We start from the raw sequence: 115,343 nt of genomic DNA, 5'->3' as shown, positions 1-115,343 counted from the left end.
CCAGCGCGATGGCGGGCGGCGCGGTGGCGACGAGCGCGGGCACCATCATGAACGCGATCATCGGCTGACGCACGGCCCGGACTCGCACCGCACCGGCCCGACGGTTCTGCGTCGGGCCGGTTCTCGGATTCCATAGGCGGTCACGACTTCACCGCCGTGCGGCCGCCGGATCGCTGTCGCTGCCCGCCGGTTCGAGGCCGGGCGTTCGAGCGTGGCGCAGGGGGCCCGTCGCGGGCCTCGGGTGAGGTCGGCCGAATTCCCCGCGGTGTGGCTTCGCGGAGCCGTCAGCGCCGTCCGGTGCAGTATCCCTCGGGGGTGTACTGGCAGGGGCGCTCGGTGCGTCCACGGTATCCGCCGTGATTGCTGCTCCGGCTCCGCTCTCCCACGCCGGAACCACGCTTGTCGGCCGGGTTGTGCGAGTACCGGTCCGCTGTCGTGGTCACGAAAGATTCCGGTGCAGCGACGGACGCTGCCGTCACGACCGCTCCACCGATCAGCGCCGAAGCCACCACTCGACGCACTGTTACGCGCTTCCTTGAGTTCTCCATGAGATTCATCCCGTCGATTAACGTGCCGTCATATAACGATACATTGATCGGTGACCCAACACACGTGTTTGTTCCCAAGAGTGGGGATGGCACGGATCGAGGACCTGATCACGTCGTTGATGGCACGGTCGTGCCGGACGTCGCGGAAGATTTGGCCTCTGTCCAACGTGCCGTTGGGTAGGTAACAAGGATGCCGTCGCAACGGTTGCGGGGTTTGCGACAGTCCCCGGCGATCGGCGCGCCGAGGCGCGTCGCGACCGTGGAGCGCGACCGTCACCGGCGCACTACTCGCAGTCGGAGCCGATCACGGCTGCACCACGCCCACGTCGTGGACTCGGCGCTTGTGATTCCAGCGGCCCGTGTCCGCCTCCAAGGCCGATCGGTCCCAGTGGCCGAGTTCGGCGGCGGCCGTGTACGTCGAGTCGAGGAACTCGAGCAGCGCCGACTCGGGCGCTTCGGCGGTGCGAACTGCCTCGTACGGCAGGAGGAACTGCCGCAATTCCGTGCTGTAGAAAGCTTCTCGCGGACCGACGTGGCAGTCGGAGAAGCCGTCCGGCTCCGGATACGCGTAGGCATAGAAGGCGCCTTCCGCGCCGCCGCCCGGCCAGAAGCCGCAGCTGCTCAGTTCATGCGAGTAGCCCTCGACCATGACCCAGTCGCCACAGTTGGGGGCGCCGCCCGGGTGCCGAGGAGCGGCCCGCCCGGAGAATCTGGTGCACGCCAGATCCATCGCTCCCCAGAAGAAGTGCACGGGGCTCACTTTGCCGAGGAAACCCGATCGGAACCGGTGCATGACGCGATCGGCGGCGATCAGTTGCCGCCAGAACAAGGTGGCGGACGCGGCGTCATAGGAGCGGTGCTCGTAGTCCTCGGCGAACGGTATCGCGGGCTCGACCTCATTGGGTCTGCCCTGGATGTGCACCGGAATGCCGAGTTCGCCGAGCGCGTCGACGGTTTCGCCGTAGAAGGCCGCCACCGGCTTGGGTTCGAGCGCGACCTGACGAGTGCGGCCATCGCTGGAGCGGATGTGCAACCGGTGGTCGAGGAAGTCGAACTCGATGTCGAAGCACCCCGCCGCATGCGGGATCGCGGATGTGGTCAGTCCCCGCGGGCTGACGTAGAACGTCACCTGCCACCAGTGGTTGACCAGCGGAGCGCGGGAGAGTCTGATCTTGCCGACGATCTGTGTCCACATATGCAGCGTCTCGCGGGTAGGAGTCCAGCTATCGACGCGCAAGGCGGGCCACGGTTCAGGCGCGGCATCTGGGCCTGTCATCGCTGCACCTCCATTCTTTCCGGGAATTCTCGGTGCCGACGCCGCGCGCAGGCGCCCGGCGAGTCGCGGCGCAGCGTTCTGCACGCTCAAACTACCCGGTGAACAGGTGCTCGGAAGCCCTATTGCGCGGTAAATAGCAATCTGCTGGCAAATTCCCGGCGCGGGATCCCCGGGGCGGTCGACGGACTGGTGCGCGGAGGGATCCACGACCGGCGTGCGACACCTCAGCGCCGACGCGGCCAACTCTCGTGCGCAGTCCCCATGCTCGTCAGCGGCAGTGTGGCCCCCTCGTCGGCTGCCCGGACTTCACGGCGGGAATTCGGATCCCACACCATGGCCGCGGCCGCACCGCCGAGCAGAACCAGGATGATGGCAACGATTGCCACCCACAGCAGTACCACCGCTAATTCTCCAGTCATTCCCGTCCGCTCCGTATTGCGCGTTATGCTCTGGCGGACAATTACTTTCGTGCTTGCGAGCATTCTTTACACGCGGGGCTACCGGCGCGAATCGACACGCGGATTCTGTGGTGTGACAGCACAACGGCTCCCAGGATTTGGGATACGTCCGGTAACGCATAATGTCGCGATCGGACGGCGACGGGAGGCCCGAATGTCGATGCTCAGATCGAGGATCTGATCGAAGGATCGATGCGGGTGCTGTACGCGGTATGTCGATCCTCCGCATCTCTACTGCGACGCGGGGACGCGGCTGTGGCACCGGATGGTCGCAGTGCGGCCCGGCATCTCACCCGGCCGAGCGGGCTCCTCAGAGTCCGAGCAGGTCGGCGGTTTCCTCGCCGAGGGAGGGGCCGAGGGTCGTGCCGCGGCCGCCGGGGCCGGTGATCACCCAGACATTGCGGTCGGCTCGGGCGCGGGTGACCGGGACGTCGGGGTCGACGCTCTGGCTGTACACGCCTGCCCAGCGCCGCACGATCGGCGGCAGTTCGTGGCCCAGCAACTCCTCGGCGACGGCGGTGAGATGTTCGTACGGGGCTTCGTCGACGTCGAAAGCGAAGGGCTCGGTGTACTCGTGGGTGTCGCCGATGGTCAGACCACCGTGCAGGCGCTGCACGCACAGCAGTTGCATCTTGTGCTCGGCGGCCGTCGCGGTCTGCGACTGTTCGCGGTTGAGCAGGTCCACCTCGGGGCCCGCGAAGCCGGGGTAGTAGCGGAAGCTGTCGCCGTCGGCGACAGCCGTGGTGAGCGGTTCGCCCAGCGAGGCGGTCTGCATCATCTGCAGCCGGACCCGCCGCACCGGGAGCGTTCCGGCCAGTTCCCTGGCCAGGCCGGTGTGCGCGGCGCCGGGGCAGACGAGCACCAGATCGGCGTCGAAGACGCGGTCGCGGTCGTCGCGCACCCGCGCGCCGGAACCGGTGTCGGTGACCGCCCTGGCCTCGGTGCCGGAATGGAAGGTGTAGCGGTCGCTCGCGGTGAGGTAGGCGCGCAGTGCGGGCAGCGCCTGTCGCGACTCGACCACGGCGTCGGTCGAACAATGCAGTGCGGCGAGGAATTTGCCGCGCAGCGCGGGATTGACGGCGCGAACGCGCTCGGGGTCGAGCAATTCGAATCCGCGCGCCTCGGCCCCGGGACCGGCCGCCGCGGCCTCGGCCACCGCCAGTTCCTCCGGGGTGCGCACCAGGGTGAGCGAGCCCGCCGGCCGGAATCCGACGCCGGGCACCTTGCCGCCGATCTCCTCCCACAGCACCCGCGACCGCAGGGCGAGGTCGAGGTCCGCGGCCGACCGCCCGGACACCCAGATCAGGCCGAAATCGCGCACGGTCGCCCCGCGGGCCTCCGGTTCCCGTTCCAGCTGCACGACTTCGTGTCCGCGGCGGATCGCGGCCAGGGCGTGGGCGGTGCCGACGATGCCGCCGCCGATGATCACCAATCGCATGGTTCAAGGATGAACAATGGTCCGGACCGATCAGTGGTTCTCGCGCAAACAGAAGGTTAACCGCCTGGTGGACGGGCGGATCGGGCCAGCGAAGCCCGTCCGGGCCACAGCCTGCCGGGCTGCTGAGCGATCGGACCTATCTCGGTCGCGGTCCCGTTGCGCGCGAGGGAACTTGTCTGTGACCTGCGGTTGTGGGCCATGCCACAACTGGAGGGAACCGGGCAGCTCCAAGGCTTTATGGTCGGCCGTTCATGTCCGGTGCGGCCGCAGTCGAGTTGACGCTTTGAGAGACTGAAACTTAAGGTCTCTCATGTACTCAGGGGGTGCTGGTGGGTGCCCACATTATGACCCGGAAAGTGTTGTATGACAACGGAATTCGTGGTTCTCGAGCAAACCCGGCGGCATCTCGGCAGAGCGCGGGCGCAGCTGGGCAACCTGCTCGGTGGGTTGGTGGAGCATCGCTCCGAGGGGGCGCGCCTGTGGACCACCGACGGCCGCGAATTCCTGAACTGCGGTGGTTACGGCGTCTTCCTGCTGGGAGCGCGCCACCCGCGCGTAGTCGACGCGGTGACCGAGCAGCTGGGCCGTCATCCGGTCGGCACCCGCGGCCTGCTCGAATCCGCGGCGGCGGGCGCGGCGGCGGCATTGGCCGAGGTCGCCCCGGCCGGACTGACCAAGGTGTACTTCGCGGGCGCGGGCACCGAGGCCACCGAGGCGGCGCTGAAGATGGCCGCGATCCTGGGACGGACCCGGCTGATCGGGGCGGCGGGCGGCTACCACGGCAAGACCCTCGGGTCACTGTCGCTGACCGCCAACGACACCTACCAGGGACCGTTCCGCGCCCTGCTGCACGGTGCGTCCCGGGTGCCCTACGGCGACGCGGCCGCACTGGACGCAGCGCTCGGCTCCGACGGTTCGGACGCCTGCGTGGTGCTCGAACCGATCCAGGGCGAAGGCGGGGTGATCGTGCCACCCGCCGGATATCTGGCGCAGGCGCAGCGGCTGTGCCGCGACCGGGGTGCGATGCTGGTCCTCGACGAGATCATGACCGGACTCGGCCGGACCGGCACCTGGTGGCGCGGCGAGGTCGAGCAGATCACCCCCGACGTGCTGCTCGTCGGCAAGAGCCTCGGCGGCGGCGTGCTGCCGGTCTCCGCCGCGATCGCCACCGAGGAGGCGTACGCGGCCTTCGACGCCGACTTGTGCCTGCACACCTCCACTTTCTCCGCGGCCCCGCTCGGCATGGCCGCCGCCACGGCGACACTGGCGGTGCTGCGCGAGGAGGACCTGGTCGGCGCCTCGGCGCGGATCGGGGCCCGGTTGCGCACCGGACTCACCGAGATCCGTGATCGCACCTGCCCTCGGCAGCTCGTCGACATCCGCGGCGCAGGCACCCTTTTCGGCCTCGAGTTCGCCGACGCGGGACTGGCGGGCGAATTCCTGCTGGAAATGCTCGACGCTCGGGTGATCGTCAACCACTCGCTCAACGCGGGTCCGGTGCTGCGCCTGACCCCACCGGCCACCTTGCAGCCACTCGATGAGGCATGGCTGCTGGAGGCATTCGAAAGAGCTTGCGTGCGCCTGGCGGCCCACGCGAACTGACCTTCTGCGAGGAGAAGTCGTGAAGATCTTCGTCACCGGCGGCGCCGGTGTCGTCGGAGTGCCGCTGATGCGGATGCTCAGCGCCCGGCACGAGGTCGTGGCGCTCACCCACAGCCGCCCCGTCGCGCACGCCGCGGGCGTGGTGCGCGGCGACATCACCGCGCCGGGACTCGGACTGGATGCCAGGGACGCCGAACTGGTGCTCGACGGACTCGATCTCGTCGTGCACTGCGCGGCGAACGTCGATTTCGCCGCGGGCGCCGAGGAATTGCACGAGGTGAACGTCACCGGCACCCAGCGCGTGCTGGACCTGGCGGCGCGCGCCTCGGCGCGTGTGGTGCACGTCAGCACCGCGTTCGTCGATCTGGAGCCACCGGAGGACGTCACCGGCGGCTACGCCACCCTGCGTCCCGGCGAGTACCTCGCTGCCAAGAGGGCGGGCGAGGCGGCCGTTCGGGGTAGCGGCCTCCCGTACACCATCGTCCGCCCCTCGGCGATCGGCGGTCACTCGAAGACCGGCGCGATCACCGAATATCAAGGTGTGCACAGTATTTCCCGCGCGATGCTGCGCGGCTCGGTGCCGCTGTTCCTGTGCGCCGCTCGAGCCCGCTACGACTTGGTGCCGTGTGACGTGGTAGCCGGGATGATCGCGGCGGTGGTCGACGCGCAGGACGCGCCGGAGGTGGCGTGGGCCACCATCGGCCCCACCGCGATCACCGCCCACCGCCTGCTGGAGATCTTCGACGAGACCGCCGCGGAGTACGGCCTGCCGCACCGGAGTCCGCGCCGCGCCGATCCCGAGATCTTCCAGCGTCTGCTCAAACCCGCGTTCTTCGACGATCTGCGCCCCGCCGAGAAGACCAAGATGGCGAATTTGATGACCACCCTGGCCGCGCTGTTCCAACCCGAGCCCATGCCCACCTCGCTCGGTGTGATTCCCGGTGCGCCGCAGGCGTATTCGAACACCGACGCGGAAGAGGTCATGCGCATCACCTACCGCACCGTGATCGCCCGCGAGAACATGGCCGAGGCCGGCTCGGCCGCGCACGGGCGCAGCGAGGTGATGGTCTGATGGCCGAGCGTTCCGTGGCGGTGCGGGCGACCGTGCGCGATGCCGACCCCGACGTGGTGTTCGCGCGCCTGCGTGATTTCCCCTCCTACGCCGAGCACGCCGACGTGGTCCGTGACATCACCCTCGATGTCGACCCGCACGGCACCCAGGTGAGCAGTTGGTCGGTGTGGTTCCGCAACGGGCTGCTGCAGTGGACCGAACGTGACGTCGTCGACGAGGTCGCGCGCATCCTGTCGTTCGAGCAGATCACGGGTGATCTCGCGCGCTTCGACGGCGCGTGGCAGGTGACGGCGCACGACGACGCGGTGACGGTGCGCTTCGACGCCGTCGTAGATCTCGGCATTCCGTCGCTGGCCGACATGCTCGACCCGCTGGCCGAACGGGCGTTGCGCACCAACACCACCGAGATCCTGCGCGGCTTGTTCGGTCCGGAGATCGAATTCGGTGGGCAGGCATGAGCGCCGACGGTCCGCGGCCGACCCGTCTGTACGAGGCGGTCGCCGCCGCGATGGACGCCGCGCCCGATGCCAGGGTGCTCACCCCGCGGGAGACCCGCACCTTCGCCGACCTGCGTGCGGACGCCGCCCGCCGGGCCGATCTCCTCGACGGCGTCGCCCCGCGCGGCGGCAGCCGCATCCTGCTGACGCTGGCCAATCACCCCGACTACATCGCCACCCTGCTGGCCGTGTGGTCGCGGGCGGACCTGCCCATCCTGGCCGACCCGAGCCTGGGGCGGGCCGAGATCGACACGCTGGTCCACGGCTGCGGCATCGATGCCGTCGTCCACGCGCCCACCGACGCCGACCGCGCCGGATCGGTGGCGCTGGACGACCGCTCGGTGGCGGTGCCGACCGGACGCGGCGGTGCGCGTCCCGCGCTCGCGCCGGATACCGAACTGGGACGCCTGACCTCCGGGTCCACCCGGGCGCCCGCCTGCATCGAGTTCTCCGCACGTGCCGTGCTGGCGGCGGCTCGAACCTGGTCCGGCGCCGCCGGATTGACGCGAGCGGACCTGAGCCTGTGCTTCGCGGGTCTCTACAACGGCCTGGCCTTCAACACCACGCTGATGCCGAGCCTGCTGACCGGCGCGAGCCTGGCCCTGCCGGGCGGGATGCCCAGCGGCGGCGCGATCGTGCGGCAGGTCTCGACGCTGCGCCCCAGCATTCTGGTGGCCTTCCCCGCCGCCTACGAGCGGCTCACCGACTACACGGGCTCCGCTCTACCGGAACAGGCGCGAGAAGCGTTGCGCGGCATCCGATTGCGGCTGTCGTCGGCGGCGCCGCTGCCTGCCTCGGTCGCGGCGCACGTGACGGCGCTGTCTGGTCCGATCTCGGACTATTACGGCATCGCCGAGACCGGGCCCGTCACCTTCGCCGACGGCAGCAGACCCGAGGGCAACGGCATGCTCCTGCCGGGCGTCACCGTCGAATCCCGCCTCGGCGCGGACGGAGCCGAGGTGCTGCACGTGCGCACGGCGTCGATGGGCACCCGGTATCTGAACTACCCGGGGGAATTCGAGCGCGCGATCGCCGCCGACGGCAGCTATGTCACCTCCGACACCGGTTCGGTGGTGGACGGCGAACTCTTCCTCGGCGGCCGTGCCCAGCCGGTGCTCGACATCGGCGGCCGCAAGTTCACCGTCGAGTCGGTCAGCGACGCCATCACCGCGCACCCCGACGTGATCGAGTGCAAAGTGCTCGCGCTGACCACGCCCAGCGGCCGGGACTGCGTGGGCGCGGCGGTGCAGACCCGCGCCCCGCTCGAGGCGGCGCAGTTGCGCGGATTCCTGCGCGAACGCCTAGCCGACTACAAGGTGCCCGAGGTGCTCGTCGTCGTCGGGGAACTGCCCCGTGGCGCCACCGGCAAGGTCAAGGCCGCGGCGGTGCGTGAGCTGCTCACGCACACATTCCAGCAACCGGTCACGGGAGGCCGCTGATGTCCGAGGTAATGGAGGATTCGCTCACGAAGGCGGTCGCCGATCTGGTCGCGACCGCGACCGACGGCACGGTCGACGCCGACACCGCGCAGCGCTCCGAGCAGACGTTCGCCGACGCCGGGATGACCTCGCTGGCGTTCCTGCGGCTGGTCGACGCACTGGAGATCCGCTACGGCGTCGAGATCGATCTGGAGAACGATCTCGACCACCTGCGCACGGTCGCCGCGATCGTGGCCTATCTGAGGAACCAGGGTGTCGAGGACGCCTGACCGCCCGGTCGCGGTGGTCGGCGCCACCGGCCGCCTCGGCCGGGCGGTGGTCGCCGCCTGCGAGCGGGCGGGGGTGCCGGTGCTGACCGTCGCCGACTCCGCCGGATGGACGATCGGCGCCGGAATGCCCGGGGTGGTGATCGACGCCAGCAGGCCCGCCGCGCTCGACGCGGTGGCCGCCTACTGCGTGCGCACCGGGGCGGCGTTGCTGTCGTGCGTGTCCGGTCGGCCCGATACGGCGAACGAGACGTTCGCCGCTCTCGCGCAGGATATTCCGGTCATGCTCGCCGCCAACCTGAGCCCGCTGCATTGGTTGCAGGCCCGGGCCACCGAACTCGCGGCGGGCTTGGCCGCCGCATTGGTGGCGGACGCGGAGTTCACCGTCCTCGACCGTCATCCCACCACCAAGCTCGACACGCCCTCGGCGACCGCGAAGAACCTGGCCGCACTGCTGCCGGACGGCGCGACGATCCTCGCGCAGCGTTACGGTGCGCCGGTCAGCGACCACCAGGTGGTGATCACGGCGGTGGGGGAGAGCTGGGAACTGAGCCACCGCGTCCGTGATCTGCGCGGACCCGCCGCGGCAGCGCTGTCGCTCGCGGGGTGGCTGGAACAGGCCGCCCCCGGCCGGTATACCGCGGCCGAGGCTTTCGCCGAACTCGCGGGAGCGGGGACATGACCGGGGCGGCCGCGGGAGCGGCACGACAGCGCGGGGGCGTCGGCGCGGCGGATCCGCGGCAGAGCACGAGCATCTCGGAATCGTCGACGACTGCGTGGGGTACGGACCGGTTGCGCGAGTTGCTCGGTGACTGCGCAGAGACCGTGACCGAGCACGAGCGCGGGGGCCGATTCCCCGCGGAGCTGTTCCGCCGGATCATGGCGACCGGCCTGGCCGAACGGGTGATCGCGCAGGAACCGGGAGCGGTACGCGAGTTCTGCGCGAACGTCGAGGTCATCGCCGAGAGTTGGCTCGCTCTGGCCGAATCGGTGCATTTGCAGACCCTCGTCGCCCGCACCATCGCCCGGCACGGGCAGCCGCAGGTGCGGGCCGCGCTCGTACCCGCGCTGGTCGAAGGCCGGATGCTGGGCGCCAACTGTGTGAGCGAGCCCGCGGCCGGATCCGACATGTCCGCCATCGAGTTGCGAGCCGAACCGACCGACAACGGATTTCGCCTGCTCGGCACCAAGACCTGGGCGGGACACGCGCCGCTGGCCGGCGTGTTCGTCGTCTACGCGCGCACCAGCGACGCCGGGCTCGGCGGGCTGACCTGCTTCGCCGTGGACGCCGCGACCTCCGGTGTCACCGTCGCGCCCGCGGCCCAGAAGCACAGTGCCGCCGCGCTGCCCAGCGCCGACATCGTGTTCGACGGCGCCGAGGTGCCCGCTGATCGCGTACTCGGCCGGGTGAACCGCGGCGCGCGGGTGGCCGACGACATGTTCACCCAGGGCCGGGTCGGCTTGGCGGCGTGCGCGGTCGGGCTCGCCGAGGCGGCGGTGCGTCGCTCGACGGCATACGCGAAGACGCGAATCCAGTTCGGCGTGCCCATCATCCGGCACCAGGCCGTCGGTCACCTCCTGGCCGACATGGCCACCCAGCTCGCCGCGTCCCGGCAGTTGCTCTACCGCGCGTGCGCGGAGATCGACGCGGGCGGACCGGAGGCCGGGCTGCTCGCCGCCCAGGCGAAACTCTTCGCCACCGACACCGCCATGCGGGTGAGCACCGACGCCGTCCAGATCCTCGGTGCTTCGGCCTACCTGCCCGGCGAGGCGGCGGAGCGGTGGATGCGCGAGGCCAAACTCCTGCAGATCATTCAGGGCACCAACCAGATCCAGCGCAACGCCATCGCGGCACGACTGTGAGGACGCTATGACTTCCGCATTGGTGATCCAAGCGGCGATCGGTGCGCGAGCACTGTCATCCGGGGGCCACGACGACTTCAACCAGGGCCAGATCTCGGTCCGCAGGCCGGGCCGGGATCGCTTCGCCATCAAGGGCGCACTGGTCGGCTTCGACGAGGCCACCCCCGCCGATTTCGTCGAGGCCGGGGTCGACGCCGCCGAGGCGCCCGACCCGCAGGCGCCGCCGGAACTGCCGCTGCACCAAGCCATCTACGCCGCCCGCCCGGACGTCGCGGGCATCGTGCACAGCCACGCCCCGGCGAGCCTGGTGTTCGGCGCCCTCGAAGCCGAGCTGGTGCCGCTCAGCCACGAGGGCGCGCTGCTCGGCGGCGAGGTCCATCGCTTCCACGACACCAGCAACACCGTGCTCACCCTCGACGTCGGCGCCGCGATCGCCAAGACCCTCGATGACGGGGTCGGGGTGTTCCTGGTCAACCACGGCAGCGTGGTCGTGGGCCGCAGTGTGCGCCACGCGGTGGTCTTCGCGCTGATGCTCGAACGCGCCTGCCGGCTCCAGCTGGACGCGCTGGCCAGCACCCGGCCGTTCGCGACCTCGAACTCCCTCGACGTGGCCGCCAAGCGCGACTACATCTTCGCCGACCTCTCGGTGCGTTCGTACTGGGAGCACACCCGCAGACGGGTGCACCGCGCGCACCCGGAGACCGCGGAATGGAGCTGACGTGCAGATAGCCGGAGCCGGCCTGGCTTGGGGCGATGTGATCCATCCGCCGCTGCCGCAGACCGTCGGCATCGAACCGCTCACCGGACCGGTGGCCGGCGCGGTCGGTCACGTGGACCGCTTGATCGGTCGCCGCCGCGACGGATCCCGTTTCGTGCCCTCCGCCGGGGCTACCTACCCCTACGAGATCCTCTTGGTGGCACCGGATTCCGGTGCGATCGCGTTGCTGGACCCGGCCCGCAAGCAGTTGGTGATGCGTGCCGACACCGGCTTCACCACCGACGCCGACGACTATCTGTGCCTGCTGGTCGGGCGGCCCTGGCTGTCCATGCGCAAATACGGCGCCCGCGGCTACCTCTACCACCTGATCGACGCCGGTCACGCCCTGTTCTCCCTCGCGCTGCTGGACCGTGAGGACAGCGCGGCCGACCGCTTCGCGCAGGGTCTGCCGGGCACCGGTCCCGGCGGTGCGGCGGGCGATGTGCTCGCCGCGGGACTGGTGCGCGCGTTCGTCCCGCACGACGGGGAAGCCGACGGTTGGCGGCTGGTCACCACTTCGATGCCGCGGGTGCAGATGGGCCGCAACGAGTTCGAGCAGTGGGCCGACCGCCTGCGTCCGCCGGGCCCACCACAGCCGGTGTTCTTCGACCGCGCGGGCGAGTTGCCCGGCAACCTGGCGCGGTTCATCCCGATCCGCCGCTCGGCGGCGGCCTTCGGCACCGGCACCCCGCCCGGCTACGACCTCGACGCCATCGTCGGGGGCGCGCTCGACATCGCCGCCGCCGCCCTGAACCGCTTGGGATTGCCGATGCCGACGGTGCACTTGGTGGGGAAGCTGTCCGCAGGGGCGGCCTTGCCGTCCGGTGACCTGCTGACCGGCTTGGCCGGACAGGAGCATCTGCTCGGCGCGGAAGCGTTCGTCGTCTTCAGCGCTCCCGCGAGCGAAGACGACTCGACCATCGACGCCGGTCGGCAGGCGCTGCTGCTCGGCACCGGAGTCGTCGGACAGGTGCTCTACCTCGTCGCCGCCCGGCACGGGGCAGGCGTCACGGGAGTCGGGGGACTCGCGCCGGAGTACTGGAACCGGGCGTTGCCCGCCGGGCGGCAGACCTTGTACCTGACCGCCCTCGGCAGGCCGGTGGGTGGGGAGAAATTCGATGCCCTCTACCAGGGCGCGCACGGGTGAACCGTGACGAGAAAGGGTGAGATGACTACCGTGACGATGCCGTCGAACGTCGCCGAGCATCAGCGGGCCGCCGCCGCGCGGGTGCTGGCCGACGCCTTCGCCGACGACGCGATCTGGCAGGACGTGCGCCCGAAGCGGCCCGGCCGCGCGGCGAAGGCGCTGTACTGGTTCTTCCGCGCCGAGGTGGAGATCTGCGCGCGCCTGGGCGGCTACCTGCAGGCCACCTTCGGCGCCGATCAGCAGCCCGCGGCCGTGCTCATCGCCTACGAGCGCACCGGTCCGCGGTTCCCGCTGTGGGTGTGGCTGTTCCGGCTGCCCGCCATCGTGCTGCTCGGCCTGCCGCGCACCGTGCTGATGGCGAGGATGCTGGCCAAAGTGGAAGCTGCCCATCCCACCGAACCGCACTTCTACTTCTGGTACGTCGGGGCCAGGACGCTCGGTGGCGGCGCGACGCTGCTCAAGCGCGTCATGCGGGTGGCGCGGGCCAAGGGCCTGCCCGGTTACGGGGAAGCCAAGTCCGGGGACGTGGTGCAGATGTGCGAAATCCTGGGCTGGCAATCGCATCCGCCCATCGAGATCGGAGCCGGGCACAAGGTCACGCCCGTCTGGTGGCTGCCCGCGGAGGGGAAATGACGTCCACCGACACCGCGGGCCCCGAGACCGGGAATACCGGCGTGGTGGCCCGCATCGCCGGAGCGTGCGCGCGAGCGCCCAAAGTGGTGTTCGTCGTCGTGAGTGTCGTGTTCGTCGTCTCCGGAATGCTGGGCGCGCTCGTCACCGACCGGCTGACCTCGGGCGGTTTCGTCGACCCGGACGCCGAATCCTCGCACGCCGCCGACGTGCTGGCCGCCGAACACGGCGTCTCGCACATGCAGCTGATCTTCGCCGTCGACGCACCCGATGGCGCGGACGCACCCGAGGCACGCGCGGTCGCCGAAAGGATCGTCACCGATCTGCGACAGGACGACCGGGTGAGCACCGTGACGTCCTGGACCGAACCCACCGGCGCCGCGCTCGTCAGCCGTGACCACCGCACCGGTCTGGTGATCGCGGGCTTGGACGGTGACGACGACACCGCCCAGCGCGCCGCCCGCGATCTGTCCGAACGCCACACCGGCGACCGCGACGGCGTCACCGTGCGCGCGGGCGGTCAGGCGATGGCGTTCGAGGAGATCAACGCCGCCGCCTCCCGTGACCTCGTGCTCGCCGAGGGGATCGCGGTGCCGTTGACCTTCCTGCTGCTGGTGTTGTTCTTGCGCAGCGTCATCGCCGCCGCCGTGCCGGTGGTGGTCGGCGTGCTCGCGATCGTCGGCACGACCGGCGTGCTGTACCTGCTCACGTTCCTGACCGAGTTGTCGGTCTTCGCGCTGAACATCACCACCGCGCTCGGTCTGGCGCTGGCGATCGACTACTCGCTGTTGCTGATCGGCCGCTACCGGGAGGAGATCAGTCGTGGCCTGCCGCACGAGCAGGCCCTCTCCTCGGCCATGCGGCACGGCGGCCGCGCGGTCGTGTTCTCCGGTGTCATCGTCGGTACCGCGTTGATCGGGCTGTGGGTGTTCCCGATGGCCTTCCTGCGGTCCATCGGCTACGCGGGTGTCGCGGTCGTTGTGCTGTCCATCGTGCTGGCGATCACCTGTGTGCCCGCCCTGCTGGCCCTGTTCGGACCGCGCATGAACCGCAAACCGCAGCGCGAGGCCGCCCCCGCCGAGACCACTCGGCTCTACCACCTCGCGCGCGCGGTGCAGCGGCGTCCGCTGCTGGCCGCGCTGCCGGTCCTGGCGGTGCTGCTGCTGGCCGGCTCCCCAGTCCTCGATCTGCGGGTCGGTCTGCCCGACGACCGGGTGCTGTCCACCGAGGCCCAGTCCCGCGCGGTCGGCGACCGTATCCGAGACGGGTTCGACCAGAACATCACCGGCACCGTGCACATCGTCGTCACCGGCGCGCCGGCCGAGCTGCTCGCCGACTACGCCGCGCGCTTGTCGCGGGTTCCCGACGTCACCGCCGTCACCGGCACGGCGGGGGTCTACGCGGCGGGATCGTCGGCAGGCCCGGCCACCGGAGCCGTCGGGTCCGACGGCTCCGCGCACCTGACCGTCGCGACGGCACTGAACCCGTATTCCGACGCGGGCCGCGGCCAACTCGACGCGCTGCGCGCCGTGGAGGCTCCCGGCGACGTCCTCGTCGGCGGACTGGCACAGCAGACAGCCGACACCTCGGCCGGCATCTCCCGCGGCTTCGTGATCGCATTGCTGTGGATCGTGGTGACCACCGTCATCCTGCTGTTCCTGCTCACCGGCAGCATCCTGTTGCCGGTGAAAGCGCTTGTTCTGAATACCCTTTCGCTGTCCGCCACATTCGGCGCACTGGTGTGGGTCTTCCAGGAGGGCCATCTCGCGGGTCTGGGCACGACGGCCACCGGCTACACCGTCGCCACCGTCCCCGTGCTGCTGTTCTGCGTCGCCTTCGGCTTGTCCATGGACTACGAGGTGTTCCTGCTGTCGCGCTTCACCGAGGAATGGGAACGCTCCCCGCGTGCCCGCGGCGACGTCGACACCGCCGTAGCCGTGGGCTCGGCCCGCTCCGGCCGCGTCGTCACCGCCGCCGCCCTGCTCATGGCCGTGGTCTTCGTCGGCATCGCCACCAGCGAAGTCTCGATCATGCGCGCCCTGGGCGTCGGCCTGGCACTGGCCGTCGTCCTCGATGCCGTCCTGGTCCGCACCATCCTCGTCCCCGCGGCCATGCGGATAGCGGGGATCGCCAACTGGTGGACCCCGCGGTGGCTGGTCCCGGTCGTCGCCCGGGCGAGGCTGCGCGAATGAAAAGCGCTCCGGTGGAACGCGATTCCCTGCTCGGCCGCTATCTCGGCGACCGTCGTTTCGCCTTGACCTTGCCCCGTGCGGTCGGGTTGCAGATCCTGCACCCGTCCGTCGCGGCGGCCATCGTCGCACATGCGCCCAGCAGCTTGTGGGCGCACAAGAAGCGGACGGTGTCGCGGATGATCTACCTCGCGTACACGCTGTGCGATCCGCATCCAGCGATCCTGTACGGGCACGGGCTCGTGCACGGCGTCGACAGCCGGGGCAAACGCTACAGCGGCCTGACGCCCGAGCTGTTCTTCTTCCAGCACGCGACCTACGTCGACACCCTGTACGCGGCCATCGAAACCTTCGACCGCCCATTGAGTCTCGACGAGAAGAAGACGCTGTACGCCGAATGCTGCGAGTGGTATCGGCGGTACGGAATCTCGGCGCGGCATATGCCGCGGACATGGGCGGACTTCAACGATTACCTGAAAGCGGTGTGCGCCACCGACCTCGCCGTCACCCCCGACAGCGGCAAACTAGCGCCGGAGCTGTTGCGACCCGACGCCTGGGTACCCCGAGTGCTACCCGACTTCGCGGTACGGACGTTGCTGCACGAGCGAACTCGGGAGCTTCTGGGGATCCCTTTACAGCCCGCGGACCGGGCGGCGACGGCCGCTTACGCGAATGTCGTGAAGACCGGCATGCGCGCGATGACGTCGCGAGCCCGCTTGGTGCCCGCGGCGCGGGCCTGACGAGAGCCCACGCGAGGGGACGCCGTCAGCGCTGACCGTGGTCGGCCCGATGCACCTTCCGTGCGGCGAGGATCAGCGGGATCTGCAGCGGAAGCCGCAGCAGGGCAACTGCTTTCAGGGGCGCCGGAATCCGGTCGTCGCGCAGCCAGTCGACCGCCATCTGGATGTTGGCCGGGAATACCGCCAGGAACAACCAAGCGGCCGAGCGCCCGCCCCATCGCCGCGTTCTCGGTGTCACCAGCGCGGCGGCCACGACGAGTTCGGCCACGCCGGAGCCGTGCGTGTACAGCCGAGGCCGGCCGGGCAGCTGTGCGGGGATCACCGAGTCGAACGGTCGTGGTGCGAGGAAGTGCAATACCCCCACGCCGAACAGCAGCGCGGCCAGCCGCCGCGCCGTTGATGCCGCACTGCGTCCGCCCGCGTCGACGCGCTCCAGCGATGTGGTCACTTCGTTGCCTTCCCGAAGAGTAAGCGCCAGGCATGCGCATTCGCTATCGAATGTAGGGTAACTTATCCGGAAGACTACGCAACGCGGGCTACTGAGCTATCGCCGGTCGTCGCGGGTAGGTGCGATGAAGTACCTGGGTTCTATCCTGTCGAGACTGCAACTCACTCCATCGGTGCAGCCGTCCTGATAGTGTGAATATACATTAACATAAAGCGCAGTCGCACGGCTGCTGGTCGGCACATTCGGGCGCAGTCGGCGAGGGATGTCGTGGCGGGCGCCGTTCCTGTCCTTTGTATGCATGGTGCAGTGAGTCGAGATGGTGATCCCGCACAACGTTCGACATATCCATATCGAATCCGGGGCACTCGTCTTGGACTACCAAGCGTGCGCCGAGCAAGCCGCGAGTGTGGCCGAGGTCTTGGCGAGCAGTCATCCGGAGCTCATCGTCACGATCGACGACAACGTCGACGCCGGGTTGCCCGCGCTGCCCTGCGGCGACCTGTGGGATTGAGGATGTGAGCAGCGCCAACGGATTGACGGCAGATGTCGTCAGTCTTAATGTGATGGCACTTGCCATCACTTTGGAAGGCGGCGTTCGCCATGGTTCTGTTCAATCCGAAAACCGAGACGTTCGAGGAGTTCGATCCCGCCACGCGGGCTCGGTTGCGTTCGGTGGTCGACTTCTTCGAGAAGAAGGGCAAGCGGGCGCTCACCGGCGACGCGCAGCGCGCCGAGTGGTACGAGGACTGGATGGAGTTCCTCGCCGAGAGCCGCATCATCGCTTACATGGCGACACCGCGGTCGAGCGCGGGCGACGACCCGGACAAGCGCTGGGACACCGCGTTCATCTCCCGGTTCAACGAGATCACCGGCTTCTACGGACCGCAGTACTGGTACGCCTGGGGTGTTTCCACACTCGGTCTCGCCACCATCTGGCAGAGCGCCAACGGCAAGGCGCACCTGCGTGCCGCCGAGGAACTCGACCGCGGCGGAATCATCGGTTTCGGGCTGTCGGAGAAGGATCACGGCGCCGACATCTACGCCACCGACATGCTGCTCACCCCCGACGGGGCGGGCGGGTTCACCGCTACCGGCAGCAAGTACTACATCGGCAACGGCAACGTGGCCCGGATCGTGCCGACCATCGGCAGGCGCACCGACCTCGAAGGTCCCGACGCGTACGTCTGGTTCGTCGCCGACAGCGGGCACCCGAACTACCGGCTGATGAAGAACGTCATCCACGGCCAGAACTTCGTCAGTGCCTACGATCTGGTGGACTATCCCGTATCGGCCGACGACGTGCTGCACGTGGGCCGCAAGGCATTCGACGCCGCGCTCGCCGCGGTCAACTGTGGCAAGTTCAACATCGGCATGGTCGCACTCGGCATCACCGAGCACTGTTTCTACGAGACGATCAACCACGCCTCCGCCAAGATCCTGTTCGGGCATCCGGTCACCGACTTCGCGCAGGTGCGGCAGATTCTGTCCGACAGCTACGTGCGTATGAACGCCATGCGCCTCTATCACGAACGGGCGATCGACTACATGCGCTGCTCGACGCCGGAGGATCGCCGCTTCGTGATGTTCAACTCCATCGGCAAGATGAAGGTCACCCGTGAGGCCGAGCGCGTGTTCCGTGAACTCTCGGATGTCATCTCCGCCAAGGGTTTCGAGAAGGACACCTACTTCGCGATGGCGCGCGGCACCATCGACTCCATGCCCCGGCTGGAGGGCACCGCCCACGTGAACATGGCGCTCACGCTGAAATTCATGCCGAGTTTTCTCTTCGATCCGGCAGAACTGCCCGCGGTGCCGGTGCGACGGGATCCCGGCGACGACGAGTCGCTGTTCCGGCAGCCGGGCGCGGCCGGACTGAGCAAGGTTCGCTTCGCCGACTGGCGGCCCGCGTACGCGCCCTACCGGCATCTGCCGAACGTGGCGCTGTTCGTCGAGCAAGCCGAGCAATTCACCCAGTTCCCGGTGCAGGCGCCGCCGACCTCGGCGCAGTTGGAGGACCTGGACTATCAGCTGGCGGTAGGAGAGTTGTTCACGCTGCTGCCCTACGGGCAGCTCATCCTGGAGCAGGCCGAGATCACCGGGACGTCGGACGACCTGGTGGATTCGATCTTCGAGGTATTCGTGCGGGACTTCTCCGCGTACGCGCTCGGGGTGTTCTCGAAGGCTTCCTCCACTCCTGCTCAGCAGGACTGGGCCCGGAATGTGCTGCGCAAACCGGTGATCGACCAGCGGCGAACCGCGCGTCTGCACGACGAGGTGCTGAGCTACGCCGGCACGTTCGAGATGAACCGGTAGCCCATCTTCCGGTCGCAGTGGAGAATATCTATGAACATGGCGAGGTCGAAGGACGTCTCAACTGATGCTATGTGCTGCTCAAGTCGGACAAATCGGAGCTGATTTGCTCGCAGGGCTTCCATATGGAGAAGAATTGTGACTAACATAGCGCCTCGGGTCCCCTTGGTTCGGCGGTGCGGGCGGACACCTGCGGTACGGCAGGTGTCCCAACCCGCGGCGCCGCGGGATCGGAGCGAAAGGATGCATCGACGCATGCTCAAGAAACTCGACCGAATACTCGGTTACGAGATGAAGGTTTCCGAGTTCCTCGGCACCCTCATCATCATCGGCGTTCCGTATGGGCTGATCGGGGTGATCTGGACCCTCACCCACACCGGTCACCTGCGGGACATGCACGGCCTCGATCTGGTCATTTCGTTCCTGGGCTCGATCGTGTGCTGGCCCGTGCTCACCTTCTCGAATGTGTGCATGACCTGATGATGGCTCTGGTGTGGCTCATCGACGTCCTGGTGATCGTGGTCAAGATCCTCGGTGGGCAGATGAAGGTCAATCCCGTTCTCCGCTTCGGGCTCTGGGTGGCTGTGCTCAGTCTTCTGGCGGCCGGTTGCGTGGTGCTCGTAGCCCTCGTGGTGCTGCTACAGCGCTGGCTGGAAGGCCTCGCCTAGCCGCGCCTGCGGCTCGGACGCCGTCTGTCGCGATGAAGAATATTTAGTTACTTAAATCTTCTCTTGCTTTTCGGACGATTGCTCATCGAGCCGTACCTGACACGTATATCCAGCTCATCGCATGGAGGCGGGAGGGATGGGGTGTCCGCGACGGTGCTTCGGCTGGCTTCGAACATGAAATAGACGATCACTTAACACTTGTACGACGTCTGTGAGATGTGCAACACTGCACACGCTCCGCACCCCGAAGGGGGCGGCCGCCGGCGGCGGACGGGAAATCGGAAAGGAACGGCCACCGGTGACTGCCTCGCTGCGAACACCAGCCGACGAGCGACCGCCACGAGAACCGGGCGAACTCGAGAAGATCATCGCCAGCGCCTCGGGATTGTGGCGACGCCACCCCCAGCGCTCGCTGGAAACGCTGGGCCGGCAAGTCACATTGGGCCGCGAAGCGATCGTGCAACTGTTCGTCTCGCTGGCCCGGGGAAGGTTTCCCTACCAGGAGTTCATCAAGCAGTGCGCGTTCATGGCCAACGTATCGGCGGCGCCCACGGTGTTCGTAGCCATTCCGATCGCCGTCGTGGTCTCCATCCAGGTCGGCGCTCTGGTGAACCAAGTCGGCGCGACGACATTCATCGGCGCGGTCGCGGGATTGGGCATCATCCGGCAAGGCGCGCCGCTGGTGTCGGCGTTGATGGTCGCCGGTGCGGTCGGTTCGGCGATCTGTGCCGATCTGGGATCCCGAACCATCCGGGAAGAGATCGACGCGATGATGGTGATGGGAGTCGACCCGGTCCGTCGCCTGGTCGCGCCCCGTCTGGCGGCGGCGGTGCTGGTGAGCGTATTGCTCTGCGGATTCGTCGTTTTCGTCGGCTTCGCGACCGCGTACATGTTCAACGTCTACGCCCAGTCCGGGACACCCGGCTCGTTCATCAGCTCGTTCGCGTCCTTCGCGGTGGCCAACGATTTGATCATCGCCCTGGTCAAGGCCGCGATCTTCGGGGTGCTGACCGCGGTGATCGCCTGTGACATCGGCTTGCACGCGCACGGCGGCCCAGGTGGTGTCGCGAACGCGGTGAACTCGGCGGTGGTCAGCTCCGCGCTGATGTTGTTCGCCACCAACATCATCCTGACCCAGCTGTACAACACCCTGTTCCCCGCGAAAGTAGTGTGAGGATGGCGAGCAGTTACACGCCCCCGGCGCTGAAGCCGCTGCACGCCGCCGGGCAAGCCGCACTCGGGCCCGTTCGCGCCAATCAACGTGTGGGGCATCAAGCCATCACGTTCTTCCAGGCTCTGATCGCCATCCCGTTCGTCCTCAAGCACTATCGCCGTGAGGTGGCGCGGCTGACCGCCGACGTCGGCTGGGGCAACGGCTCACTCATCGTGGGTGGCGGCACGATCGGCGTCGTGGTCATCCTGTGCGCGTTCGGCGGCATCATCGTCGGGATGGAGTCGTTCACGGCTCTGAACCTGCTCACGATGTCCCCGCTCACCGGCGCGATCTCCGGTTTCGCGACCACCCGCGAACTCGCGCCGATTCTCGCGACCTTGGCTTTCGCGATCCAGGCGGGATGCAGGTTCACCGCCCAGCTGGGCTCGATGCGCATCTCCGAGGAGATCGATGCGCTGGAGTCCATCGCCATCCGCCCGCTGCCGTATCTGATCAGCACGCGCATGATCGCCTCGACGCTGACCATCATCCCGCTGTACAGCATCGGTCTCGCGACTGCCTACCTGACCACCAAGATCACGGTGCTTCTGCTGGGAGGAACCGCGGCCGGCACCTACGATCACTACTTCTTTCAATTCCTGATCGGCACGGACGTCTTCTTCTCGCTGCTCAAGGTAGTGGTGTTCGTGATGCTGTCGACGTTCATCCAGTGTTACTACGGCTACGTCGCCACAGGTGGCCCGGAAGGGGTCGGGGTCGCGGCCGGGCGCGCCATCAAGATGGTGATCGTCGTGATGGTGTTCGCGAATCTCTTTCTGACATTGACCATCTGGGGCATCGATCCCGGATTCCGGATTTCGGGGTGAGACGAGAATGATTCTGGACCCCAGCGGCCGCGGACCGACGGCCAGGCAGTTGACCCTCGCGGGACTGGCGGTGCTGACGACGGTCGCGGTCCTGCTGTACCTGCTGGCGCTGCGATACACCGGGTACTTCGAGGACAAGGTCCCCGTGACCATCGTGCTGACCAGCACCGGCGATGGCTTGCCCGGCCGGGCGGACGTCAAATTCCGCGGGATGGTCGTCGGCCGGGTGGCCGGGGTCGACGTGGTGGCCCGAGGAGCCGAGCAGCAGGCCCGCGTCGATCTGAAACCCGGTGTCGCGTCGACGATTCCGGTGAACGTGACCGCCAGGGTGATTCCGAACAATCTGTTCGGCGTCACCGCGATCGAACTCGTCGACAACGGCCCGGAAACGAGAACGCTGCGCGGGGGCGCGACCATCGCGGAGGACACCGGCAGCGAGACAGTTGCCCTGCAGACGACGTTGAATGTCCTGCGCAATGTGCTCCAGAACATCCAGCCCGAGAAATTGGGCCGGGTGCTGGCCACCCTCTCGGCGGCGCTGGACCCCGCGGCACGCGTGCCCGGCTCGACGGTGGAGCGCCTGGACAACTGGCTGACCGAGATCAGGGCGACGCCGGGCATCGACGCACTGCTCGGTGATCTCGGGCGAGCGTCGATCGCGCTGAGCCAGTCGGCTCCCGAACTGGTCGGGGTGCTGTCGGAATCGGTCACCACCGCACGAACACTGGCCGAGCGGCGCACGAAACTCATCGACCTGCTCGCCACCGGGAACGCGACAGTGGAGTCGGTCAACGCGCTCTTCGCTCGCAATCCCGACGCGGGCAAGTTCCTCGTCTCCGGGCTGGACGACCTGTTCGGCAGCTTGGCCAAGGACCCGGAAGCCATTCCCTACACGGCCGCCAACCTGAACGTGGCGCTGCAACGGCTGGCCACCACGTTCCATTTCGGGCCTGCCAAACAGATGGTGTGGAAGATGGACGTGTCGTTCACGCCCTTCCAGCAGTACACGGCGCAGGACTGCCCCCACTACGGCGACCAGTACGGCCCCCGTTGTGGCGGCGCCACAGTGCCCGAGGTGGCGCCCGAGCAGAACTACCCGCCACAGCTGATGCCGAAATGGCTCGACGCGGCAGGGCCCGCACCGGTACCGGCTGCGGCGGCGCCACTGGGTGCTCTGGGGCTGGTGCTTCCTGAGCTGCCCGCGATTCCCGGTCTTCCCTTCCTCCCGGGTCTGCCGTCCATACCCGGTCTTTCACCTGCGCCGAGTCCTGCCGTGCCGGTCGCACCCGACGCGCAGACCCCCGGTGCTCCGGTGCAGCCGATCGCGCTGCGCGGGTCCGACGCCGTGGCGGCGATCGTGGGAACGCGGCCGACCGTGGCGCAGTACTTGTTGCTGAGTCCGGTGCTGGCCGGTGGATCGGTCACCGTGACCGCCGCCGACAACAAGGGGGCGGGCCGATGAAATCAGCCAAGGCGCTGCTGGGCTTCAGCCTTTTCGCGGTGGTGGCCGTCGCGCTCACCTTCACCATCTGGTCCACCTTGCAGCGGTCGGTCGACGGCGACACCCATCGCTATTCGGCGGTCTTCTCCGATGTCCTGGGACTGCGCGTGGGAGACGACGTGCGCATGGCGGGTGTGCGGGTCGGGCGGGTGGACAAGATCGACTTCACCGACGGCTACCGCGCCAAGGTCGATTTCCGGATCGACGAACGCCAGCGGCTCACCACCACGACGAAGGCCCTGGTGCGCTACCAGAACCTGATCGGGCAGCGCTATATCGCCCTCGCGCCGGGCAAGGACGCGGGCACCGCCATCGCGGCGGGGGCACAGATTCCACTGGAGCGAACCGAGCCCTCGTTCGACGTGTCCGCGCTGCTGTCCGGGTTCGAGCCGTTGTTCAGCGTGCTGCAGCCCGATCAGGTCAATTCCCTGTCCGAAACGTTGATCCAGGCGCTTCAGGGCAATCAGGTGTCCCTCAGCAGCCTGATCACCCAAGCCGCCGAGTTGGCGGGCACCTTCGGGCAGCGCGACAAGATCCTGGGGGAGGTCCTGGGCAATCTCAGCTCGGTGATCAGCGGCCTGGCCAACCGCAGCGGCGAGCTGGAGACGCTGCTCACCCAGGCCAGGGCGCTCGTCGAGGCGCTCTACTCGCAAGGCGAGAGTCTCAAGCATTCGGTCGACCGGGTGGCCGCGACGACCGACTCGCTGACCCGCCTGATCATGCAGGTCAAGCCGGGATTGTCGAAGGCGCAGAACGACGCGACCACCGGCGTCGCGCTGCTGCTGCTCAACGGCGCCTCCCTGGACCGGGCCGCGGTGGAACTGCCCGCCGTTCTCAACGGCGTCGCACGCTTCACCAGCAACGGCGCCTACGGCAACGCGTATCTGTGCAGCCTCGACGTGTCCCTGTGGGGCGTGCTGTTGCCTCCGGGGCTGTTCTCCCAGGTGGGCGGCAACTCACACTCGGAGGTGTGCCGATGAGAAACGGCGTTCCCTTGCCGGGATTTCTGCGGAACAGATATCTGCGGCTCGGCCTGATCGCGGCGGCCACGGTGGCGGCTCTCCTGATCGGATCCAGTGTCCTGACCCAGGCTCGTCTGGGAGACAAGACGATTCACGCCGAGTTCGCTCAGGCCGCCGGTCTGCGGCCCGGCGCGACGGTGGACGTATCGGGGATCGAAGTGGGTGCGGTGCAGGCGGTTCGGCTCGACGGCACCAAGGTCGCGGTGGAGCTGAAGGTGCGTCGCGATCTTCGCCTCGGCCCGGACGCGCGTGCGGCCATCAAGATGTCGACGATCCTCGGCCGCCTGCACGTGGACCTGGTACCGGGTGACGGAAAGGGATTGCCGGGCAACCGCATCCGCATCGAGAACACCTCGGTGCCGTACAACCTGAGCAAAGTGATCCAGGACCCGAAGTACAAGAACTCCTTCGAACGCATCGAACGTCTCGATCCGCAGAAGCTCCGCCAGGCGCTGGACCTGGTCGACCAGCAGATGGGGGATTCTCCGCAGCTGGCGGTCCAGGCGCTGGACAGTATCGGTGCGCTCGCGAAGGTCGTCACCGATCGCCGCGACGAAGTGGACTCGCTGCTGAAGAGCATGGACCAGGTGTCCCAGCTCGTCTCGGACAACCAGAACAGCGTGCTGCTGCTGCTGACTCGCGGCGAAGCGATCGGCACCGCCGTGCAGAAGCGGCAGGACCTGTTGAAGCAGTTGCTCGACAACGTCGCTGCCCTGTCGAGATTGCTGCAGGAGATGGGTCTGGAGAACAACGGCCAGCTCGCGCCCCTGATCCACGATCTGAACACCATGTCGGAGGGGTTGGCGAAGAACCGCGACAACCTGGACCGACTCTACGAGAACATGCCCATCGCTCTGCGGCAGTTCAACAACGCCGTCGGGAACGGGCCCTACGGCGACGTGTGGGCGCCGTGGTTCTTCCCGGACAACTGGCTGTGCTTCGCTCGAGCCGTACAGGGGTGCAACTGATGAGAACACGACGACTCGCCCAACTCGGCGTGCTGATCGTGACCGCGCTGGTCACCGCGAGTTGCGGGCTCGTGCCCGACAGCCTGACCGCGTTGCCGAGGCAGTACCTCGGCGAACACGTACGCATCAGCGCCGACTTCGAGAACGTGGCGGGACTCTACGCGGGCAACGAGGTAGCGGTGCTCGGCGTTCCGGTCGGCCGCGTCGACACGGTGCAAGCCAAGGGCAGCTACGTGCAGGTCACCATGAGCTTGGACAAGGGAACCAAGATCCCGGCCGATGCCGTGGCCGCCCTGGTGTCGCCGCAGCTGATCACCAATCGCCATGTCGAACTCGCCCCCGCCTACAGCGGCGACGGGCCGGTCCTGACCGACGGAACGCACATCCCGCTGGCCAGGACGCGGACACCGGTCGAACTCGACCGCATCCTGCAGAACTTCGACCAGCTCGGCGCCGCGCTGAAAGGCGACGATCAGAACGGTCCGATGGCCAGCCGAGTCCTGTTCCCGCTGCTGGACGGCAACGGCGACAAACTGCGCGAAACACTGGATGCGTTGTCCTCGGCCTTCGAGGTGACCTTCGCCAACAAAGACCAGATCTCGAACACGATCATCAAGCTCAACGAGATCACCCAGATCATCGCCCAGAACGACCGGACGGTCCGCGACTTCAGCGGCCGCCTCACCGAATTGGTCCAACTGCTGGGCGACCAGGCACCCGGTCTGCAAGCGGTGCTGCAGCAATTGGACCAGTTCGTCACCAACACCTCCACGCTGGTCGGCGAGAACTCCGATCAGCTCGTCGGCGCGCTGGAGCGCTTCACGACCATCACCGAACAGATGCGCGCCAACGCCCGTGGCCTCACCGAGATCGTCGACGTCGGGCCGCTGCTGTTCGAGAATCTGTCCAACGCCGTCAGCCGGGAACACCAAGCGCTGCGCCTGCACGCCCTGACCGACAAGGTCCTGCTCGACAACGAGGTCCTGTCGCAGTTCTGCGAACGGATCCAGATGCGCCTCGACGGCTGCCGCACCGGAAAGATCCAGGACTTCGGGCCCGACTTCGGCCTCACCGCTGCGCTTCTGGGGATCTCGAAATGATCGGTACGAACGCGCTACGGCGCACCGCGGTGGCGTCCGTGCTGGTCGCGGCGCTGAGCACCGCGACAGGCTGCACCGTGACCGTGGCGAATCTGCCGATGCCCAAACCCGGCATCGGGGCGCCCGGCTATCCGATCCGCGCGGCTTTCCGCGACGCGCTCAATCTGCCCGATCACGCGCACGTGAAAATCGGTGGCACCGACATCGGTGTCGTCACCGCGATCAGCACGACCAACTTCATCGCCGAGGTGGAAATGCTGATCAGGCAAGACATCCAGCTGCCACGGGGCACCACCGCCGAATTGCGGCAGGCGACGCCACTGGGCGACATCTTCGTGGCGATGACACTGCCGAGGGCGACACCGAACGGCGAGAATCTGCGCGCCGGTGACGTCATCGGCACCGAGCACACCTCGGCTGCCGCGTCCGTGGAGCAGCTGATGATGTCGGTCTCGATGCTGATCAACGGCGGCGGCATCAACCAGGCCGCGAAGATCACCTCCGAGATCGATTCGATGTTCGCAGGCCGCGCGCCGCAACTCGCGCATCTGCTCAGCGAGTTGACCAGCGTCATCGCCGCGCTGAATCAGCGAACCGGCGACATCGACAACGTCCTGGCCGGCCTCGATGTGCTGACCGGGGAATTGGCCAGGCGGAAAGCGGAACTGGGCGACGCCGCCGATACCTTCCCCGGCCTGTTGGCGCTGCTCGCCGAGAACAATCAGTCCATCGTGGACCTGCTCGACAAGGTCTCGGTCACGATGACCGCGCTGGGTGACTTCACCGAGACCACCGGGCCGCAGGCGGTCGGCCTGTTCGACAGCATCCAGCGGTTGATGGCGGGCTTCACCCAGATGGGCGACGACCTGGGCGGAACGCTGGACGGTCTGCACACCCTGTACCCATCGCTGATGGCGAGTTTGGACGGCCCGGCTCTGGCCGTCGCGGCGACGGTTTCCTACCTCAGTGTCGGAGCCTTGACCGATCCCAGCGGAAGCAGGCTGCCCGAAGTCGGCGACGTGCCCGCGTTCATCGGCAGCTTGGCCCAGGTCATCGAGAAAGTGATCGGTCGAGTCACCAGTCCGCCACAGCAACCACAGCAGCAAGGAGGCGGCCGATGAATTCCCCCTTGTGGCAGTGGCTGGTGCGCCGCCGCGTCGCGGTGGCGAACTTCGGCTTGGTCGTGGTGCTCGTCCTCGGTGCGGCCTATCTCGGCGCCGAAGTCCTGCGGATCGATCCACTGTCCGACAAGTACTCGGTGACGGTGGAACTCCAGTCGTCGGGCGGCTTGTCGGCAGGCAACGACGTCACCTTCCGCGGTACCAGGGTCGGCAAGGTCCGTGAGGTGAAAGTCGCGGGCAGCGGTGTCGCGGCCGTGGCCGAGATCGACTCGGCGGCGAAGATCCCGGTGGGCGGCACGGTCGCCGTCGGCCGGCTGTCGGCGGCGGGCGAGCAGTACCTGGACTTCCGCCCCGACTCCGATACCGGTCCCTACCTCACCGATGGCGCGCTGGTGGAACGCTCCCGGACCGCCGTCCCGGTCAGCGTGCAGTCGGTGCTGACCAATCTCAGTGGCTTCATCGGCGGATTGAACCCGGACCGGCTCAATGTGATCATCGACGAGCTCGACAAGGCGCTGGCAGGCGGCCCGGACCAGCTGCGGAACATGGTGTCGGGCATCAGCCGCGCCATGGCCGGGTTGAGCGATCTGCTCCCGCAGACCCGGCAACTGATCGAGAACCTCGAAGTGATCGCGGAGACGACCTCACACGCGCAACCGGACCTCGCGACACTGACCCGCACGGGCGGCGTGCTGTTCGAGCAATTGACCGCAGCCGACCGAGAAGTCCGTCACTTCCTGGACGAAGGGCCCGCCCAGCTCAGCACCCTCGGCGGCTTCGTATCCCGCACGCAGGACCCCATCACGAACCTGGTGACGAACTTCGTCGCGATCACCAAGGCCGCCAAACTGCGCGCGCCGGCGATCGCGGCTCTGTTCCCGGCGTTGCGGGTCGGCTCGCAGGCGTTGGGAATTCCCGCGCACGACAACGCCTTCCATACGCTGGTCGACATCTGGCCGCGCCCCACGTGCGAGTACGAGACCATCCCCGTTGTCCCCACGGACAAGATGACCGACACCCGGATCCGGCTCTACAACTACTGCGTCACCAGCGATCCCGCCCTGCAGGTACGCGGTTCGGCGAATGCGCCACGTCCCGACGTGCCGGACAACGGAGCCACCCGGCCACCGGGCGTAGGTGGCGACGAACTGTCGCGCCCGGTCCCCGGCAACTAGGAGAGTGCACATGAACAGTGACGACGTCGATCCGAGCGCCGAAGCCGAGTCGCCCGCGCCACCCACGGACGAGCAGACCGCCGAGCCGGGGAAAGCCGGCTCCACTGCCGCGAAGCCGGTCGAGGTGAACCGCGGGGCGGACGCCACCGCGACCGCCGATTCCGGCGCCGCCGCGGCCCGCGCCTGGTGGCGCCGACTGCGCGGTCTGCCGATCGGACGTCCCGGCGCGGTCGCGGTGCGATCGGCCGCCGCGATACTGGTGGGCGTCTCGGTGGCCGCGGCAGGCTACTGGTACGTCCAGAGCGACAACAGCAAGGATCTGCTGGCAGCGCAGGAGGACGCGCGCGCCGCCGCCTGCCGCTACGCGCCCATCCTGGCGAACTACGACTCGAAGAACCTCGACGCCTATTTCGCCGCGGTCACCGACGGCGCCACCGGCGACTGGAAGAAACAGTTCGAGTCGACCAGTACCGAACTGCGTGAAGTGCTCGGCCAAGGCGAGGTCACCTCGGCCACGCGTGACGTGCAGTGCGCGATACGCGCCGGTGACGAACACTCCGCCGAAGCGATCGTGATCATCGGCCAGACCATCACCAGCCTCGGCACCAAGGGCAAGCCCGCGCCGGGGCAGCTGTCGATGGTGATGCGCCTGGAGAAAGTGGGGGACCGCTGGCTGGTGAACAAGGTCAATTCGCCGTTGACGACGCCGCAGCAACCCTGACGGTGGCTGTGCGCAGAGCGGTGCGGCAGAACAGCGCCGGGATCGAACCCGGCTCGCAGCGGGCGGTGCGGCGACGCCCGCGTGACAGGAAGGCGCAGATCGCGGCGACCTCCGCGGCCGCGTTCGGGGCCCTCGGCTATCACGGCGTGAGCATGGAGGAGATCGCGACCAAGGTCGGCATCAGCTCCGCGGCGCTGTATCGCCACTACCCCAGTAAGTACGCGCTGTTCCGCGAAGAACTGCTGCGCTTGGGGCAGATCACCGTCGAGGCAGCCACACTTCCGGCGCAGGCCGAAACCTGGAGCGCCGCCGCCCGATTGCGGCACGTCATCGAGGCGCTCGTCGCCCAGACCCTGGCCAACCGGCCGACCGTCACCTTGGCACGCTGGGAAGGTCGCTACCTCGACGAGGAAGACGGCAGGACGCTCACCGGCCAGTTCGCGGCCTCGCTCGCCTCGCTCGGGCAGCTGATCGGTGCCGTGTGTCCGCGGTGGAGCAGACAGGACAGATTCGTCCGGGCGGTGGCGGTACTCAGCGTCGTCAGCAGCATCGGTGACCACCATGCCGCGCTGCCGACGAAATCTCTTGCGGCGCTGCTTACTTCGGCATGCTGGACGGCGGTGCACGCGCAGCTGCCCGCCTTCGTCGAGCAGTCTCCCGCCGCGGGGCAGGCGATGGACCCGCCGACTCCTTTCAAGCATCAACTGTTGCTGACCAAAGCCGTGGAACTGTTCCACGAGCGGGGATATCCGAATGTCAGCGTCGAAGACATCGCGGCCGCGGCGGATCTGACCGCGGCGTCTGCGGTCTACCGCTACTACCGCAGCAAAAGCGATCTGTTGACCGCGGCATTCCGTCGTGCCGCCGACCGGGTCGCCGGTGCTATCGGTCCCGCCATCGCTTCGTCGGCCACCCCGGGCGAGGCGCTGACCGAATTGATCGCCCTCTACGTAGACGGATCCTTCGCCGAGCGGGAACTGACGTTCGTCTACTACACGGAGTTCTCCCACATCCCGCCGGAAGACCGGGTGGTACTGCGCAACATCCAGCGGCTCTCGGTGGCCGAGTGGGTGAAACTGCTCGTCGCCGTGCGATCCGATCTCTCCGAAGCGCAGGCGCGCATTCTCGTGCACGCCGCGTTCGGCTTGGTCGTCGACCTCGGCAGAGCGCTGGGGGACCGCAGGCGCGGCCTTCCGCGAGATGCCGTGATCCGCCTGATGGAGGTCACCTTGTTCGATACGGCCGCTCAGCCGCCCGTCGTGCCGAAGTGATCGATTCCAACCCCGCGTATTGGAAGAACAATCAACCACATATATCTGTAGTCGAACACAAAAGCACACTACAAAGTGCATCTTCTGTTCTCGAAAGCGCTTTGCGTGTCTGAGAATCTCCAGTAACATATTCTCGGGTGACCATCTCGGTCATCGAACGCAGGAGAGTCCGATGCCACGGCGGCTGGACGGGTGGGATGGAAGCGGGCTGTAGCCGGGCTGGTGTTCGGCGGCGTCCGGCCGGCGTCGACGCGACGGATTCGTCTGCTCGCGCGACGTGTGAACGCAGATGGAAGGAAACCCCGATGACCGCAGTCGCTCATCAATCCGATCGCGACCAGAATGTGCCGCTCACCAAGGACCGCACCCGGATCGGCATCAGTGTGACGCATCGGCCGTTCACCAAACGGCCCATCAAGCTCACCGACGCGTTGGACTTCTGGTCCTTCGCGGGGGCTGCCGCCAACGTCGTCATGCAGATGGCTCGGCCGGGTGTCGGCTACGGCGTGGCCGAAAGCAAGGTGGAGTCGGGATCGCTGATGAAGCACCCGTGGAAAAGGGCGCGGACCACGACGCAATATCTCGCGGTCGCCATTCTCGGCACCGACGAAGAGCGCGAGGCCTACCGGGAAGCGGTGAATGTGGCGCATCGGCAGGTGCATTCGGCGCCGGGAGCGCCGGTGAAGTACAACGCGTTCGACCGCAACCTCCAATTATGGGTCGCCGCTTGCCTGTACATCGGCTTCGAAGACACCTATCAGCTGTTGCACGGCAGGATGAACGACGAGCAGGCCGAAGCGTTCTACGTCTCGTCCTCCACTCTCGGCACCACCCTGCAGGTCACCGAGGAGATGTGGCCCGCGACCCGGGCGGCGTTCGACGAATACTGGAACGCCGCGTGCGAACAAGTCGTGCTCGACGACTACGTACGCGGCTACCTGGAAAGCCTGCTCGACCTGCGCATGATCCACTGGTATCTGCGGCTGCCCTTCCGGAACCTGCTCAGATTCCTCACCATCGGGTTCCTGGCCCCGATCTTCCGCGAACAACTCCGGGTCGAGTGGACTGCCGCCGACCAGCGGCGCTTCGAGAACCTGTTCGTGTTCGTCTCCTTCGTCAACCGCTTCATCCCCCGTTTCGTGCGCCATAGCGGATCGCACGGGCTGATGGTCGACCTGCGGCGGCGGATCCGCAAGCAGAAGAACCTGATCTGAGAGTCCGGTATGTCTCGTCCTGAACCGCCAGCGCGGCCGCTGGTCACTTCCGAGGTGGAGCACGACCGCCGACGCCGCTACATGGCGGGGCCCGCGGCGCTGCTGGGCGGCCCGGCCAATGTGATCATGCAGCTCAGCTTGCCTCCGGTCGGCCGCGGCGTTGTCGAGAGTACGGTCGACAGCGGTCGCTACACCCTGCATCCCCGTAAACGCGGCCGCACGACGCTGACCTATCTGGCAGTGGCGCTGCTGGGCACCGAGGAAGACCGAGCGGCCTATCGGGCGGCGGTCGACACGTCGCATCGTCATGTGCGATCCGGTCCCGACAGCCCGGTGAAGTACAACGCCTTCGATCCGGAACTGCAACTGTGGGTTGCCGCATGCCTCTACCGCGGCACTCTCGATTCGCTCACCTTCCTCTATGGCCGCGTGGACGACGATCTGGCCGACGAGTTGTACCGTGAGGCCAGCCGATTCGGAACGACATTGCAGATGCGGCCGGAGTTGTGGCCACGCGATCGTGCGGCATTCGCCGACTATTGGGACGCGAAGCTGTCCGATCTCGCGGTGGACGAGGAAGTTCGGGCGTATCTGCTCGATCAGGTTGTCGATCTCGGGCCCTATCGGCGAGTCGAGCGGGTGGTGTTTCGCCGAGCGAACCGATTCTTCACCACCGGCTTTCTCCCGCAACGCTTTCGTGAGGAGCTGGGGTTGGCGTGGAGCCCTCGTCGGCAGCGGGTGTTCGAGTTGACGATGCGTTCGATCGGGCTGCTGATGCGCGTGCTGCCGGAGCGTTGGCGCTTGTATCCGTTCGAGACCTATCTCCGTGACATGCGCAGGCGGCGCGAACTCGGGAAAACATTGGTGTGAAGACCGAACTCAGCGGTGCCGGAGCGCACGCCGAGCGTCGCGCGGGCGGCCCGGACGTACCAGGACCGTTGCTGCGCAAATACCTCGGTGACCGCCGCTTCGCGCTGGCGCTTCCCCGGGCGGTGGCGCTGCAGATCCTGCATCCGGCGATCGCGACGGCGCTCACCGAGCACGTGACCTATCGGCTGTGGCTGCACAAGCGGCGCACCGTCAACGCGATGGTCCAGATCGCGTACTCGGGCCGTGATCTGCGATCGCTGATCCATGCGGGGCACGCCCATGTGCACGGCGTCGACGATTCCGGCGCTCGCTATCACGCGCTTCGGCCGGACGTGTTCTTCTTCCAGCATGCGACGTATGTCGACACGTTGTTCTTCGCGATCAACACATTCATTCGCCCGCTGACGCCCGCGGAAAGCGCGCGCCTCTACGACGAAAGTCTCGACTGGTATGGCCGATACGGCATTTCCGCTCGGCATATGCCGCGCACGCTGCCGGAGTTCTACGACTATTTCGACGAGGCGTGCGGCACGGCACTGCGCGTGAGTCCAGCCGCGCTGCGACTGGCGCCGCAGGTGTTGCGCCCGGACGCATGGATACCACGGGCGCTGCCGAATCGCGTTGTGCGCGCGATCCAGCACCCGCGAGCCCGCGACCTGCTGGGCGTGCCGCAGCGACCGGCGGACCGGCACGCGTTGCGGCTCTACGCCGTGGCACTCCGAGCCGCGGCGGGTGTGGCGCCTCGTCGCGCGAAGTACCTCTACACCGCGCGCACCGCCGCTTAGTATGAGGCGATGACTGAAGAAATTTATCAGTCTCTCGACGGCGAGGCTTCGCGCAAGCGGCATGTCGCAGTCGTGGGAGCGGGTCTGACGGGTCTGGCCGCCGATTCCGTGGCGTGACCGCCCCGCGGCCGCGCGGACCTGGCTGAGAATCGGCGCCGCGGCCTGGAAGCCGTCGCCGAACCTGGACGCGAAGACCGTCGACCGCTGGTTCCGCGACATCGGCGTGCCCGAGTCACTTCGGAAACTGACACTCGACCGGCTCGTGATCGGCCTGCTGAACGAAAAGCCCGATCGGGTATCGGCTTTCATCTTCGCGCGGGCGCTGCACTTCATCGCTCGCCGCGCGCTGGCCGGAAATCACCGTGCGGGTAACGCGGTATGGCCGCGGGCTCTTCGATCCCGTGCGCAAAATCGAGCCCGCGCCGATCTCCAGCGTGTACGGTCTGGCTCGACCGCCCCGCTGCGAATGGTTCGCCTGGCCGAGAATCTCCGGGACACCACTGTCGAGTGGGTGTTCGACATTAGCGGCATGCACGACGGCGATCACCGGAACGGGTACTGCTACTCGCTCGCGGTGAGCGCGTCCTGGGACGTCGTCCATCTCCTCGGCAACGAGTTCATCGGCAGGGCAATGGAATCGCTCTACCAGCACTACCCGGAGGCCCGTGCCGCGCCGATCCTGCGGACCAAGGTGATCCATCAGCCGCAGGCCACGTTCTCCGCCCAGCCGGGATTCGAATCTTTGCGACTGAGCCGGACGACACCCATCCCCGGACTCTTCCTCGCCGGCGACTGGACCCGGACCGAACTGCCGTCCACCGCGGAGTCCGCGGCGGAGAGTGCCCGCCGTGCTGTCGATGCGGTCGGTGACTACCTTGGGTGAGCGATCCGTTCCCCCGCCACCACACCAACCGGTCCCGACCGAATGGTCGTGTTCGGTGATCGTGCGCCGAACCTGAAACCCGTTGCGGCAGCGCGTCGCACGTGCCGGGGTACCGATCGAGCGTGCGAGCCGTTCACGGTACCGGCTGCCGACCTGCGGAACAGCGGAAGATATGAACTTCGAGGGGGGTGAGCGCTACAGTACGGCCGTGACAGAGCACCGATCGCCCTTCGGCGGGGATCGCTCGCAGGACCTCGGAGTGCCGCCTTCGCTGGACCTCCGTTCCGCCGACTGGTCGAGTTCCGATGAGACCCTTGCCCGGCTGTTCCAACGCGTCGAGTCGTATGCCATAGAGGCACGCGATTGGTATGCGCGCGACAAACAAATGAAGCGGCGGGCCAGCCTAGCCCTCACCGCGGCGGTGATCGTTCTGGGCCTACTCGGAATCCTGGTGCCACTGTTGACCACCGCCGGAGTCGATGCCGTCAACCCGAGCTGGGGCTACGCGCTGCTCGCCTGCGCCGCTGCCTGCGCGGCATTCGATCGGTTCTTCGGCGTCTCGACGGCGTGGACGCGTGACCTCCGCAACGCGCAAGCGATCAACGCGATGCTGTGCGACTTCCAACTCGAATGGGCCTCTGTTTCGCGGGCACCCGCCAACTCCAACGGAGAGATCGACCGGCGCATGGGACTGCTCAGGGATTTCTCCCACCGAGTCAACGAGGTGATCGCGCGCGAGGCGGATTACTGAACGGCGTCCTCGGCACGGCCACCGGCCCTGCCGGTGTCAACGGCGGGCTACTCCACCGTCTGCGGCGGGGCCGGGTGGCTTCTTGTCGTGGCCGATACCGTTTCTACGCGTGCGTTTTCTGCCGCGCCGGTGACGTCAGCGGTGGGTGGTAGGCGAGGCAGGCGGCCGATGCGCCGTCCGCCGCCAGGAAGATCACCGTGCGAGCGGTGTCGATCGAACCCGTGTCCAGTGCGTTGAGGTAGGCATGGACGGGGCCCGCGGTGTAGGGGTCTCCGATCGAGGGGTCGAAACCGACGACCGCCGCCGACGGAATGGCGAGGGTATCGGCCAAACGGGTGCGGAATCCGAAATCCCGGACCGGAGCCAGCAGTACCGCGTTCCCCTCGGCGAAATCGACGCTGTCGAGTCCTTCCGCGTCCAAGCACGAACGCACTGCCGCGGTCGACAGAGCGACCGGGTCCTGCGCACCGGCGCGGACACACATGGCGCTGCGGCCGTCTGCGCCGGCATCCCCCAATGCCACCCAGGCAGTCGGGTCGACGACGCCGGTGATCTCGCGGAAGTGGAGCTGACCCAATCCGCCCGCGTCAGGGGAAGTCCCGAGCAAGAGCGCGGCGCCGCTCGGGCTGTACGGGAAGCCGGCGACGTGGCGCCGGGTCGAGGGGTGGCTGTCGCCCGCGACGAGCAATGCGTACCGCACGGCACCCGTTGCCAGGAACGATTCGGCGGCCACGAGGGCATGCAGCAGCCCGGTGGCGCCGTGCATCAGGTCGAAGGAGAAGGCCGGAGCACGCTCTGGCTGGTAATCCAGTCCCAGACCGATCCGCTTCTGGATGAGCGCCGACACCGCGGGCTCGGAGATGTTGCTGTCGCGGAAGACGCCCGCGTTGACCAGCATGCCGACTTCGTCGAGGCGGACGCCGGAGCGCTCCACGCAGGCGAGTGCCGCGCGCGCGGCCAGTTCGAAGTAGCTACCGGTGTCCGGGTCGGAGTTCGTCGCGGCCGAGATGATCGTCGTCGCCATGCTCATGCCTCCAGACGCGAGACGGTCGCGGCGAGGTAGCCGGAGACGATTCCCGACGCCGCCGGAATCATGAGAATTTTCGACCCTTTCGGGATTCTCGCTTGCGCGAGATGCTCGTGCAGAACCAGGAAGTGCGAGGTAGAGGCGGTATTGCCGTAGTCGTGCAACACGTTGAGAGCCTGCGGCATCGGCGTGCCGAAGTGACGTTCGGTCAGATCCGAGATGTACTCGATGGCCGGGGCACTGAACTGGTGATGAATCCAGTAGTCGTACTTCTCGCTCTCCCACCTGCGCCCGGTCTCGGCGAAGAAGTCCGACATCCGGTTGATGGCCTGCTGGTAGCGGGCCTCGTTCTGCATGGCGCGGTTGTCGGTGTACATCGCGATACCGCCGGTACGGTCACTGGGCATTCCGATGCAGTGCTCGGCCCCGTCGGCCGCGGTCATGATTTCGACGTAGTGGATCTCGTCGTCGTCGTCACCACGGCCGTCGAGCACGACCGCGGCTGCCGCATCCCCGACGGTCAACGCGGCGAACTGCGGGTCGTAGGGCTCGCTGATCTCGCGGACAGCTGTCTCGGCGATCGGCGTGATCTGCTCTCCGCTGACCACCAGGCCATTGCGCACGACACCGGCCTTGATCATGCGGTCGAGCACCATCACACCGGTGATCATCCCGGCGCAGGCGTTCGAAACGTCGAAGTGCCGCGCCGCCTTCGCACCGATCGCTCTGCCCAGCATCAGCGCGAAAGACGGTGCGTAGCAGAAGATCCCCGCGCCTCGCGTGCGCGTGATGGAAGCCGAGATCACGATGTCCAGCTCGTCGGCCCGGTAATCGGAGTGCCGCAGACAGTCCTCGATCGCGTGCAGCGCCAGCTCGAAGGACGATTCGTACCGGTCCGGATCCGAGTCGTAGACACGCCGATTCCTGATTCCGGTGATTCGCTCCAGATCCAGTGACCTCGGCACGGCCAAGTCGGCGATCAGGTCCTCGGTGGAGCGGACGGTGGTGGGTGTGTACGAGCCGATCGACTCGAAACGCGTACGAAGCATGGTCCCCTGCTTTCTGCTCCAGTCGGCGACGAAGGTCGTGTTGTGCTCGGCGACAACGCGGTTGCGGTCGCGGGTCCGCCGCGGCTACTCGGTCAGCCCGGCCAAAGTCGCGCTGACCTCGCAGAGCTGCTGTCCCACCGCGTCGTCCTGCGCCGCACGCGACGGAGTCTTGACGCGGTTGTTCTGGAAGTAGCAGCCACTGACCGTGGCGACCGCGGGATCGGTGGCCAAGTACGTGAGTGCCCGGCCGCCCTCCGCTGCGGAGATCATGAACACACGTTTGGCGAGCGCCGCGAAGGGTCGCCCGAACCACGGCATCGAATCCCAGATTCCGGTCGCTACCGCGCCGGGGTGGAAGGCATTGACCGTCACTCCGGTGCCCTCGAGGCGACGCGCCAGCGCCCGGGCGTAGAGGACATTCGCCAACTTGGAGCGGCTGTAGGCCTTCTCTCCCGAATATCCGTGCCGGAAGCCGAGATCCGCGAAATCCATGGTGGCGCCGAACTGCATGACCGACGAGGTGAACACGATGCGGGACGGGGCGCTGTGCACCATCAGATCAACGAGCAGTTCGGTGAGCAGGAAACCGCCCAGATGGTTCACCGCGAACGTCGACTCGATGCCGTCCTCGGTTTCGATCCGGGTCCGGTGATAGCCACCGGCGTTGTTGGCCAGCACATCCAAGTGGTCATACGTGGCCAGCACCTCCTTCGCCAGCTGCCGGACAGACGACTGCGAGGCGAAATCGCACTCCAGCGTGTCGACGCTCGCCGCCCCTGCCGAGCCGACCAGCTGCGCCGCGCCGGAAAGCTTCTGCGGATTACGTCCGACCAGGACGAGCCGATGTCCCTGCGCCGCCAGCTGCTGAGCCGATTCGAGACCGATACCCGATGTCGCCCCCGTGATCAGGATTGTCTGCACAGCCGACCACCCTGCCACAGAAGTTTCCTCGCGAATTGCTGACACGGCCACCGGTGCGAGATTTTCGCCGCCCGGGTACGAGCGAGTCCCGGCGGCGCCGATGGTTTCAGCGGTGTGCCGCGCGGTGGGCGTTGCTCTGGGACGTCACGATGCGAACCAGATCGCCGAGGGCGATCTCCACGTCGGTGAGGTGCAGACCCCACGTCGCGTCGGGGGCGGGGTACAGCTCGGGGCTGCCCCGTTCCGGAGTCGCCAGCAGTGCCGTGGCATCGCCGCCGCGCACGCACTCCAGCCGGTATTTTTCGGCGGGGACCAGCCACGGGGTCGGTGCGACGACAGCGGATGGTCCGCGGCGAAGCGCCACTTCCACGCCGAGCGGGCTGGGTACCGGGTTCGTGCGGAGCACGGTTGCCGCGGTGCGCGGTTCGTTCTCGGACAGCGAGGTCGGGTTGGTGCAGGCGATCTCGTAGTCGGGGCCGTACGGCCGAGGCAGCGGCTCCGGGGTCATCGGGTTGCGGCCGAATCGGCTGTCCGGCGGCGGGGTTGCGCCGAAGGTTTGCCAGGCGAGCACGCATCGCGTCTGCCGCTCACTGCGGCACAGCGGCAGATAGCGGAAGTCGCCGCCGACGTCACTGTGCTTCGGCACCACCACATTCCCGCCGAGCAGGATCGCCGACAGGATACGGTCGCGCACCGCCTGCCGCGGTTCGATCTCCTCTCGGATCAGTTGGCGCAGCATGCGCGCACCCTGCGAATGCCCGATCAGCACGACCGGCCTCCCGCTCTCGCGCTCCGCGACGAACTGCCGCCACGCCCGCAGGACGTCCTCGTATGCGATCCGCGCCATCTCGGCGCGTTGCGCGGGGGAGTAGGCCCGCTCCGCCGCCAGCGCGGTAACGGTCCGCTGCCGGTACACCGGCGCGAACACCTGACAGACCTGGGAGAATCGGGCCGCCTGCTGTTCGGCGACCGCCCGTACCTCCGGCGTCACCGCGGTGTCGGAATTGGGCGTCGGCTGCACCGACACCGTGGGATAGACGTAGAAGCAGTCCACCCCGGAATCGTCGGCGGGAGCGGGTTCCTCGCGCACATCGGGTTGCCCCGCCTGCCGCACCGTCGTCGCGGAGCTGCCTCGGCAGGGATCATCCGCCTGATCCGGCCTGCACAACCACACGACGTCGGCGTCCCCGACCGGATCGGCCACCGCGCTCACCGACGACCCCGCACATAGGCCGACTCCGCATACGACGGTCGCCACCGCCCGCCGCCACCGACTGTCCCGCATCGCGCACACCTCACTGGTTCCACACCGGCCATCGGTGCTGACCTCGTCGCACCCCGAACGGTCGTCCGGGCGCCTTCGACGGCGTCAGCCTAGCGACGATCGCCCATGGCGGGACACCGATCTGCCGCCCCGGTGACGGTCGATGCGATTCGGTGGCTGCTCGGCTTCGGTATGCCCCGTCAGTTGCCGGTCGGCAGCTGTGCGTGCCTCGGCGGGAAGACGAAACTCCGTCGGTGGCAGCGGATCAGTGCGCGCCGAGCGTATCGAGGATCATCGGACGCGCAGTCGCGAGCGCTTGCTGCCAGTAGGGCCAGGTGTGCGTGCCGTCGATGACGTCGACGCGGGCGGTGATCCCCAGCGCCGCGATTCGATCACGGAACATCTGGGCGGCAGCGGTCGTCATCGACTCCAGGCCCATCGCGTTGACCGTGTTCCCGACTCCGTACGGCAGGTCGAGCGGACCGGGCAGGCCGTTGCCGGTCGATACGTAGATCGGCAGTCCACGCAGCAATTCCGCCTGCACGATGGCGTCGTTGCGGCTCCAGGCCGGGTCGCCGACCGGACCCCACATGTCGTCCACATTGAAGTTGCCCTCGTCCCACATGGCGGCACGCATCGCCTCGTTCCAGAGCGGAAACGTCGGGTGCAGGAATCCGGAGAAGGATCCGGCGAACTTGAACTGGTTGCGATGGTGGGCGGCCAGCGTCAGGGCGGCGTTACCCCCCATGGAGGCTCCGACGATGGCGTTGTTGGTCCGCGACACTCCGTACCGCTGCAGGTAGGCAGGCAGTTCACGGGTAAGGAAGGTTTCCCACTTGTACGTGGTCTTCTGACCGTTGGTGCTACTCGGCCGGTACCAGTCGGTGTAGAAGCTCGAGTGTCCGCCGACCGGGAACACCAAGGTGACGTTGTCTCCGGCGAACTGGCGCAGCGCGTCGGTATCGCTCGTCCACTGATTGTGATCAGCCGGCGCACGCAGACCGTCGAGCACATAGAGGGCCGCGCTCCCGCCGCGGGCGGCCCACTGGACCTGGACCTTGATCGGCCCCATGCTGGACGGCACGGAAAGCTCTGTGTGACCGCCTGCCGGTGCGCGCAATATCGGTGCGTGGCTCGGCGCGGCGATAGCCGCGGCCCCGCCGAGCGACGACATGAGCACAGCCGTCACCACGGCAGCGCCGGTCTTCCTCAGCCGACCACGAACAACCCGTTGCTTTCCAGATCGCGCTGCCACGCCCACCCGCATACCTCCTGGCCTCTTCCTGTTCATCGACCGATCAGATCCGAATCAGATTGTCGCTGAGGGCAACTCGCTTCCTCCGCGCTTGCGGCCCGCCGCGCCCGGGATCGGAAGACCATCCTAGGCCGCGCCGCGGCGGCCCCGGAGCGCCGTCATAGTCAGACATGGGAACCCCTGACCGGACCCGTCGCACAAAGTGCGGGCAACTCACCGGCGCCGGGCGCGCTTACCGTTGCCGACCGCGCGAGGCGGTGCGGATCACCGGCTGAAAACCTCTGGTGAGCGACCTCGTCCGATGGTAGCCCGAACAGCGGCGTCGCAGCGGCGCTCCGTCAGTGCTAGGGGGTCGGGCGTGTCGCCGTGGAGGGCGCGTCTCGAACGGCGCGAGTCCAGCGCTCATTCCTGGTTTGCCGAATCGGTGGCACGGTCGGAGGGCGCGTCGTAGACCAGGGTGTATCGCCAGAACAGGCGACGCCGGATCCGGGATCCCGGCAGTTCCAGCGCGGCAGCGGCCCGGATCTCCGCGAGGGTTTCCTTCGGATCGGCCGTCGGTGCGGTCATGTGCGGGGGCGGCGCGTCGGCGCGGGACGGGTGCTCGATCAGTCCCATCACCGGGTTGGCGACCATGGCGGGCAGGTCGGCGAGCAGGTCGATGGGCCCGGCCCGGCGGTAACAGCCGACGATCACGAGCCGCCCGCCCGGTGCCAGGCAGTCGCGCAACCCGCGCAAAGTCGCCACCAGGGGCAGATGGTGCAGGACGGCGACGAGGGTGATCGCGTCCCAGCGCCGCTGTGGGTCCCGCCCGGCGAAATCGGCGTGCACGATGGTCACCGCGGGATCGCCGGCGAAGCGCTGCGCTGCCAGCCGGACAGTCGCGGGGTCCGGTTCGAGCGCCGTCACGGTGGTGACGCGGTGACGCAGCCGGGCGACGAGGTTGCCTGTGCCGCAACCGACATCGAGGACGTGACGAGCTCCGGACGACGCCACCCGACCGACGACCCAGCGGCCGTAATGATCGTTGTGGCTCCACGGATGTCGCTGGTTGAACTGTTCGAGTCGAGACAGCAGCATCGCTCCATTCTCACGGCACGGTCAACGGGCGCGGGCAACGCCCGGCGTCGCATCGTGCACCGGCCGCGGCCCGGATCACCGATCAGGCGATCACCGTCGACGGTGGCTTCGCTCGCCTCGCTCACCTTGACCCGATTGATCACCGAACTGTCCGGCCCCGCCGACTGATCTCAGATCGGCCGGAAACCGGCGCCTATGTCATGGCGGGAGTCGATGTCAGCGAGGACCGCGTTGATGTCGGTTCCCACCTCGGGCCCCAGGCACCCCATGCCCAAGTAGGCGTTGACCATGCCGACCAGGGTCGAACCGATCACCACCGGTGCGCCGGAATCGCCTTTGAGCACACACATCTGGGTCCAGGTGTCGCGGCTGTCACCCATCATGTCACCCCAGGCGACACCGCAGGTTCGGCCGGTGGTGCGGCCCTTCTTGCAGACGACGTCGGGAAATTGCGCGGGAGCGCCGAGACCGTCGATGAAGAACCCGCCGACGTCCCGGGTGGGATCGACCCGTGCGGCGTCGAATTCGATGATCCCGTAGTCCAGTTCACGATCGGCGTAGACGAAGCGCCCCAGCACTCCGTAGCTGGGATACGTCACGGACGCGACGCTCGCCCCGGGTTCACCGCAATGGCCTGCGGTCAAACCGACCAACCGGCCGCCCGCGTCGTAGCCGATGGTGGTGAGCGTGCATTCGGCCAGGTCGTCGATCACGATTCCTGATCCGCCGCCTATCGGCGGTGGCGGCAACTGCGGAACACCGACCGCCGCGCCTGCGCCGACCGAGACCGGGCCGCACGCCAGCGCCGCCGCGGCGACAACCTTCATCAGCGATCGCGTCATTGTTCCTCCAACCGGATCGAGCAAGTTTCCCGCGGCCCGAGCCGCAGCCGACGCCCGCGGCGTCTCACCACCGAAGTCCGGCACCAGCGCGAACTTTCGTGTGTTCCACTCCGAGCTACCCACCCCGACGAGACGGAAACGGGACACCGCTCGGACGGCCATGTCGTTGCGCACTGATCGAGCCGACTCGGGAGCCGACGAAACTCCCACGGCCGGCGAACGGTTGCCGGCCGGGGCGATGGCGGTGCTGGTGGTCGCGGCGGTCAGCGATTGCTCACCGGGTTCTGGCCCGGTCCCACTTGGATGCCCACCACGCAGGTGTCGTCATCCGTATCGGCATCGCTACCGTCGAGCAGTTCGTCCAGACGGTCGTCCAGGCTCCCGGTGAGTTGGGCCGAGGTCACGAGCAACCGCTCGATGCACTCGTCCAACAGCCGATCCCGGCGCTCGATCAGTCCGTCCGTGTAGAGCAGGAGAGTGTCGTCGGGTTCCAGTTGGAGTTCGGCTTCCTCGAATGTCGTCTCCGCCACGGCGCCGAGCAGCATGCCTTCGAGCATGGGCAGGCTGGAGGCGCGGCCCGCGCGTACCAGCACCGGAGGCAAGTGGCCCGCACGGGCCCAGCGCAGCACCCGGGTTTGCGGGTCGTAGAGCCCGCAGATGGCGGTGGCGAAGATGTTCTCGGTCAGGTGGTGGGCCACCAGATTCAGCCACGTGAGCATCTGCCCCGGGCCTGCGCCCGTGGCGGCGAGGCCGCGCAGGGCATTGCGGAGCACGACCATGCCGGTGGCCGCCTTGATGCCGTGGCCGGTGATGTCGCCGACGGACACCAGGATCTGCTTGGACGGCAGCACGACCGCGTCGTACCAGTCGCCGCCGACCGTGTGGTCCTGCTCGGCGGGCCGGTAACGCACCGCGATGCGCAGCCCGAACGCGTCGATGGACGGCTGTGCGGCAGGCATGATCGCCTGCTGGAGTTGTCGCGCCAGCTGGCTCTGTTCGGCGGCGTGCTGCTCGGTGTGCGCGAGCCGGTCACGCGTGGCGGACAGCGCGACCTCGGTCCAGTGCTGTGCGGAGATGTCCTGATAGGCGCCGCGGATGGCGGCCAGGTGCCCCGCCTCGAGGACCGGTTCGGCGACGATCCGGATGTGCCGGGTCACGCCGTCCGGCCGGATCAGCCGGAAGGCCGTCGAAGCCGAGCGACGGTAGCGCACCAGGGTCCGCAGGAACCGCCCCACCGCATCGGCGTCGTCGTCGTGGACGTGCCCGGGCAGCTGTGCGAGCGGAATCGGGTCCGCGGTCGGCGCCAGCCCGTAGAGGGCGAACAGCTGGCTGCTCCAGGTGATCTCGCCGGTGGCCGCGTTCTCCTCGAACCCGCCGACCCGGCCCAAGCGCTGCGCGTGTTGCAGCAGCGCCGCCAGCCGGGCCGTCTCGTCCTCCACCCGCCACACCACGAGCACGGTGTCGCCATGGCGGCTGATGCTGAGCGCGGTCGAGACGGTCAGCGGCACCTGATCGACCAATTCGGTCAGCATCACTCGGTCGGCGCGGTAGGTCTCGCCGGTGGCGAAGACGTGCTCGATCCGCTCGAACAGCTGCCCATCGCCCGCGGCCAGCGGGTACGCCTCGAGCAGCAGCGCGCCGTTGACCAGGCCGCGCGGACGGCCCGCCGGGTCGACGAAGCAACTGTTGACGTGGTGAATGCAGAAGTCGACCAGCGCGCCACCCTCATCGAGGTGGGGCAGCAGCACGAGCGCCGGGTCGAAAAGGCCGTCCGCGATCCGCACGAGATCCGCGACGTCGGGCCGGTCCGGTGCCCGCACCGCGGCCAGGTCCGACTCCAGGGTGTGCGCGCACAGCTCGGCCAGCGCCTCGAACTGCCGGTGCACCTGGGATGGCTGCGCCGCGAGCGGCTGCGGCCAGCACACCTCCAGCACGCCGAGTAGCTTGCCCCCGGCTCCCGCCGGAACCGCCGCACGGCCGCCGTAGCGGTCACCGATCGACGGCAGCCCGGACCGGTCCAGGTCTTCGATCCACACCGCGTTGCGCTCCACCAGCGCCTGCCGGGCCGGGGTCGCCACGCCGGGCGGCACGTACCGCCATCGCTCGGCCTCGTGCGGGCCGATGCCGGCGAAACCCGCCAGGGTCAGCGACGCGTCGGCGCCCGCGGACCAGATCGCCACCGCTGTGGCGCCCAGCGGCGTCACAGCGTGCTCCAGCAGCGACTCCGCCACGCGTTGCGTGTCGCCGGCTGCGAGCAGCCCGCTTTCGGCGGTGCGCAACCGCACCGCCGCCGAGGGCTCTCCCCCCGCGGCGGTGCGCAGCAGGAATTCCCCCACCACCGCGCTCACCTCGTCCTGGGCCGATTGATTGACCAGCTCAGCGGCCAATTCCAAGGCCGTGATACCCGCTTGCTCGGCGAGTTCGTCGAGCTGCCGCGCCGCCTGCGCGGGCCCGCAGTGCAACCGTTCGACCAGTACGCCCTTCGCCATCTCGATCAGCGCGCGCCCGTCGGCGGTGGCCTGGGCCTGCTGGATCTGCGTGCGCAAACGCTCCACGGTGGCCGCGAGGCGGTGGACGGCGGGCCCCGCGGCCGGGCGATCGTCCGATGTCGTCCCGACCTCGGCGTCGGGGCTGTCCAGTTCGGTCATCAGACGGCCAGCCAGTGCTGGATGCAGGCGAGCAGTGCGTCCGCGTCGACCGGTTTGGTGACGTAGTCGTTGGCGCCCGACGCGAGGCTCTTCTCGCGGTCGCCCAGCATCGCCTTGGCCGTCACGGCGATGATCGGCAGGCTCTCGTACTGCGGCATCTCGCGGATCTTCGCCGTCGCGGTGTACCCGTCCATCTCGGGCATCATCACGTCCCTCAGGACCAGGTCCGTCTCCGGGTGGGCGAGGAGTTTGTCGATGCCCTCGCGCCCGTCCTCCGCGTGCAGCACGCTCACGCCGTGCAGTTCGAGGATGCTGCTGAGCGCGAAGAGGTTACGGGCGTCGTCGTCGATGATGAGCACCGTGCGGCCTGCGAGCTTGCCGTCCAGCCGCTGCGGCGCGGCGGCCGGTGCGTCCTCGCGACGCACCAGGGGCAGCATGTCGCCCGGCGCCTCGGCGGTGACGTGCAGCGCGATCCGTTCCCGCAGATCGTCCAGACTGGACAGCAGCTCGAGCGGCTGACGCGTACCGCGTTGTAGCAGCAGGCGTTCCTGCTCGGCGTCGGGCCGTCGGTTGTGCACGAGCACCGGGACGCTGCGCAACGCGGCGTCCCCGTCCATCGTCTCCAGGAAGCGCAGCGCGGCGCTGTCGGGCATGTCCAGCTCGAGTACCACGCAGTGGAACGCTTCGGCAGCCATCGCCGCGGCCGCCTCCTCCACCCCGACCGTGGTGACCACCTGGACCGGACCGCGCGGGTCGTTGCCGTCCGCGAGTTCGGCGACGGCGCTCTGCGCGACCAGCGACAGCAGGCCTTGCGGGCGTTCCTCCACGACCAGCAGTCTGCGGTGCTGCGGTGGCGTGGCGGGAGCGGGAGTGTGCTCCGGGCGGTTGTCGGCCTGCTGTGCGTCCTCCCGCTCGCGGGGCGGCGCCTCCTGGAAGTCCGGCCGGGCGACCGGGAGATACAGGGTGAACGTGCTGCCCTGGCCGAGCGCGCTTTCGGCGGTGATGGCGCCGCCGAGCAGGTAGGCGATCTCCCGGCTGATCGACAGGCCGAGGCCGGTGCCGCCGTACTTGCGGCTGGTCGTGCCGTCGGCCTGCTGGAACGCGCCGAAAATCGACTCGAGCTGGTGTTCGGCGATGCCGATACCGCTGTCGATCACCCGGAACGCGACGGCCGGGCCGTGCTGGCGCACGGCGGCGGGCAGCTCGCTCGCCTCGGCCGGCTCGATCCGCAGCTGCACCGAGCCGGTCTCGGTGAACTTCACCGCGTTGGACAGCAGGTTCCGCAGCACCTGCCGCAGCCGCGAGTCGTCGGTGAGCAGGTCCAACGGCAGGCCGGGCGCGGTCGTGACGCGGAAGCGGAGGCTCTTCTGGGTGGTCATCGGCCGGAAGGTGGCCTCGACGTAGTCCAGCAGCTGACGCAACGACACGCGCTCGGGCGTGAGGTCCATCTTGCCCGCCTCCACCTTCGACAGGTCGAGGATGTCGTTGATCAGCTGGAGCAGGTCCGAGCCCGCCGAGTGGATGATGCCCGCGTACTCGACCTGCTTGGGCGTGAGGTTGCGGCTCGGGTTCTGCGCCAGCAGTTGCGCCAGGATCAGCAGGCTGTTCAGCGGGGTGCGCAGCTCGTGGCTCATATTGGCCAGGAATTCCGACTTGTACTTCGACGCGAGCGCGAGCTGCTGGGCGCGGGTCTCCAGTTCCTGCCTGGCCTGCTCGATCTGGAGGTTCTTGGCTTCGATGTCGCGGTTCTGCATGGCCAGCAGCGCCGCCTTGTCCTCCAGCTCGGCGTTGGATCGTTGCAGTTCCTCCTGCTGGACCTGCAACTCCTCCGAGCGGGCTTGCAGTTCGGTGGTCAGGCGCTGGGATTCCACCAGCAACTCGTCGGTGCGGGCGTTGGCGATGATGGTGTTGACGTTGACGCCCACCGTCTCCATCAGCTGGTCGAGGAAGTCCCGGTGGATGCGGGTGAAGCGGTGCAGCGTGGCCAGCTCGATCACACCGAGGACCTGGTCCTCCACCACGATCGGCAGCATGAGCAGGTTGACCGGCGCGGTCTGCCCCAGCCCGGAGGAGATGGTGACGTAGTCGCCCGGCACGTTGTCCACGGCGATCGTGCGGCGGGTGCGTGCGGCCTGGCCCACCAGGGACTGGCCGAAGGCGAACCGCGACGGGCTGCCCGGTTCCTCCGGGCTGCCGTAGGAGCTGATCAGCCGCAGCTCCGGCCGCTCGTCGCTGTCGTCGGCGAGATAGAACGCGCCGAACTGCGCGGAAACCAGCGGCGCCAGCTCGTCCATGATCAGCCCGGCCACCACATGCAGGTCGCGCTGACCCTGCATGAGACCGGAGATGCGGGCCAGGTTGGTCTTCAGCCAGTCCTGATCCTGGTTGGCCATGGTGGTCTCACGCAGCGACTCCACCATCGCGTTGATGTTGTCCTTCAGCTCCGCGACCTCGCCGGAGGCCTCCACGGTGATGGAGCGGGTCAGGTCACCCTCGGCCACGGCGCTGGTGACCGCGGCGATCGCGCGGACCTGGCGGGTCAGGTTGCCCGCCAGTCCGTTGACGTTCTCGGTCAGCCGCTTCCACGTGCCCGAGACTCCCTCGACCTCGGCCTGCCCGCCCAGCCGGCCCTCCGACCCCACTTCGCGGGCGACGCGGGTCACCTCGGCCGCGAACGCCGAAAGCTGGTCGACCATCGTGTTGATCGTGGTCTTCAACTCGAGGATCTCGCCGCGGGCGTCCACGTCGATCTTGCGGGTCAGATCTCCCTGGGCGACCGCGGTGGTCACCTGGGCGATGTTGCGGACCTGGTTGGTCAGGTTGTTCGCCATGGAGTTGACGTTGTCGGTCAGGTCCTTCCACGTGCCCGCCACGTTCGGCACGCGGGCCTGGCCGCCGAGCATGCCCTCGGTACCGACCTCGCGCGCGACTCGGGTGACCTCGTCGGCGAACGCGGACAGCGTGTCGACCATCGTGTTGATCACACCGGCGAGCGCCGCGACCTCGCCCTTCGCCTCCACGGTGATCTTCTGGCTGAGATCGCCGCGAGCCACCGCCGTGGCGACCTGAGCGATCGACCGCACCTGGCCGGTCAGGTTGGAGGCCATGACATTGACGTTGTCGGTCAGGTCCTTCCAGGTGCCCGACACACCCCGCACGGTCGCCTGACCGCCGAGGTTGCCCTCGGTGCCGACCTCGCGGGCGACTCGGGTGACCTCGTCGGCGAACGCGGAGAGCTGGTCGACCATCGTGTTGATGGTCTCCTTGAGCTCCAGGATCTCGCCGCGCGCGTCCACCCTGATCTTCTGGCTCAGATCGCCACGGGCGACCGCGGTGGTGACCTGGGCGATCGACCGCACCTGCGCGGTGAGGTTGTCGGCCATGACGTTGACCGACTCGGTGAGGTCCTTCCAGGTGCCGGAGACGCCCTTGACGTCCGCCTGTCCGCCCAGCCTGCCCTCGGTGCCCACTTCGCGGGCGACTCGGGTGACCTCGTCGGCGAACGCGGAGAGCTGGTCGACCATCGTGTTGATGGTGTTCTTCAGCTCCAGGATCTCGCCGCGCGCGTCCACCCTGATCTTCTGGGAAAGATCACCCTGCGCCACCGCGGTTGCCACCTGGGCGATCGACCGCACCTGCGCGGTCAGGTTGCCTGCCATGAAGTTCACCGAGTCGGTGAGATCGCGCCACGTACCGGAGACGCCCTTGACGTCCGCCTGGCCACCGAGGGCGCCCTCCGTGCCCACCTCGCGCGACACCCGGGTGACTTCGTCGGCGAAGGACGAGAGCTGATCGACCATCGTGTTGATGGTGTTCTTCAGCTCCAGGATCTCGCCGCGGGCGCTGACCGTGATCTTCTGACTCAAGTCGCCTCGCGCCACCGCGGTGGTCACCTGGGCGATGTTGCGGACCTGGTCGGTCAGGTTGCCCGCCATGAAGTTCACCGAGGCGGTGAGGTCGCGCCAGACGCCGCCGACGCCGGGCACCTCCGCCTGTCCGCCCAGCCTGCCCTCCGAGCCCACTTCGCGCGCCACGCGAGTGACCTCGTCCGCGAACGCGGACAGCTGGTCGACCATCGTGTTGACCGTGTTCTTCAGCTCCAAGATCTCGCCGCGGGCGTCCACGTCGATCTTCTGGGACAGGTCGCCCCGCGCCACGGCCGTCGCGACCTGGGCGATGTCGCGCACCTGGCTGGTCAGGTTGCCCGCCATGGCGTTCACCGAATCGGTGAGGTCCTTCCAGGTACCGGACACGCCGGGCACCTCGGCTTGACCGCCCAGCCGACCGTCCGTGCCGACCTCGCGCGCGACACGGGTCACCTCGGAGGTGAACAGGGACAGCTGGTCCACCATGCCGTTGAACACCGTCGCGATCTCGCCGAGCAGCCCGTCGGCGTCCGTCGGTAGGCGGGTGCCGAAATCACCGTCGCGCACGGCCGTCAACCCGGCCAGCAGCTGGCGCAACTCGACCTGGCCCGCAGCCGTGACAGCCTGCTCGGATGCGGTGCGGGCAGATGCCGCCGTATTTGTCATTGTCATCCTCGTTCTGCCCCACCCGATTTGGACGCGACTCCGCGCACGGCGGGTCGCCGACCCAGCGGTGCTGTGCTGGCTGCTGAACACGGATGCACCGGCGGCTACGTCCCTGAAACTATCATTCACGAGAGACACTGCTCGGCATCCGGTTTTCCACAGGACGATCTGCAAGGCTGCCCCGTATTGCCGGTTGCCGGTGTGTTGCCTTCTCGTAGAGCTGGATCAGGTGTCCGGCGGGGTCCGGGTGCGTGCCGAGCTACGGCTCGGTCGAGGTATCCGGGTGGGCCGCAAACGCGTGGCCCGGCTGATGCGCAGTGCTGGACTGCCGGGAGTCTTCCGCCGCCGGGGTGGCACCGCGGGAGACCCGCAGGCCGGTCCGCATCCGGGCCTGGTCGACCGCCGCTTCGCCGCGGTAGCTCGAGCAGGGGTAACTCGGCAAGGATGGGCGAGTGCAGGTAGTAGGGGAGCTGGCGCGGATCGCGGAGCAACAGGATCGGTCGGCGACATTCGAGTTGATCCGGAAGCTGGCCGATCCCGGTGTCGGCGGGCTGGAGCGGGAGCGGATCGGGGATGCGCTCGGGCGACTCGGCGACCCGCGCGCAATGGCGCCCCTGGCCGGGATCGGCCGCGACCGGGACCATCCGGCCGAGGTGCGGCTGGCGGCGCTGCAGGTGCTGGAGAACGCGGCGATGTGCCCGCAGGGTGCCGACCTGCGCGCCTGGTGGAACACCGGCGATGACTTGGTCCGCGCCTGTGTGCTGCGGCAGGCCGAACGCAGCGAGGCCGATCTGCTCGAACCGGTGGCGCGCGATCCGCACCACCTGCTGCACCGGCACGCGCTGACCGGAATCGAGTTCTGCTTCGAGGAACCGCGCTGGCAGCAGTACAAGATCCAGGGTCTCGACCACCCCGACCCCGGGGTGCGGTGGACCGCGGCCGACGTCCTGCGCTGGGACGAACCGGTGGCCGCCGAACCGGCCCTGCACCGCGCCGCCGCCGACAGCGACACCGACGTGGCCTGCGCCGCGATCGACACGCTGCGCTATTACCACAGCAGGGCCACGCTGCGGTTGCTGCACGAGATCGCTCAGGGCGATGGCGAAAGGGCCGTCGCCGCACAGGATTCCAAGGCTGACATGCTCGTCTATTTCGAGCGCGAGCAACTACGGATCCGGCACTGGATCGCCCCCGTCACCGACCTGCTCGGGCCGCCCGAGCTCGATACTCCGCCGTCGTCTGGGCCGTCGGTACCCGGCCGGCCCGAGCAATCCGTGCCAACGGCAGCGGAGATCTTCGCCACGTACTCCGACCTCGACGGCCCGTGGGCGGCGAAACTGGACGCGCTGCGCCGCTACGACTGGACCGGTGTGCCTGCGGCCGACCGCCCCGGCCTCGCCGCTTTTCTGTCCGGCCATCCGGACCCGCAGGTGCGGGTACTGTGCTGCCCCATCCTGTCGACCTGGCATGAGGTGGATCCGCTGCTCGCGCTCGCCCATGATCCGGAACCGGGGGTCCGCAAGTCCGCGGTCTACTACCTGCGGTTTGTGCCACCGTCCCGTGAGATTGCCACGCTCACTTGGGATCTGGTCGCCTCCGGCGAGGTCGCCGGTACCCGCGGCTACGAGGCGCTGGCCACCTGCGCTGCCCATACGCCACCCCGCGAGCTCGACGACCGGCTGATCGAGCTGGCGCGCACCGATCTTCGGGAGAACATCCGCGTCGAGGCTGTATCCCAACTGGGCGACCGCATCGACCCGCTGCTGCCCTTGCTGTCCGAACCTCCCTTGCTGACGTGGGCTGTGCACATCCGGCTACTGGATGCCTGCTCCAAGTCGGGCCTGCACCCGTCCGCGGCGAGCGCACTGTGGGCCGTCGACAATCTGCATCTAGCGGCTGCCCTCGCCGATCTCGACGACCGATTGTGATGTCGTCTCCCCGCCACAGCACCGCTCACCCCTCGTCAGAGGTCGCCCGGTCCCTCCTCGGATAGCGCCGGTCTCGGTGGCGGATTCGCTCCAGTAGGGTGTCCTGATGTCCGATGTAGCGCATCCATCTCCAGCGGTGCGTGTCGACCCGGCCGGGGCGCCCGCCACCGCGAGAGCAGCGGAGCGCGATCTGCTCGCGCTCGCAGATCAGCTGTGCTTCGCTCTCTACTCCACCTCGCGCGCGATGACCGCGGCGTACCGGCCGTTTCTGGACGCGATGGAGGTCACCTACCCGCAGTACATCGCCCTGCTCGCGCTCTGGGAGCGGCCGGGGATGACCATGAAGGAACTGGGCGAGCAGCTACGCCTGGACTACGGCACCGTCTCGCCGCTGATCCAGCGCCTCCAGTCGCGAGGACTGGTCGAGAGCGTCCGGTGCACGCACGACCGCCGCTCGGTCGAGCTGCGCTCCACGGAGGCGGGCGATGCGCTGCAAAGGGAAGCCAGGTCGATGATCGTTTCGGTGCTGGGCGAGGTCGGCTATCCCGTCACCGCGGTCATCGAGCTGCGCGACCAGGTCAACGCACTCGGTGAACGCCTGGAGGCGGTGCTGTCCGAGCGGCGGAGTGGTTGTGGCGCAGGGCAATTGAGCTGATCCGAAAGTGCGGAGCCCGCCCGGCCGGTCGAAGGTCGGCCCCTGTCGCCCGCCCCGGTTGTCCCGGCGGTGCTCCGCACTGCCTGCCGGCTTCGCTGTCTGCGAGCGGCTCCAGCCGCCGAGCGATTTCCGGCGGCCGTGCCGTCGATTACGCGTCGAGCACGCGCGGGCGGCGCTGCACCACCGGTGGCTCGGTGGACCACGGGAAGTTGATCCACCGGTCGGTGCGCCGCCAGACGTACTCGCTGTCCACCTCCGACCACGGCTTCTGGTAGATCACCGCGCAGCGCACCTCGGCCACCTTGCCGGAGCAGAAGTCGCGGACCAGCTTCAGAGTGGCTCCGGTGTCGGCCACGTCGTCTGCGACGAGCACGGTGGCGCCGGCCAGGTCCACCGCCTGCGGCACCGGCGGCAGCATCACCGGCAGATCCAGGCGCTGGTCGACGCCGGTATAGAACTCCACGTTCATCACGTGCAGGTTCTTCACCTCCAGCGCGTAGCCGAGCGCGCCCGCCACGAACAGTCCGCCGCGGGCGATGGACAGGATGAGGTCGGGTTCGAAACCGTCCGCCGCGATGGTCGCGGCGAGTTCCCGGCTGGCGGAGCCGAACGACTCCCAGGTCAGTACTTCGCGATCCGTCACCGGTTCTCCCTCTCGCTGGACGCGACGCAGTGAGCATACGAGTGGCCGCCGGAGTTTCCCGGCCGGTTGCTCGTCGCGGTGGCGGCCAGGGGCGAAGATGGCCGGAAATCTCGATATCGCGTCCGTATCTCTCGTCCGGCCTGCGCGTTTGCCGCCATACGCTCGAGTACATGGACAGCCACTACGACGTGCTCGTCATCGGATCCGGCTTCGGCGGCAGCGTTGCCGCGCTGCGGTTGACCGAGAAGGGATACCGGGTCGGCGTGCTCGAGGCGGGCCGTCGGTTCGCCGACGACGAGTACGCGAAGAATTCCTGGCATCTGCGCGAGTACCTGTGGGCGCCGAAACTCGGCTGCTACGGCATCCAGCGGCTGACGCTGCTCAACGACACCTTCATCATGAGCGGGACCGGGGTCGGCGGCGGGTCGCTGGTCTACGCCAACACGCTCTACGAGCCGCCGGAGAAGTTCTACCGCGACAAGCAGTGGGCGCACATCACCGATTGGCGCGCGGAGCTGGCGCCGTTCTACGACCAGGCGAAACGAATGCTCGGCGTCACCGAGAACCCGGCGACCACCCCGGCGGACCGGATCCTGCGCGAGGTCGCGGAGGACATGGGCATCGGCCACACCTACCGCCGCACCCCGGTGGGCGTGTTGTTCGCGGACGGCGATTCCCGGCCGGGCCAGGAGGTCGCCGACCCGTACTTCGGCGGAGTCGGCCCGTCGCGCTCGACCTGCACGCACTGCGGTGAGTGCATGACCGGCTGCCGTCACGGCGCGAAGAACACGCTGGTGAAGAACTACCTCTATCTGGCCGAGAAAGCCGGAGCCACAGTGCATCCCCTGACGACCGTGACCGACGTGCGGCCGCGTCCCGAAGGCGGCTACGCAGTGCGGACCGTGCGCACCGGCAGGTGGGTGCGCAAGACGAAGCAGACGTTCACCGCGGACCAGGTGATCTTCGCGGCCGCGGCGCTCGGCACCCAGACGCTGCTGCACCGGCTGCGCGAGAAAGGCAGCTTGCCGCATGTCTCGCCGCGTCTCGGATACCTGGCCCGCACCAACTCCGAAGCGGTGCTCGCCGCGCGGTCGCTGCGCAAGGACACCGACTTCACCAAAGGCGTCGCGATCACCTCGTCCATCCACCCCAACGACCACACACATGTCGAGCCGGTCCGCTACGGCAAGAACAGCAACGTGATGGGTTTGCTGACCACGGTGCTGGTGGACGGTCAGGAGGGCAAGGCTCGCTGGTTGCTCGGCGTGAAAACGCTCATCGCGGAGCGACGCAACCTTCATCGGCTGCACAATCCGCGGCACTGGTCCGAGCGCATGGTCGGTGTGCTCGTCATGCAGAACGTCGACAACTCGATCGTGACCTACACCAAGCGCGGCTTGTTCGGCAGGCGCATGACGACCAAGCCGGGCGATGGCGCCGCCCCGCCGACCTGGATTCCGGAAGGCCACGAGGTGACCAGGCGGATCGCGGAGAAGATCGACGGCCTCCCGCAGGGCGCCTGGACCGATCTGATGAACATTCCGATCACCGGCCACTTCATCGGCGGCTGCGCGATCGGCGACTCGCCCGCGACCGGCGTCGTCGACCCGTACCACCGGGTCTACGGACACCCGGGCCTGCACATCACCGACGGCTCGACCATCTCGGCGAACCTGGGCGTGAATCCCTCGCTGACCATCACCGCCCAAGCCGAACGCGCGATGGCGCTGTGGCCGAACAAAGGCGAGGACGACCAGCGCCCGCCCCTGGGCACGGCTTACCGCAGGCTCGCGTCGATCGAACCGAAGAACCCGGTGGTTCCGGTCGCCGCGCCCGGCGCACTGCGTCTGCCGATCACCCCGGTCTGAGCCGCCGGAAAACCGGTCGCCCGCGACCGTGCCGGGTGACAGGATCGGCGCTGTGCCCGCCCATGTCACCCTGGAACCGCTCGACGAGCAGTTGCTCACCGATCTGCTGCACGCGGCGGTGGCAGACGCGGAGCCCGGCGAGGTGATGCCGGTCGAAGGGCCCGGTAGCGGCTGGAATGCCCAACGGGAAGCCGGCTTCCTGGCATTCCACCGAAGCCGGGCGCTGGCGAGTCCGCCGATCGAGTCGACCTACGGCATCCGAGCGGACGGCGAGGTGGTCGGAGCGGCACGACTGTGCCCGCTCCCCGCCGCGCCGGGCGCCGCCGAGGCCGGAGTATGGATCGGTCGTTCCCGCAGGGGAGCAGGCATCGCCACCGCGGTGTTCAGCGCACTGATCGAGCGGGCGACCGCCGAGGGCTACGCGAAGCTCTTGGTGAGCACGACGGCGGACAACGCAGCCGTGCTGCGCATGCTGACCGCCCGCGGGATCGAATACGCGGTGGACGGCAATGCGGTGACCGCCTGGGTGAACTGCGCTTGATCTGCTGTGCCGCACCTGCCGTCACACGATGGCGCGTCGGAGCGACGAGAATCATTGCGGCCCAGCGACTGCCCCCGCCTGTGGGCAGTGCGCCGCGTGCCGACAAGCGACCGCCGCCGCGCCTGCCGTTTGCGAGCGCGACCGAGCCGATGCGGCGAATCTGGTTGACCGATGGACAACGTCCGCACGGCACGGCACGGCGCACGCGGGATCGCGGGCGGCGTCGGTGAACCACGCCAGCGCACAAATCGAGACAACTCAGGCCACCACCGCGACAGATCATGCCCCGCCCGCAAGCTGATCGCGCGCCCCGACAGCGAGGTCTCGCACCCACTCCACCAGCGCACCTCCGCCCCGGGTTTCGAGCGAAGCGAGACCGAGCATGCGAACACCCAGCGCCGCAGGCGCTGGAAAAACAAACAGAGCCCCGCGAACACGCCGTGCCGCAGGCACGGCAGAATCAATCGAGTGCGCATCTTCCTGGCCGGTGCGACCGGCGTGATCGGAGTCCGCTTGCTTCCGCTGCTGATCGAGGCGGGGCATGAGGTCGCGGGGATGACCCGGTCGACGGCGAAGGTCGACCAGTTGCGGGCGGCGGGCGCGCAGCCGGTGGTGTGCGACGTCTACGACGCGGATGCCCTGATCGCCGCCGTGGTCGGGTTCGGCTCGGAAATGGTGATGCATCAGCTCACCGACCTGCCGGACGACGCGGCGCTGCTGCCGGAGCGCGCCGAGGCGAACGCGCGTATTCGCACCGAGGGCACCCGTAACTTGATCGCCGCCGCTCGGGCGGCCGATGCCAAGCGCTTCCTGGCGCAGAGCATCGCCTGGGAGCCGCCGGCGGGCCGGGGCGCGGTGATCCAGGAGCACGAAGCGGCCGTGCTCGACTTCGACGGCGTGGTGGTGAAGTACGGCCAGTTCTACGGGCCGGGAACCTATTTCCAGACCGAACTTCCCCCGCATCCGCGTGTGCACGTCGATGATGCCGCGGAGCGGACGATTCCGCTGCTCGACGCGTCGAGCGGTGTGGTGATCGTCGCCGACGCTTCCTGACGGCGGTCAGGAGGCGCAGGGGCCGGTGTCGACGGCCCGGTCGGATCGCCATGCGTGGTCGAGACGATCGAGCACCTCCGGCAGGCTCGTGGCGAACCCGACGTTGCTGTCGTTCTCGTCGACACCGAACACGATGCCCAGCACGCGGCCGTCGCGGTCGACGAGCGGTCCGCCCGAGTTCCCGTGCTGGATCGAGCCGTCCAGCGTGTAGATCTCGCGTTCGCCGAGACCGGTGCGGTAGATGTCGCGCACCTGGCGCGCGGCTCGGCTGCGCACCCGGGTGGCGGACGCGGTGTAGGAGCCGCCCCTCGGGTAGCCGAGCGCGATCGCGTCGGCGCCGGGCCCCGCGGCTTCGGGCGCGACGGTGAGGGCGGGCGCGGCGAGACCCGGGACGGCGAGCACCGCGATGTCCATGATCGGATCGAACTGCACGACGGTCGCGGTGAGCGGCCCGTTCGCGGCGTCGACGGAGACCTTGCTGGATCCGGCGACGACGTGGGCATTGGTCAGCACTCGTTCCGGCGCGATGACGAATCCCGAACCGGATTGACGCACGCCGCAGGTCGGTGCGAGGTCCTGGACGCGAAGCACGCTCGGCCGCAGTTCGGCGGGCAGCGGCCCGTCGACGATGCCGGGATCGGGGGGCGCGAGCGGGCGGGCGAGCCCGGCGTCCACGATCGGCGCGGTGAGCACCTCGGACAGGCCGGACAGCCAGAACGGCGCGATCTCGTCGACGGTCCGCACGGTCGTCGAATCGCGCACCAAGGTCGCGGATTCCAGTGGCGCGGCGAACAACCACACCACCAAGGGGACCGCGAGCATATGGAGAACGGACCCGCAGAGCGCGTCCGCGCGACGCGTGACGGGATCGGAAACCGCCGCACGCGCGGCGCGTCCGGCCCGGTGCCCGGCGATCGCGCCGAACGCGACCAATCCGATGATCACCGTCAGCGCGAGCAGGAGCCGTACGGCGCCCGGGGGAAGCTGACCGAGGGCCGCCGCGCAGAGCGCCGCGCCGAGAATCGCACCCGCCAGGGCGCCCGCGAAACCGGGCAGCCCCACGATCGCGCCGCGGCGCCAGCCGAGCACCGCGGCGGCCACGAGGGTGCCGAGCACGGCGAGATCCAGCCAGTTCGGCAAGGTCAACGCCATACTCCCGTCGCTGCTGATGAGGAACGGCGACGGACTCGTCGTCGGCCGCCCCGTCGCCGCCCGGCTATAACCCGGCTAGCGAGTCGGCAACGGTCGAGCCGCTAATCTAATCAGCTATTCGAGCTGCGGCAACCATGTTGCTCTACGCCGTGGGCTGGCTGGCCAGCGCTCGCCGGGCATACGCGCGCACGTCGGCATCGGTGTCGTCGATCGCGGCGCGCAGCGCGTCGTGCGCGGTGGGCAGGTCCGGCCACGCCGACAGCGACAGCACCGCCGCCTTCCGGACGTCGAGATGCGGATCGTTCAGCGTCACAGCCAGGATGGGCACCGCGAGGTCGGGGTCGGCGCCTGCGAGCCCGCGCGCCGCACCAACTCGGATCTGCCATGCCGAGTGACGCAAGGCCTCCTCCAGCGCCGCGACATCCGCCGAACCGGCGCCCAGCTGGGCGAACGCGGTCAGCGCCGCGGCGCGGACCAGCGGGTCCTGATCGTCGGCGAGGCGCCGGATCGCCTCGACGCCACCGTCGCCGATGGCGGCCAGACCCTGGGCCACGGCGATGCGGACTTCCCGGTTGGCGTCGGCGGCCACGGTGGCGACGCCGTCGCGGTCGTCGAGCGAGACCAACGCGCGGACCGCCTCGATGCGCACGCGATGGTCCACGTCCGCCAGTGCGGCGCGATACTGCGCCGACTCGCCCGCCCGCAGGGCGCGCAGCAGATCGATCACGGTGGATCGCACGATGGGGTCGGGCGAACCGAGCCGGTCGGAAAGCCCGGCCGCGGAGGGCAATACCTCGACGAGTTCGCGCAGGCTCGCCGCGGCCGCGCGCCGGACCGAGGCCGCCTCGTCGTCCAAGGCGTCGCCGAGGGCGGTCGCGAAACCCGCGGGGGTGTGCTCGGTGAGCACCGAGATCGCCGCGGCCCGGACGCCCGCGTCCGGATCCGTCAGGTAGGCCGACAGTTGCGTCACGGTGGGCTCGTCGAGCGCGAGCAGCGCGACGATCCGGGGCGACGGGGGAGTCGCGGGCTGCGAAGCACCGGCTCCGGCCCGATCGTGCTCAGCGGCGACGCCGGTATGCGGCGCACGGCCCGCGATGTGGTGCGGCTGGTGCACCGGCACCGCTTCGGCATCGGCCGAGGGCAGGTCGTCGAGTCCGGGCACCGGAACCAGGTACGGCGCCACCGGCCGTTTCAGGAACGCCATGGTTGCGTCGGGGTTCTTGCGCAGGTTGAGGTGGTATCGCCATTCGACATCGTCGCGTTCGGGTAGGTCGGCGCGCTCGTGGTAGAGGCCCCAACGGGATTCGGTCCTGGTCAGTGAACTGCGGGCGGCCATCTCGGCGCAGTCGCGGATGAACGACACCTCCACCGCGCGCATCAGCTCGTGCGGGGTGCGCGCGCCGATGCCCTCGACCTCGCCGCGCATCCGGTCGAAGGTCTCCACCGCGATGGCCAGCTTCGTGGCCGTCTTGGGCGGGGCCACATAGTCGTTCACGAAACGGCGCAGCTTGTATTCGACCTGCGGCTGCGGCGGCCCGTCCGGATGGCGCAGCGGGCGGTAGATCAGCTCGTGCGCGTCGGCCAGTTGGTCCTCGGGCAGCTCGGCGGGGGCCGCGACCTCCGCCAGGGTGGACGCGGCGTGCGCTCCAGCGAGATCGCCGAAGACGAACGCGCCGATCATGTAATTGTGCGGCACGCACGCCAGATCGCCTGCCGCGTACAGGCCGGGCACGGTGGTGCGCGCGTGCTCGTCGACCCACACGCCGGAGGCGGAATGTCCACCGCACAAACCGATTTCGGAGATGTGCATCTCGATGTCGTGGGTGCGGTAGTCGTGGCCGCGGTTGGCGTGGAAGGTGCCGCGAGTGGGGCGCTCGGTGGTGTGCAGGATGCCTTCGAGCGTGCTCAGCGTCTCGTCGGGCAGGTGCGAGACCTTGAGGTAGATGGGCCCACGGGCGGATTCGATCTCGCGCTTGACCTCGGCCATCATCTGGCCGGACCAGTAGTCGGAGTCGACGAAGCGTTCGCCCTCGGCGTTGACCTGGTAACCGCCGAAGGGATTGGCGACGTACGCGCAGGCCGGGCCGTTGTAGTCCTTGATCAGCGGGTTGATCTGGAAGCACTCGATGCCGCTGAGCTCGGCGCCCGCGTGGTAGGCCATCGAGTAGCCGTCGCCCGCGTTCGTCGGGTTCTCGTAGGTGCCGTACAGGTATCCGCTGGAGGGCAGCCCGAGCCTGCCGCACGGTCCGGTAGCCAGGATCACCGCCTTGGCGCCGACGGCGACGAATTCGCCCGTGCGAGTGTGCAGAGCGGCGGCGCCGACGGCGCGTCCGTTGTCGGTGAGCACGCGCACCGGCATGAGCCGGTTCTCGATGCGGATCTTCTCGCGCATCTTGCGCTGGCGCAGGACGCGATACAGCGCCTTCTTGACGTCCTTGCCCTCGGGCATGGGTAGCACGTACGAGCCGGAGCGGTGCACCCGGCGCACCGCGTACTCGCCGTACTCGTCCTTCTCGAACTTCACGCCGTAGCGCTCGAGCCGCTGCACCATGGCGAAGCCGCGCGTCGCGGTCTGGTACACCGTGCGCTGGTCGACGATGCCGTCGTTGGCCCTGGTGATCTCGGCGACGTAGTCCTCCGGTTCGGCCTTGCCCGGGATCACGGCGTTGTTCACGCCGTCCATGCCCATGGCCAGCGCACCGGAGTGCCGCACGTGCGCCTTCTCCAGCAGCAGCACGTTCGCGCCCTGCTCGGCGGCGGTGAGCGCGGCCATCGTGCCCGCGGTGCCGCCGCCGATGACGAGGACGTCGCAGTCCAGCCGAATCCGTTCCGACAGCGGCGGAATGTTCACAGTCTCTCCAAGATCTCGGCCTTCGTCGCGGACCGGTCGATCGCCTCGCGCGGGCTGGGCGCCGGCACCAGCGCCCGCAGCGTGCCGCCGCCGAGCACGGCGATGCGGTCGCCGAGCAGCAGGGCCTCGTCGAGATCGTGGGTGACGAAGACGATGGTGGTGGGGTGGGCGCGCCAGGTCTGGATGAGCAGGCGCTGCATGGTTTCTCTGGTCTGGGTGTCCAGTGCGCCGAACGGCTCGTCCATCAGCACGGCGCGTGGCGCGGCGGCCAGGCTGCGCGCGAGCTGGACGCGCTGGCGCATGCCGCCGGACAGGTCGCGGGGCAGGTAGTCGGCGTAGCCGGTGAGGCCGACCTCGTCCACCCAGTGCAGGGCGGTGGCCCGCCGCTGGGCGCGGGGTGTGCCGCGCAGGCGCAGGGCGAGTTCGATGTTCTGCCGCACGGTGCGCCACGGCAGCAACGCGTCGTCCTGGAACACCAGGGCGCGGTCGGCCGCGGGTCCGGTGACCGGATCGCCGTCGGCCAGGATGGCGCCCCCTTCCGGGACACGCAGTCCGGCGATCGCGCGCAGCAACGTCGACTTGCCGCACCCGGATTTGCCGACCACGACGAGGATTTCCCCCGGCGCGATCGCCAAGTCCAGTCCGTCGAGTACCGGTTCGCCGCCGAAGGCGATCCGGACACCGGTGAGACTCAGGCGCATTCCGGTCGATGCCGGTGCGTCGATCATCGTGGTCATGCTTCGACCTCCCTGGGCAGCCAGCGGGTGATGCGGCGGCCGGCCAGCTCGACCAGCCCCGATGTCGCGAAACCGAGGACGCCGATGGTGATCATGCCGACGAACACCGCCGGATAGTCCACGATGGTGTACGCCTGCCAGGTGCGGTAGCCCACGCCGAGGCGCCCGGAGATCATCTCGGCGGAGATCAGGCAGATCCACGCCACGCCGACGCCGACCGACAGTCCGCTGAAGACGCCGGGCAGGATGCCGGGAACCACCACGCGCGCGAGCACGTCCAGCCGGGACGCGCCGAGCGTGCGTACCGCGTCCTCCCAGATCGTGGGCAGCGCCCGCACCGCGTGCCGGGTGCTGACCAGCACCGGGAACAGCGACGCGGTGAAGGTGATGAACACGATGCCGGATTCGTCGCTGGGGAACAGCAAGATCGCGACCGGAACCAAGGCGATGGCCGGAATCGGCCGGACCAGTTCCGCCAGCGGGCCGAAGGTGTCGGCGAGCAGCCGAGACCGGCCCAGGCCGATGCCCGCGAGCACGCCGACCACCGCGGCCAGACCGAAGCCGGTGACGATCCGCAGCAGCGACTGCGCGATATCCAGGTAGTACTGGTCGGCGCGCAACTGCGTGCCGAATTCGGCGACGATCTCGGTGACGGTCGGCAGCGTGTCGAAACGCAGGCCCGCCCGCACGTTGTTGACCGTGAGCAGCTGCCACAGACCGACCGCGACGGCGACCGAGGCGACCCGCAGCAGGCGCGAGCGCCATGCCGACCGCGGCGCCGGCGCGGCGTCCGATCGGGTCGCGGTGGGTTCCGCGGCGGCCGGCACGGCCGGGGCGGTGAGTTCGCCGATCATCCGCGTACTTCCGCGACGGCCTGGTCGTAGCCGACCGCGGTGGCGGACGGATGCGCCTGCCGGTAGCGCTGCGCGGCGGCAGCGGTGGTGAAGGGCAGGTAGGCGGCGCCGTCACGCAGCCAGATCGACTTGTCGGCGAACCACCGCGTGCCGAGTTCGGTATCCGGGACGTAGGCGGCGCGGATCGTCTTGCCCTGCGCTTTCGCGGCCTGGACCGCGCGCAGCAGGCAGTTCGGGTCCGCGGCCGGCTGCGGCGTCGGTGCGCCGTCCAGCCACAGTTCACCGGCCAGGGCGGGGTTCTGCGCCGCGGTGCCGCAGATGGGGTCGGTGCCGGTGACCCGGGTCGGGTTGGCAGTGGACGCGAAATCGCGGTCGTAGTCGCGCCCGGTCTCCGCGAACGCCTTGCGCAGCGGCGCGTCGTCGATGAACCGGTCGATGTCCAGCTCCGCGAAGTCGCCGATCGACTTCAGGTACGCCACATCGCCTTTGAGCGCCGCGATCAGGCTCGTCTTGAGCGTGGTGTCGAAACTCGTTCCGCCGGGACCGTTGTAGAGGTACACCACCTCCTGGGGCAGTCCGGACCCGTCCGCGACGATCTTCGCGGCTTCGAACGGCTTCTCCTGCAGGAACTGGGTGGCGTCCAGTTGTGCGGCCAGGAACGCCTGGAGCACCTCCGGGTGATCGGCGGCGTACGCGCGCCGGGCCACCACGCCGTGGAAGGTCGGCACGCCGAGTTCGGCGCCGTCGTAGAGCAGCTTGGCCTTGTTCTGGAAGACCACCAGACCGGGCCATGCGACGAACTGCGACAGCGCGCCCACCTGGCGGGATTCCAGGGCGGTCGCGCCGACCTGCGGCTGCTGGTTGAGCACCTCCACGCCCTTGGCCGGATCGATCCCGGCCCGCGACAGCGCCTGCACCAGGGTGCCGTGCCCGGCCGAACCCACGCTGGCGGAGATCTTCTGCCCGGCCAGGTCGCCGATGCCGGTGGCGGCCGAATCGTTCGGCACGACGACCATGTTCAGCGCGCCCTTGGGGTTGTACCCGGTGACCGACACCAGCGCGGTGCGTGCGCGCTCGTTGACCTGGGTGCGGGAACCGTTGATCAGCAACGGGTAGTCGCCCATCGATCCGATGTCGATCTTCTCGGCCACCATTTGCGCGGTGATCGGCGCGCCGGTGTCGTAGTCCTGCCACTCGACCTGGTACTTCGCCCCGCCGTTGTCGGTGATCTTCTGTAGCCGCTGCTCGAGATAGCCCTGCGCGCGCAGCAGGGTGCCCGCGGTGACGGTGTTGATGGTCTTGGACTGGTAGCCGACGACCACCTTGACGGTGCCGGCCGGGGTGGCGTCGGTCTGCTCCAGCGAGCATCCGGTCAGGGCGAGTGCGGCGGCGAGCAGGGCGGGGACGAGTTTTGCTTTCATCGGTCTTCCAGATCAGCGGAGCAGGTAGGGCATATTGACGGTGACGGCGCCGGTGGGGCAGCGGGCCGCGCACGGACCGCAGTACCAGCACTCGTCCACGTGCATGAAGGCCTTGCCGTTCTCGGGATTGATGGCCAGCGAGTCGAGCGGGCAGATCTCGACGCACAGCGTGCATCCCTGGATACACAGCGACTCGTCGATGGTGACGGGGATGTCGGCGCGCTGATTCACGAGTGCCATCTAGAGGACCTTCCATTCGGGAGTGCTGCGGGTCAGGCTGCCGCGCATGGTGATGCGGTCGCCGCGCATGCGGATGTACTCGAGGTCGACCGGTCGGCCGTCGTCGAGCCGGGTCAGTCGTTCCAGCATCAGCAGCGGCGCGCCGCCGGGGACGTCGAGGGTGGAGGCGGTGTGCGGGTCGGCGGGCACCGCTTCCAAGGCGAGGTCGGCCGAGCCGAGCGAGTGGCCGCTGATGCGTTCCAGCAGGACGAAGACGTCGGTGTGCTCGAGGTCGTGGCCGAGTACCTCGGTGCCGATGTCGGGCACGAGGTAGGTCAGGTCGAGGCTCAGCGGCAGATCCGCGAGGTAGCGCAGGCGCTCCAGGTAGACCACGCGCTCGCCCGGTGCGAGACCGAGCCTGCGGGCCACGGCGGGCGGTGCGGCGACGTGCATCGCCGCGCGCACCTCGTTGCGTACGGTGCCGTGGCCCTTGAAGGTCTCCTGCAAGCCGAGCAGCGCGTCGAGTCCGTGGTCGTATTTGCGGGTGGCCACCCGGGTGCCCACCTTGGGCGCCCGGTCGATCAAACCCTCGTCCTTCAACAGCGCCAAGGCGTCGCGGACGGTATTGCGCGAGGCGCCGTATTCGGCGGCGAGTTCCTGTTCGCTCGGCAGCGCGCCGTCGAAGGCGCCCGCGTGCAGTTGGTGGCGCAGGATGTCGGCCACCCGCCGCGCCTGATCGGCGCGCAATTGGCGCACCGGCGTGGGTTCCGCTGCCACTTTCTCCGCCTTACTGTCGCTGACCTGCACGAATAGCGACGATAACGGGGGTGGGGTCGCGCATTTGCCCGCGTCGGCGCCGAGAAAAATCAGGGGATGTTATTGCGCCGGGCGCTTCGCGGCCCGACCTGGCGATATGCGCGGCGGTCCGGCCAATACGCCACGTGGGACCCGGGCGGCCGAATTTCGATCACAGCGATTCGAAAACGGGGCCGCGCGGCCTGTGCGGTGCGTATCTACGGTCGCGGACCGTAAGTATTGAGGAACACCACCGGCCCCGCGCCGAAGACGCCTGCCTCGTCCAGCGACAGCAGCGCGGCGAGCGCTTTGGCGGTGTAGACGGTCTCCAGGTGCAGTCCGGCCTCTTCGGCGCGCTGCTCGGCTTCCCGGGCGGCGGGCGTGGTGTGGCCGTAGCCGGGGCCGAGCCAATCGGTGGTCATCGTGACGTCCTCGGGCCGCAGCTCGATCGGCGCGAAACGCGCTCCGCGGGCGCGCAGCAGGTGCTCGGTCCGTCCGGCGAGGCGGACGACGTGCTTCGCGTCGAGGGGGAGCGCGTCGTTGACGACGACGCCGACGACGCGCGTGCGCAGCCCGGCCAGCCGCAGGCCGAGTGCGAGACCGGCGGCGGTTCCGCCGGATCCGACGGCGGTGACGATGTGCTGTGGTTCGGGGAGTTCACCCGCGGCGACCTGCGCCGCGAGTTCACACGCCGCCTCGACGTAGCCCAGGGCGCCGACCGGCGAGGACCCGCCCGCGGGCAGGAGGTACGGGCGCTTGCCCGCGCGGATGCGGCGCAGATACAGCCACGGCGCCGCGAGGATCGTGCGCAGTTTGCTGTGCGTGAAATACAAAGTGGCGCCGGAGTTCTCCAGTCGCCGCAGCTGCGCGCGCACATGGTCGTCGACCGGCTGGTCGACCAGGGCGAGCGTGGTATCGATGCCGTGGGCGCGGCCGTACAAGGCGGTGGCGAGTCCCCAGTTGGTTCCGGTGCCGCCGACCGTGAGGATGGTGCGCGCACCGCGTCGCCGCGCCTCCGGCAGCAGCCATTCCAGCTTGCGGACCTTGTTGCCGCCCCATCCGCCGTCGCCGTATCCGCTCTCGTCCTTGCACCACAGGTCGGCCGTGGTGCCGAGGTCGCAGCGGCGTACCGGCGTCGGAGCGGTGCCGAGGCGGACGAACGGCAGCGTGTCGGCCAGCTCGGGAAAACGCTCGTGCAGCCGCGCCCCGGTCACGGCGTGATCGCCTCGGGGATGCCCAGCAGCGCCGCCTGGACCTCGTGCAGCCGGTCGACGTCGCCGCGGATGCCCGCGACGTTGTCGTTGTACAGGAACGCCTCGCCGAGCCGGACCAGCGCGTAGGCCAGCAGCGCCGGTTCCAGCGGCGGGTCGTAGCCGTCCTCCTCCGTGGCACGGACGATCAGCTCCCGGACCGTGCCGACGACCAACGGTTGCACCGGGCCGTCGCTCGCGGTCAGGATGCGCAACCCGGACAGCGGCTCGTTCTCGAAGTAGCGCCGGAACGGTTCGTTGTCGGTCATCCAGCGGTTCGCCCGGTACAGCACGTCCAGGATGCGGCGCGCGCCGGTGGAGCGGCGGCGGGCGTCGGCGCGGGTGAGCAGCGCCTCGAACTCCCCGGCCAGGACCGCACCGAGCACCCCGTCGCGGGAGCCGAACCAGCGGTAGACCGACGCGCGGCTGAGCCCGAGCTGTCCGGCGATCGCCTGGATGTCCACGCGCTCACCGGCCAGGAACGCCCGGCGCGCGAGCTCGATGACCTGTTCCCTGGTCGCGGAGGCCGGTCGGCCGGGAGGGCGGGTGGTCCGCTGACTGGAATCGATCACCGCGGAATGATACATCTTCGGTAAGGTGTATCGAAACGGGCTGTGTTCAGAACCAGGCGTCCTGCATCTGCAGGGTAGTCGTGTCCAGCCTGGCGAGCAGATCCAGTGCCGGTGCGGTCTTGGGCAATTCGAAACGGTAGAAGTATCGGGCCGCGTGTCGCTTGCCGTCGTAGAAATCGCCGGTACGGTCCGCGGCGGCGCGGAACTGTTCCAGCCAGATCCAGGCCAGGACGGTGTGCCCGAACGCTTCCAGATACACCGAGCTGTTGGCCAGCGCGGCCTCGATGTCGCCGGAGGCGAACAGCCCCGCGGTCACCTCGACCAGTCGCCGCCACGCCGAATCCAGTTGTGCGGCGAGTTCGGCGGCCTCGCCGCCCGCCGCCCGCGCAGCGGTGACGGTGGCGTCGACCCTGGACCCGAGCGCGAGCAAGCTGGCGCCACCCTGCTGGGTCACCTTGCGTCCCAGCAGGTCCAAGCCCTGAATGCCGTGCGTGCCCTCGTGGATCGGGTTGAGCCGGTTGTCCCGGTAGTGCTGCTCGACGTTGTATTCGCGGGTGTAGCCGTAGCCGCCGAGCACCTGGATCGCGAGGCTGTTGGCCTCCAGGCACCACTGCGAGGGCCAGCTCTTGGCGATCGGGGTCAGGATGTCCAGTAGCAGGGTGATCGCGCGGCGGTCGTCTTCGGAGTCGGCGGTGCGCTGTTCGTCGACCAGCCGCGCGCAGTAGAGCACCAGCGCCAAGGCGCCTTCGGCATAGGACTTCTGCGCCAGCAACATGCGCTTCACGTCGGCGTGCTCGATGATCGGCCGCTGCGGCGCGGACGGGTCGGCGGGGAGCTTGGCGCGGCCCTGCGTGCGCGTGCGGGCGTAGTCGAGCGACTCGAGGTATCCGGTGTAGCCGAGCGCGGTGGCGACCAGGCCGACGCCGATGCGCGCCTCGTTCATCATGTGGAACATGTAGGTCAACCCGCGATGCTGCTCGCCCACCAGGTAGCCGACCGCGCCGGGCGCGCCACCCGGCGTCCAGCGGCCCTCGCCGAAATTCAGCACGGTGTTGACCGTGCCGCGGAAGCCCATCTTGTGGTTGAGCCCGGCCAGCGCGACGTCGTTGCGTTCGCCGATCGTGCCGTCGTCGCCGACCAGGAACCGGGGCACGACGAACAGCGAGATGCCCTTGGTGCCCGCCGGTCCGCCGGGAATCTTGGCCAGCACCAGGTGCACGATGTTCTCGCCGAGTTCGTGATCGCCGCCCGAGATCCACATCTTGGTGCCGAACAGGCGGTACGTGCCGTCACCCTGCGGTTCGGCGCGGGTGACGATGTCGGCCAGCGACGAACCGGCCTGGGGCTCCGACAGGCACATGGTGCCGAAGAAGCGGCCCGCGAGCATGGGCTCGACGAATTTCTCGACATGCTCCGGACCATGGGCGATGAGCAGATTCGCGTTGGCCACGGTGAGGAACGGGTAGCCCGCGGTGCCCGGGTTGGCCGCCTGGAACCAGGCATAGCTCGCCTGCGCGACGGTCGCGGGCAGCTGTGCGCCGCCGAGTTCGTAATCCATTGCGGCCGAGGGCAGTCCCGCCTTGGCGAAGGCGGCCAGGGCTTGCCCGACCTCCGGGATGATGGTCACCCGTTCGCCGTCGAAGGTGGGTTCGTTGGCGTCGTTGAGCTTGTTGTGCGGCGCGAAGTACTTGGTGGCCAGCTGCTCGCTGAGGTCGAGCACGGCGTCGAAGGTCTCCCGCGAGTGCTCAGCATACCGCTCGCGCTTGGTGAGCCCCTCGACGTCCAGCCACTCGTAGAGCAGGAAATCGAGATCGCGCCGGGACAGCAAGGTCGACCGCATCAGCCCGTCCTTTCGAGACATGTTCGACCTACTGTATCTTACGGATCGGTCGCCGGGTGTCGGAGCGGTATTCCACGGGGGTCATCCCTCGGACTCCAGCAATCCGCGTTTCCGCGCGGTCGCCGCCGCCTCGGTGCGGCTGGACGCGCCGAGCTTGGTGAGGATGCGCGAGATGTGCACGCCCGCGGTGTTGGCGCTGATGAACAGCTCGGCCGCGATCTGGCGGTTGCTCGCGCCCGTTGACACCAGCCGCAGCACGTCGAGCTCTCGCGGGGTGAGGCCCGCGGTGCTCGCGGGCTGGGCCGCGGCCGGCCGGTCCCCGGGTTCGGCGAGCACGATCCCGGCGCGGTCGGCGAGCTGCCTTGCTTGCTGGGCGAGTGGTGCCGCCGCCAATTCGTCCGCCAGCTCGAGAACGGATCGCAGTGCGTCGCGCGCTGCCGCGCGATCGCCCGCGGCAAGTTCCGCTTCCCCGGCTTCGAGCAGGCTGCGCGCCAGCTCGTACGGCTGTCGCAGGGTGCGCCAGGAAGACACCGCCGCGGCCCAGTCGGCGGCACGGCCACTGCGCACCGCGTGGCAGGAATCCCGGTATGCGGCGTCGACCGCGGTGATCACCGGCAGCTTGGCGGTGACGGAGCCGAGAACCATCGGAGCGCAACGCGTTCGGGCGACCGCGTCGGCCAGCGCCCACCCCTCGTGATGGTGCGCGGCCAGATCGTCGGCGGCCAGCGTGGCCGCGCCGATCTCGGCGGCGCGCCGCGGGTTGCCTGCCGCGCGCGCGATCTCGGATTGCACGGTGTGCAGCTGGATCTGGTACTGCCTGGCCCAGCGGCGATCTCCGAGCAAGGGCTGTGCGGTCGCCGCGCTCGTCGCCGCGGCGTCCGCGTCGCCGCGCGCCAGCATGATCCTGGCATGGCACAGCAGCAGCGCGGCGGTGCTCAACGGCGGTAACCGCTCGGTCAGCGATTCATCGATGAGATCGAGTGCCTGGTTCCAGCGACCGAGGGCGGTGAGCGCCTGAGCCCATTTGACCAGCAGGATCGGTGCGGCCTCGGCGAATCGATAGGTCTCGTGGGCGGCCCGGAGCCCCTGCTGGATCGCGGCGACGGCGGCCTCGTAGGCGCCTGCCGACACCAGCAGCGCCGACTCCCACAGCACCACCGTCAGCAGCGTCCCCGGATCCCCAGCGGCCTTCGCAGCGGCGTGCGCCCGTTCGAAATGCGCCACGGCGACTTCCCTGCGATCCGCGGTGGCCAGCCCGAGATATGCGTAGGCGCGCGCGGTCAGCGGCCCGGCCCCGAGCTGCTCGGCCACCTCGACGGCGGCGCGTGCATCGTTCTCGGCGGCAGCCGTCGCACCGCTGAACACGCGCGCCGCGGCGAGTTCGGCCAGCACCTCGCCGCGCAGCAGGGTCGGCCGGTCCGGCGGGAGGTATGCCAGCGCCGCGAGCAGGTCGTCTTCGCCGCCGCCGCTGCTCTGATTGCGCAATCCGGCGCGGTAGTGATGCAGCCGGGCGGCGCGCTCCGGGTCGGTCGCCGCATCGATGGCCGCCAGCGCCTCGTCGGCCGCGGTGATCCCGCGCTCGACAACGCCGCCGCGATAGCACGCCGCCACGACTGCTTCCACGACATCGATCCGGTCGGCGTCCACTCGGCTCGCCGCTTCCGGCACTCGATCCCACAGTTCGAGCACCTGGTCCAGGTGTCGCACCTGGACGCGTTGTGCGCCGATGCTTTCCGCGTCCGCGGCCGCATCCCACGCGGCCTCCAGTGCCAGCGCAAACTCACCGGCGGCGTACGCGTGGTATGCCAGCTCCCCGTTGGGGCAGTGATCCTGATCGCGGTTACGGCACGCGAGCAATGCGCGGGAAAGTCTGGTGTGCAGTCCTTTTCGTTCCGCCGGCAGTAGGTCGTCATAGACGGCATCGCGGATGAGGACGTGCCGGAACTCGTAGCCGGTGCCGGTGGGCGTCAGTAGCCGCTGATCGACCAGCTTGTGCAAGGCTGCGGTGAGCGCATCCTCGGCGAGATCGGAGGCGGCGGCCAGCAGGGAGTGCCGCACCGGTGACCCGGCCGCCGCCGCGAGCCGCAACACCGATGCGGCCTGCTCGGGCAGGTCGGACAGATACCCGAGCAGAAGCTCCGACAGCTCGGCGGGCGTGGCCCCGGGTGCGGGACCGAGTGCCTCGACGAACAGCGGAATGCCCTTGCTGCGTTCGAAGACTCGCGCGATCGTCCCCGCTTCCGGCTCCCGGCCGCGTAGCGCGGCCAGCTGCCTGCCCACCTCGTGCCTGGTCAGCGGCGGCGGAGTCAGCAGGAGGACACCTTGGTCGCGGCGCAGACCCGCGACCAGCTTGCGCAGCGGTCCGGAATCGGCAGGCCGGTAGGTGCCGACCAAGAACAAATCTTCCCGGGCGAGGTTGGCCACCAGGAAAGCGAGCAGTTCCAGGCCGGCCTCGTCGGCCCAATGCAGATCTTCCAGCACCACCACCAGGGGTTTGGTCATCGAGAACTGTTCCAGCACGGTCAGGATCTCGCCGAACAACCGGATCCGGTCGGTTTCGGGCTCCGCCGCGCCCGTCCGCGCGGCCAGTTCGGGAAGCCAGCGCCCCAGCGCGGGTTCGGATTTCGGAAGCAGCGCCGCGAGTCCCTCCACGCCCTGCTCGCGCAGCAGCGCGCGCATGACCGCCACGAACGGAGTGAACGGCAGCCCCCTCGCGCCGAACTCCGGACACCGTCCGGACAATACCGCCGTGCGGGCGCCGAGCCGCGTCGTGAACTCCGCGACCAGCCGAGACTTGCCGATGCCCGCTTCACCGCCGACCAGCACGGTATGAACCGCCGGATCCCGATAGGCGTCCTGCAATGCCGCGAGTTCGGCGGCCCGCCCCACGAAGGCGCCGCATACGGGAAGGCTGACCACGGCGCGATCATGCCCGTACCGCGCCCTCGGCGCCAGCCGCGAGTGGTGCACCACGGAGAGTTCTTCTCGGCCGATGCCGCAGTGAGGTGCCACTCGCGGGTTCGGTGCCGAGGGGGCTGCCTGCGAAATAACGAATTGTCGTGATTCGCGGGGCCCCTCTTTACCCGAAATATCTATGGCATGACGAGCACCGAGATTCGCCCCTTTCGTATCGACATTCCGCAGGCTGACCTGGACGATCTGCGCCTGCGCGTGGCCCGCACCCGTTGGATCGATGATCTGCCCGGCACCGGCTGGAAACGTGGTGTGCCGACTGCCTACCTGAAGGGCCTGGCCGGCTACTGGGCCGAGAAGTTCGACTGGCGCGCGGCGGAGGCGGAGCTGAACGCCTATCCGCAGTCCTGCACCACCATCGCCGGACAGAACGTGCACTTCCTGCACGTGCGCTCGGCCCAGGATGACGCCACCCCGTTGTTGCTGCTGCACGGCTGGCCCAGTTCGGTGGCCGACTTCCGCGATGTGATCGGCCCGCTCATCGACCCGGCCGCGCACGGCGTCCCCGACGCGCCGGCCTTCCACCTGGTCATCCCCTCGCTGCCCGGTCACGGTTTCTCCGGCCCGATCACCGAGCCCGGCTGGAACGACGGCCGGATCGCCGCGGTGCTCGCCGAACTCATGGCCCGCCTCGGCTACGACCGCTACGGCGTGCAGGGCGGCGACCACGGCGCCTTCATCGCCCCGGCCCTGGGACGGATCGACGCCGAGCACGTACTCGGCGTGCACGTCAACGCGCTGGTCACGTTTCCCACCGGTGACCCCGCCGATATGGCCGCGCTCACCGACGCGGAAAGGGTTCGGCTCGGCGCGATGAAGAAGTTCCAGGACGACGGCTCGGCCTACATGAATCTGAAGGGCTCACGCCCGAACACCATCGCCCAGTTGCTCGCCGATTCCCCGGCCGGCCAGCTCGGCTGGATTGTGGAGAAGTACCGCGAGTGGACCGATCAGTCGCACGACCTGCCCGAACAGGCCGTCGACATCGATCGCCTGCTGACCACGGTGAGCATCTACTGGTTCACCGACACCGCCCGCAGCGTCGCGAACCTCTACTACGAGCGCTTTCACGATGCGACCATGTTCGCCCCGAAGCCGAAGGGCACCGTGCCGACCGGCGTGGCGGTATTCAAGGACGGCGACTACGCCATCCGCCGCTTCGCCGAGCGGGCACACGCCATCACCCACTGGTCGGAGTTCTACTCCGGCGGGCATTTCCCGGCGCTCGAGACGCCGGACCTGCTGATCGGCGACATCCGCGAGTTCTTCCACACGCTCGGCTGAAGATTCAATCCCTGCCATTGGGCCGGATCTTCGATGCGTGGATCGTCGGCGGTCAGGCCGACACCCCAGACCCGGTCGACCGGACTGGCTTCGATGAGCACGCGGTCATTGGTATTCAGCAGGAAGCGGCGGAGCTCGTCGTGTTGGCCGAACTTGGCGATGCTTCCGGCGGTCACGATCTAGCGGTGCGTCTCCCACAGGGTTTCATCGAATCCCGTGATCCTTCGCCCCAACGACTTCGCCTCACTCGGGTGCTCGGCTCCCAGCACTTGCTCTGCGATGGCCAAATCACCGAACAACATCGCCTTTCTCCACATCATGTAGTGCTCGGCCGATTCGAAGGTCGTTCCGTCGACAGTGAACTCCGCGGGCCACCACTGGCTCAGGCATCTGGCTCCGATCGTCCCGTCCTTGCGCGGCTGGTGCCCCCAGAACGGCAGATATTTCACTCGCTCACCGGTGGCCAGATATTCGATCAACTCGGTGACACTACGCGTCTGCATCCTGGTAAGTCTGGTGACGAGCACTCCGGACCGCACTCGAATTACCGTTGGCGGGCAACGGCATCGGTAATTCGCGCACCAGTGCTATCAGCAGCCACGGTCTCGCATCCGCGCCGGAAACCGTGGCTGGTCGCACCCGGCGCGTCAGCCCGTGTGATCGGCTGTATCAGGTGAGGACGCCTTCGCACGCCGGGACAGCAGCGACTGCAGTACGACGAGTCCACCGAGCACGAGCACGGTCACGCCGATCACCCGCAGCCCGGCCTCTGTGCCCGAGACGAACGCGGTGACGACATCGTGGGCGCGGTCAGGTGCGGTGGCGGCAAGGGCTTGGGCCACCGTGTGCGGGTCGTGTCCCGCGCGGATGTCCGGCGGTAGCGCGGCGACGAACCGCGCGGTGAGCACCGTGCCGATGACGGCGACACCCAAGGCGCTGCCGAATTCGCGGGTAGTGGCCTGCAATCCGGCTCCGACCCCGGCCTGATCGGGCGGCAGCGAACCGGCGATGGCTCCGGACAGCGTCGGTAGCGCCAGCGTCACACCGATTCCGGTCACGGTAAGCCATGCGGCGTATGCGAGGTAGGGCGTCTGCGTGCCGCTCGTGGACAGTCCGAGCAGCCCGCAGCCGACGAACCCGAATGCCAGTCCGACGGTCGCGTCGAGGCCGATGCGCTGTGACAGGCGTCCGACGTGCCGAGCGCCGAGAATGATCGGGACGGTCACCGGGACGATGCCGAGCCCGGTCGCCAGCACGCCGAATCCCCTGCCGTACTGCAGGAACGACGCGTTGACATAGAACAGCGCGAACATGCCGAAGAAGACTGTCGTCATGCCCAGACAGGCGCTGCGCAGGCCAGGCAGCCGGAACAACCGGGGATCGAGCAGGGGATGCTCGATTTTCAGTTCGACGACCGTCCAGATGATGAACAGCACAGCGGCGCAGACGAATCCGGCGATGACGACCGCGCTGCTCCAGCCCGTTTCCGGCCCCTGGACGATGCCCAGCAGCAGCGCGACCGACGCACCGACGAGCAGCGCCGCGCCGAGTGGATCCAGGCGGCGGTCATGGCGCGGCGACACCGGGGCGACACCTACCACGAGCGCGGCGAGAACCAGCGCGATCGGCACGGCGGCGGCGAACAGCCAACGCCACGATCCGCCCGCCAGGATCGCCCCACCGCCGACGTTGCCGATGACTCCGCCGATGCCCGTCATCGACGCCCAGGTGGCGATCGTCGCACCTTTGCGTTCGGCGGGGACGGCGTGCAGCAGGACGGAAAGCGTATTGGGCAGCACGGCGGCAGCGCCGACACCGGTGATCGCACGGCCCGCCAGGAGCAGGGCGACGTTCGGCGCGCTCGCCGAGATCAGCGCGCCCACCGCGAAAAGCGTCAGGCCGACCAGCAGAACTCCCTTGCGCCCGAGGCGATCGCCGGCGGCTCCGCCTGGGATGACCAGGCAGGCGAAGACGATCACATAGGTGTCGACGATCCAGACCAGCGCCGACGCGGACGGGTGCAGTGCGCTCGCGGCGAGCATCGGGACGGCGAGGTTGATCGCGGCCACCATCCCCACGACGAGCACGACGCAGGCACACATGAGTGCGAGCAGGCCGCCCTGTGTGGCGCGACGGGGTGAGAGATCGCGTGACGACGGAGCACGATCACGAGTCAGGACAGTGAATGGCATGGCCCCGACGGTATTTACCTCGTTCTCCTCCGTGCCACGCAACTTCGGCAATCATAACTTGCGTACGATGCAACTATGCCCGAGCAGCTCGACCTGAATCTGCTGCGCGTGTTCGACGCGCTGCTCCAGGAAGGGAGTGTCACGGCGGCATCCGAGCGCCTGCATCTGTCGATCCCCGCGACCAGCCGCGCGCTGGGCCGGTTGCGTCGAGCGATGAACGACCCGATCCTGGTGCGTGCCGGTCGGGGAATGGCTCCGACGCCGTTCGCGCTGCGCACCGCGCCGCGCGTGCGGTCACTGCTCGATGAAGCGTCGGCACTGATCAGCGCCGACCGCGAGCTCGCGATCGCCGAACTCGAGCGCACCTTCACGATTCGCATCAACGACGGCGTGGCGGCGACGCTGGCGACGGCGGCGGTGGAAGCCACGGCTGCCGTCGCACCCGGCGTGGTCCTGCGCTTCGTGACAGAGGGCAGCGAAAGCGCCGAGGCCCTCCGCGACGGCTCGGTCGATCTCGACATCGGCGTCGGCGACGTCGCGGCTCCCGATATCCGGACGGCCGCGCTGTATCGCGAACGGATGGTCGGCATCGTCCGCGCCGACAGCGCGCTGGGCAGGCACCGCCGCCCGACCTTGCGGCAGCTGTGCGGGCATCCCCACATCTCGGCCTCCCGCCGTGGACGCGCGCGCGGACCACTCGACGATGCCCTCGACGCGGTGGGCCTGCAACGCCACGTCGCCGCCGTCGTTCCGACCTTCGCCGTCGCGGCGCTGCTGGTCTCCTCCAGCCGGTATGTCGGACTCGTGCCGCAGCGCCTCGCCGAACAGTACGGCCGGACCCTCGGCATTCGCTGGTTTCCCATCTCCGCGGACCTACCGGAAGTCGAAGTGCGACTGCTCTGGCACGCTCGGCTCGATGCCGACCCGGCACAGCGCTGGGTACGCGAGACGATCCGCGACGCGCTCTGCGGGCCGTTCGTCGACAACCCCGGCGGGTCCGTCCGCTCGGCCGAATGAGGATGCGTCGTGGCTGATCAGGCCAGACTCCGAGCATGACTGCCGGCCATGATGCTGCTCAGCCCTCGGGCCGACGCCCACCGCCACCGTCTTCCGATCGGTCGGCGACGTCCGCGAGTTCTTCCGCGCGGTGACCTGTCGCTCAGATCACACGCGACCACCCATCACATCCCTGCGGCCTGCCTCGTCTCCAGTTCAGTGCGGCGTTCGCGGCATGAGAAGGAGGCAACCATGAATCGCTCGGTCACTGTCGTCACGGTGGTGGCAGCGGCATCGATGCTGGGTATCGGAATCTGGTGCCGCATCGACCCGGCCGGTTTCGCCGAATGGGCCAACTGGCCCGAGCACGAACATTTCCTGCACGACGCCGGCGTCTTCCAGATCGGGATCGGGCTGATGATGATCGCCGCCTTGGCGTGGCGCGATGTCGTGTCCGTGGTGTTGGGCGGGTTCGTTGTCACCAACACCCTGCACGCGGCGAACCACGCCGTCGACGAGGGCGGCGGGCATGCCTCCGATACTTGGCTGCTGCTGCTGTTCTCGGCGATCGCCACCGTCGGCCTCGTCATCCGCCTGCGTGAACTGCGTACACGCAAGACAGCCGCCACGATCTCGAGGTGAAACCGTGAAAATCCTGCTCGCCGGCGCGACCGGCACGCTCAGCTCCGCTCTGATCCCTCAGCTGCGCTCGGCCGGCCATACCGTGCTCGGCCTCACCCGAACCCCCGCCGGCGCCGGGCGCCTCGCCGAGTCCGGTGTCCGTCCGGTGGTCGCGGACATCCTGGACGCCGGTGCGCTACGCACCGCCGTCGCGGGTCTGCGTGCGGACGCGGTGGTCCACCAGGCCACCGCGCTCACCCGGACGCCGACTCGGCATCGGGACCTGTATGCCACCGATGAGCTGCGCGACAAGGGCACCCGCAATCTGCTGCGAGCGGCGGAGACCGTCGGTGCTCGGCAATTCGTGACACAGTCGTTCTTCCTCGGTTACGGCTGGTGTGACCACGGCCCCGCTCCGCTGAGCGAGGACCATCCTTTCGCGCCCTCCGGTCACGGCCCCTTCGAGACCCATATGCGCTCGCTGCGATCCAACGAGGAACAGGTGCTCGGATACGGCGGCGTCGCACTGCGCTACGGCCTGTTCTACGGGCCGGAACCGGCGACCTGCGGGATGATGGACAGCCTGCGCCGCCGCAGGCTGCCGGTACCGCGCAAACCCGGAACACTGCACCCGATCCACATCGCCGACGCCGCCTCCGCGACGCTCGCGGCCTTGACGCGCGGCCGTCCCGGTGAGGCATACAACATCGCCGACCGGGAGCCGGTCGAAATGGGCGACTACCTCGATACTCTCGCGGCCGTGGCCGATGCCCCGCCCCCGCGCCGTATCCCTGGGTGGCTGCTGCGGGCGACGCCCTATCTGCACGCCCTGCTGGTGGGCAGCCGTATCCGGCTGGACGCCGGCAAGGCCGAGCGCGAACTCGGCTGGTCCCCGGCCTACCCGACGTATCGGGATGGCCTGTCCGCTCTCCGCGCCGCGAACGCCCCGGCCGAACGCTGATCCGCCGCCTCGCGCCACTGCTCGGCGAACCGAGCAAGCCGACGCGAACGCCATGCCTTCCCAGTGTGATTCGAATCGATGCTGTTCGGCGGCGGTGATGGTACTTTGAACGCCGAACCGGCCGGGCACGGGGGTTCTCTGACCACGATGATCGGTCAGGCGCGGCGCTCGGCATCGTTTTCGTGCTGTTCGACAGACCGGTTGCCGAGGGTCGGGCGGTGGGGCGGGTTGCGGAGTGTGACGTCTGATGGGTTCCGTATGGCGCGGGCGCGCGAGACGCGCAATGGACGACACGGCGGAGTACGCCGGAAGCGCGCGAGACGGAGGAACCGGCTTCGTCCCGAACCCTGCGACGGTGCGTGCGGTCGAACATCGCACCCGGCTACTGCTGCAACGCATGCAGGTGCGCGAATTGCTGACCATGCGCCAGCTGATCGAGCGCTATTGCGAATTCACCGGCGCTACGGTGCTTCTGCAGGAGAGATTGCTGCCGGTCGATTGCTTCTTCGCGATCACGCTGAAGCTCTCGTCGCCGCCGGACACCTATGTCATCGCGTATCAGAAGGCGACGCCCGCGTGGCATCAGGACCACGGGATCGGGCACGAGTTCGGCCATATCATCGCCGGACACTACGAGGCCGAAAGCGTGCATCGCCATTCGGCGATGTCGCCGAAGATGGAATGGGAGGCGGAGTACACGGCGAACCTGCTCGCGCGGTGGGCGTATCAGGTGGGCAAGGTGCTCGATCGGCAACGTGCGCTCCGTCCCCTACAGCGGGCCGAGGATTGGTCGCTGCCGCTGCAGGAGAGAATGGGCTGGCTGTGATCTACATTCCGCACGGCTGGCTCATCGCGGCATTCGCCGCGGCCATGCTCTGGAAGGCGAGTCAGTACCGCAGGAACAAGGACGTCGCTCTGCTCGCGGTGGTGGGGGCTTTCTTCTTCCTCGCATCGGGATATGCCTTCGGCGAGTACGTGCAGGACCGGTCCGACCCGTGGTTGCTGACCGCGATGGGATACGAATTCGTCGGCACCGTTCTGCTGATCGGGTCCAAGGTGTGCGTCGTAGCGTTCTTCGTGCTGGCCTCACGGCGCACCGCGCAGACGAGGAAAATCCTGTTCGCCCTCGGTATTCCGCTGGTCGCGTCGTTCGTCGTCCTGGCCGTCTGCGCTGTCGTCGCGGGCCCCGACGCGAAGCCCTATGGATTCGCCGACCCGGCCGTGGTCGGGTTCAATCTCGGGGAGAAGCTGATCACGTTGCCGACGGGGATGCTGATCGTTTTCTACTGCTTCGCATATATGCGATTGCTGTCGGGGACGCCGGCGCACGGAATCATGCTCGCGGCGATAGGCGCGGTGTTGATGCTCGCCGCCACCGTGACCTTCACGGTCCAGCTCGGGTACTACGCGGCGTCGGCGCGGCCACCGCGAGCGCTCGTCGTGCTGGGGCGGTGGGAGGTCTATCTCGGGCAGCTCGTCTTCCTCTTGGGTGTGTCCTGGTATGGCTTGGTGATGCGCGTCCGAGCTGTGGTCCTCGGTCTCGGGGCCTTGCGTGACGTTCTGTTGCTGTGGCGGCTGTGGCGTTTCGCGGTCGGCGTGATCACCCGGTTCCTTCCCGAACGGCGGATGCCCGGGTTTCGTGTCCGGGAGCCGCTGGCGGCCATCATGGAGCGGCGTCAGGCGATGATGGTCGACATTCGTGATGCGCTGATGCTGCTCAGCCCCCAGATCGACCCCACGTCGACCGCTACGGTCTCCGGGTACGCGCGCGAACTCCAGCGCGTCGCCGCGGCCAATCGCGAGCGGCCGGTGCTGTACGGCGAGCCGCACCGCGCGGCCGTGGACAAGGCTGATACGTTCGATGCGGACCGAAAACTGCTCGTGGCCTTGGCGGCCGACCTGGGGGAGAACATGGTTCGGGTGCGTCGTCAATGGGCCCGGCCCACGGCGAAGGTGTGACCAGATGTTTCGAGCGGAGGTCATCGGTTGCGGTATCGGAGGGGCATGTGCCGCTCTGGCGATGGCGAAAGTCGGTGCCCGCGTTCAGGTCTACGAGACCTCGGCGCGCACTGCCGAAGTGGGCGGGTGGGTCACCCTCGGCCCCGCGGCGTCGACCGCGCTCGATCAGATCGGGTTGGGCGAGAAGGTCAGGGCGGCCGGATTTCCGGTAGTCGGCGTCAGCACGGTCGACACGCTCACCGGGCGGACCGGATCCTTCGCCCGGACCGAGCCCGGTCATCGCTGGTCCAGTACCCACGTGTGGCGCAAGGATCTGCTGGCACTGTTGCGAGAAGGCCTGGAACAAAGGAATATTCCGTGCGACTACGGAACTCGGGCCGATCCCGGCAAACGCACGGGTGATCTGCTGGTCGGCGCGGACGGTGCTCGTTCGGCCACTCGGCGCATGCTCGGCGATCCCCGCGAGCCCACGTATACGGGACAAGCCATCAGGTACGGGCACTGCCCGGTTCCGGTGCGTGGGCTACCGACGAACGTGCTGCACTTCTGGTCGCACCCGGAGGGGGTAGCGGGATACGTGGGGGACACCCGCGACGGATCGTTCTGGTTCAGCAGGCGACACGTCGCGCCCGCGGCGGTCGACCCTGACGTGTTCCTCGAGGCGCTGCTTGCCACCCCGGTGGCCGAGGTGCTGGAGCTTTCGGAGGTCAGCGCACCGATCGCGCTGTACGAACTGGAACCCGAGGGGAACTGGCACAATGCGGACACCGTCCTGATCGGCGATGCGGCGCATGCCGTGTCACCGGCGGCGGGACGGGGCGCGACGTCCGCCATCGAGGACGCGATCGTCTTGGCGAAGACGCTGCGCAGCGCGAACTCCATTGCCGCGGCGTTGGCGTCCTACACGGAAGCTCGTCGCCCGATAGCGCAAGCGACCTATCGCCCGGGCCCTGCTCCGCGAGTTTCAGCGACGGATCTGCAACTCTGATTCGAGTCGGAGGGGCTCACTCCGAGGCATCGGAGGTCTCCTCGTCATCTCCCGTAACGGCTGGTCGGCGATAGAGTTCGTGCTGCTGGAGATCGCGCAGGATGTTGCCGACTATGGTGCCGAAGGTCGACCTGCCGAGTTCGTTCAGTGTGCTGAGTTCGGACAGGCGGAAGCCGATGGCCTCCACGCCCGCCTCGGACAGTTCCGTGGCCAGCCGCGATTCGACACCGGCCTGGTGCGCGGCGGCGCCGTCCAGGAATTCGCGCACGTCCACGCCCAGTGCGACGGAAATCCCCTCGATGGTGCGGAAACTGGGATTGCGGACACGTCCGAGCCGGATATGCGAGACCTGGGCCGGACTGAGGGGATAGCCGAGCGCGGTCGAGCGCTCGGCGATGTCTTTATTGGAGTAGGCCCGTGCATCCCGGTGCTGGGCAGCGGCGATCACCCGATTGAGGTGTCGCGCGATGGGACCGGCGTCTTCCGTCGGCTCACCGCTGAAGTCATCTCCGTCGTCAGACACGACCTGTGCCACCAACCTCCTGATTCGGCCCGTCCCCGTGCAAGCATGGTATCCGGCAGTAAAGGATCCGAGCGCACAGGCTAGAGATCTAGCGCTTTACAATCGGATCCTATCGCTCTACGCTCGTATCCGAACCGATTACGGAGATGTCACCGGAAGCCGGCTTCGTGTATCGACTGTGGAGGGGATAGCCGATCCACGAAGCCGGCGTTGACGTTCAAACTTATGCGCTTCACCACCCCGACCGTCATATCGATGATGGCGGCAGATATGCGCGCCTTTCCTGACAGCACACCGTGACGATCCGGGGTCGCGGGCAGCCTACCGCCATCCGCTTCTCGGCAGATGCGGACGTTCGCGACCGCGCGCTCAGCGGCATGAGCGCACACCTCGGCTGGGGTATAGCCAGTTTGGCCATGATCTCCTGGCAGCCCAGCTCGGTGAAACATCGACTCCCTAAGATCCGATTCGATCAGCGTGGAGTCCAATCACGCACCTGCCATAGCTTTGCTCATCGGAATTCTCGTGCTCACCACCCTCGTGGTGGTGACACTTCGGTGGCGCGGCAAGTCCTGGCTTGTGGTGGTGCTCGGTGGTGTGGCCGCGGTGGCCATCGGCTACGTCGTGGGCCTGGAGGCGATCTTTCTGATGTGGTGAAGACCCGTTGCACACGGAGTCGATCACCGTGTTCGCGCCCGAAAATCGGCATGTGGGCGCGTTCGCGAGATCAACTGGTGGCCAACCGAACCGCGCGCCCACAGGCATGAGGCGACGTCGATGCTGAACGCCGCTGGCCCGCACGGAGAGGGTCACGTCGCCGAACTCCCTCCGGCGAACCGCCGTTGAGCTACTAGCTCTCGTCGCCGAATTCGGTTCACTGCCGATCAGGAACGGCCCGCATCAAGATTCGTGACCGGACAACGGAATTCGTTGCCATGGCGGCGGTCGAACACCCGCATGGAGATCTTGCCCTGGGATATTCTGGCGGTATGCGTACCTCGGCGGCGGTCCCGCACCCACCGGTGGCTGTTGTCCGTGGACCTGGGGTCGGGGGGACCGCCCCGAATCTCAACGCCCGGATACAGGCTGAGGCGCAACGGACTGCGGTGGCATTGGCCGCGGTCCCGACCCATGCCGGTCCGGTCGAGCGCACCGCAGCGCTACAGCGGGCAGCTGCTGCGGCCGACAGGTTGGTCGGCGCTATCGCGGCGGAGGCCGGGCCGGTGGTTGGCGAGGATTTGCCTGCCGAGTCGGTGAGTCAGTCGTTTTTCCGAGTCCGTGAGGTGGACTTGTCCGATCAGCAGGCAGCCCTGCACGGCGTTCTGGTCATCCATCGAGGTGTGCGGGACCTTTGCAGCGCCCCGCTGTCGGGTGCCGATTTGGCGGTGGAGGTCGCGGGTATGCGGCAGGCCGTACTCGACCTTACCGGCGCCGCAGGGGACGACGGACAGTCCCTTGACGTCGTGACCATTCCCGAGATACCTGACGGAGTTTCGTTGGAGGACGAGTGGACAGCCCGATGGCTCATCGGGCACCAGGTCCACGTTCTGTTCAACATCTGCGCCGCGGTCGCGGTGACCGACGCCGCGCATCATCTGCGCCACGGTGCGGGTGATGCTGCGCTGGCACGGCTCGAACACGCGACCACCTACGTGCGGGGTTTTCCCGCGGCGATGATTCACGCCAGCACGATTCCGGTGGACTACTATTTGGCGACCGTCCGCCCCACCATGCAGCCGCCAGAGGTTGCGACCCCGCTGAGTGGCCGACAGCACCGGGGCTACAAGACGTTCCGCGCCGCGATGAAAGACCTCCTCAAAGCTGTGCCCGACACCTACGAGCGGTTGGTTGCGCGCGATCCGGAACTCGCCTATGCCAGGGACGCGCTGCTCGAGGCGGACCTCATCGACAGCGAACGCCATGTCACCCTTGCCTATTCGATGGTCCGACTACGCCGCTCCATCGCGCAGACGGCGACCGGCCCGGAAAACGCTGTCGGCGAACTCCGGCTGATGCGGCATCGGCGGGCTGCCCAGTACGCACCGTTGATCCGATTCGGGGACCACTACGTCGCCGACGCCGTGTCAGCCCTACGGCACGGATAACACTCCGACGTGCTGCGCCACCTCGATCTGTGAACAGTTGCCCTGCCGCTGATGTGCTGAACCGGGAGAGAGCGTCGATGCACGAAATCGTTGACACCGTCGACTTCGCAGACCTGGAGTTGAACCCAACTGACACAACCGAGATCGACCGACTCGCTCGTACCTTGTGCACGGGAGATCAGGACCGGGTGGACGACCCTGCGTGGGTCGCGCGGGCCCGTCATTGCTGGGATGCGTTACCGCTGAGGCTGCGTCGCGGTGTTCGGCAGTTCCGCCGACACTCGGGACCGCTCGGGTCACTGGTGATCCACGGCCTGCCGGTTGACGAGACGATGCTGCCCGCCACACCCTCGACACCGGATTCGGTGCAGCGTGCGGCGGTCGTCTCCGCTGCCGTACTCACCATGATCGCCTGCGGACTCGGTGACCCGATCGCCTATCTGGCCGAGAAGTCCGGGGCTCTCGTGCAGGACGTCGTACCGGTGCGAGGCAAGGAATCATTCTCGGGCAACGCCGGTTCGGTGTTGCTGACCTTCCACAACGAGAACGCTTTCCACCTGCATGAACCCGACTATGTGCTGCTGCTGTGCCTTCGTGGCGACCACGACCGGGTCGCCGGTCTGCGTACCGCCTGTATTCGTCGAGCACTGCCCCTGCTCAGCACAGGGGCCCGGGAAACGCTGTTCGCACCAGAATTCATCACCGCACCGCCGCCCTCTTTCCCCTCGGACAACGCCGCGCGCTCGCCGCAGCCGCTGCTGTCCGGCGCTATCGACGACCCCGACATCCGGATGGCCACGATCGCGACGACCGCGCTGACGCCGCGCGCCGAGGCAGCGCTGAACGAATTCGGCCTAGCCTGCGACGCTGTCTCCCGCACCACGGTGCTGACACCCGGCGACCTGGCCATTCTCGACAACCGAGTCACCGTCCACGGCCGCACCGCATTCCGACCTCGCTACGACGGCGCGGACCGCTGGTTGCAACGCACGTTCGCCATCGCCGACCTGCGCCGCTCCCGCGATCACCGGCCAGACGACGGATACATCCTCACTCGATGATCCAGGGTTCCCGACAATCCGGACTTCGTCCTCGAGGAGGATGAAGTCGTGTCATCGAGGATGAAGTATTCGGCCGAGCTGTGTGAGTTCTCGAAACGCCGCGACTCTTAACCGGCGTACGCGCGAGTGCACCTGTGTGCCCCGCGCAGTAAGCGGCATGAGCGTGTATCGGATCCGGGCCTGTTCGTACACCGACGCGAGTCGGGCCGCTTCGATGGCTCAGGTCGGCCGAATGTCTCGCAACCGTTCGTCAAGCGGGAACTGGTTCGTGGTCAGGTAGGACACCCAGTCGGCTGAGTCGAAGACGCAGTTGCCCGATTCGATCCTGTCGAAGTCGGCTGCGACCAGTTGGACCGCCCGCCACAGGTCCGCGTCGTCGTCACCGTAGCGGCGCATGGTTACTCGGCCGGTGGGGTGGCGCAGACAGAAGACACCGTGGTCCATCTCCGCTAATCGAGGCGGGGTCTGTAAGAAACACCCGTCTGTGTCCAGCCCTGCTTCCCGTGGTGTACGACCACCGAGGACCCTCCACACGACCCGCGTTCCCAGCACCTCGCTGACCTGAGTGGACCAGAACCGATCATCGTGCCGGGCATCGGCCATGACAGTGAACTCGTCTGACACCCACGGCTCGGTGCGGCGCCGCACCGTCGCGACATGTCGAACCCGCACCTCGTCGACGACCAGTCGAATCCGCCCAAGGTCGATGTGGATGTGAATGACCAGAAGCCCACCGAGGTCGGCGGTTTCGACCCCTTGCAGGTAGTGGTCGGGACCAGGCGCGGCGGATGCCTCGAACTCGACCGGAGCGTCGGCCACCAGTTCGTACACATCGATCGTCGAGACATCTCCCGGCCGCGGTCCCCACTCGACATACTCTTCGAACTCGAGGGTGACCGCACCGTCGGGTGACTGCGCAACCCGTGCCAGGTGGCCGTCCTCGAAGCCGCGGCGCTCTTCAAGCCACGCTTCGAGCGCGGAAACATCGGAAATAGGGACCACGATGCGATCCTGCCAAGATGACACGATCACGACCAGCGAATAATGACGTCATCCGAGATCCACTGTTGGACGATGGTCACAGGGAACTGATGGAGGTGGCGTCGGGTGTCGGATACTCAGCCGGGCGTCATCGAGGTCGAGTTCACCGATGCCGACGGTGTGACGCACAGCTTGATCGACAAGGTGTGGATCTTCGGCGCACCCGACGACTTGGGCTCGAATCCGGCCTATCCAGTGCCGGTGGAGATCGGCGTGCATCTCGTCGAACAGGTCGGTGACGCGACGGTCGTCGACCTCGAATGGGAGCCACACAACACTGACCGCATGCGGTATGTCGTTGCGAGTACGGACATAGTGCACTGAATCAGCGCACGACCTGCGACGTGACCGCGTCGGCCGGGTCGGCGCCGACTTGTCGCCTATGTGAGGTCGCCTCGCGCGGAGGCGGGCCACGCGGAGTTTGGCTACACCGTTCGCGGTGACCGGCTCAGCACGAGACTCGGCATCACTACCGGCCACGCAGATGACATGGTCGCTCGGTCCGTGCTTCCCCGCCCTCTGGTCCCGAGCGGGACGCATCACCGAGGTCGACTTCAGTTTTCGGATGCGTCCCGCGAGCCCGCCCGCGCTACCCAGCGCCGATACCGGATCACTCCAACCGGTTCAGTCGCGCGATGATCGTCGCGGCCATCGACGTGGGGTCGCCGTGGTCGGGCCGCAGGACGATCTCGGCTTCGGTCGGCGCTTCGTACGGGTCGTCGATGCCGGTGAAGCCGCGGATCTCACCCGCGCGGGCCTTGGCGTACATGCCCTTGGGGTCGCGGGCCTCGCAGACCGCCAGGGGCGTGTCGACGAACACTTCCAGGAACGGGATGCCCGCCGCCTCGTGTGCGGCGCGGACGCGGTCACGGTCGGCACGGTACGGGCTGATCAGCGAAACCACCGCGACTACACCGGCGTCGGCGAACAGTTTCGCCACTTCGCCGACGCGGCGGACGTTCTCTTCCCGGTCGGCCGCGCTGAAGCCGAGATCCGAGTTGAGGCCGTGGCGCAGGTTGTCGCCGTCGAGGAGGAATGCCGGGCGGCCCGCGGCCACCAATCTGCGCTCCAATTCCACGGCGACGGTGGACTTTCCGGAGCCGGACAGGCCGGTCAGCCAGACCGTCAGGCCGCGGGTGGCGCGCTCGTCGCGTTCGACGGCGGTGGAGTGCCAGACCACCCGCGAGGAGGGCAGGCTCGGGCCGGTGATCATGCCCGCGGCGACGGTGTTGTTGGTGGTGTCGTCGACGAGGATGAAACTGCCGGTGGCGCGGTTGCGGCGGTACGGGTCGAACAGCAGGGGCTGTCGGGTGCGCAGTTGGACGCGGCCGATCTCGTTGAGCGACAACGACTGCGCGTGCTCGTCGCGGTGCAGGGTGTTGACGTCCAGCCGGTAGTCCAAGGAGCGCACCTCGGCAGTGGCCGCGCGTGTGGTGTGCCGGAGGGTGTAGGTCGCGCCAGGGGTCAGCTGAGTGTCCTCGGCGAACCAGCACACCATCGCGTCGAGATCACGGCCTGCGGTCGGGCGATTGTTCGGACGGCAGATCAGGTCACCGCGGGAGATGTCCAACTCGTCGGCGAGCTGAATGGTGACCGCCTGCGGCGGGAAAGCCTCCGCGACCGGCACTCCGCCCGGACCCCAGATCGCCTCCACCGTGGTGGTGAAGCCCGACGGCAGCACCGCCACTTCGTCGCCGGGTTTGAAGACCCCGCCCGCGACGGTGCCCGCGTAACCGCGGAAGTCCTGCGCGTGGTTGCGGGTGACGTACTGCACCGGGAAACGCGAGTCGATCAGGTTGCGGTCGGAGGCGATGTGCACCTCTTCCAGATGGTGCAGCAGGGGAGTGCCCTCGTACCACGGCATGCTCGCCCCACGGTGCACGATGTTGTCGCCGTGCAGCGCCGACACCGGCACGAAGGTCAGGTCGGAGACGTCCAGTTTGGAGGCCCACCGCGCGAACTCCTCCCGGACCTCCTCGAACCGCTCCTGCGACCAGTCCACCAGGTCCATCTTGTTCACGCACAGCACCAGGTGCGGAATGCCGAGCAGGCCGGCCAGGAACGCGTGCCGCCGGGTCTGCTCCACCACGCCCTTGCGGGCGTCCACCAGGATCAGCGCCAGGTCGGCGGTGGAAGCGCCGGTCACCATGTTCCGGGTGTACTGCACGTGCCCCGGCGTGTCCGCGATGATGAATTTCCTTCTGGGCGTGGCGAAATAGCGATGTGCCACGTCGATGGTGATGCCCTGTTCGCGTTCGGCGCGCAGACCGTCGGTGAGCAGGGCCAGGTTGGGATAGTCGTCGCCGCGGTCGCGGCTGGTGCGCTCCACCGCGGCGAGCTGATCGGTGAACAGCGTCTTGGAGTCGAACAGCAGCCTGCCGATCAGCGTCGACTTGCCGTCGTCGACGCTGCCCGCGGTAGCCAGGCGCAACAGTGTGGTCGTCATCAGAAGTAGCCTTCGCGTTTGCGGTCTTCCATGCCTGCCTCGGAGATGCGGTCGTCGGCGCGGGTGGCGCCGCGCTCGGTGACCCGCGCCGCGGCGACCTCGGCGACCACCTCCGCGGGTGTGGCTGCCGTGGATTCGACGCAGCCGGTGCACGTCGCGTCGCCGACCGTGCGGAAACGCACGGTGGCCTCGTAGGGCTGCTCGCCGTCGAGCAGGTGGAGAAAGCGGGTGTGCGCCAACAGCATTCCGTCGCGCTGCACCACCGGCCTGCGGTGCGCGTAGTAGAGCGGGGGCAGTTCGATGCCCTCGGCGGCGATGTAGCTCCAGATGTCCAGCTCGGTCCAGTTCGACAGCGGGAACACCCGGATGTGCTCGCCGGGCCGGTGCCTGCCGTTGTAGAGGTTCCACAGCTCGGGGCGTTGCCTGCGCGGGTCCCACTGGCCGTACTCGTCGCGGAAGCTGAACACCCGTTCCTTGGCGCGGGCCTTCTCCTCGTCGCGCCGCGCGCCGCCGAAGACCGCGTCGAAGGCCCCTTCCTGGATCGAGCGCAGCAGCGTCGTCGTCTGCAACCGGTTGCGGGAGGCGCGTGGCCCGGTTTCCTCGACCACCCGACCCGCATCGATGTCGTCCTGGACCTGCCCGACGACCAGGCGCAGGCTCAGGCGCGCCACCGTCTCGTCGCGGTAGGCGATCACCTCGTCGAAATTGTGCCCGGTGTCGATGTGCAGCACCGGGAACGGCAGCGGCGCGGGCCAGAAGGCCTTCGCCGCCAGGTGCAGCATCACCACCGAGTCCTTGCCGCCGGAGAACAGCAACACCGGGCGCTCGAATGTCGCTGCCACTTCACGGAATATATGCGCCGACTCGGCCTCGAGTGCGTCCAGATGGGGCAGCTCGTAGGTGCTCGCCGTCGACTTCGCGTACTGGCTCACACCGCAAAACTAGAACACGTTTCGGTTGTCGGTCAATGGTTTGTGCCCCCCGGAGTTCGCCGTCACCGCGTCGGCGGCGGCGACCAGCGCGCTGCCGCGGCGGGCGATCTCGGCACCGGTGATGGAGCGGCCGACGTACATCGTGAGCACCATGTTCTGCCTGCCGTCGCCGTCGTAGGTCGGGGCGGCGAGCAGGCTCACCGCGTGTTCTTTGCGCGGCCGCAGGTCCGAGCCCAGATATACCCGCTCGCCGAGGCTGGTCACCAGCTCGCCGACCAGTTCGCGCAGCTCGGGAGGTAGATCGCGGTCGGCGACTCCGGCCAGCAGCGAGTACAGCCGCCGCCCGGCCGTGGTCATGCTCTCCACCAGGAATCCGCGCTCACGGCATTCGGCGAGCACCTGGCGCAAGCGCGCTTCGTCCTGGCGCAGCGGCACTGCGGGCGGCTTGGCGAGCCAGGCGTCGAACGCCGCGTCGGTGTCCCAGAGCACGTACATCAGGCCGACCGGCGGCGCGAAGTGGTAGGCCGCGCCCACCTTCACCAGGCCTGGTCCGGTGCTCTCCAGCACCATGATCTGCTCGCCGACGACGGCCGACGCCGTGCAGGTCGTGTGGTACTGCGTGGAGAGTTTCTCCAGCTCGACGCGGGCGAGCGCGGAGATGGCGAAGCTGTCCTGCGCCACCCGCCCAGCCGCGATCAGCGCCGGTCCGAGCCCGTAGGTGCGGGTGTCGGCGTCGCGCATCAGGTAGCCGCCCGAGGTCAGCTCGGTGAGGATGCCCAGGCAGGTCGGTTTGGCCAGATCGAGCTCGCGGGCGAGCTCGGAGAGTCCGAAGCGTTTCCCGCGCTGTTCGACGAAGAAATCCAGGACCTGAACCACTCGTGCGGTGGGCGCGGACCGACGGCCGACCCTCGAGACCATTGACCACTCCTAGAACACGTTCTAATCTTTCCTTAATTGAAATGTACCAGAGTGGTACATATTTGGAACACCGGAGAGAGCCTCTTGCTGACACAGCCGTTCGCGGACGCCATCGCCGCCGCCGAGCAGATCATCACCGGAGCCGCGCACATCCGCACCGAACAGGACCTCGTCGAGGGCTACGACTACCTGGCGGGCAGCATCCGCGCGTCGTTGCAGATGGCCTGGGCCTACGAGCGGGACTTCCCGTTCTTCGTGATGTCCACCGGTCCCTACACCAAGATGGGCCTGGACAACCCCGACACCCTCTACTTCCACTCCTATCTGCGGCCGGACGCGGAATACGTGGTGACCGGCACGCGCGGCACCACCCGCGACCTGAGCTTCCAGGTGCTCAACGGCAACTATTCGCCGGTGGACGTGCCCGACAGCCTCACCGCCTTCGACGACCGCGAGCTCGACATCCGCCCGGACGGTTCCTACGAGATACGGTTCGGGCCGGGCGAAGCGCGTCCCGGTTACGTGCACCTGGGCGCCGACGCGGCGATGCTCGTGGTTCGCGAGGTCCACAGCGATTGGGCGACCGAGAAGGCGGGCACGATCCGCATCCAGCGGGCCGACCGGATCGGTGACGCGCCGCCGCCGCTGACCAAGGACGTGCTGACCAAGCGGTACGGCGTAGCGGGCAAGATGCTGGTGTCGCGGTTGCAGACCTTCCTCGCCTTCCCGGAGTGGTTCTACCTGAACCTGCCGGTGAACACGCTGACCGAGCCAAGGCCGACGCCGGGCGGGCTGAGCACGCAGTTCTCCTCGGTCGGTCACTACGAGCTGGACGACGACCAGGCCATGATCATCACGGTGCCGAAATCCGACGCCCCCTATCAGGGCTTCCAGCTCGGCAGCATGTGGTACCTGTCGCTGGACTACATCAACCACCAGACCAGCCTCACCGCCGACCAGGCGCACGTGGATCCGGACGGGGTGATCCGGCTGGTGGTCAGCGAGCGCGACCCCGGTCTGGCCAACTGGATCGAGCGCACCGGGCACGCCAGGGGATACCTGCAGTTCCGCTGGCAGCGGCTGTCGCGGGAGATGAAACCGGACGACGGGCCGACCGTGGAGCTGGTGCCGGTCGCCGACCTGCCCGCTCGCTTGCCGTTCTACGAGCAGGCGCGCGTCACGCCGCAGCAGTGGCGGGACCGGATCGCGGCGCGGCAGGTCGCCGTCGCGGAAAGGATGCTGGGCTGATGTTGTTGCGGGACAAGGTGGTCGTGGTCTCCGGCGTGGGGCCGGGGCTGGGGCGCGCGATCGCCGTGCGGAGCGCGAAAGCGGGCGCGGACGTGGTGCTCGCCTCCCGGACCGAGTCACGGCTGACCGAGGTGGCCGAGGAGATCACCGAACTCGGCAGGCGCGCGGTGGTCGTGCCGACCGACATCAACGACGAGGCCGCGGCGGCCGCCCTGGTGGAGGCCGCGCACAGCGCGTTCGGCAAGGTCGACACGCTGGTGAACAACGCCTTCGCCATCCCGCCCATCGTCGACCTCGCCGACGTCGACCTGGACCAGGTGCGGGCGGGCTTCGAGACGAACGTGCTGGCCGCGTTGCGCCTGACCAGGCTCTTCGTGCCCGCCCTCGCCGAAACGAAGGGTTCGGTGGTGATGATCAACTCCGCCGTGCTGCGCCACTCGCGGCGGACGTTCGGGCCGTACAAGATGGCGAAGGCCAGCCTGCTCGCGCTGGCGCAGAGCCTGGCCACCGAACTCGGGCCGAAGGGCATCCGGGTGAATTCGGTCGCGCCCGGTTACATCTGGGCCGACAACCTGAAGTGGTACTTCAACTACTTGGCGCAGCAGCGGGGGATCACCCCCGAGGAGGTCTACGCCGAGACCGCGAAGACCACCGACCTGCGCAAACTGCCCGAACCCGACGAGATCGCCGACGCGGTCGTGTTCTTCGCGTCCGCGATGGCGCGCGCGATCACCGGCGCGTGCCTGGACGTCAACGCCGGCGAATACCACCACTAGGAGATGACCGTGATCGGTAGGGACGACGTCGGGACCATCGACGACCTGCACACCTCGGCGACGAAGGTGGTCGGGCTGGACGATTTCGGCACCGACGACTATCGCGAGGGCCTCGAGGTGTTGCTCGAGTCCTATGCCGGGGACGCCGAACTCACGCCCTTCGGCAACAAGGTCAATCGCGCCTTCCTGCGTGGCGCGCTGATCGCCCGGCTGCTCAGCGAGGCGGCCTGGCAGCAGTTCCCGCAGCACGCCGACGTGGCCGTCGAACGGCCGATCTTCGTGACCGGCCTGCCGCGCTCGGGCACGACGGCGGTGCACCGGCTGCTCAACGCCGACCCGGCGCACCAGGGACTGGAGATGTGGCTGACCGAGATGCCGCAGCCACGCCCGCCGCGCGAGACCTGGACGAGCAATCCGGTCTACCAGCGTCTGGCCGCCGCCTACGACAAGCACCACGTGGAGCACCCGGAATTCATGGGCGTGCACCACATCTCGGCCGATCAGGTGGAGGAGTGCTGGCAGCTGCTGCGGCAGTCGGCCATGTCGGTGTCCTACGAGTGCCTGGCCTACCTGCCCACGTATTCCGAGTGGTTGCGCGATCGGGATTGGACGCCCGCCTACCGCAGGCACCGGCGCAATCTCCAGCTGATCGGGTTGCCGGACGCGGGCAAACGGTGGGTGCTGAAGAACCCCAGCCACTTGTTCGCATTGGACGCCATTTTCGAGGTCTATCCGGATGCGCTGGTCATCCAGATGCACCGCGATCCGCGCACCATCATCGCGTCGGTGTGCAGCTTGAACGAGCAGGCGTCGGCGGGCTGGTCGGAGAAGTTCCGCGGTCCGGTGGTGGGCGCGACGCAGCTGGATCTGTGGGCGCGCGGCGCGGAGCGGTTCCTCGCCGACCGTGAGCGCCACGACGCGGCGCAGTTCTGCGATGTCGACTACGACGAGTTCGTCGCCGACCCCATCGGCACCGTCGAGTCGATCTACCGGCACTTCGGGCTGCCGCTGACCGACGAGGCGAGCGCGGCGATGACCGCGTTGCACGCGGAGAGCACTTCGGGCGCCGCGCGTCCGGCGCACCGCTACACCCTCGCCGATTTCGGCCTGACCGCCGATCAGGTGGACGCCCGGTTCGGCGCGTACCGGGAAGCGCATTTCCCGGGGCGGTGATCAATCGGTGCTCGCCGGTCGGCAGGTATGGACCGGCGAGCACCGGAACATCACTATCGCGAAGGCATTTCGAGCGAGTTTGCATCGAGTGCACGCGCGGTCGACCCCTGCGGGTGTGTGTCCCGCCTACCCGCGCTTCTCGGATCGAAGCGAATCCGCCTGGACGACATGACATTCCGTGCGGTCGTGCACAGCATGCCATTCGGGACCGTGCTCGGCGCGCCGCCTCAGGGCTGCCCGGGCTTGAGCACGATGAACAAGCCGTTCGCCTCAGCACACAGCCGGTCGCCGTCGTGCAGGGTGGCCCGCACGTAGACCTTGCGCCCCTCCTGTCGTTCCGCCCACGCGCGCACCTTCAGCTCGGTGTTCAGCGGCGTGATGGAGCGGTAGTCGACGGTGAGCGACGCGGTCCTGGTCACCGAGCCCGAGTGCACCGCCGCGGCCATGCCGAGCAGGTCGTCGAAGGCGATGGCGATCTGGCCGCCGTGGGCGGCGCTGTTGCCGCCGAGGTGGAAGGTGCGGAAGGTCAGGCGCGCGTCGACGCCCTGCTGACGATCGACATGGTCGATGAAGAACGGCGGCAGGGTGATGTTGCCGCGGGCGGGCAGATCGAAGCGGGTCCAGTTGGGCGTCGACCACTCGTCCACCGCGGCGGCGTCGAGCTTGTCGTTGAGCTCCTTCAGGATGCCGATCGCGTCCACCGCCAGCTCGTCGGAGGGCGAGGCCAGCCGGACCCGGTCCATCAGACCGCGCACCTGCTCGATGAACTGCCCGTAGTGCGGCCCGCCGCGGGAGATGTCGTCCTTGGCGGCCTCGTGCGCGGCGATCAGCTCGGTCATCGGCCGGAACCCGCCCTCGTGGTGCTCCTTGCTCGGCAGCGAGTCGTCGGCCTGCGGTTCGTTCATAAGAACAAGTTATCGGTTGCCTGGGGAATGCTCGCCGGGCGGGTGCCGCGTGACGCCGTCGCGGGCCGGCACAGCATAGGCTGGTGCGCGACCGGCGATCGCCCTTCGTGGGTGACACCGGCACGGTTCCGGTGGCCGGACGTCCGACCCGGCCACGATCGACCTCTGACCGCTTTCGGCTGGCGAAAGGCTCTGTGCGCATGGGTATCACCGCGGTCGTCTTCGACATGGACGGCGTACTGATCGACTCCGAGCCGGTCTGGGAATCGGTGCGGCGCGGCTATGTCGCGGAGAAGGGCGGACGGTGGCTGCCCGACTCTCAGCAGCGGCTGATGGGCATGAGCACCGGTGAGTGGTCGGCCTACCTGAGTGGTGAACTCGGTGTGGGCGAGCCGCCGGGAACCGTCGCGCGGGACGTGATCGAGCGGATGTCCGCGCGCTACGACGAGGCGGTGCCGCTGCTGCCCGGCGCAGTCGACGCCGTGCAGCGGATCAGCGAGCGCTGGCCGCTCGGGCTGGCCAGCTCGTCGCCACGCGCGCTCATCGACACGGTGCTGGGGCGGACGGGCCTGATCGAGTACTTCACCGTCACCTTCTCCACCGAGGAGGTCGATCGGGGCAAGCCGGCGCCGGACGTCTACTCGACGGTCGCGACGTTCCTGCGCAAGCAGCCGTCCGACTGTGTGGCCGTAGAGGATTCGAGCAACGGGCTGCGCTCGGCGCACGCGGCGGGGATGCGGGTGATCGCGGCGCCGCGCCCGGAATACCCACCCGCTTCCGACGCACTGGCGCTGGCGGCCAAGGTCATCTCCGGCCTCGACGAACTCACTCCCGCACTGATCGCCGGTTGAGCCGCCGTCCGCATACCGGCCCGGTCAGAGACGGTAGGAGGTCAGCAGGGCGCGGGCGGCGGCGGTCAGGTCGTCCTCCAGCCAGCCGGGCAGCGCCGGAGCGTAGACGTGGCGGCGCAGCGCCGCGTAGGGCAGATCGACGATCGCGCGGCTGACCGCATCCAACTCACGCTCGCCGTCCCGGCCGAACAGAGCGCGCGCGATGCGGCGCAGATGCTCGAACAACGGCGCGTTCATGGTGGCCAGAGTGGCCCGGAACTCGGCATCGGGCCCGCCGTCGAGCAGGTCGCTGGGCCGCAGGTTGAGCAGCAGCTTGGCATCCTCGGGGATTTCGCGCCCGAACCGGAGGGCGGCTCGCACCATCGCGACGCCGGCCTCGATCGCGTCCGGTTCCTCGGCCGCGGCCAGGGTGCCGTCCTGGAAACGGCGCAGCGCGCGCAGCCAAGCCGCGGTGAGCACACCGTTGCGGTTGCCGAAACGGTGATACAGGGTGCCGACCGGAGCGCCGCTGGCCTCGGCGATCGCCGACACGCTGGCCGCGCGAGGGCCCTCGGCGAGCACCAGGGTGCGCGCTGCGTCGAGGATCACGTCGGTGTCGTGCTTGCGGGGTGGCGCCATCGACTAGTACGTTCCTTCTATATGGAGCGATTGTCCTATATAGATGAGCATGCCAGATCCGTCGACGCGAACCGCGATCGGGCGTGGAAGGCGGTCCTGAAAGTCATGTGCCGCGACCCGCACGAACCCAAGGCGCCGACCGGATTCGTCTTCGATTCCGTGGCGGAACCGAGCCGCTTGGCGCTGCGCGGGCAGCACTGGTTCTCGAAATACGCGCTGATCTTCGAACTGGACGAGGAGGGCCCGAGCCGGACTCGGGTCCGCGCGCGCAGCTATGGCGATTTTCCCGGTCCGCACGGCCGGGTCTATCGTGCGCTGGTAATCGGGACCGGCGGTCACCGATTGGTGGTGCGCCGGATGCTGCGCCGGATCGCGGCGGCGGCATGATCCCGGGGACGGTGTGGGGCGCCACCGAGGCCGAGCGCGAGGCGCCGCTGCCGTGCGACGAGCGGCAGCCCGGCGGGTTCCAGGCCGATCGGGCGATCGGCATCGACGCGCCGCCCGCTCTCGTCTACGCCTGGTTGTGCCAGTTGCGCGTCGCTCCCTACAGCTACGACCTGCTGGACCACTTCGGCAAACGCAGCCCGCGCCTGCGCGATCCGAAGCTCACCGAACTCGAAGTGGGGCAGCGGTTCATGTCCCAGTTCGAGCTGGTGTCCTTTGTCCTCGGCGGGCATATCACCCTGCTCGCGGGCAACGTGTGCGTCACCTACGCGGTACGTCCCGACGGCACGGGAACCCGTCTTGTGGTCCGGATACGTTTCGGCGGACCGAAACTCGTCGCGGTGGCGATGGCGATCGGCGACGTGTTCATGATGCGCAAGCAACTGCTGACGCTGAAGGAACTCGCCGAGGCCGAACACCGCACCGGCTCGGCGGCCGCCCCAGGGCGATCGTAACGCTGACGCGCCACATCGGCACCGCGCACCGCGGTGGCCGCCCGTTCATCGAGGGCCGCGCGACGCAGACGTCCTCTGCTTCCCGGCGCCGACCTCGACCCGGGCGCGACGGTGGTCCGACCGGCATCTGCGTTCAGCGTGGGCGCTCCACCAGGTCGAACTTCCGTTGCTCGAATCCCTCCGGCACGATGTCGCGCACCGAGATCAGGGCGTGCGCCCAGGAACCGAGGACGGTGTGGTCGCCGGTGATCCGGCCGTGGTCCGGCGCGGGTTCGGCGGTGAGCAAGGGCAACGGATGCATGCGGTGCCGAGCCTCGTTCTCCAGCACGGTCGCTTTGTCCACGAAGATCCGCAGGTCGTGATTGAGCAGGTACCTGCCGACGGCGCCGTGCTCCGGCGGTACCAGCGCGGCCACGAAACCCGCTGTCCGATAGAGGTTTTCGCCGCGCCGCGTGCGTGGCGCATCTCGTCCGGCCCAAGTGACCCGTGCGGGCGTCGTGAGCAGACGTTCGATCCCCTGGACGAGGTGGTGGCCGATCCTGGCGTGGTCCATGAGCTTCGCGCCCGCGTCCACATAGCCGAGCACGAGATGGTCGTCGGTGCGGAGTACTGCTCGATAGAGCTGCCACACGTAGCCGTATTCCCTTCGGTGGTAGTGGATTTCGTTGCATGCTCACACGCGATTGCGGTGTGGCGATTACAACGGCGTTACCACCGTGGTGCGGCTAGGCGTGCTCGATACGCCCTAGCGGTGAGCGCCGGGGTTGGCGACTTCGTCCGGGATGGACGGGTTCGGCGTGATCTTGCGGCCGTCCGAGCCGAGGGTGTAGGTGATGACCACCGGACCGCCCGAGGGGCAGCAGTTGGCATCGCTGCCGGTCAGCCAGCGATAGCGCACCTGGACACCGCGGTCGGAGGAGCCGACCACGCTCGTGTACGACGTCGCCTTCAGCGTCGCGGTGCCGAGATACCCGTCGTGGTTGAAGAACAGCACATGGTAGGGCGAGCTGGCCGTGCCGCGCGGCGTTGCCGCGAGCACCCAGAGCAGCTGCGGGCAGGAGCCGACCGGCGCGTCGGTGGCGCTGTCGATGATGTACGGGTCACCGCCCACCGAGGGGCCGATCGCGGTGATCGCGCTGTTGACCACGCCCGAGTTCAGATCGACGCACCTGCCTTTGCCTGCGGTGGCAGGGGTGTTGTCGGCCTGCGTGCGCGTCACCGGCGGCACCTGCGCCGGCGTGTCCTGCGTCGAGCCCGGGCCGGTCGGTGCGGCGGTGGCGGACGCGGTGGCCGGGCCCGATGTCCCTGGCGTCGGCTGTCCGGTCGCCGATGGCGTCGCGGTGCTCTGGCATCCCGCGACCGCACCGGTCACCAAGATCGCCGCGAAAACCGTGCCAATAATCCTTTTCATTCGAATTCCCTCCCGATTGGCTCTGCTGAGAAGGTCGGATTCGGGAGAGTTGCTGTTACGCCCCGAATTTCATGGGCTTGCTCCGGGCACGTCCTGGTCGGCGCCTGCGCACGCGGCCGCCCGGCCGCGCAGCAGCGCTTGCTCGGACGCGTTGCCCGTGAGTTCCGCGGCCCGCGTGAATTCGGCCTGCGCCTGCTGGTTTCGGCCCAGCTGGGCGAGCAGGTCGCCGCGGACGGCGTAACGCAGATGGTGGGTGTCGAGTGCGCCCGCGCCGACCAGCGCGTCCACCAGCTCGAGTCCTGCTGCGGGGCCGTGCACCTTGCTCACCGCGACCGCGCGGTTGAGTTCGATGACAGGGGAGGGAAAGCGTTGTCCCAGAACGGCATACAGTCCGGCGATGCGACGCCAGTCGGTCTCTTCCGGTGTCGCCGCCATCGCGTGCACCGCGGCGATCGCGGCTTGCAGCGCGTACCGGCCCGGCGATATCCCGCGCTCGCCTGCCACGGTGTTCGCGCGACGGAGGGCGGCCGGCCCGCGCCGGATCAGCAGCCGATCCCAACGCGAGCGGTCCTGCTCGGCGAGCAGGACGACGTCCTTGGCGGGTCCGGTGCGGGCGGGTAGCCGGGATGCCTGCAGTTCCAGCAATGCGGCCAGTCCGTGGGTTTCCGGCTCGGCGGGCAACAGCCCGGCGAGCATGCGTGCCAGGCGCAAGGCGTCCTGGCACCGCTCGCCGCGGATCCAGTCCTCGCCCCCGGTGGCGGCGTATCCCTCGTTGAAGATCAGGTAGACCACCGCCGGCACCGACCTCAATCGTTCGGCCAGCTGGGGGCCGGACGGCACCTCGTAAGGAATCCGCTTGTCTGCGATGGTGCGTTTCGCGCGCACGATCCGTTGCGCCACGGTCGATTCCGGCACCGGACACGCGCGGGCGATCTCCTCGGTGGTCAGCCGCCGAGCAGCCGCAGGGTCAGCGCGACGCGGGCCGGTTCGGAGACAGCGCCGGGTTTTCCGTAGTTCTCTCCCCGGCGCGGTCGAGCCGAGATAATGCCTGGTCACCGTCTCGTGCGGAGTCAGCTCGACGGCCATGCCGTGGGTGTGCGTGCCGCGCGGGCCGTCCAGCGGCCGTCGTCGTAGCGGACCTCGACCGGGTGCGCGAACGTGGCGGTGACGTTCTCGGTGGTGATCGTCCTCGCGGCCGGACCCGTCGCGACGGTGTGGCCGTCGGCGATGAGCAACGCGTGGGTCGTCGTACTGGGAAGTTCCTCCAAGTGGTGGGTGACCAGCACGGAGGCGACGTCGGGGTGGGTCCGGTCCAATGTGTCGAGGGTGTCCAGAAGTTGTTCGCGCGCGGCGACGTCCAAGCCGGTGGACGGTTCGTCGAACAGCAGCAGTCGCGGCTGCGCGATCAGCGCGCGAGCGATGAGCGTGCGGCCGCGCTCGCCCTGGCTCAGCGTGGGCCAGAGCTCGTTCGTCTTTCCGGTCAGGCCGACGGTGTCGATCATCGCGTCGGCCCGCTCGAGCTGGCCGGGTGTCGGTGTCCACCGCATCGGGGTGTCGATGGTCGCGGTCAGGCCGGTCAGCACGACCTCACGGATGGTCAGCGCGGAGCGCAGGGGATGGCGCGGGTTGACCTGGCCGATGCCACGGCGCAGCCGCTGCAATTCGACGCGGCCGAGTTCCGCGCCGAGCACCCGCACCGACCCCGAGGTCGGGAAGGTGACCGCCCCGCAGAAGCCGAGCAGCGTGCTCTTGCCCGCGCCGTTCGGGCCCAGCAGCGCCCAGCGTTCGCCCGCGCGCACGGTCAGCGAGATTCCGTTGATGATCTTCTTGCCGTCCCGGCGGAATGTCACGTCGGTCAGCTCGAGCACCGGATCGGTCACGTGAAAGCCTCTTTCAGGGTGGTCAGGTGGGCGCGGCTGTACTCCGCCGCGGCGGTGGCGTCGCGTGCGGCGATCGCGTCGGCCAGCCGTTGGTGCGCGGCGTGATCCGCGGACTCCGACGGCACCGGGCGGATCTTCAGCATGTCGATCATCGCCAGGCGCAGCCGGGGGAGGAAGCTGTCGAACAGCTGGATCAGCACGTCGTTGTGGGCGGCCACGATGACCGCCCGGTGGAACGCCATATCGGCGTCGACGTGCTCGGCGACCGGCTCGCCATGCGCCTCGCGCGCGGCCAGCGCACGTCGGATCAGGCGCAGCTCGGCGGGGGTTCGCCGCTGGGCGGCCAGTGCCGCGGCCTCGGCCTCGATGGCGATGCGCGCCTCGATCACCGCCGCGATGGTGGCGCGGCGCAGCACGGCGTCCCATTCCTCGGTCACGTCGAGCGCGGTCACGAAGACACCCGCGCCTTGGCGGCTGTCCAGCACCCCTTTGCCCGCCAGCTCACGGATCGCCTCCCGCAGCGTCGAGCGTCCGACGCCGAGCTGCGCGGCCAGCGTGGTCTCACCCGGCAGGCGGTGACCGAGCGGCCATTCGCCCGCGCGGATGCGGGCCAGCAGCACTTCGGCCGTCTGCGCGGCCAGTGGATGGCGCCGTACTTGGGAAAGCATCGCAACCTCTCTACTTGTCTGAGGAGTCGTGTACAGTCTAGCCATCATGCGCACCATGCTTCTGCTTAGCCGCCACGGCGGGGCCTGAACGACCGGCCTCCCACCGTGGGGCTTCGTCGTGGCCGGTCACTTCTCGTCGTGACGGCCCGTGCGGCCAGGAAGCAGTCCCATGACCATCGCATTCCCCACCATCGACACTCCCGCGGGCGACGTACCGGACCGTGCTCCGGCATGGAATCGCCAGCGGCGTTCCCAGATGCCCTCGAATCGCTACCGCGACGTCTACCAGCGCGTGGAAGTGCCGCTCACTCAACGGCATTGGCCCGACGCCAGGATCACCCAGGCGCCCCTGTGGGTGCCGGTCGACCTGCGCGACGGCAACCAGGCGCTCGCCGAGCCGATGGACCCCGCGCGCAAGCGGCGCTTCTTCGAACTCATGATCGCCATGGGGTACAAGGAGATCGAGGTCGGCTATCCGTCGGCCTCCCAGACCGATTTCGACTTCGTCCGGCTCATCGCCGAGGACGATCTCGCGCCCGAGGACGTGACGATCGTCGTGTTCACGCCCGCGCGGCGCGACTTGATCGAGCGCACCGTCGCATCGATCCGCGGCATCCCCAACGACGTCGTGATCCACATGTACACCGCCACGGCCCCCGCTTGGCGTGACATCGTGCTCGGCAAGGACCGCGCGGCGCTGCGCGAGCTGATCCTCGACGGCGGCCGCACCGTGCTCGCGGCTGCCGGGGACCTGCCGAACGTGCGGTTCGAATTCTCGCCCGAGGTGTTCAACCTGACCGAGCCCGATTATGTGCTCGACATCTGCGACCGGATGACGACGTTGTGGGACGCCACCGTGCGACGTCCGGTCATCCTGAACCTGCCCGCCACCGTCGAGGTCGCCACACCGAACGTCTACGCCGACCAGATCGAGTACATGCACCGCAATCTGGCCCGCCGCGACAGCGTCATCCTGTCGGTGCACCCGCACAACGATCGCGGCACCGGCATCGCGTGTGCCGAGCTGGCGGTGCTCGCGGGCGCGCAACGCGTCGAGGGCTGCGTCTTCGGCAACGGCGAGCGCACCGGCAATGTCGACATCGCCACGCTGGCTCTGAATCTGCATGCGCAAGGCGTGGACCCGATGATCGACTTCTCCGACATCGACGAGATCCGGCGCACCGTCGAATACTGCACGCGCATGCCGATCCACGAACGGCACCCGTACGTCGGCGACCTGGTGCACACCGCGTTCTCCGGCACCCATCAAGACGCGATCAAGAAGGGATTGGCCGAGCATCGCGCCCGGGCCACCGCGACGGGCGTCGCCGAACGCGAACTCGACTGGGACGTGCCGTATCTGCCGATCGATCCCGGCGACCTGGGCCGCGGCTACGAGGCGGTGATCCGGGTCAATTCCCAGTCCGGCAAGGGCGGCATCGCCTACCTGCTACACCGCGAATACGGCATGGACCTGCCGCGACGGCTGCAGATCGACTTCGCCGCGCAGGTCCAGGCGCGCGCCGACGACACCGGTGTCGAGATCACCGCCGCCGAACTGCGTGACCTGTTCGAGGCGATCTACTTCGAGGACCCGTCGTGGCTGGACTTGAAGGACTGGCGCACCAGCGGCGACGGCGCGCAGGCGTGCACCGAGATCACGCTGGCCGTCGACGGGGTCACCCACCGTACGCGGCGCCACGGCGGTCCCGTCGCGGCGCTGACCGAGGCGCTGGCCGAAGCGGGATATCCGATCGAGGTGCTGGGCCTGACCCAGCAGTCGATCGAGCCGGGCAACGACAGCGCCGCGATCACGTATCTGGAGTATCGCAGCGGCAAGCACATCCGTTGGTCCTGCGGCCGGAGCGATTCCGTGATCGCTGCGACGCTGGCTGCGGTCGTGGGTGCCGCCGGACGCGCGGCGCGGCGGTAATCCTCCCGCGGCGCGGTGTCAGCGGCGCGGATCGCGGATGGTGATCCGATCGGGGTGCCCGTCGGGCACCTCGATCGGTCCGGAGCGGTGATCGCACCGGCACCGGATATCCCCGGGTCGGGCCCGAAAGATCGTCAGTCGCCGGTGAAGCCGTCGATCCGCTCGCGCAACAGATCCGCGTGACCGTTGTGCCGCGCGTATTCCTCGATCATGTGCAGGTATACCCAGCGCAGGTTGTAGTCGTCGGTGCGTCGGCGGTGGCGGAAGGTGTGGTCCAGCGACAAAGTCGCGACGGCCGTGTCGGCCTGGGCGATCTCGGCTCGGAAGGCGGCGAAGGTCGCCTCCGGATCGGCGTCGGCGATGTCGTCGAAGTCGCCGTCCGGGTTGTTCTCGGAGCAGTAGACGTAGGCGAGGTCCTCGCCGGCGGCGGCACGGCGGAACCAGCCGCGCTCGACCTCGGTCATGTGCCGGACGAGGCCGAGCAGCGACATGGTCGAGGGCTCGACGGCGCGCGTGCGAAGCTGTTCGCCGTCGAGCCCCGCGCACTTCCACAGCAGGGTGTCGCGGTGCCGGTCGAGCCATGCCCGCAGCATGGTGCGCTCGTCGGCGACCAGCGGCGTCTCGGTGCGTTGGAGGTCGGGCGCGATCCACGTCACGCGCTCGACCCTAGCTCCGCCCCGACTCGTCGAGCACCCGAATTATCCGCGCTCAGAACATGCCGTGCGGGATCTGGGTGGGTTCGGGCACCGGCTGGACGACGTCCCAGTGCTCCACGATCTTTCCGTCGACCATCCGCCAGACATCGACAACCGCCTGGTCGGGCTCCGCTTCGTCCGGCGTCACCATGCGGTAGTGCATGACCACGTACTCGTCGTCGGCGATCACCCGCGCCAGCTCCAGTTTCGATTCGGTCACGGGTGCCTGGGCGATGAACTCGATGAAAGCGTCCTTGCCGGAGGGATTTCCGGGGCTGTGCTCGAGGAAGTCGTCGTGCAGCAGGGTGCGGAGCACTTCGATATTGCCCGCCGCGAATTCCGTGAACCCCCACAGGGCCAGTTCCTTGTTGCGCAGTGCCACGTTGTCGTTCGTCATGCGCCGAGGCTGACAGCCGTCGAACGCGGGTGTCGATTACCTGGCATGTAATGGCGGGCGCGCCACGTCCATCGCGATACTGGGCCGATGAACGGTGATCGACCGGTCGGCGAACTGCTGCGGGAGTGGCGGCACCGGCGGAAACTGAGCCAGCTGGATCTGGCCATCCAGGCGGATGTGTCCGCCCGGCACGTCAGTTTCGTCGAGACCGGCCGCACGATCCCCAGTCGATCCATGGTGCTGCACCTGGCCGAACAGCTCGACATACCGCTGCGCGAGCGCAACCGCCTGCTGATCGCCGCGGGTCACGCGCCCGAGTTCCGGCGTCGCGACTGGACCGACCCCACGTTGCGGCGTGCCCGCGACGCGGTGCAGCGGGTCCTGCGGCTGCACGAACCGTATCCGGCGCTGGCGGTGGACCAGCGCTGGAACCTGGTGCAGGCCAACGACTGTGTCGGCGTATTCTTCGACGGCGTGGACCCGGACCTGCTCGAACCGCCGGTGAACATGATGCGGCTCGGTCTGCACCCCGCGGGGTTCGCCTCGCGGCTGCGCAACCTCGAGCAGGTCCGGGCGTTCCTGCTGCCCCGCCTGGCCCGCCGGGTCATGGCGACGGGGGATCCCGAACTCGCCGCCCTGCACGAGGAACTGCGCTGCTACGGTGCCCAGGCAGGCACCGACAGCGACCCCGCGGACATCGCGTTGCCGATCCTGCTGCGCCACCGAGACGCCGAACTGTCCTTCTTCAACACGATCACCACCTTCGGCGCGGCCTTCGACATCACGCTCGATGAGGTCGCGGTCGAGGCGTATTTCCCCTCCGACGACGAAACGGCGGCCTACCTGCGCGAGCTTGCCGGCGTCACGCGCTGAACGCGCGGGTCACAAGGGCTTCGTGAATCGCTGCGCGGGCTCGCCTTCCAGGTGTCCGGCGGGCAGTTTGCGGCCGCAGAGGACGAGCAGCAGGTCCTGGGCGTGCCCCGACAGCACCGTGCCGGAGCCGTAGCTGAAGTCCAGGTCGTCGGCGCGCAGCTCGATGCCGCCCAGTTTGGCGCCGAACAGCTTGACGGTCTTCGGGTCGATCGTGTCCAGGACCAAGCGCATCCGCTCCCCGGGCACCCTGCGGTCCAAGCCGAGCGCCACGGTGATGTCCAGCCCGTGGATCACATCGTGGCTCAACGCGTTGGTGAGCCCGCCACCCGGGGGCCGCCAGGGATGGTCGACGTTGTCCCACAGCGATTTCAGCAGGTCGGCCGCGCTGAGCGTGGCAGCGTCCACCCGGGCGGTGCGGTCGGCCATGCGGTTGAAGTTCCCGAACGCCGCGAGCATCCCCAGCGCGAAGCGTGCGCTCGACAGGCGATACGGCATGGTGATGTGCGCGACGACTTCGCGTACCCGCCAGCCCTCGCACAGGGTCGGTGCGTCCCAGCTCGCGGCGTCCAGTCCGGCCAAGAGTTCGGCGAGTTCCGTCCGTTCCGCCGTCACCGCCCTTCGCACCAGGGTATCGGTCATTTGTCCACCTCTCTTCGACGAGGGTGATCCAACCTCGCCGGGAGTCCGGGCGCCACCCGGCGACGAAAATCAGCGACCGGAAGGTGGACGCGGTCCCGATTCGTGCGCGGGCAGCCGGACCCGGCCGAGCATGGATCGCTGCGAACGCCGTGGTCAGCTGTAGAGAGCGAGGCGGGCCCGCTGATACTCGGCGCGGATCCCTCGCCCAGCTGCCGCATCGGACGGGATCTCCGCGGCCGTGCGCGCGGGCCACGCGGGCGGCCGGGCCGCGCCACTCAGTGCCCAGGCGGCCTGGCGCGCGGCGCCGAGCGCGACGTACTCCTCCGGTTCCGGCACCGTCACAGTGACGCCGAAGACCTGTGCGGCGATCGCCGCGACCAGCCGTGAGCGTGCCGCACCGCCGATGAGCAGCACCCGCCGCGGTCGCACCCCCGTGCCGGTGAGATGGTCGAGCGCGTCGGCGAGATGACACAGCACGCCTTCGAAGGCGGCTCGGGCGACCGTCGCGGGACGCATGGCTTCCGGTCGCAGACCGTGCAGACTGCCCGTCGCGTGGGGCAGGTTGGGTGTGCGCTCACCGGCGAGGTACGGCAGCAGGACCACGCCGTCCGCGCCCGGCGGCGCCTGGGCGGCCAGCGATTCCAGCGTGGGCAGATCCACGCCGAGCAGGTCGGCGGCCGAGGTGAGGACGCGCGCGGCGTTGAGCGTGCAGACCAGCGGCAGGAACGCGCCGGTGGCGTCCGCGAATCCGGCGACCGCGCCGCTCGGATCGGCGCAGGCGCGGTCGGCGCGCGCGAAGACCGTCCCGCTGGTGCCGAGCGAGACCACTACATCGCCCTCATCGATGCCGAGACCCAGCGCGGCTCCGGCATTGTCACCAGTCCCCGCGGCGACCAGTGTGCCCGACGGTGTCCGCCCGGCCGGCTCGTCCGGACCGAGGACGCGGGGCAGCGCGGGCGCGCGTCCACGAAAGGCCATGGCGAGCAGGTCTTCCCGATAGGCGTTGTCGGCGGGTGACCAGTAGCCGGTGCCGGAAGCGTCACCGCGGTCGGTGGTCGGCTCGGGAGTGTGCCCGGTCTCGCCGCCCCGCAGCCGCCAGGTCAGGTAGTCGTGCGGCAGCAGGACGCGCGCGGTGCGGTCGGCGCGCTCCGGCTCGTGATCGGCCAGCCAGCGCAGCTTGGCGACGGTGAACGAGGCCACCGGCACGCTGCCGACCGCATCGGCCCACGCTCGCGGCCCGGCCAGATCGGCGATCAGCTCCTCGGCCGCGCGGGCCGAGCGGACGTCGTTCCACAGCAACGCGTCGCGTACCGGAACACCCGCGGCATCCAAGGCGACCAGGCCGTGCTGCTGCCCCGCGACCGCGATCGCGGCGACGTCGTCGAGCAATCCCGCGCCCGCTGTCCGCAGCGCGTTCCACCACGCCGCCGGGGCGACCTCGGTCCCTTCCGGGTGCGGGGCCTGCCCACGCCCGAGAACTTCGCCGCTGTCGGCGTCGCAGACGACCACCTTGCACGACTGGGTGGAGCTGTCGACGCCGGCGACCGTCGTCATGCGGCCCACCCCGATCGAAGCCGGTTCGCATCGCCGGTACGGCAGCATCGCAGAAGGCCCATACCGACCACCTTGCACCCGCGCCGGCCCGCGCCGGGGCCTTTCGGGTATTCGGCAGCCGCATCGGGCAGACTGGCGCGATGAGCACCGACCCCACCGACGTGCGCATCCGCACCGGAGACGGGACGCCGCTGCCCGACCTGACCGAGGACGCGCTCGGCGACCTGATCGACGAACCGGCGGACCCGGAACACCCCATCCTCGAACTCAGCCGGGCCGACCTGCACGACATCCGGGCCCGGCTGCTACCCGACGGCGTCTACGAACTCGAGCACCGGGCCGGATCGGCGACGGAGACCTACCAGATGTACACCTCCGACCCGGTGCTGGTGCGTGACGTGCTGTGGGCATGGCTCTCCGACGACCCGTGGTGGCACGACGCGGTCGCGTGGTTCCCGGTCGACCCGGCGATCGCGGAACTGCGCGCGGTGCAGGACGAACTGGCCGGACTGCTGGACGGCTTGACCTCGATGGACGGTCTCACCGCGGGCATGGACGCGGCGCTGGCGCGCGCCGACGAATTGCTGGCGCTGGAAATCCCATCGGAGGCGGACGACCCCGATCAGGCCTGATACCACCAGGCGGTGGTCGCGATGTCGGCGTCCGCCAGGGGAAGATAGGTCTCCGCGTCCAGCCACCCGAGGGCCTGCACGGTGACCCGCAACTCGCGCTCGAAGCAGATCGGGTCGCGCACATGCCAGCGGTACATTCCGAAACGCTGATCCGGTCGATAGATCTGGTCCGGCGGCAGTACCTGGTGCAGCCCGAGATAGGGCGTGGAATATGTCCGGTATGTCCCGTCGAGGTCGAAATTCCAAGCGCCGCCGAAATAGTCCTCGGTGCCGGTCCCGCAGATAGTGGGATGATCGACGTCCCCGTCGAGAAAGAACTTCACTTCGCCCTCGCCCCACCATCCCGGTGCGCCCGGGCGGATGGCGAGGTAGGTGCCGACGTAGCGGCCCGGCCCCGCGGCCGCGTCCAGAATCGTGTGCACGGCCGGAGTGCCCAGGCCGGTCGTGTGCCTCCACCGTGTGTGCAGGTACCCGGCGCCGTCCGGCACGTCCTCTTCGGTGTAGGTCGCCTGGTAGTACACCGGAACCTCGCGGCCGCACTTGTTTTCGAGCGTAATGCGCGCTCGATGCCGGAACGGCATGGCCCAGTAGCTGTTCAGCCCGCCGGCGGGCGCGACGACCACCATCTCCGAACTCAGCAGGGCCAGCTCGCCCCACCCGTTGCAGAAGAAGTCGCCCAGTGGCAGCTCGATCGCGGGCCGCGGTGCGTCGTCCCAGGTCATCCGCAGCGTCAGCCCGCGCAGTACGGAACGCTCGGTGGTCAGCCAGAAATGTCGGAACACGCCGGGTCCGGAGACGTCGGCCAGCGTGGCGGTTTCGCCGTCGGCCAGCGCGATCGACGGGGAAACCTTCCACCCCGCGCCCAGTAGCCGAGCCGCGTGCGCTCCGGTGCCCTCGGTCGCCCGCGCGCCCCTGCCCGGCGCCCCCGTCGGATTCTCGGCGCTGACCGACCGTGTTCGTCGGCCGTCCAGCCGCCACAGCTCGCCGCCCGGCGCGGTCACAGTCCCGGCCAGCCGTATCGGGGTGTGCCCGGGGCGAGTCCGGCCCGGTACGCGGCGCCGGAGGCGCCCGCCGCGGCGAGTTGCCCGGCATCGGACCGCTGGGCCAGCTCGCGCCGAACTTGGTCCATGTCGAGCCAGAGAATCTGCTGCACGAGGTCTTCCAGCGCGTCCGCCGTCAGGGCGCCCGCCTCGGAGTACACCAGCACGCCCTCCCGGAACGCCATGAGCGTCGGATATTGGGTGACCCGCGCGGTGGCGCTCAACGCGGGCTCGGCCTCGGTGTCGACCTTGCCGTGCACGATCTCCGGGTGCCGGTCCGCCGACGCTTCGTACACCGGGGCGAAACGCTGACACGGCCCACACCAGCCGGCCCACCAATCCACGAGCACGATCGGACTGGACGCGACCACGGAGTCGAAATTGCGCTGAGTCAGGGTGATCGTGGGCATGGATTCCTCGTAATCGTTCCGCGAAGTAACCGTGCATCCTCGCATGGCTGTCCGCGATCAGGAAGACGCACCGGCACGATGCTGTTCGGCCGCCAGGAAATGCGCGACAGTCGTGGTGCGGTCGTACAGATCGCGGTAATGCCGGTAGTACTCCGCGTATTTCGCGGTGCGCTCAGGATAAGGCTGCACGGTGTCCACGACAGGATTCCACGCGGAGGTGTCGATTCCGGCGGCTTCGGCGGCGAGCAGCGCGTCACCGAGGCTCGCACCGACGGTCTCGGCGGGCAACTGCTGGGGCAGACCGGTGACATCGGAAACGATCTGGGTCCACAGCCCGCCTTTGGTGCCGCCACCCACCGCGACCAGACGCCCGGCCCGCCCACCGGCCTCGGTCATCGCCTCCAGGTTGTGCCGCACTCCGTAGGCGATGCCCTCCAGCACCGCGCGGTAGAGCTCGGCCCGTCCGTGCCCGAGGGTCAAACCGGCGACGATGCCTCGGGCGTCCGGGTCGAACAGGGGAGTGCGCTCCCCGGCGAAATACGGCAGCGCGAGCAGTCCCCGGCTGCCCGCGGGCACGTCCGCAGCCGCGGCGACCAGGTCGGCGAACTCGCCGCCGACGAGCTTGCGCAGCCAGTCGGTGACCGCGCCGGAGGTGGCCATGCCCGCGGCGAGGGTGTACGTGTCCGGCCAGGTGCCGCAGGTGCCCCAGAGACCGGGATGCGGGCGCGGATCGGCGAGCACCTGCACCAGGAACATCGTGGTGCCGTACATGATCATCGCGTCGCCGGGAGCGCGGACCCCCACACTGGCCGCCTCGGCCCAGGCGTCGATGGTTCCGGTGGTGACCGGCAGCCCCGCCGGAAGTCCGGTGGCGGCCGCACCGTCCGCGCTCACCCGGCCCACGATCTCGGTGGGCCAGGCCAGCTCCGGCAACGACCAGCCCGGCACGATCCGCTCGGCCCAGTCCGTCGCCCACGCACGCGCACGCAGGTCGTAGAGGGGTACGCACTGACTGGCCGACTGGTGGTCGAGCACGTAACGGCCGGTGAGCCGGTACACCAGGAAGGAGCTGGCCATCAGCAGCATCGCGGTGCGTGCGGCGACGTCCGGCTCGTGCCGGACCAGCCACCGGGCCTTCGGTCCGACAGCCTGGCTGGTCAGCGGTGACCCGGTGCGGTCGAGGACGGCCTGCGCGCCGAATTCGGCGTTCAATTCCGCGATCTCGGCGCCCGCCCTGGTGTCCACGCCGTAGAGAATCGCCGGGCGCAGCGGCCTGCCCTGCGCGTCGGCGGGCAGCAGGCACGGGCCGATGCCGGACACGGCGAGACCGGCCGGCGGCGCGCCGCCGGCCGCGTCGACCAGATCGCGGGCGATCGCGACGAAATCCGCCCACCACACCGCCTCCGCGTCGTGCTCGACCCAGCCGGGGTGCGGCATGGAGACGTTGTGCGCGCGTTCGGCTCTGGCCAGTACCGTGCCGTCGGCGTCGGTGAGGACGCCTTTCGAGCTCGAGGTCCCGATATCGATGCCGAGGAACATCGTCACCGCGTGAACTCGTCCACGGTGACATCCAGCAGTTCGCAGGTCGCGCGTACTGCGGCCCGGTGGTCACCGGGTACCGCGTGGATGTGGTTGGCGCCGAAGCGGTTCAGGAAGTCCTCGGCGCGCGCGTCCAGCCGGGCGAACGCGTGCGGCCACTCCCAGGTCGACTGCTTCATCAACGCCTCGTTGGTCTGCTGGTCGTAGTGCTCGAACTCACCGAGCATCAGCTGCATGCGGTAGTCGCCGTCGAGGCGGGTGAGCCGCGCGAGGGTCATCCGGCCCGGCGCGGCCAGATGATGCACCGAGGCGCCGCCCGCCGGGAAGAAGAACACCTCCGGGTACAGGTGCACCTTCGCCAGGTTCTCCGCGGGATCGGCGCTGCGGGCGGCGAACCAGGTGGCGTGCTGGCCGGAATTGCAGAGATCCCAGATGTCCCGATCGGCGTGATAGTGCCGGACGTCGGCGAACAGCACCGGCGTGCCCGCCACCCGCTTGAGCAGCTGCATGGTGAGCGCACCGTCCATGTCCGCTTCGGTGGCGCAGACGTGCGGCTCCTTCGGGCCGTTCCAATCGTAGGGATCATTGAGGAACGCCTCGGTCACGTCCATGGTGGCGAAATACTGGGTGAGTTCGGGCTGCCCCTTGATCCCCGAGAAATCCAGCCGCCATTCATCGATCAGCTCGCGCACCGCCAGATAGGAGCGGATCTGGCGTTCCAGCAGTTCCGGGGTGAGCTTCGCCCCGTCGTAGTGCACGCCCGCGGTGTGCCGCTCCAGCCATTCGCGCGCGGCCCTCGCCTCGCCCGCGTCGGCGAGTTCGGCGCGCCGCACGATCTCCCACTGATCGATTTCCTCGACGTCGATGCCGAATTGCCGTTGCCACTGATCGGTATTGGCGACCGCGGTGTTCATACCCATCGGCCGCCCGCCGAAGCGCCCGAACGTCGCGCCGCGCAGGCCGGATACCGCTGCCGCGGCCCGCGCGCGCACGCCGATGGCTTCGATGAGCTCAGGGTCGGAGGGGTCGCCCCACAGCCTGCTGTGCTTGCGCCCGATCTGGTCGAGTGCGCCGCCGGCCGCGAGCATGCCCACCATCCCGGGCTGTACCGGGTCGATATTCGACAGCAACAGCAGCGGACCTGGAATCGAGCCCGCCGCGAGCATGGTGAAATGCGGGAACGCCCAGACCGCGTAGTGCAGGACGGTCAGGTCGACCCCCGCCGCCGCGACCGAGCGCGCCACCGAACTGGCCAGCGCGTTGTCGCTGATCGGCGTCTCGCCGCGGACCACATCGTGCCCCGCGGCGGTGAGGGCGGCCACCAGCCGGTCCTCGGTGGAGGCGATGAAATCGGCGATGCCCGCATGTACATAGTCGCGGCCATCGGAAATGCTGATAACGCCGATACGGGCCATGCCGGTCCCTCCAGGACGTGGGGTGATCGGAGAGTTCGACTCGATCAACAGATACCAGCCGCGGCTCGGCCCGAAGGCGCGTTTCGGCAAATCGAGCCCGGCTCGGTGCTTCGGACCGCTTATCGCGGAACCGTTTTGACGACGCGCGACTGCGGGAAGCTGAGCGGCGCCAGATGGACCCCGCCCTGCCCCCAACCCGCGCTGGTGATCCACCAGCGACCGTCCTCCTGGACGACTTCGGCGGCGTGCGCCGCGATGTGGCCCGCCTTGTCTCCGATGCGGAAGCGGAACGGGCTGTCGCTGCGGAAGACATCGGTGCCGACGTAGTGCGGACGCGGACCGATGAACAGATACCACCACCCGTCATGCCGGAGAACGTGCGGGGATTCGGTGTTGCCCGCTTCGGTGCCTTTGGTCGGATCGGTGTAGGCGATGTGCCGCTCGCCCCAGTGCACGAGGTCGGTGCTGGTGCGGTAGGCGACGACATGATGACCGCCGGTCGGCGCGCTGGTCGCGCAGTAGTACATCACCCACTGGTCGCCCACGCGCACCACCATGGGATCACGGGCGTCGTAGCCGTCGCGGAACAGCGGGCCCGTCGGCAATCTGGTCCACCGGAACAGATCCGGCGATGTCGCCGCATTCATCGCCGCGCCGGTGCGGTCCGCACCGCCCGCCGCGTAGAACATGTAGTACTGGTCGTCGGCTTCGACCACATAGGGCGCCCACAGGTGCGTCTCCCCGTATCGCCGATCCACCCGCAGCGCGGCGGCGTGCTTGGTCCAGGGTCCGTGCAGCCGGTCGGCGCTGGCATGGGCGAACTCGATCTCGTCGAACGGCTCCGCGGGTTCCGGGTGGGTGATTCCGAAGAGGTGCCACCGCCCCGCGTCGTCGCGGACGATCGTGTGGTCGTTGATGTACCACTGCTCCGATTCGCCGACGCTCGGGTCGTAGATCCGCGCGAACGGCCCCGCTCGCACCACCTCCCGCGTCGTCATGGATTCATGATGCCGCCGCGGTGGTCGTCCCCGTGCCGTCCCGCGGATTTCGGTCCGGACGGAACCCGCCTGGAACGGCGCTGCGGCAGTCGAGATCCGTGTTTCCTGTCGCCACTGGCCGGGCTCAGGCGCCGACGGTCCGTCGCAGGTATTCCGCGGTCAGCGACCGGCCGTCGGCCAGCAAGGCCGCCGGAGTGCCGGCGAAAACTATTTCGCCACCGTGTTTTCCGCCGTCCGGGCCGAGATCGATCACCCAGTCGGCCCGTGCGACGACGTCCAGATCGTGTTCGATGACGATCACCGTGTTCCCCGCGTCGACCAGCCGGTCCAGCAGCGCGACCAGGGTGTCGACGTCGGCCATGTGCAGCCCGGTGGTCGGTTCGTCCAGCACGTAGACGGCGGCTTCGCGACTACGCCGGAGATGATCGGCCAGTTTGACGCGCTGGCGCTCCCCGCCGGACAGCGACGTCAGGGAGCGGCCGAGGGCGAGGTAGCCGAGACCGACGTCGAGCAGCGAGCGCAGCGGCACGCGGATTCGCTGGTCGCCCTCGTCCGCCCAGAAGTTCAGCGCCTCTTGGGCAGGCATCTCCAGCACGTCGGCGATGGACGCCCCGCGAATCTCATAGGCCAGCGCTTCCCGGCGATATCGGCGTCCGTGGCAGGTCTGACAGACCGTGGTGACCGGATCCATGTACGCCAGGTCGGTGAAGATCACTCCCGCGCCGTCGCATGCTGCACAGGCGCCGTCCGAGTTGAAGCTGAACAAGCCCGGCCGTACACCGTGCTGCTTGGCGAAGAGTTGACGCAGCGGGTCCATGATGCCGAGATACGTGGCGGGGCTGGAGCGCCGGGAGGCGGCGATCGCCGACTGGTCCACCGCGATGACCTGCGGGTGCGCCGCGACGAACGCGCCCGATACCAGCGTGCTCTTGCCGGAGCCCGCCACTCCGGTGACCGTCGTGAGCACCCCCGTCGGAAACCGCGCGGTGAGATTCTTCAAGTTGTAGGCGTCGGCGTCGGTGACGGTGAGCCATCCGGCCGGCTCGCGGACGTCTGCCTTGACCCGCCGCACCCTGCGCAATCCCGCCCCGGTCGGCGTCCGCGCCACCCGCAGCCGATCGACCGTGCCTTGGAACACAACCTTCCCGCCGCGCGAACCGGCGCCGGGCCCCATGTCGATGACGTGGTCGGCGACGGCGATGACGTCGGGGGAGTGCTCGACCACCAGGACGGTGTTCCCTTTGTCCCGCAAGCCGACGAGCAGAGTGTTCAACCGCCCCACGTCGCGGGGGTGCATGCCGACGCTCGGCTCGTCGAAGATATAGGTCATACCCGTCAGGCTGGAACCGAGATGCCGGACGACCTTGAGGCGTTGTGCCTCGCCGCCGGACAGGGTCGCCGTTTCCCGATCGAGCGACAGATAGCCGAGCCCGACCTCCTCGATCCGGCGCAACCGGGCGATGGCGGCCTGCGCTATCGGTCGAGCCACCGGATCGTCCAGACCCGCGAGCACCTCGAGGAGATCGGTGATCTCCAGGCCGCCGTAGTCGGCGATGCCGAGTCCATCGATCCGGCTCGCCAGCGCCGCGGCGTTGAGCCGGGCGCCACCGCAGTCCGGGCAGACCTCCTCGGTGACCACCGCTCGCGCGGCCGCGCGATTCCTGTCCGACAGCGCGTCGAGATCACGTTTGACGTACAGCCGGTCGAACCGCTCCAGCAGACCCTCGTAGGCGTTGTTTCCCGCCGATCCGTTCCGGTTCTTGCGCGGCACACGAAAACCCTTGCCGTGCAGGAACAACTGCCATTCCTCGGGCGTGAACTCCCGCAGCGGCTTGTCCGGGTCGAAGAGTCCCGACTCCGCGTAGAGCTGCCACTGGAAGCTGCCGACCGCGAAGGGCCCGAAGGTGATGGCGCCCTCGTTGAGCGACTTGCCCGTATCGAGGAGCCGGTCCAGATCCGGGCGCACCACATGGCCCAGACCGCCGCACGCGGGGCACATGCCCAGCGGGTCGTTGAACGAGTAGCGCGTTGCCTCACCCGCGCTCGGCGCACTGTGCCGGGAGAACAGCACGCGGATGATCGACTGGATGTCGGTCATGGTGCCGACCGTGGATCGGGAATTGCCGCCGATCGGCTTCTGGTCGACGACCACGGCGGGCGCCAAGTTGTCGATCGCCTCCGCCTCCGGGCGCTCGTACTTGGGCAGCCGATTGCGGATGAACCAGGTGAAGGTCTCGTTGAGCTGCCGCTGTGATTCGACCGCGACGGTGCCGAAGACGATCGACGACTTACCCGAACCGGAAACGCCGGTGAAGACCACGATCTTGCCCTTGGGAATCGTCAGCGAGACGTCGCGGAGGTTGTTCTCGCGCGCCCCGACGATCTTGATGGTGTCTCGATGAGCATGCACGGACGCGAGGCTAGGAGCCGATGAGGTCGGTTTCTGTCCTCTTTCGCGCCCATACTGGTCTCGTGACCCGGACCGCCGAGCGACTGCTCCAACTGCTCTCGCTGCTGCAGACCCGCCGCGAATGGAGCGGTCCGGATCTGGCCGCCCGACTGGGGGTCACGGTGCGGACCGTGCGCCGGGATGTGGAGCGCCTGCGTGAGCTGGAATATCCGGTGGTCGCCAGCCTCGGGGCGGTCGGCGGGTACCGCTTGCAGGCGGGAGCGGCGCTCCCGCCGCTGCTGCTCGACGACGAGGAGGCGGTCGCGATCACCCTCGGACTGCGCGGCGCCGCCCAGGGAGCGGTCGCGGGTATCGAGGAATCGGCGGCCCGCGCGCTGGTGAAATTGCAGCAGGTCTTGCCGTCGCGGTTGCGGCGCCGGGTCGATGCCTTGGACACCACCACCGTGTCGCTGGGCGGGCCCCCCGCCGGTCCGATGATCGATCCGGAGGTCTTGGTCGCTCTGGCCGCCGCCGCGCGCGACGGCGAGAGGATCCGCTTCCGGTACCGGGACAAGGCCGACGCGCAGACCAGTCGCCTCGCCGAACCGCACAGCCTGGTCTCCGCGGGTCGCCGCTGGTATCTGGTGGCCTGGGACGTCGACCGCGCCGATTGGCGCACCTTCCGCGTGGATCGTTTGACCTCCCCGCAGCCCATCGGAATACGTTGCGTACCTCGCGCGCTGCCCGCCGAGGACGCGGCGAGCTTCGTGACCAGCCAGTTGGCCCGCTCCAGGCCGGCTCGCCAGGTCGTCCTGCGCGTACACGCCTCCGCCGACAACCTGATCGAATCGTTCCGGATACGCGCGCAGGAGATCGAACCGCTGGACGCGCGAACCTGTCTCCTGCGCACTTCGCCGGATTCCCTGGAGTGGACTGCCCTCCGCATAGCGCACCTGAACTTGGAGTTCGAGGTCCTCGAACCCGCCGAGATGAAAGACCTGCTCGCCGACCTCGGCGCCAAACTACTTCGCGCGGCCGGGAACGCGAGCTAGGACAACAGCGCCGCGGGAATTCGCCGGCCGGCGGATCTCCTATCGCAAGGATCTCCCGCGTCGCGCTCCGCTGGGCGGCTGATCGGAACGGGGACGCTATTGCTTTCCGATGGCGGATTCGATCCTGTGGTGGTCTGAATCACATTCGTGTCATTCGGTCCGGGATGCCGTCGATCGGGCGTCTCTGACCTGCGAAATTACGCGCTGCCCAGGCGATTTGACGAAGCGTTCGTCGCCGCGTAACTTATTCCAGGTCAGAGCGACACGGACACCGACCCGGAGCCGAGAAGCGAGGCGGAAACGCCGAGCGGAAGGACCGGGAAACGAGGTAGGACGAGGAGCGCCTGGCGACCGCACTGGCTCGATCGCGAGCCCGATTTTGATCGGGTGAACGAATGGGCTAAGCTGGAAAAGTTGCCTCACTGAAGTTCCGGTGAATTCCGGGGTGAATGTGTGCGCGTGTGTTCTTTGAGAACTCAATAGTGTGTCGATGAATGTCAGTGCCAAATGTTTATTTGGTTCCGGCTCTTCCGCTCCCCGTGTGGGAGGGTCGGATTTTTTTGTCAGCTTTTTGCTGGCGATTG

107 protein-coding genes and 2 pseudogenes (1 of these 109 running past the window's edge) are annotated in these 115,343 nt (G+C 68.4%); 59 read left to right on the top strand and 50 right to left on the bottom strand.

Annotation, left to right across the window (positions count from 1 at the left end):
• Positions 1-68: the 3' end of a hypothetical protein gene (locus IU450_RS19545; protein WP_181721668.1), read on the top strand. It extends 214 nt beyond the left edge of the window; the window shows 68 of its 282 coding nt (coding positions 215-282); its start codon lies off the left edge, out of view; its stop codon occupies positions 66-68.
• Between the two features lie 784 nt (positions 69-852).
• On the opposite strand, the gene IU450_RS19540 is transcribed toward IU450_RS19545, so the two are convergent.
• The 3 genes from IU450_RS19540 to IU450_RS19530 all read right to left on the bottom strand — a co-directional run bounded on the left by IU450_RS19540 (position 853) and on the right by IU450_RS19530 (position 3,720).
• Entirely contained in the window at positions 853-1,824 is a 972-nt protein-coding gene (locus IU450_RS19540; protein WP_195151197.1) for a DUF5996 family protein, read from the bottom strand.
• Between the two features lie 224 nt (positions 1,825-2,048).
• Positions 2,049-2,243: a hypothetical protein gene (locus IU450_RS19535; protein ID WP_195151196.1), complete on the bottom strand. Its 195-nt coding sequence runs from the start codon at positions 2,241-2,243 to the stop codon at positions 2,049-2,051.
• 349 nt (positions 2,244-2,592) lie between these two features.
• Entirely contained in the window at positions 2,593-3,720 is a 1,128-nt protein-coding gene (locus IU450_RS19530) for a TIGR03364 family FAD-dependent oxidoreductase (protein WP_195151195.1), read from the bottom strand.
• A 363-nt stretch (positions 3,721-4,083) separates the two neighbouring features.
• On the opposite strand from IU450_RS19530, the gene IU450_RS19525 reads away from it, so the two are divergent.
• The 12 genes from IU450_RS19525 to IU450_RS19470 are packed head-to-tail and all read left to right on the top strand — an operon-like array spanning position 4,084 to position 15,922.
• Positions 4,084-5,322 carry an aspartate aminotransferase family protein gene (locus IU450_RS19525; protein ID WP_195151194.1) on the top strand — a complete coding sequence of 413 codons (1,239 nt, stop codon included), beginning with the start codon at positions 4,084-4,086 and terminating at the stop codon, positions 5,320-5,322.
• 19 nt (positions 5,323-5,341) lie between these two features.
• Entirely contained in the window at positions 5,342-6,394 is a 1,053-nt protein-coding gene (locus tag IU450_RS19520; RefSeq protein ID WP_195151193.1) for an SDR family oxidoreductase, read from the top strand.
• Positions 6,394-6,852: an SRPBCC family protein gene (locus IU450_RS19515; protein ID WP_195151192.1), complete on the top strand. Its 459-nt coding sequence runs from the start codon at positions 6,394-6,396 to the stop codon at positions 6,850-6,852. Before IU450_RS19520 ends, IU450_RS19515 begins: the two co-directional genes overlap by 1 nt.
• Entirely contained in the window at positions 6,849-8,330 is a 1,482-nt protein-coding gene (locus tag IU450_RS19510) for a class I adenylate-forming enzyme family protein (protein WP_195151191.1), read from the top strand. The genes IU450_RS19515 and IU450_RS19510 overlap by 4 nt, the downstream gene beginning before the upstream one ends.
• Positions 8,330-8,599, top strand: a complete 270-nt coding sequence (locus tag IU450_RS19505; RefSeq protein WP_195151190.1) for an acyl carrier protein — start codon at positions 8,330-8,332, stop codon at positions 8,597-8,599. The genes IU450_RS19510 and IU450_RS19505 overlap by 1 nt, the downstream gene beginning before the upstream one ends.
• Positions 8,583-9,278 carry a dihydrodipicolinate reductase C-terminal domain-containing protein gene (locus tag IU450_RS19500; RefSeq protein WP_195151189.1) on the top strand — a complete coding sequence of 232 codons (696 nt, stop codon included), beginning with the start codon at positions 8,583-8,585 and terminating at the stop codon, positions 9,276-9,278. Before IU450_RS19505 ends, IU450_RS19500 begins: the two co-directional genes overlap by 17 nt.
• Positions 9,275-10,459, top strand: a complete 1,185-nt coding sequence (locus IU450_RS19495; protein ID WP_195151188.1) for an acyl-CoA dehydrogenase family protein — start codon at positions 9,275-9,277, stop codon at positions 10,457-10,459. Before IU450_RS19500 ends, IU450_RS19495 begins: the two co-directional genes overlap by 4 nt.
• Positions 10,460-10,466: 7 nt before the next feature.
• The gene (locus IU450_RS19490) at positions 10,467-11,177 is read left to right on the top strand and encodes a class II aldolase/adducin family protein (RefSeq protein WP_195151187.1); all 711 of its coding nucleotides are present in this window, start codon (positions 10,467-10,469) and stop codon (positions 11,175-11,177) included.
• A gap of 1 nt (position 11,178) precedes the next feature.
• Complete coding sequence (locus IU450_RS19485) at positions 11,179-12,363, top strand: hypothetical protein (protein ID WP_195151186.1); 1,185 nt, start codon at positions 11,179-11,181, stop codon at positions 12,361-12,363.
• Positions 12,364-12,384: 21 nt separating this feature from the next.
• Positions 12,385-12,996 carry a hypothetical protein gene (locus IU450_RS19480; RefSeq protein WP_195151185.1) on the top strand — a complete coding sequence of 204 codons (612 nt, stop codon included), beginning with the start codon at positions 12,385-12,387 and terminating at the stop codon, positions 12,994-12,996.
• Positions 12,993-15,185 (top strand): MMPL family transporter, encoded by a 2,193-nt coding sequence (locus IU450_RS19475; protein ID WP_195151184.1) that lies wholly within the window; start codon positions 12,993-12,995, stop codon positions 15,183-15,185. The genes IU450_RS19480 and IU450_RS19475 overlap by 4 nt, the downstream gene beginning before the upstream one ends.
• Positions 15,182-15,922 (top strand): oxygenase MpaB family protein, encoded by a 741-nt coding sequence (locus IU450_RS19470; protein ID WP_195151183.1) that lies wholly within the window; start codon positions 15,182-15,184, stop codon positions 15,920-15,922. Before IU450_RS19475 ends, IU450_RS19470 begins: the two co-directional genes overlap by 4 nt.
• Positions 15,923-15,947: 25 nt before the next feature.
• Here IU450_RS19470 and IU450_RS19465 read toward each other — a convergent pair whose 3' ends face one another.
• On the bottom strand, positions 15,948-16,358 hold the full coding sequence (locus IU450_RS19465; protein WP_195151380.1) for a hypothetical protein: 411 nt from the start codon (positions 16,356-16,358) through the stop codon (positions 15,948-15,950).
• A 328-nt stretch (positions 16,359-16,686) separates the two neighbouring features.
• Between IU450_RS19465 and IU450_RS19460 the strand changes: the two genes are divergently transcribed.
• From IU450_RS19460 to IU450_RS19380, 17 genes are all read left to right on the top strand, one after another.
• Positions 16,687-16,881 (top strand): hypothetical protein, encoded by a 195-nt coding sequence (locus IU450_RS19460; RefSeq protein WP_195151182.1) that lies wholly within the window; start codon positions 16,687-16,689, stop codon positions 16,879-16,881.
• Positions 16,882-16,970: 89 nt separating this feature from the next.
• Positions 16,971-18,683 (top strand): acyl-CoA dehydrogenase family protein, encoded by a 1,713-nt coding sequence (locus IU450_RS19455; protein ID WP_195151181.1) that lies wholly within the window; start codon positions 16,971-16,973, stop codon positions 18,681-18,683.
• 252 nt (positions 18,684-18,935) lie between these two features.
• Positions 18,936-19,160, top strand: coding sequence for a hypothetical protein (locus IU450_RS19450; RefSeq protein ID WP_195151180.1), 225 nt, complete (start codon positions 18,936-18,938; stop codon positions 19,158-19,160).
• Positions 19,160-19,348: a hypothetical protein gene (locus IU450_RS19445; RefSeq protein ID WP_195151179.1), complete on the top strand. Its 189-nt coding sequence runs from the start codon at positions 19,160-19,162 to the stop codon at positions 19,346-19,348. The genes IU450_RS19450 and IU450_RS19445 overlap by 1 nt, the downstream gene beginning before the upstream one ends.
• Positions 19,349-19,712: 364 nt before the next feature.
• Positions 19,713-20,522 carry an ABC transporter permease gene (locus tag IU450_RS19440; RefSeq protein WP_324197746.1) on the top strand — a complete coding sequence of 270 codons (810 nt, stop codon included), beginning with the start codon at positions 19,713-19,715 and terminating at the stop codon, positions 20,520-20,522.
• A gap of 2 nt (positions 20,523-20,524) precedes the next feature.
• A complete protein-coding gene (locus tag IU450_RS19435; RefSeq protein ID WP_195151177.1) occupies positions 20,525-21,388 on the top strand; it encodes an ABC transporter permease in 864 nt (287 codons plus the stop codon).
• A 7-nt stretch (positions 21,389-21,395) separates the two neighbouring features.
• The gene (locus tag IU450_RS19430) at positions 21,396-22,850 is read left to right on the top strand and encodes an MlaD family protein (RefSeq protein WP_195151176.1); all 1,455 of its coding nucleotides are present in this window, start codon (positions 21,396-21,398) and stop codon (positions 22,848-22,850) included.
• Positions 22,847-23,869: an MlaD family protein gene (locus tag IU450_RS19425; protein ID WP_195151175.1), complete on the top strand. Its 1,023-nt coding sequence runs from the start codon at positions 22,847-22,849 to the stop codon at positions 23,867-23,869. Before IU450_RS19430 ends, IU450_RS19425 begins: the two co-directional genes overlap by 4 nt.
• A complete protein-coding gene (locus tag IU450_RS19420) occupies positions 23,866-24,879 on the top strand; it encodes an MlaD family protein (RefSeq protein ID WP_195151174.1) in 1,014 nt (337 codons plus the stop codon). The genes IU450_RS19425 and IU450_RS19420 overlap by 4 nt, the downstream gene beginning before the upstream one ends.
• On the top strand, positions 24,879-25,979 hold the full coding sequence (locus IU450_RS19415; RefSeq protein ID WP_195151173.1) for an MCE family protein: 1,101 nt from the start codon (positions 24,879-24,881) through the stop codon (positions 25,977-25,979). The genes IU450_RS19420 and IU450_RS19415 overlap by 1 nt, the downstream gene beginning before the upstream one ends.
• The gene (locus tag IU450_RS19410) at positions 25,976-27,100 is read left to right on the top strand and encodes an MCE family protein (protein ID WP_195151172.1); all 1,125 of its coding nucleotides are present in this window, start codon (positions 25,976-25,978) and stop codon (positions 27,098-27,100) included. Before IU450_RS19415 ends, IU450_RS19410 begins: the two co-directional genes overlap by 4 nt.
• Complete coding sequence (locus IU450_RS19405) at positions 27,097-28,275, top strand: MCE family protein (protein ID WP_195151171.1); 1,179 nt, start codon at positions 27,097-27,099, stop codon at positions 28,273-28,275. Before IU450_RS19410 ends, IU450_RS19405 begins: the two co-directional genes overlap by 4 nt.
• A gap of 10 nt (positions 28,276-28,285) precedes the next feature.
• Positions 28,286-28,996 (top strand): hypothetical protein, encoded by a 711-nt coding sequence (locus IU450_RS19400; protein WP_195151170.1) that lies wholly within the window; start codon positions 28,286-28,288, stop codon positions 28,994-28,996.
• Between the two features lie 2 nt (positions 28,997-28,998).
• Positions 28,999-30,267, top strand: coding sequence for a TetR/AcrR family transcriptional regulator (locus tag IU450_RS19395; RefSeq protein ID WP_324197733.1), 1,269 nt, complete (start codon positions 28,999-29,001; stop codon positions 30,265-30,267).
• A gap of 305 nt (positions 30,268-30,572) precedes the next feature.
• Positions 30,573-31,481, top strand: coding sequence for an oxygenase MpaB family protein (locus IU450_RS19390; protein WP_195151169.1), 909 nt, complete (start codon positions 30,573-30,575; stop codon positions 31,479-31,481).
• A 9-nt stretch (positions 31,482-31,490) separates the two neighbouring features.
• Positions 31,491-32,351, top strand: a complete 861-nt coding sequence (locus IU450_RS19385) for an oxygenase MpaB family protein (RefSeq protein WP_195151168.1) — start codon at positions 31,491-31,493, stop codon at positions 32,349-32,351.
• Complete coding sequence (locus tag IU450_RS19380; protein ID WP_195151167.1) at positions 32,348-33,136, top strand: oxygenase MpaB family protein; 789 nt, start codon at positions 32,348-32,350, stop codon at positions 33,134-33,136. Before IU450_RS19385 ends, IU450_RS19380 begins: the two co-directional genes overlap by 4 nt.
• 232 nt (positions 33,137-33,368) lie before the next feature.
• Here IU450_RS19380 and IU450_RS19375 read toward each other — a convergent pair whose 3' ends face one another.
• Complete coding sequence (locus IU450_RS19375) at positions 33,369-33,683, bottom strand: hypothetical protein (protein ID WP_195151166.1); 315 nt, start codon at positions 33,681-33,683, stop codon at positions 33,369-33,371.
• On the opposite strand from IU450_RS19375, the gene IU450_RS19370 reads away from it, so the two are divergent.
• Together IU450_RS19370 and IU450_RS19365 are read left to right on the top strand one after the other, a co-directional pair.
• Positions 33,666-34,019 carry an FAD-dependent oxidoreductase gene (locus IU450_RS19370; RefSeq protein ID WP_195151165.1) on the top strand — a complete coding sequence of 118 codons (354 nt, stop codon included), beginning with the start codon at positions 33,666-33,668 and terminating at the stop codon, positions 34,017-34,019. The genes IU450_RS19375 and IU450_RS19370 overlap by 18 nt on opposite strands.
• A gap of 82 nt (positions 34,020-34,101) precedes the next feature.
• Positions 34,102-34,770, top strand: coding sequence for an SLATT domain-containing protein (locus tag IU450_RS19365; RefSeq protein ID WP_195151164.1), 669 nt, complete (start codon positions 34,102-34,104; stop codon positions 34,768-34,770).
• 103 nt (positions 34,771-34,873) lie between these two features.
• On the opposite strand, the gene IU450_RS19360 is transcribed toward IU450_RS19365, so the two are convergent.
• From IU450_RS19360 to IU450_RS19320, 9 genes are all read right to left on the bottom strand, one after another.
• Positions 34,874-35,794 carry a hypothetical protein gene (locus tag IU450_RS19360; protein ID WP_195151163.1) on the bottom strand — a complete coding sequence of 307 codons (921 nt, stop codon included), beginning with the start codon at positions 35,792-35,794 and terminating at the stop codon, positions 34,874-34,876.
• Positions 35,795-35,796: 2 nt separating this feature from the next.
• Positions 35,797-36,846 (bottom strand): 3-oxoacyl-ACP synthase III family protein, encoded by a 1,050-nt coding sequence (locus IU450_RS19355; RefSeq protein ID WP_195151162.1) that lies wholly within the window; start codon positions 36,844-36,846, stop codon positions 35,797-35,799.
• A gap of 84 nt (positions 36,847-36,930) precedes the next feature.
• Positions 36,931-37,767, bottom strand: a complete 837-nt coding sequence (locus IU450_RS19350; protein ID WP_195151161.1) for an SDR family oxidoreductase — start codon at positions 37,765-37,767, stop codon at positions 36,931-36,933.
• Positions 37,768-37,873: 106 nt separating this feature from the next.
• Positions 37,874-39,052, bottom strand: coding sequence for a DUF3089 domain-containing protein (locus IU450_RS19345; protein WP_195151160.1), 1,179 nt, complete (start codon positions 39,050-39,052; stop codon positions 37,874-37,876).
• A gap of 244 nt (positions 39,053-39,296) precedes the next feature.
• Positions 39,297-40,298, bottom strand: coding sequence for an alpha/beta hydrolase (locus tag IU450_RS19340; protein ID WP_267470576.1), 1,002 nt, complete (start codon positions 40,296-40,298; stop codon positions 39,297-39,299).
• 390 nt (positions 40,299-40,688) lie between these two features.
• Entirely contained in the window at positions 40,689-41,363 is a 675-nt protein-coding gene (locus IU450_RS19335; RefSeq protein WP_195151159.1) for a class I SAM-dependent methyltransferase, read from the bottom strand.
• Positions 41,364-41,533: 170 nt separating this feature from the next.
• On the bottom strand, positions 41,534-42,205 hold the full coding sequence (locus IU450_RS19330; RefSeq protein ID WP_195151158.1) for a serine protease: 672 nt from the start codon (positions 42,203-42,205) through the stop codon (positions 41,534-41,536).
• A 263-nt stretch (positions 42,206-42,468) separates the two neighbouring features.
• Positions 42,469-44,853 carry a SpoIIE family protein phosphatase gene (locus tag IU450_RS19325; protein WP_195151157.1) on the bottom strand — a complete coding sequence of 795 codons (2,385 nt, stop codon included), beginning with the start codon at positions 44,851-44,853 and terminating at the stop codon, positions 42,469-42,471.
• A complete protein-coding gene (locus IU450_RS19320) occupies positions 44,853-49,385 on the bottom strand; it encodes a HAMP domain-containing protein (protein WP_195151156.1) in 4,533 nt (1,510 codons plus the stop codon). Before IU450_RS19320 ends, IU450_RS19325 begins: the two co-directional genes overlap by 1 nt.
• Between IU450_RS19320 and IU450_RS41325 the strand changes: the two are divergent.
• The 3 genes and pseudogenes from IU450_RS41325 to IU450_RS19310 all read left to right on the top strand — a co-directional run.
• Positions 49,336-49,722, top strand: a pseudogene (locus tag IU450_RS41325) (transposase); the annotation flags it as partial. The gene IU450_RS19320 and the pseudogene IU450_RS41325 overlap by 50 nt on opposite strands.
• Before the next feature lie 115 nt (positions 49,723-49,837).
• Entirely contained in the window at positions 49,838-51,313 is a 1,476-nt protein-coding gene (locus IU450_RS19315; protein ID WP_324197732.1) for a HEAT repeat domain-containing protein, read from the top strand.
• A gap of 106 nt (positions 51,314-51,419) precedes the next feature.
• Positions 51,420-51,968, top strand: coding sequence for a MarR family winged helix-turn-helix transcriptional regulator (locus IU450_RS19310; protein ID WP_195151154.1), 549 nt, complete (start codon positions 51,420-51,422; stop codon positions 51,966-51,968).
• Between the two features lie 148 nt (positions 51,969-52,116).
• On the opposite strand, the gene IU450_RS19305 is transcribed toward IU450_RS19310, so the two are convergent.
• Complete coding sequence (locus IU450_RS19305) at positions 52,117-52,611, bottom strand: phosphoribosyltransferase (RefSeq protein WP_195151153.1); 495 nt, start codon at positions 52,609-52,611, stop codon at positions 52,117-52,119.
• Positions 52,612-52,781: 170 nt separating this feature from the next.
• Here IU450_RS19305 and IU450_RS19300 point away from each other — a divergent pair, with 170 nt between their 5' ends.
• The 3 genes from IU450_RS19300 to IU450_RS19290 all read left to right on the top strand — a co-directional run bounded on the left by IU450_RS19300 (position 52,782) and on the right by IU450_RS19290 (position 56,073).
• On the top strand, positions 52,782-54,479 hold the full coding sequence (locus IU450_RS19300) for an FAD-dependent oxidoreductase (protein ID WP_195151152.1): 1,698 nt from the start codon (positions 52,782-52,784) through the stop codon (positions 54,477-54,479).
• A gap of 52 nt (positions 54,480-54,531) precedes the next feature.
• The gene (locus tag IU450_RS19295; protein WP_324197731.1) at positions 54,532-55,020 is read left to right on the top strand and encodes a GNAT family N-acetyltransferase; all 489 of its coding nucleotides are present in this window, start codon (positions 54,532-54,534) and stop codon (positions 55,018-55,020) included.
• 468 nt (positions 55,021-55,488) lie between these two features.
• A complete protein-coding gene (locus IU450_RS19290) occupies positions 55,489-56,073 on the top strand; it encodes an NAD-dependent epimerase/dehydratase family protein (protein ID WP_195151151.1) in 585 nt (194 codons plus the stop codon).
• A gap of 6 nt (positions 56,074-56,079) precedes the next feature.
• On the opposite strand, the gene IU450_RS19285 is transcribed toward IU450_RS19290, so the two are convergent.
• The 11 genes from IU450_RS19285 to IU450_RS19235 all read right to left on the bottom strand — a co-directional run bounded on the left by IU450_RS19285 (position 56,080) and on the right by IU450_RS19235 (position 70,683).
• Entirely contained in the window at positions 56,080-57,219 is a 1,140-nt protein-coding gene (locus IU450_RS19285) for a MarP family serine protease (protein ID WP_195151150.1), read from the bottom strand.
• A 148-nt stretch (positions 57,220-57,367) separates the two neighbouring features.
• Complete coding sequence (locus IU450_RS19280) at positions 57,368-60,076, bottom strand: fumarate reductase/succinate dehydrogenase flavoprotein subunit (protein WP_195151149.1); 2,709 nt, start codon at positions 60,074-60,076, stop codon at positions 57,368-57,370.
• Positions 60,073-60,813 carry an ABC transporter ATP-binding protein gene (locus IU450_RS19275; protein WP_195151148.1) on the bottom strand — a complete coding sequence of 247 codons (741 nt, stop codon included), beginning with the start codon at positions 60,811-60,813 and terminating at the stop codon, positions 60,073-60,075. Before IU450_RS19275 ends, IU450_RS19280 begins: the two co-directional genes overlap by 4 nt.
• Positions 60,810-61,667, bottom strand: a complete 858-nt coding sequence (locus IU450_RS19270) for an ABC transporter permease (RefSeq protein WP_195151147.1) — start codon at positions 61,665-61,667, stop codon at positions 60,810-60,812. Before IU450_RS19270 ends, IU450_RS19275 begins: the two co-directional genes overlap by 4 nt.
• Complete coding sequence (locus IU450_RS19265) at positions 61,664-63,088, bottom strand: ABC transporter substrate-binding protein (RefSeq protein WP_195151146.1); 1,425 nt, start codon at positions 63,086-63,088, stop codon at positions 61,664-61,666. Before IU450_RS19265 ends, IU450_RS19270 begins: the two co-directional genes overlap by 4 nt.
• 12 nt (positions 63,089-63,100) lie before the next feature.
• Positions 63,101-63,328, bottom strand: a complete 228-nt coding sequence (locus tag IU450_RS19260) for a 4Fe-4S dicluster domain-containing protein (RefSeq protein ID WP_039797742.1) — start codon at positions 63,326-63,328, stop codon at positions 63,101-63,103.
• Entirely contained in the window at positions 63,329-64,084 is a 756-nt protein-coding gene (locus tag IU450_RS19255) for a GntR family transcriptional regulator (protein WP_043690139.1), read from the bottom strand.
• 236 nt (positions 64,085-64,320) lie between these two features.
• Entirely contained in the window at positions 64,321-65,316 is a 996-nt protein-coding gene (locus tag IU450_RS19250) for a 1-aminocyclopropane-1-carboxylate deaminase/D-cysteine desulfhydrase (RefSeq protein ID WP_195151145.1), read from the bottom strand.
• Entirely contained in the window at positions 65,313-65,924 is a 612-nt protein-coding gene (locus IU450_RS19245) for a QsdR family transcriptional regulator (RefSeq protein ID WP_324197730.1), read from the bottom strand. The genes IU450_RS19250 and IU450_RS19245 overlap by 4 nt, the downstream gene beginning before the upstream one ends.
• A 46-nt stretch (positions 65,925-65,970) precedes the next feature.
• The gene (locus IU450_RS19240; RefSeq protein WP_195151143.1) at positions 65,971-67,764 is read right to left on the bottom strand and encodes an acyl-CoA dehydrogenase; all 1,794 of its coding nucleotides are present in this window, start codon (positions 67,762-67,764) and stop codon (positions 65,971-65,973) included.
• A gap of 81 nt (positions 67,765-67,845) precedes the next feature.
• Positions 67,846-70,683 carry a helix-turn-helix transcriptional regulator gene (locus IU450_RS19235; protein ID WP_195151142.1) on the bottom strand — a complete coding sequence of 946 codons (2,838 nt, stop codon included), beginning with the start codon at positions 70,681-70,683 and terminating at the stop codon, positions 67,846-67,848.
• A gap of 180 nt (positions 70,684-70,863) precedes the next feature.
• On the opposite strand from IU450_RS19235, the gene IU450_RS19230 reads away from it, so the two are divergent.
• On the top strand, positions 70,864-72,021 hold the full coding sequence (locus IU450_RS19230; protein WP_195151141.1) for an epoxide hydrolase family protein: 1,158 nt from the start codon (positions 70,864-70,866) through the stop codon (positions 72,019-72,021).
• Here the strand turns inward: IU450_RS19230 and IU450_RS19225 are convergent.
• Together IU450_RS19225 and IU450_RS19220 are read right to left on the bottom strand one after the other, a co-directional pair.
• Positions 71,937-72,524: pseudogene (locus tag IU450_RS19225) on the bottom strand (NADAR family protein). The gene IU450_RS19230 and the pseudogene IU450_RS19225 sit on opposite strands and share 85 nt — an antisense overlap.
• A gap of 144 nt (positions 72,525-72,668) precedes the next feature.
• Complete coding sequence (locus IU450_RS19220; RefSeq protein ID WP_195151140.1) at positions 72,669-74,213, bottom strand: MFS transporter; 1,545 nt, start codon at positions 74,211-74,213, stop codon at positions 72,669-72,671.
• Positions 74,214-74,288: 75 nt separating this feature from the next.
• Here IU450_RS19220 and IU450_RS19215 point away from each other — a divergent pair, with 75 nt between their 5' ends.
• The 6 genes from IU450_RS19215 (at position 74,289) to IU450_RS19190 (ending at position 79,738) form a co-directional block, all read left to right on the top strand.
• Complete coding sequence (locus IU450_RS19215; protein WP_195151139.1) at positions 74,289-75,230, top strand: LysR family transcriptional regulator; 942 nt, start codon at positions 74,289-74,291, stop codon at positions 75,228-75,230.
• Between the two features lie 231 nt (positions 75,231-75,461).
• Positions 75,462-75,851, top strand: coding sequence for a hypothetical protein (locus IU450_RS19210; protein ID WP_195151138.1), 390 nt, complete (start codon positions 75,462-75,464; stop codon positions 75,849-75,851).
• A 4-nt stretch (positions 75,852-75,855) separates the two neighbouring features.
• Entirely contained in the window at positions 75,856-76,791 is a 936-nt protein-coding gene (locus IU450_RS19205) for an NAD-dependent epimerase/dehydratase family protein (protein WP_195151137.1), read from the top strand.
• 397 nt (positions 76,792-77,188) lie between these two features.
• The gene (locus IU450_RS19200) at positions 77,189-77,617 is read left to right on the top strand and encodes a hypothetical protein (RefSeq protein WP_195151136.1); all 429 of its coding nucleotides are present in this window, start codon (positions 77,189-77,191) and stop codon (positions 77,615-77,617) included.
• Entirely contained in the window at positions 77,614-78,750 is a 1,137-nt protein-coding gene (locus tag IU450_RS19195) for a hypothetical protein (protein ID WP_195151135.1), read from the top strand. Before IU450_RS19200 ends, IU450_RS19195 begins: the two co-directional genes overlap by 4 nt.
• Positions 78,751-78,754: 4 nt before the next feature.
• Positions 78,755-79,738, top strand: coding sequence for an FAD-dependent oxidoreductase (locus IU450_RS19190; RefSeq protein ID WP_195151134.1), 984 nt, complete (start codon positions 78,755-78,757; stop codon positions 79,736-79,738).
• A 16-nt stretch (positions 79,739-79,754) separates the two neighbouring features.
• On the opposite strand, the gene IU450_RS19185 is transcribed toward IU450_RS19190, so the two are convergent.
• Entirely contained in the window at positions 79,755-80,261 is a 507-nt protein-coding gene (locus IU450_RS19185; RefSeq protein WP_195151133.1) for a helix-turn-helix domain-containing protein, read from the bottom strand.
• Positions 80,262-80,738: 477 nt separating this feature from the next.
• On the opposite strand from IU450_RS19185, the gene IU450_RS19180 reads away from it, so the two are divergent.
• The 3 genes from IU450_RS19180 to IU450_RS40950 all read left to right on the top strand — a co-directional run bounded on the left by IU450_RS19180 (position 80,739) and on the right by IU450_RS40950 (position 83,427).
• Positions 80,739-80,918, top strand: a complete 180-nt coding sequence (locus IU450_RS19180; protein WP_195151132.1) for a hypothetical protein — start codon at positions 80,739-80,741, stop codon at positions 80,916-80,918.
• A 626-nt stretch (positions 80,919-81,544) separates the two neighbouring features.
• Positions 81,545-82,366, top strand: a complete 822-nt coding sequence (locus tag IU450_RS19175; protein WP_228834822.1) for a hypothetical protein — start codon at positions 81,545-81,547, stop codon at positions 82,364-82,366.
• 302 nt (positions 82,367-82,668) lie between these two features.
• The gene (locus IU450_RS40950; protein ID WP_324197729.1) at positions 82,669-83,427 is read left to right on the top strand and encodes a TauD/TfdA family dioxygenase; all 759 of its coding nucleotides are present in this window, start codon (positions 82,669-82,671) and stop codon (positions 83,425-83,427) included.
• A gap of 219 nt (positions 83,428-83,646) precedes the next feature.
• Here the strand turns inward: IU450_RS40950 and IU450_RS19165 are convergent, their stop codons facing one another.
• Positions 83,647-84,429, bottom strand: coding sequence for a hypothetical protein (locus IU450_RS19165; RefSeq protein WP_195151129.1), 783 nt, complete (start codon positions 84,427-84,429; stop codon positions 83,647-83,649).
• 105 nt (positions 84,430-84,534) lie between these two features.
• Between IU450_RS19165 and IU450_RS19160 the strand changes: the two genes are divergently transcribed.
• Positions 84,535-84,792, top strand: a complete 258-nt coding sequence (locus IU450_RS19160) for a hypothetical protein (protein WP_195151128.1) — start codon at positions 84,535-84,537, stop codon at positions 84,790-84,792.
• A gap of 286 nt (positions 84,793-85,078) precedes the next feature.
• Here IU450_RS19160 and cysC read toward each other — a convergent pair whose 3' ends face one another.
• The 3 genes from cysC to IU450_RS19145 are packed head-to-tail and all read right to left on the bottom strand — an operon-like array spanning position 85,079 to position 88,764.
• Entirely contained in the window at positions 85,079-86,914 is a 1,836-nt protein-coding gene (gene cysC / locus IU450_RS19155) for an adenylyl-sulfate kinase (protein ID WP_195151127.1), read from the bottom strand.
• Positions 86,914-87,846, bottom strand: coding sequence for a sulfate adenylyltransferase subunit CysD (gene cysD / locus IU450_RS19150; RefSeq protein WP_195151126.1), 933 nt, complete (start codon positions 87,844-87,846; stop codon positions 86,914-86,916). The genes cysC and cysD overlap by 1 nt, the downstream gene beginning before the upstream one ends.
• A 9-nt stretch (positions 87,847-87,855) precedes the next feature.
• Positions 87,856-88,764 (bottom strand): helix-turn-helix domain-containing protein, encoded by a 909-nt coding sequence (locus tag IU450_RS19145; RefSeq protein WP_195151125.1) that lies wholly within the window; start codon positions 88,762-88,764, stop codon positions 87,856-87,858.
• Positions 88,765-88,848: 84 nt separating this feature from the next.
• Between IU450_RS19145 and IU450_RS19140 the strand changes: the two genes are divergently transcribed.
• Genes IU450_RS19140 through IU450_RS19130 form a run of 3 tightly spaced genes read left to right on the top strand, consistent with a single transcriptional unit; the run spans position 88,849 to position 91,961 of the window.
• Entirely contained in the window at positions 88,849-90,012 is a 1,164-nt protein-coding gene (locus IU450_RS19140; RefSeq protein ID WP_195151124.1) for a hypothetical protein, read from the top strand.
• A complete protein-coding gene (locus tag IU450_RS19135) occupies positions 90,012-90,788 on the top strand; it encodes an SDR family oxidoreductase (protein WP_195151123.1) in 777 nt (258 codons plus the stop codon). Before IU450_RS19140 ends, IU450_RS19135 begins: the two co-directional genes overlap by 1 nt.
• Before the next feature lie 9 nt (positions 90,789-90,797).
• A complete protein-coding gene (locus tag IU450_RS19130) occupies positions 90,798-91,961 on the top strand; it encodes a sulfotransferase (protein ID WP_324197728.1) in 1,164 nt (387 codons plus the stop codon).
• A gap of 227 nt (positions 91,962-92,188) precedes the next feature.
• Here IU450_RS19130 and IU450_RS19125 read toward each other — a convergent pair whose 3' ends face one another.
• Positions 92,189-92,866, bottom strand: a complete 678-nt coding sequence (locus IU450_RS19125; protein ID WP_195151121.1) for a PaaI family thioesterase — start codon at positions 92,864-92,866, stop codon at positions 92,189-92,191.
• Positions 92,867-93,066: 200 nt separating this feature from the next.
• Here IU450_RS19125 and IU450_RS19120 point away from each other — a divergent pair, with 200 nt between their 5' ends.
• Positions 93,067-93,717: an HAD family hydrolase gene (locus tag IU450_RS19120; protein WP_195151120.1), complete on the top strand. Its 651-nt coding sequence runs from the start codon at positions 93,067-93,069 to the stop codon at positions 93,715-93,717.
• Positions 93,718-93,741: 24 nt separating this feature from the next.
• Here IU450_RS19120 and IU450_RS19115 read toward each other — a convergent pair whose 3' ends face one another.
• A complete protein-coding gene (locus IU450_RS19115; RefSeq protein WP_195151119.1) occupies positions 93,742-94,335 on the bottom strand; it encodes a TetR/AcrR family transcriptional regulator in 594 nt (197 codons plus the stop codon).
• 21 nt (positions 94,336-94,356) lie between these two features.
• Between IU450_RS19115 and IU450_RS19110 the strand changes: the two genes are divergently transcribed.
• A complete protein-coding gene (locus IU450_RS19110) occupies positions 94,357-94,722 on the top strand; it encodes a hypothetical protein (RefSeq protein ID WP_195151118.1) in 366 nt (121 codons plus the stop codon).
• The gene (locus tag IU450_RS19105; RefSeq protein ID WP_195151117.1) at positions 94,719-95,234 is read left to right on the top strand and encodes a hypothetical protein; all 516 of its coding nucleotides are present in this window, start codon (positions 94,719-94,721) and stop codon (positions 95,232-95,234) included. Before IU450_RS19110 ends, IU450_RS19105 begins: the two co-directional genes overlap by 4 nt.
• Positions 95,235-95,367: 133 nt before the next feature.
• Here IU450_RS19105 and IU450_RS19100 read toward each other — a convergent pair whose 3' ends face one another.
• From IU450_RS19100 to IU450_RS19080, 5 genes are all read right to left on the bottom strand, one after another.
• Entirely contained in the window at positions 95,368-95,865 is a 498-nt protein-coding gene (locus tag IU450_RS19100) for a hypothetical protein (protein ID WP_195151116.1), read from the bottom strand.
• Between the two features lie 114 nt (positions 95,866-95,979).
• Positions 95,980-96,645, bottom strand: a complete 666-nt coding sequence (locus IU450_RS19095; protein ID WP_195151115.1) for an LppP/LprE family lipoprotein — start codon at positions 96,643-96,645, stop codon at positions 95,980-95,982.
• A gap of 69 nt (positions 96,646-96,714) precedes the next feature.
• Positions 96,715-97,731 carry an RNA polymerase sigma factor gene (locus IU450_RS19090; RefSeq protein ID WP_195151114.1) on the bottom strand — a complete coding sequence of 339 codons (1,017 nt, stop codon included), beginning with the start codon at positions 97,729-97,731 and terminating at the stop codon, positions 96,715-96,717.
• Positions 97,716-98,525 carry an ABC transporter ATP-binding protein gene (locus IU450_RS19085; protein ID WP_195151113.1) on the bottom strand — a complete coding sequence of 270 codons (810 nt, stop codon included), beginning with the start codon at positions 98,523-98,525 and terminating at the stop codon, positions 97,716-97,718. The genes IU450_RS19090 and IU450_RS19085 overlap by 16 nt, the downstream gene beginning before the upstream one ends.
• The gene (locus tag IU450_RS19080) at positions 98,522-99,193 is read right to left on the bottom strand and encodes a FadR/GntR family transcriptional regulator (RefSeq protein ID WP_195151112.1); all 672 of its coding nucleotides are present in this window, start codon (positions 99,191-99,193) and stop codon (positions 98,522-98,524) included. Before IU450_RS19080 ends, IU450_RS19085 begins: the two co-directional genes overlap by 4 nt.
• Positions 99,194-99,449: 256 nt before the next feature.
• Here IU450_RS19080 and IU450_RS19075 point away from each other — a divergent pair, with 256 nt between their 5' ends.
• On the top strand, positions 99,450-101,126 hold the full coding sequence (locus tag IU450_RS19075) for a 2-isopropylmalate synthase (protein ID WP_195151376.1): 1,677 nt from the start codon (positions 99,450-99,452) through the stop codon (positions 101,124-101,126).
• 134 nt (positions 101,127-101,260) lie between these two features.
• On the opposite strand, the gene IU450_RS19070 is transcribed toward IU450_RS19075, so the two are convergent.
• Both IU450_RS19070 and IU450_RS19065 read right to left on the bottom strand, forming a co-directional pair.
• The gene (locus IU450_RS19070) at positions 101,261-101,782 is read right to left on the bottom strand and encodes a DinB family protein (RefSeq protein ID WP_195151111.1); all 522 of its coding nucleotides are present in this window, start codon (positions 101,780-101,782) and stop codon (positions 101,261-101,263) included.
• 52 nt (positions 101,783-101,834) lie between these two features.
• Positions 101,835-102,218 carry a nuclear transport factor 2 family protein gene (locus tag IU450_RS19065; protein WP_195151110.1) on the bottom strand — a complete coding sequence of 128 codons (384 nt, stop codon included), beginning with the start codon at positions 102,216-102,218 and terminating at the stop codon, positions 101,835-101,837.
• A gap of 87 nt (positions 102,219-102,305) precedes the next feature.
• Here IU450_RS19065 and IU450_RS19060 point away from each other — a divergent pair, with 87 nt between their 5' ends.
• Complete coding sequence (locus IU450_RS19060; RefSeq protein WP_195151109.1) at positions 102,306-103,091, top strand: helix-turn-helix domain-containing protein; 786 nt, start codon at positions 102,306-102,308, stop codon at positions 103,089-103,091.
• Between the two features lie 9 nt (positions 103,092-103,100).
• On the opposite strand, the gene IU450_RS19055 is transcribed toward IU450_RS19060, so the two are convergent.
• Complete coding sequence (locus IU450_RS19055; protein ID WP_195151108.1) at positions 103,101-103,730, bottom strand: maleylpyruvate isomerase family mycothiol-dependent enzyme; 630 nt, start codon at positions 103,728-103,730, stop codon at positions 103,101-103,103.
• Positions 103,731-103,883: 153 nt separating this feature from the next.
• Positions 103,884-105,284 (bottom strand): xylulokinase, encoded by a 1,401-nt coding sequence (gene xylB, locus IU450_RS19050; RefSeq protein WP_195151107.1) that lies wholly within the window; start codon positions 105,282-105,284, stop codon positions 103,884-103,886.
• Between the two features lie 140 nt (positions 105,285-105,424).
• Here xylB and IU450_RS19045 point away from each other — a divergent pair, with 140 nt between their 5' ends.
• Positions 105,425-105,916, top strand: coding sequence for a hypothetical protein (locus IU450_RS19045; RefSeq protein ID WP_195151106.1), 492 nt, complete (start codon positions 105,425-105,427; stop codon positions 105,914-105,916).
• On the opposite strand, the gene IU450_RS19040 is transcribed toward IU450_RS19045, so the two are convergent.
• From IU450_RS19040 to IU450_RS19015, 6 genes are all read right to left on the bottom strand, one after another.
• Positions 105,907-106,917, bottom strand: a complete 1,011-nt coding sequence (locus IU450_RS19040; RefSeq protein ID WP_195151105.1) for a glycoside hydrolase family 172 protein — start codon at positions 106,915-106,917, stop codon at positions 105,907-105,909. The genes IU450_RS19045 and IU450_RS19040 overlap by 10 nt on opposite strands.
• Positions 106,914-107,366 carry a thioredoxin family protein gene (locus IU450_RS19035; protein ID WP_195151104.1) on the bottom strand — a complete coding sequence of 151 codons (453 nt, stop codon included), beginning with the start codon at positions 107,364-107,366 and terminating at the stop codon, positions 106,914-106,916. The genes IU450_RS19040 and IU450_RS19035 overlap by 4 nt, the downstream gene beginning before the upstream one ends.
• Before the next feature lie 57 nt (positions 107,367-107,423).
• Positions 107,424-108,905 (bottom strand): FGGY-family carbohydrate kinase, encoded by a 1,482-nt coding sequence (locus IU450_RS19030; RefSeq protein WP_195151375.1) that lies wholly within the window; start codon positions 108,903-108,905, stop codon positions 107,424-107,426.
• Positions 108,906-108,907: 2 nt separating this feature from the next.
• Positions 108,908-110,320, bottom strand: a complete 1,413-nt coding sequence (locus IU450_RS19025) for an L-fucose/L-arabinose isomerase family protein (RefSeq protein WP_195151103.1) — start codon at positions 110,318-110,320, stop codon at positions 108,908-108,910.
• 119 nt (positions 110,321-110,439) lie between these two features.
• Entirely contained in the window at positions 110,440-111,318 is an 879-nt protein-coding gene (locus IU450_RS19020) for a glycosyl hydrolase family 32 (protein ID WP_195151102.1), read from the bottom strand.
• A 124-nt stretch (positions 111,319-111,442) separates the two neighbouring features.
• A complete protein-coding gene (locus tag IU450_RS19015; protein ID WP_195151101.1) occupies positions 111,443-113,728 on the bottom strand; it encodes an ATP-binding cassette domain-containing protein in 2,286 nt (761 codons plus the stop codon).
• A gap of 62 nt (positions 113,729-113,790) precedes the next feature.
• On the opposite strand from IU450_RS19015, the gene IU450_RS19010 reads away from it, so the two are divergent.
• The gene (locus tag IU450_RS19010) at positions 113,791-114,759 is read left to right on the top strand and encodes a helix-turn-helix transcriptional regulator (protein WP_195151100.1); all 969 of its coding nucleotides are present in this window, start codon (positions 113,791-113,793) and stop codon (positions 114,757-114,759) included.
• The last annotated feature ends 584 nt before the right edge of the window (positions 114,760-115,343 follow it).

The organism is Nocardia abscessus, from assembly GCF_015477775.1.
GTDB classification, from domain to species: Bacteria; Actinomycetota; Actinomycetes; order Mycobacteriales; family Mycobacteriaceae; genus Nocardia; species Nocardia abscessus_A.
Note: the sequence above shows the minus strand (reverse complement) of the source record. Positions and strands in the feature narration are given on the sequence as shown.

Coding starts and splice junctions, on each gene's coding strand:
- IU450_RS19540 (WP_195151197.1), bottom strand. CDS start 1,824: ATGACAGGCCCAGATGCCGCGCCTGAACCGTGGCCCGCCTTGCGCGTC.
- IU450_RS19535 (WP_195151196.1), bottom strand. CDS start 2,243: ATGACTGGAGAATTAGCGGTGGTACTGCTGTGGGTGGCAATCGTTGCC.
- IU450_RS19530 (WP_195151195.1), bottom strand. CDS start 3,720: ATGCGATTGGTGATCATCGGCGGCGGCATCGTCGGCACCGCCCACGCC.
- IU450_RS19525 (WP_195151194.1), top strand. CDS start 4,084: ATGACAACGGAATTCGTGGTTCTCGAGCAAACCCGGCGGCATCTCGGC.
- IU450_RS19515 (WP_195151192.1), top strand. CDS start 6,394: ATGGCCGAGCGTTCCGTGGCGGTGCGGGCGACCGTGCGCGATGCCGAC.
- IU450_RS19510 (WP_195151191.1), top strand. CDS start 6,849: ATGAGCGCCGACGGTCCGCGGCCGACCCGTCTGTACGAGGCGGTCGCC.
- IU450_RS19505 (WP_195151190.1), top strand. CDS start 8,330: ATGTCCGAGGTAATGGAGGATTCGCTCACGAAGGCGGTCGCCGATCTG.
- IU450_RS19495 (WP_195151188.1), top strand. CDS start 9,275: ATGACCGGGGCGGCCGCGGGAGCGGCACGACAGCGCGGGGGCGTCGGC.
- IU450_RS19490 (WP_195151187.1), top strand. CDS start 10,467: ATGACTTCCGCATTGGTGATCCAAGCGGCGATCGGTGCGCGAGCACTG.
- IU450_RS19480 (WP_195151185.1), top strand. CDS start 12,385: ATGACTACCGTGACGATGCCGTCGAACGTCGCCGAGCATCAGCGGGCC.
- IU450_RS19475 (WP_195151184.1), top strand. CDS start 12,993: ATGACGTCCACCGACACCGCGGGCCCCGAGACCGGGAATACCGGCGTG.
- IU450_RS19470 (WP_195151183.1), top strand. CDS start 15,182: ATGAAAAGCGCTCCGGTGGAACGCGATTCCCTGCTCGGCCGCTATCTC.
- IU450_RS19460 (WP_195151182.1), top strand. CDS start 16,687: ATGGTGATCCCGCACAACGTTCGACATATCCATATCGAATCCGGGGCA.
- IU450_RS19455 (WP_195151181.1), top strand. CDS start 16,971: ATGGTTCTGTTCAATCCGAAAACCGAGACGTTCGAGGAGTTCGATCCC.
- IU450_RS19450 (WP_195151180.1), top strand. CDS start 18,936: ATGCTCAAGAAACTCGACCGAATACTCGGTTACGAGATGAAGGTTTCC.
- IU450_RS19445 (WP_195151179.1), top strand. CDS start 19,160: ATGATGGCTCTGGTGTGGCTCATCGACGTCCTGGTGATCGTGGTCAAG.
- IU450_RS19435 (WP_195151177.1), top strand. CDS start 20,525: ATGGCGAGCAGTTACACGCCCCCGGCGCTGAAGCCGCTGCACGCCGCC.
- IU450_RS19430 (WP_195151176.1), top strand. CDS start 21,396: ATGATTCTGGACCCCAGCGGCCGCGGACCGACGGCCAGGCAGTTGACC.
- IU450_RS19425 (WP_195151175.1), top strand. CDS start 22,847: ATGAAATCAGCCAAGGCGCTGCTGGGCTTCAGCCTTTTCGCGGTGGTG.
- IU450_RS19420 (WP_195151174.1), top strand. CDS start 23,866: ATGAGAAACGGCGTTCCCTTGCCGGGATTTCTGCGGAACAGATATCTG.
- IU450_RS19415 (WP_195151173.1), top strand. CDS start 24,879: ATGAGAACACGACGACTCGCCCAACTCGGCGTGCTGATCGTGACCGCG.
- IU450_RS19410 (WP_195151172.1), top strand. CDS start 25,976: ATGATCGGTACGAACGCGCTACGGCGCACCGCGGTGGCGTCCGTGCTG.
- IU450_RS19405 (WP_195151171.1), top strand. CDS start 27,097: ATGAATTCCCCCTTGTGGCAGTGGCTGGTGCGCCGCCGCGTCGCGGTG.
- IU450_RS19400 (WP_195151170.1), top strand. CDS start 28,286: ATGAACAGTGACGACGTCGATCCGAGCGCCGAAGCCGAGTCGCCCGCG.
- IU450_RS19390 (WP_195151169.1), top strand. CDS start 30,573: ATGACCGCAGTCGCTCATCAATCCGATCGCGACCAGAATGTGCCGCTC.
- IU450_RS19385 (WP_195151168.1), top strand. CDS start 31,491: ATGTCTCGTCCTGAACCGCCAGCGCGGCCGCTGGTCACTTCCGAGGTG.
- IU450_RS19370 (WP_195151165.1), top strand. CDS start 33,666: ATGCACGACGGCGATCACCGGAACGGGTACTGCTACTCGCTCGCGGTG.
- IU450_RS19360 (WP_195151163.1), bottom strand. CDS start 35,794: ATGGCGACGACGATCATCTCGGCCGCGACGAACTCCGACCCGGACACC.
- IU450_RS19355 (WP_195151162.1), bottom strand. CDS start 36,846: ATGCTTCGTACGCGTTTCGAGTCGATCGGCTCGTACACACCCACCACC.
- IU450_RS19345 (WP_195151160.1), bottom strand. CDS start 39,052: ATGCGGGACAGTCGGTGGCGGCGGGCGGTGGCGACCGTCGTATGCGGA.
- IU450_RS19340 (WP_267470576.1), bottom strand. CDS start 40,298: ATGCGGGTGGGCGTGGCAGCGCGATCTGGAAAGCAACGGGTTGTTCGT.
- IU450_RS19335 (WP_195151159.1), bottom strand. CDS start 41,363: ATGCTGCTGTCTCGACTCGAACAGTTCAACCAGCGACATCCGTGGAGC.
- IU450_RS19330 (WP_195151158.1), bottom strand. CDS start 42,205: ATGACGCGATCGCTGATGAAGGTTGTCGCCGCGGCGGCGCTGGCGTGC.
- IU450_RS19325 (WP_195151157.1), bottom strand. CDS start 44,853: ATGACCGAACTGGACAGCCCCGACGCCGAGGTCGGGACGACATCGGAC.
- IU450_RS19320 (WP_195151156.1), bottom strand. CDS start 49,385: ATGACAAATACGGCGGCATCTGCCCGCACCGCATCCGAGCAGGCTGTC.
- IU450_RS19310 (WP_195151154.1), top strand. CDS start 51,420: ATGTCCGATGTAGCGCATCCATCTCCAGCGGTGCGTGTCGACCCGGCC.
- IU450_RS19300 (WP_195151152.1), top strand. CDS start 52,782: ATGGACAGCCACTACGACGTGCTCGTCATCGGATCCGGCTTCGGCGGC.
- IU450_RS19275 (WP_195151148.1), bottom strand. CDS start 60,813: ATGACCACGATGATCGACGCACCGGCATCGACCGGAATGCGCCTGAGT.
- IU450_RS19270 (WP_195151147.1), bottom strand. CDS start 61,667: ATGATCGGCGAACTCACCGCCCCGGCCGTGCCGGCCGCCGCGGAACCC.
- IU450_RS19265 (WP_195151146.1), bottom strand. CDS start 63,088: ATGAAAGCAAAACTCGTCCCCGCCCTGCTCGCCGCCGCACTCGCCCTG.
- IU450_RS19260 (WP_039797742.1), bottom strand. CDS start 63,328: ATGGCACTCGTGAATCAGCGCGCCGACATCCCCGTCACCATCGACGAG.
- IU450_RS19240 (WP_195151143.1), bottom strand. CDS start 67,764: ATGCGGTCGACCTTGCTGTCCCGGCGCGATCTCGATTTCCTGCTCTAC.
- IU450_RS19230 (WP_195151141.1), top strand. CDS start 70,864: ATGACGAGCACCGAGATTCGCCCCTTTCGTATCGACATTCCGCAGGCT.
- IU450_RS19220 (WP_195151140.1), bottom strand. CDS start 74,213: ATGCCATTCACTGTCCTGACTCGTGATCGTGCTCCGTCGTCACGCGAT.
- IU450_RS19215 (WP_195151139.1), top strand. CDS start 74,289: ATGCCCGAGCAGCTCGACCTGAATCTGCTGCGCGTGTTCGACGCGCTG.
- IU450_RS19210 (WP_195151138.1), top strand. CDS start 75,462: ATGAATCGCTCGGTCACTGTCGTCACGGTGGTGGCAGCGGCATCGATG.
- IU450_RS19200 (WP_195151136.1), top strand. CDS start 77,189: ATGCAGGTGCGCGAATTGCTGACCATGCGCCAGCTGATCGAGCGCTAT.
- IU450_RS19190 (WP_195151134.1), top strand. CDS start 78,755: ATGTTTCGAGCGGAGGTCATCGGTTGCGGTATCGGAGGGGCATGTGCC.
- cysC (WP_195151127.1), bottom strand. CDS start 86,914: ATGACGACCACACTGTTGCGCCTGGCTACCGCGGGCAGCGTCGACGAC.
- IU450_RS19145 (WP_195151125.1), bottom strand. CDS start 88,764: ATGGTCTCGAGGGTCGGCCGTCGGTCCGCGCCCACCGCACGAGTGGTT.
- IU450_RS19135 (WP_195151123.1), top strand. CDS start 90,012: ATGTTGTTGCGGGACAAGGTGGTCGTGGTCTCCGGCGTGGGGCCGGGG.
- IU450_RS19125 (WP_195151121.1), bottom strand. CDS start 92,866: ATGAACGAACCGCAGGCCGACGACTCGCTGCCGAGCAAGGAGCACCAC.
- IU450_RS19120 (WP_195151120.1), top strand. CDS start 93,067: ATGGGTATCACCGCGGTCGTCTTCGACATGGACGGCGTACTGATCGAC.
- IU450_RS19115 (WP_195151119.1), bottom strand. CDS start 94,335: ATGGCGCCACCCCGCAAGCACGACACCGACGTGATCCTCGACGCAGCG.
- IU450_RS19110 (WP_195151118.1), top strand. CDS start 94,357: ATGGAGCGATTGTCCTATATAGATGAGCATGCCAGATCCGTCGACGCG.
- IU450_RS19105 (WP_195151117.1), top strand. CDS start 94,719: ATGATCCCGGGGACGGTGTGGGGCGCCACCGAGGCCGAGCGCGAGGCG.
- IU450_RS19095 (WP_195151115.1), bottom strand. CDS start 96,645: ATGAAAAGGATTATTGGCACGGTTTTCGCGGCGATCTTGGTGACCGGT.
- IU450_RS19090 (WP_195151114.1), bottom strand. CDS start 97,731: ATGGCCGTCGAGCTGACTCCGCACGAGACGGTGACCAGGCATTATCTC.
- IU450_RS19080 (WP_195151112.1), bottom strand. CDS start 99,193: ATGCTTTCCCAAGTACGGCGCCATCCACTGGCCGCGCAGACGGCCGAA.
- IU450_RS19075 (WP_195151376.1), top strand. CDS start 99,450: ATGCCCTCGAATCGCTACCGCGACGTCTACCAGCGCGTGGAAGTGCCG.
- IU450_RS19065 (WP_195151110.1), bottom strand. CDS start 102,218: ATGACGAACGACAACGTGGCACTGCGCAACAAGGAACTGGCCCTGTGG.
- IU450_RS19060 (WP_195151109.1), top strand. CDS start 102,306: ATGAACGGTGATCGACCGGTCGGCGAACTGCTGCGGGAGTGGCGGCAC.
- IU450_RS19055 (WP_195151108.1), bottom strand. CDS start 103,730: ATGACCGATACCCTGGTGCGAAGGGCGGTGACGGCGGAACGGACGGAA.
- xylB (WP_195151107.1), bottom strand. CDS start 105,284: ATGACGACGGTCGCCGGCGTCGACAGCTCCACCCAGTCGTGCAAGGTG.
- IU450_RS19045 (WP_195151106.1), top strand. CDS start 105,425: ATGAGCACCGACCCCACCGACGTGCGCATCCGCACCGGAGACGGGACG.
- IU450_RS19035 (WP_195151104.1), bottom strand. CDS start 107,366: ATGCCCACGATCACCCTGACTCAGCGCAATTTCGACTCCGTGGTCGCG.
- IU450_RS19030 (WP_195151375.1), bottom strand. CDS start 108,905: ATGTTCCTCGGCATCGATATCGGGACCTCGAGCTCGAAAGGCGTCCTC.
- IU450_RS19025 (WP_195151103.1), bottom strand. CDS start 110,320: ATGGCCCGTATCGGCGTTATCAGCATTTCCGATGGCCGCGACTATGTA.
- IU450_RS19020 (WP_195151102.1), bottom strand. CDS start 111,318: ATGACGACGCGGGAGGTGGTGCGAGCGGGGCCGTTCGCGCGGATCTAC.